General features: G+C 62.3%; 95 protein-coding genes and 4 pseudogenes (1 of these 99 cut by a window edge). 34 read left to right on the forward strand and 65 right to left on the reverse strand.

Annotation, left to right across the window (positions count from 1 at the left end; translation table 11 throughout):
• From IVB29_RS26780 to IVB29_RS26805, 6 genes and pseudogenes are all read right to left on the reverse strand, one after another.
• A pseudogene (locus IVB29_RS26780) lies at window positions 1-1246 on the reverse strand (conjugal transfer protein TrbE); the annotation flags it as partial.
• Complete coding sequence (locus tag IVB29_RS26785; protein ID WP_247506406.1) at window positions 1240-1497, reverse strand: VirB3 family type IV secretion system protein; 258 nt, start codon at window positions 1495-1497, stop codon at window positions 1240-1242. The pseudogene IVB29_RS26780 and the gene IVB29_RS26785, both read right to left, overlap by 7 nt.
• The gene (locus IVB29_RS26790; RefSeq protein ID WP_247506407.1) at window positions 1497-1865 is read right to left on the reverse strand and encodes a TrbC/VirB2 family protein; all 369 of its coding nucleotides are present in this window, start codon (window positions 1863-1865) and stop codon (window positions 1497-1499) included. Before IVB29_RS26790 ends, IVB29_RS26785 begins: the two co-directional genes overlap by 1 nt.
• An 18-nt stretch (window positions 1866-1883) precedes the next feature.
• Window positions 1884-2867: a P-type conjugative transfer ATPase TrbB gene (gene trbB, locus IVB29_RS26795; RefSeq protein WP_247506408.1), complete on the reverse strand. Its 984-nt coding sequence runs from the start codon at window positions 2865-2867 to the stop codon at window positions 1884-1886.
• On the reverse strand, window positions 2860-3411 hold the full coding sequence (locus tag IVB29_RS26800; RefSeq protein ID WP_247506409.1) for a CopG family transcriptional regulator: 552 nt from the start codon (window positions 3409-3411) through the stop codon (window positions 2860-2862). The genes trbB and IVB29_RS26800 overlap by 8 nt, the downstream gene beginning before the upstream one ends.
• Before the next feature lie 12 nt (window positions 3412-3423).
• Window positions 3424-5451, reverse strand: a complete 2028-nt coding sequence (locus IVB29_RS26805) for a conjugal transfer protein TraG (RefSeq protein WP_247506410.1) — start codon at window positions 5449-5451, stop codon at window positions 3424-3426.
• 607 nt (window positions 5452-6058) lie between these two features.
• Between IVB29_RS26805 and IVB29_RS26810 the strand changes: the two genes are divergently transcribed.
• On the forward strand, window positions 6059-7162 hold the full coding sequence (locus IVB29_RS26810; RefSeq protein WP_247506413.1) for a Fic family protein: 1104 nt from the start codon (window positions 6059-6061) through the stop codon (window positions 7160-7162).
• A gap of 232 nt (window positions 7163-7394) precedes the next feature.
• Here the strand turns inward: IVB29_RS26810 and rlxS are convergent, their stop codons facing one another.
• On the reverse strand, window positions 7395-9365 hold the full coding sequence (rlxS, locus tag IVB29_RS26815; RefSeq protein WP_247506414.1) for a relaxase/mobilization nuclease RlxS: 1971 nt from the start codon (window positions 9363-9365) through the stop codon (window positions 7395-7397).
• 594 nt (window positions 9366-9959) lie between these two features.
• Here rlxS and IVB29_RS26820 point away from each other — a divergent pair.
• The 3 genes from IVB29_RS26820 to IVB29_RS26830 all read left to right on the forward strand — a co-directional run bounded on the left by IVB29_RS26820 (window position 9960) and on the right by IVB29_RS26830 (window position 12478).
• Window positions 9960-10529, forward strand: a complete 570-nt coding sequence (locus IVB29_RS26820) for a transposase (RefSeq protein ID WP_247506415.1) — start codon at window positions 9960-9962, stop codon at window positions 10527-10529.
• Window positions 10526-10879, forward strand: a complete 354-nt coding sequence (tnpB, locus tag IVB29_RS26825) for an IS66 family insertion sequence element accessory protein TnpB (RefSeq protein WP_247506416.1) — start codon at window positions 10526-10528, stop codon at window positions 10877-10879. Before IVB29_RS26820 ends, tnpB begins: the two co-directional genes overlap by 4 nt.
• A 69-nt stretch (window positions 10880-10948) precedes the next feature.
• Entirely contained in the window at window positions 10949-12478 is a 1530-nt protein-coding gene (locus IVB29_RS26830; protein ID WP_247506417.1) for an IS66 family transposase, read from the forward strand.
• Between the two features lie 689 nt (window positions 12479-13167).
• Here the strand turns inward: IVB29_RS26830 and IVB29_RS26835 are convergent.
• The 12 genes and pseudogenes from IVB29_RS26835 to IVB29_RS26890 all read right to left on the reverse strand — a co-directional run bounded on the left by IVB29_RS26835 (window position 13168) and on the right by IVB29_RS26890 (window position 30204).
• Complete coding sequence (locus IVB29_RS26835; protein ID WP_247506418.1) at window positions 13168-13707, reverse strand: S26 family signal peptidase; 540 nt, start codon at window positions 13705-13707, stop codon at window positions 13168-13170.
• Window positions 13697-13918: a helix-turn-helix domain-containing protein gene (locus tag IVB29_RS26840; protein WP_247506419.1), complete on the reverse strand. Its 222-nt coding sequence runs from the start codon at window positions 13916-13918 to the stop codon at window positions 13697-13699. The genes IVB29_RS26835 and IVB29_RS26840 overlap by 11 nt, the downstream gene beginning before the upstream one ends.
• Before the next feature lie 151 nt (window positions 13919-14069).
• Window positions 14070-14900 carry a DUF2285 domain-containing protein gene (locus IVB29_RS26845; RefSeq protein WP_247506420.1) on the reverse strand — a complete coding sequence of 277 codons (831 nt, stop codon included), beginning with the start codon at window positions 14898-14900 and terminating at the stop codon, window positions 14070-14072.
• A 765-nt stretch (window positions 14901-15665) separates the two neighbouring features.
• The gene (locus IVB29_RS26850) at window positions 15666-15818 is read right to left on the reverse strand and encodes a hypothetical protein (RefSeq protein ID WP_247506421.1); all 153 of its coding nucleotides are present in this window, start codon (window positions 15816-15818) and stop codon (window positions 15666-15668) included.
• A gap of 765 nt (window positions 15819-16583) precedes the next feature.
• Window positions 16584-16904 carry a DUF736 domain-containing protein gene (locus tag IVB29_RS26855; RefSeq protein ID WP_018454792.1) on the reverse strand — a complete coding sequence of 107 codons (321 nt, stop codon included), beginning with the start codon at window positions 16902-16904 and terminating at the stop codon, window positions 16584-16586.
• 553 nt (window positions 16905-17457) lie between these two features.
• Entirely contained in the window at window positions 17458-17940 is a 483-nt protein-coding gene (locus IVB29_RS26860; protein ID WP_247506422.1) for a hypothetical protein, read from the reverse strand.
• 143 nt (window positions 17941-18083) lie between these two features.
• Entirely contained in the window at window positions 18084-19007 is a 924-nt protein-coding gene (locus IVB29_RS26865) for a DUF2493 domain-containing protein (protein ID WP_247506423.1), read from the reverse strand.
• A 330-nt stretch (window positions 19008-19337) separates the two neighbouring features.
• Window positions 19338-20399 (reverse strand): toprim domain-containing protein, encoded by a 1062-nt coding sequence (locus IVB29_RS26870; RefSeq protein WP_247506424.1) that lies wholly within the window; start codon window positions 20397-20399, stop codon window positions 19338-19340.
• Window positions 20399-24721 (reverse strand): annotated as a pseudogene (locus IVB29_RS26875) (strawberry notch-like NTP hydrolase domain-containing protein). The gene IVB29_RS26870 and the pseudogene IVB29_RS26875 overlap by 1 nt, the downstream one beginning before the upstream one ends.
• A gap of 183 nt (window positions 24722-24904) precedes the next feature.
• A pseudogene (locus IVB29_RS26880) lies at window positions 24905-27023 on the reverse strand (ParB/RepB/Spo0J family partition protein).
• 81 nt (window positions 27024-27104) lie between these two features.
• Window positions 27105-28085 carry a zincin-like metallopeptidase domain-containing protein gene (locus tag IVB29_RS26885; RefSeq protein WP_247506425.1) on the reverse strand — a complete coding sequence of 327 codons (981 nt, stop codon included), beginning with the start codon at window positions 28083-28085 and terminating at the stop codon, window positions 27105-27107.
• 1321 nt (window positions 28086-29406) lie between these two features.
• Complete coding sequence (locus IVB29_RS26890; RefSeq protein ID WP_247506426.1) at window positions 29407-30204, reverse strand: IclR family transcriptional regulator; 798 nt, start codon at window positions 30202-30204, stop codon at window positions 29407-29409.
• A gap of 416 nt (window positions 30205-30620) precedes the next feature.
• On the opposite strand from IVB29_RS26890, the gene IVB29_RS26895 reads away from it, so the two are divergent.
• The 13 genes from IVB29_RS26895 (at window position 30621) to IVB29_RS26955 (ending at window position 42015) form a co-directional block, all read left to right on the forward strand.
• Complete coding sequence (locus IVB29_RS26895) at window positions 30621-31460, forward strand: cyclase family protein (RefSeq protein ID WP_247506427.1); 840 nt, start codon at window positions 30621-30623, stop codon at window positions 31458-31460.
• On the forward strand, window positions 31460-31810 hold the full coding sequence (locus IVB29_RS26900) for a cupin domain-containing protein (protein ID WP_247506428.1): 351 nt from the start codon (window positions 31460-31462) through the stop codon (window positions 31808-31810). The genes IVB29_RS26895 and IVB29_RS26900 overlap by 1 nt, the downstream gene beginning before the upstream one ends.
• Window positions 31807-32616, forward strand: a complete 810-nt coding sequence (locus IVB29_RS26905; protein ID WP_247506429.1) for an SDR family oxidoreductase — start codon at window positions 31807-31809, stop codon at window positions 32614-32616. Before IVB29_RS26900 ends, IVB29_RS26905 begins: the two co-directional genes overlap by 4 nt.
• A gap of 38 nt (window positions 32617-32654) precedes the next feature.
• Window positions 32655-33599: a 3-hydroxyacyl-CoA dehydrogenase NAD-binding domain-containing protein gene (locus IVB29_RS26910; protein ID WP_247506430.1), complete on the forward strand. Its 945-nt coding sequence runs from the start codon at window positions 32655-32657 to the stop codon at window positions 33597-33599.
• A gap of 60 nt (window positions 33600-33659) precedes the next feature.
• Window positions 33660-34499 (forward strand): 3-keto-5-aminohexanoate cleavage protein, encoded by an 840-nt coding sequence (locus IVB29_RS26915; RefSeq protein WP_247506431.1) that lies wholly within the window; start codon window positions 33660-33662, stop codon window positions 34497-34499.
• A gap of 67 nt (window positions 34500-34566) precedes the next feature.
• Window positions 34567-35229: a hypothetical protein gene (locus IVB29_RS26920; protein WP_247506432.1), complete on the forward strand. Its 663-nt coding sequence runs from the start codon at window positions 34567-34569 to the stop codon at window positions 35227-35229.
• Between the two features lie 96 nt (window positions 35230-35325).
• Entirely contained in the window at window positions 35326-35565 is a 240-nt protein-coding gene (locus tag IVB29_RS26925) for a hypothetical protein (RefSeq protein WP_256466911.1), read from the forward strand.
• A 61-nt stretch (window positions 35566-35626) separates the two neighbouring features.
• The gene (locus IVB29_RS26930) at window positions 35627-36814 is read left to right on the forward strand and encodes an amino acid ABC transporter substrate-binding protein (protein WP_247506434.1); all 1188 of its coding nucleotides are present in this window, start codon (window positions 35627-35629) and stop codon (window positions 36812-36814) included.
• Window positions 36815-36834: 20 nt separating this feature from the next.
• On the forward strand, window positions 36835-37710 hold the full coding sequence (locus IVB29_RS26935; RefSeq protein WP_247506435.1) for a branched-chain amino acid ABC transporter permease: 876 nt from the start codon (window positions 36835-36837) through the stop codon (window positions 37708-37710).
• Entirely contained in the window at window positions 37707-38675 is a 969-nt protein-coding gene (locus IVB29_RS26940) for a branched-chain amino acid ABC transporter permease (protein ID WP_247506436.1), read from the forward strand. The genes IVB29_RS26935 and IVB29_RS26940 overlap by 4 nt, the downstream gene beginning before the upstream one ends.
• Entirely contained in the window at window positions 38672-40285 is a 1614-nt protein-coding gene (locus IVB29_RS26945) for an ATP-binding cassette domain-containing protein (RefSeq protein ID WP_247506437.1), read from the forward strand. Before IVB29_RS26940 ends, IVB29_RS26945 begins: the two co-directional genes overlap by 4 nt.
• A 91-nt stretch (window positions 40286-40376) precedes the next feature.
• Window positions 40377-40637 (forward strand): transcriptional regulator, encoded by a 261-nt coding sequence (locus IVB29_RS26950; RefSeq protein ID WP_247506438.1) that lies wholly within the window; start codon window positions 40377-40379, stop codon window positions 40635-40637.
• 253 nt (window positions 40638-40890) lie between these two features.
• Window positions 40891-42015: a hypothetical protein gene (locus IVB29_RS26955; protein ID WP_247506439.1), complete on the forward strand. Its 1125-nt coding sequence runs from the start codon at window positions 40891-40893 to the stop codon at window positions 42013-42015.
• A gap of 717 nt (window positions 42016-42732) precedes the next feature.
• On the opposite strand, the gene IVB29_RS26960 is transcribed toward IVB29_RS26955, so the two are convergent.
• The 4 genes from IVB29_RS26960 to IVB29_RS26975 all read right to left on the reverse strand — a co-directional run bounded on the left by IVB29_RS26960 (window position 42733) and on the right by IVB29_RS26975 (window position 46524).
• Window positions 42733-43518 carry an enoyl-CoA hydratase/isomerase family protein gene (locus tag IVB29_RS26960; protein ID WP_247506440.1) on the reverse strand — a complete coding sequence of 262 codons (786 nt, stop codon included), beginning with the start codon at window positions 43516-43518 and terminating at the stop codon, window positions 42733-42735.
• Window positions 43515-43997, reverse strand: a complete 483-nt coding sequence (locus tag IVB29_RS26965; RefSeq protein ID WP_247506441.1) for a MaoC family dehydratase — start codon at window positions 43995-43997, stop codon at window positions 43515-43517. Before IVB29_RS26965 ends, IVB29_RS26960 begins: the two co-directional genes overlap by 4 nt.
• A gap of 10 nt (window positions 43998-44007) precedes the next feature.
• On the reverse strand, window positions 44008-45219 hold the full coding sequence (locus IVB29_RS26970; RefSeq protein WP_247506442.1) for an ABC transporter substrate-binding protein: 1212 nt from the start codon (window positions 45217-45219) through the stop codon (window positions 44008-44010).
• 69 nt (window positions 45220-45288) lie between these two features.
• Window positions 45289-46524 carry a CaiB/BaiF CoA-transferase family protein gene (locus tag IVB29_RS26975; protein ID WP_247506443.1) on the reverse strand — a complete coding sequence of 412 codons (1236 nt, stop codon included), beginning with the start codon at window positions 46522-46524 and terminating at the stop codon, window positions 45289-45291.
• Window positions 46525-46620: 96 nt separating this feature from the next.
• Here IVB29_RS26975 and IVB29_RS26980 point away from each other — a divergent pair, with 96 nt between their 5' ends.
• Window positions 46621-47421, forward strand: coding sequence for an IclR family transcriptional regulator (locus IVB29_RS26980; protein ID WP_256466912.1), 801 nt, complete (start codon window positions 46621-46623; stop codon window positions 47419-47421).
• A 40-nt stretch (window positions 47422-47461) separates the two neighbouring features.
• On the opposite strand, the gene IVB29_RS26985 is transcribed toward IVB29_RS26980, so the two are convergent.
• The 5 genes and pseudogenes from IVB29_RS26985 to IVB29_RS27005 all read right to left on the reverse strand — a co-directional run bounded on the left by IVB29_RS26985 (window position 47462) and on the right by IVB29_RS27005 (window position 51283).
• Window positions 47462-47995, reverse strand: a complete 534-nt coding sequence (locus IVB29_RS26985; protein WP_247506445.1) for an isochorismatase family protein — start codon at window positions 47993-47995, stop codon at window positions 47462-47464.
• Window positions 47996-48026: 31 nt separating this feature from the next.
• Window positions 48027-48665 carry an acyl-homoserine-lactone synthase gene (locus tag IVB29_RS26990; RefSeq protein WP_247506446.1) on the reverse strand — a complete coding sequence of 213 codons (639 nt, stop codon included), beginning with the start codon at window positions 48663-48665 and terminating at the stop codon, window positions 48027-48029.
• 197 nt (window positions 48666-48862) lie between these two features.
• Window positions 48863-49129: a helix-turn-helix domain-containing protein gene (locus IVB29_RS26995; protein ID WP_346731313.1), complete on the reverse strand. Its 267-nt coding sequence runs from the start codon at window positions 49127-49129 to the stop codon at window positions 48863-48865.
• A gap of 42 nt (window positions 49130-49171) precedes the next feature.
• Window positions 49172-49594, reverse strand: a pseudogene (locus IVB29_RS27000) (autoinducer binding domain-containing protein); the annotation flags it as partial.
• 534 nt (window positions 49595-50128) lie between these two features.
• Window positions 50129-51283 (reverse strand): acyl-CoA dehydrogenase family protein, encoded by a 1155-nt coding sequence (locus IVB29_RS27005; RefSeq protein ID WP_247506447.1) that lies wholly within the window; start codon window positions 51281-51283, stop codon window positions 50129-50131.
• Between the two features lie 276 nt (window positions 51284-51559).
• Between IVB29_RS27005 and IVB29_RS27010 the strand changes: the two genes are divergently transcribed.
• From IVB29_RS27010 to IVB29_RS27035, 6 genes are all read left to right on the forward strand, one after another.
• Window positions 51560-52747, forward strand: a complete 1188-nt coding sequence (locus IVB29_RS27010; protein WP_247506448.1) for a lipid-transfer protein — start codon at window positions 51560-51562, stop codon at window positions 52745-52747.
• A gap of 56 nt (window positions 52748-52803) precedes the next feature.
• Window positions 52804-55584, forward strand: a complete 2781-nt coding sequence (locus tag IVB29_RS27015) for a LuxR C-terminal-related transcriptional regulator (protein ID WP_247506449.1) — start codon at window positions 52804-52806, stop codon at window positions 55582-55584.
• Window positions 55585-55663: 79 nt separating this feature from the next.
• Entirely contained in the window at window positions 55664-56452 is a 789-nt protein-coding gene (locus IVB29_RS27020; protein WP_247506450.1) for an enoyl-CoA hydratase-related protein, read from the forward strand.
• Between the two features lie 28 nt (window positions 56453-56480).
• A complete protein-coding gene (locus tag IVB29_RS27025) occupies window positions 56481-57686 on the forward strand; it encodes an acetyl-CoA C-acetyltransferase (RefSeq protein ID WP_247506451.1) in 1206 nt (401 codons plus the stop codon).
• Between the two features lie 11 nt (window positions 57687-57697).
• Entirely contained in the window at window positions 57698-59818 is a 2121-nt protein-coding gene (locus IVB29_RS27030) for a 3-hydroxyacyl-CoA dehydrogenase NAD-binding domain-containing protein (protein WP_247506452.1), read from the forward strand.
• A 61-nt stretch (window positions 59819-59879) separates the two neighbouring features.
• Window positions 59880-61445 carry a long-chain-fatty-acid--CoA ligase gene (locus IVB29_RS27035; RefSeq protein WP_247506453.1) on the forward strand — a complete coding sequence of 522 codons (1566 nt, stop codon included), beginning with the start codon at window positions 59880-59882 and terminating at the stop codon, window positions 61443-61445.
• Window positions 61446-61496: 51 nt separating this feature from the next.
• Here the strand turns inward: IVB29_RS27035 and IVB29_RS27040 are convergent, their stop codons facing one another.
• On the reverse strand, window positions 61497-62132 hold the full coding sequence (locus IVB29_RS27040) for a TetR/AcrR family transcriptional regulator (RefSeq protein ID WP_247506454.1): 636 nt from the start codon (window positions 62130-62132) through the stop codon (window positions 61497-61499).
• A 409-nt stretch (window positions 62133-62541) separates the two neighbouring features.
• Between IVB29_RS27040 and IVB29_RS27045 the strand changes: the two genes are divergently transcribed.
• From IVB29_RS27045 to IVB29_RS27070, 6 genes are read left to right on the forward strand one after another with little or no spacing between them, the layout of a single operon-like run.
• A complete protein-coding gene (locus IVB29_RS27045; RefSeq protein ID WP_247506455.1) occupies window positions 62542-63390 on the forward strand; it encodes an ABC transporter ATP-binding protein in 849 nt (282 codons plus the stop codon).
• Entirely contained in the window at window positions 63387-64193 is an 807-nt protein-coding gene (locus tag IVB29_RS27050) for an ABC transporter ATP-binding protein (RefSeq protein WP_247506456.1), read from the forward strand. Before IVB29_RS27045 ends, IVB29_RS27050 begins: the two co-directional genes overlap by 4 nt.
• Entirely contained in the window at window positions 64180-66132 is a 1953-nt protein-coding gene (locus IVB29_RS27055; protein WP_247506457.1) for an AMP-binding protein, read from the forward strand. The genes IVB29_RS27050 and IVB29_RS27055 overlap by 14 nt, the downstream gene beginning before the upstream one ends.
• On the forward strand, window positions 66120-66992 hold the full coding sequence (locus IVB29_RS27060) for a branched-chain amino acid ABC transporter permease (RefSeq protein WP_247506458.1): 873 nt from the start codon (window positions 66120-66122) through the stop codon (window positions 66990-66992). The genes IVB29_RS27055 and IVB29_RS27060 overlap by 13 nt, the downstream gene beginning before the upstream one ends.
• Window positions 66992-68038 carry a branched-chain amino acid ABC transporter permease gene (locus IVB29_RS27065; protein WP_247506459.1) on the forward strand — a complete coding sequence of 349 codons (1047 nt, stop codon included), beginning with the start codon at window positions 66992-66994 and terminating at the stop codon, window positions 68036-68038. Before IVB29_RS27060 ends, IVB29_RS27065 begins: the two co-directional genes overlap by 1 nt.
• A gap of 31 nt (window positions 68039-68069) precedes the next feature.
• On the forward strand, window positions 68070-69230 hold the full coding sequence (locus tag IVB29_RS27070; RefSeq protein ID WP_247506460.1) for an ABC transporter substrate-binding protein: 1161 nt from the start codon (window positions 68070-68072) through the stop codon (window positions 69228-69230).
• A 151-nt stretch (window positions 69231-69381) separates the two neighbouring features.
• On the opposite strand, the gene IVB29_RS27075 is transcribed toward IVB29_RS27070, so the two are convergent.
• The 5 genes from IVB29_RS27075 to IVB29_RS27095 all read right to left on the reverse strand — a co-directional run bounded on the left by IVB29_RS27075 (window position 69382) and on the right by IVB29_RS27095 (window position 75171).
• Window positions 69382-70590, reverse strand: a complete 1209-nt coding sequence (locus IVB29_RS27075) for an ABC transporter substrate-binding protein (RefSeq protein WP_247506461.1) — start codon at window positions 70588-70590, stop codon at window positions 69382-69384.
• 79 nt (window positions 70591-70669) lie between these two features.
• Window positions 70670-71872 carry an ABC transporter substrate-binding protein gene (locus IVB29_RS27080; RefSeq protein WP_247506462.1) on the reverse strand — a complete coding sequence of 401 codons (1203 nt, stop codon included), beginning with the start codon at window positions 71870-71872 and terminating at the stop codon, window positions 70670-70672.
• Between the two features lie 57 nt (window positions 71873-71929).
• Window positions 71930-72781, reverse strand: a complete 852-nt coding sequence (locus tag IVB29_RS27085) for a fumarylacetoacetate hydrolase family protein (RefSeq protein ID WP_247506463.1) — start codon at window positions 72779-72781, stop codon at window positions 71930-71932.
• A gap of 24 nt (window positions 72782-72805) precedes the next feature.
• Entirely contained in the window at window positions 72806-74302 is a 1497-nt protein-coding gene (locus IVB29_RS27090) for a bifunctional 3-(3-hydroxy-phenyl)propionate/3-hydroxycinnamic acid hydroxylase (protein WP_247506464.1), read from the reverse strand.
• 77 nt (window positions 74303-74379) lie between these two features.
• Window positions 74380-75171, reverse strand: a complete 792-nt coding sequence (locus tag IVB29_RS27095) for a DNA-binding transcriptional regulator (RefSeq protein WP_247506465.1) — start codon at window positions 75169-75171, stop codon at window positions 74380-74382.
• 146 nt (window positions 75172-75317) lie between these two features.
• Between IVB29_RS27095 and IVB29_RS27100 the strand changes: the two genes are divergently transcribed.
• Complete coding sequence (locus tag IVB29_RS27100; RefSeq protein ID WP_247506466.1) at window positions 75318-76301, forward strand: VOC family protein; 984 nt, start codon at window positions 75318-75320, stop codon at window positions 76299-76301.
• 177 nt (window positions 76302-76478) lie between these two features.
• Here the strand turns inward: IVB29_RS27100 and IVB29_RS27105 are convergent, their stop codons facing one another.
• From IVB29_RS27105 to IVB29_RS27120, 4 genes are all read right to left on the reverse strand, one after another.
• The gene (locus IVB29_RS27105; protein ID WP_247506467.1) at window positions 76479-77666 is read right to left on the reverse strand and encodes an enoyl-CoA hydratase-related protein; all 1188 of its coding nucleotides are present in this window, start codon (window positions 77664-77666) and stop codon (window positions 76479-76481) included.
• A gap of 76 nt (window positions 77667-77742) precedes the next feature.
• On the reverse strand, window positions 77743-79311 hold the full coding sequence (locus IVB29_RS27110) for a long-chain fatty acid--CoA ligase (protein WP_247506468.1): 1569 nt from the start codon (window positions 79309-79311) through the stop codon (window positions 77743-77745).
• A gap of 340 nt (window positions 79312-79651) precedes the next feature.
• Window positions 79652-80200 carry an aromatic-ring-hydroxylating dioxygenase subunit beta gene (locus IVB29_RS27115; protein WP_247506469.1) on the reverse strand — a complete coding sequence of 183 codons (549 nt, stop codon included), beginning with the start codon at window positions 80198-80200 and terminating at the stop codon, window positions 79652-79654.
• A 10-nt stretch (window positions 80201-80210) separates the two neighbouring features.
• Window positions 80211-81467, reverse strand: a complete 1257-nt coding sequence (locus IVB29_RS27120) for an aromatic ring-hydroxylating dioxygenase subunit alpha (protein WP_247506470.1) — start codon at window positions 81465-81467, stop codon at window positions 80211-80213.
• A 171-nt stretch (window positions 81468-81638) separates the two neighbouring features.
• Between IVB29_RS27120 and IVB29_RS27125 the strand changes: the two genes are divergently transcribed.
• Window positions 81639-82850, forward strand: coding sequence for an FAD/NAD(P)-binding oxidoreductase (locus IVB29_RS27125; protein WP_247506471.1), 1212 nt, complete (start codon window positions 81639-81641; stop codon window positions 82848-82850).
• Between the two features lie 16 nt (window positions 82851-82866).
• Here the strand turns inward: IVB29_RS27125 and IVB29_RS27130 are convergent, their stop codons facing one another.
• Entirely contained in the window at window positions 82867-83520 is a 654-nt protein-coding gene (locus IVB29_RS27130; protein ID WP_247506472.1) for a TetR/AcrR family transcriptional regulator, read from the reverse strand.
• A gap of 554 nt (window positions 83521-84074) precedes the next feature.
• On the opposite strand from IVB29_RS27130, the gene IVB29_RS27135 reads away from it, so the two are divergent.
• Window positions 84075-85145 carry an MBL fold metallo-hydrolase gene (locus tag IVB29_RS27135; protein ID WP_247506473.1) on the forward strand — a complete coding sequence of 357 codons (1071 nt, stop codon included), beginning with the start codon at window positions 84075-84077 and terminating at the stop codon, window positions 85143-85145.
• On the opposite strand, the gene IVB29_RS27140 is transcribed toward IVB29_RS27135, so the two are convergent.
• From IVB29_RS27140 to IVB29_RS27200, 13 genes are all read right to left on the reverse strand, one after another.
• Window positions 85146-86366, reverse strand: coding sequence for a CoA transferase (locus tag IVB29_RS27140; protein WP_247506474.1), 1221 nt, complete (start codon window positions 86364-86366; stop codon window positions 85146-85148).
• A 1-nt stretch (window position 86367) separates the two neighbouring features.
• Window positions 86368-88071, reverse strand: coding sequence for an acyl-CoA dehydrogenase family protein (locus IVB29_RS27145; RefSeq protein WP_247506475.1), 1704 nt, complete (start codon window positions 88069-88071; stop codon window positions 86368-86370).
• A complete protein-coding gene (locus tag IVB29_RS27150) occupies window positions 88068-89384 on the reverse strand; it encodes an FAD-dependent oxidoreductase (RefSeq protein ID WP_247506476.1) in 1317 nt (438 codons plus the stop codon). The genes IVB29_RS27145 and IVB29_RS27150 overlap by 4 nt, the downstream gene beginning before the upstream one ends.
• Window positions 89385-89489: 105 nt before the next feature.
• Entirely contained in the window at window positions 89490-91022 is a 1533-nt protein-coding gene (locus tag IVB29_RS27155) for a 3-hydroxyacyl-CoA dehydrogenase (protein ID WP_247506477.1), read from the reverse strand.
• A 1-nt stretch (window position 91023) separates the two neighbouring features.
• On the reverse strand, window positions 91024-91809 hold the full coding sequence (locus IVB29_RS27160; protein WP_247506478.1) for an enoyl-CoA hydratase-related protein: 786 nt from the start codon (window positions 91807-91809) through the stop codon (window positions 91024-91026).
• The gene (locus IVB29_RS27165) at window positions 91806-92600 is read right to left on the reverse strand and encodes an enoyl-CoA hydratase/isomerase family protein (protein WP_247506479.1); all 795 of its coding nucleotides are present in this window, start codon (window positions 92598-92600) and stop codon (window positions 91806-91808) included. Before IVB29_RS27165 ends, IVB29_RS27160 begins: the two co-directional genes overlap by 4 nt.
• 4 nt (window positions 92601-92604) lie before the next feature.
• Window positions 92605-93807 carry an acetyl-CoA acetyltransferase gene (locus IVB29_RS27170; protein ID WP_247506480.1) on the reverse strand — a complete coding sequence of 401 codons (1203 nt, stop codon included), beginning with the start codon at window positions 93805-93807 and terminating at the stop codon, window positions 92605-92607.
• Between the two features lie 13 nt (window positions 93808-93820).
• Window positions 93821-95296 carry a 3-oxoacyl-[acyl-carrier-protein] synthase III C-terminal domain-containing protein gene (locus tag IVB29_RS27175; protein ID WP_247506481.1) on the reverse strand — a complete coding sequence of 492 codons (1476 nt, stop codon included), beginning with the start codon at window positions 95294-95296 and terminating at the stop codon, window positions 93821-93823.
• The gene (locus IVB29_RS27180) at window positions 95293-96135 is read right to left on the reverse strand and encodes an alpha/beta hydrolase (RefSeq protein ID WP_247506990.1); all 843 of its coding nucleotides are present in this window, start codon (window positions 96133-96135) and stop codon (window positions 95293-95295) included. The genes IVB29_RS27175 and IVB29_RS27180 overlap by 4 nt, the downstream gene beginning before the upstream one ends.
• A gap of 80 nt (window positions 96136-96215) precedes the next feature.
• Window positions 96216-96956: an SDR family oxidoreductase gene (locus tag IVB29_RS27185; protein ID WP_247506482.1), complete on the reverse strand. Its 741-nt coding sequence runs from the start codon at window positions 96954-96956 to the stop codon at window positions 96216-96218.
• Window positions 96957-96960: 4 nt separating this feature from the next.
• Window positions 96961-97812 (reverse strand): enoyl-CoA hydratase-related protein, encoded by an 852-nt coding sequence (locus tag IVB29_RS27190; protein ID WP_247506483.1) that lies wholly within the window; start codon window positions 97810-97812, stop codon window positions 96961-96963.
• Window positions 97813-97997: 185 nt separating this feature from the next.
• The gene (locus tag IVB29_RS27195) at window positions 97998-99158 is read right to left on the reverse strand and encodes a CaiB/BaiF CoA-transferase family protein (RefSeq protein WP_247506484.1); all 1161 of its coding nucleotides are present in this window, start codon (window positions 99156-99158) and stop codon (window positions 97998-98000) included.
• A gap of 76 nt (window positions 99159-99234) precedes the next feature.
• Entirely contained in the window at window positions 99235-100389 is a 1155-nt protein-coding gene (locus tag IVB29_RS27200) for an acyl-CoA dehydrogenase family protein (protein ID WP_247506485.1), read from the reverse strand.
• Between the two features lie 1165 nt (window positions 100390-101554).
• Between IVB29_RS27200 and IVB29_RS27205 the strand changes: the two genes are divergently transcribed.
• On the forward strand, window positions 101555-102508 hold the full coding sequence (locus tag IVB29_RS27205) for an NADPH:quinone oxidoreductase family protein (protein WP_247506486.1): 954 nt from the start codon (window positions 101555-101557) through the stop codon (window positions 102506-102508).
• A gap of 204 nt (window positions 102509-102712) precedes the next feature.
• Here the strand turns inward: IVB29_RS27205 and IVB29_RS27210 are convergent, their stop codons facing one another.
• The 13 genes from IVB29_RS27210 to IVB29_RS27270 all read right to left on the reverse strand — a co-directional run.
• Window positions 102713-103327 (reverse strand): 4-hydroxyphenylacetate 3-hydroxylase N-terminal domain-containing protein, encoded by a 615-nt coding sequence (locus IVB29_RS27210; protein ID WP_256466919.1) that lies wholly within the window; start codon window positions 103325-103327, stop codon window positions 102713-102715.
• Window positions 103328-103428: 101 nt separating this feature from the next.
• Window positions 103429-103659 carry a 4-hydroxyphenylacetate 3-hydroxylase N-terminal domain-containing protein gene (locus IVB29_RS27215; protein ID WP_247506487.1) on the reverse strand — a complete coding sequence of 77 codons (231 nt, stop codon included), beginning with the start codon at window positions 103657-103659 and terminating at the stop codon, window positions 103429-103431.
• Between the two features lie 250 nt (window positions 103660-103909).
• Complete coding sequence (locus IVB29_RS27220) at window positions 103910-105037, reverse strand: thiolase family protein (RefSeq protein ID WP_249806698.1); 1128 nt, start codon at window positions 105035-105037, stop codon at window positions 103910-103912.
• Window positions 105034-106542: an AMP-binding protein gene (locus tag IVB29_RS27225; RefSeq protein ID WP_247506489.1), complete on the reverse strand. Its 1509-nt coding sequence runs from the start codon at window positions 106540-106542 to the stop codon at window positions 105034-105036. The genes IVB29_RS27220 and IVB29_RS27225 overlap by 4 nt, the downstream gene beginning before the upstream one ends.
• The gene (locus tag IVB29_RS27230) at window positions 106539-107093 is read right to left on the reverse strand and encodes a biotin transporter BioY (RefSeq protein ID WP_247506490.1); all 555 of its coding nucleotides are present in this window, start codon (window positions 107091-107093) and stop codon (window positions 106539-106541) included. The genes IVB29_RS27225 and IVB29_RS27230 overlap by 4 nt, the downstream gene beginning before the upstream one ends.
• Window positions 107094-107112: 19 nt before the next feature.
• Entirely contained in the window at window positions 107113-107730 is a 618-nt protein-coding gene (locus IVB29_RS27235) for an energy-coupling factor transporter transmembrane component T (RefSeq protein WP_247506491.1), read from the reverse strand.
• On the reverse strand, window positions 107727-108497 hold the full coding sequence (locus IVB29_RS27240) for an energy-coupling factor ABC transporter ATP-binding protein (RefSeq protein ID WP_247506492.1): 771 nt from the start codon (window positions 108495-108497) through the stop codon (window positions 107727-107729). The genes IVB29_RS27235 and IVB29_RS27240 overlap by 4 nt, the downstream gene beginning before the upstream one ends.
• Before the next feature lie 24 nt (window positions 108498-108521).
• A complete protein-coding gene (gene panC, locus IVB29_RS27245; protein WP_247506493.1) occupies window positions 108522-109370 on the reverse strand; it encodes a pantoate--beta-alanine ligase in 849 nt (282 codons plus the stop codon).
• A 2-nt stretch (window positions 109371-109372) separates the two neighbouring features.
• Window positions 109373-110254 carry a 3-methyl-2-oxobutanoate hydroxymethyltransferase gene (gene panB / locus IVB29_RS27250; RefSeq protein ID WP_247506494.1) on the reverse strand — a complete coding sequence of 294 codons (882 nt, stop codon included), beginning with the start codon at window positions 110252-110254 and terminating at the stop codon, window positions 109373-109375.
• A 24-nt stretch (window positions 110255-110278) separates the two neighbouring features.
• On the reverse strand, window positions 110279-110734 hold the full coding sequence (gene panD, locus IVB29_RS27255) for an aspartate 1-decarboxylase (RefSeq protein ID WP_247506495.1): 456 nt from the start codon (window positions 110732-110734) through the stop codon (window positions 110279-110281).
• 241 nt (window positions 110735-110975) lie between these two features.
• Window positions 110976-113114, reverse strand: a complete 2139-nt coding sequence (gene scpA / locus IVB29_RS27260) for a methylmalonyl-CoA mutase (RefSeq protein WP_247506496.1) — start codon at window positions 113112-113114, stop codon at window positions 110976-110978.
• 76 nt (window positions 113115-113190) lie between these two features.
• Entirely contained in the window at window positions 113191-115206 is a 2016-nt protein-coding gene (locus tag IVB29_RS27265) for an acetyl/propionyl/methylcrotonyl-CoA carboxylase subunit alpha (protein WP_247506497.1), read from the reverse strand.
• 7 nt (window positions 115207-115213) lie between these two features.
• The coding region annotated (locus tag IVB29_RS27270; protein WP_276576867.1) for a carboxyl transferase domain-containing protein crosses the window boundary (this coding region is incomplete at its 5' end): on the reverse strand, window positions 115214-115343 show 130 of its 998 nt. Its footprint extends 868 nt past the window's final position.

Below are 115343 nucleotides of genomic sequence, written 5' to 3' on the forward strand. Positions count from 1 at the left end.
GGATGGCCGTAAAGCCCCGGCTGTTGATCACCCGCTCGACGGCGCGGATCTTCTCGTCTGCTTGATGCGAGTCCTCGTCGCTTACGGTGACGGTCGTGGTGATGTAGCCGAAGGCAACCAGATCGTCGCCAAGCTCGGAAAGCGCGGCGTCGGCGTCGAGAGCCTTGTTGCTGGCGTCGGTGTCGAGCAGCGCCACCTGCTCGTTGAACATGACCTCCTTGAGGATTGCAGCGAGCGACTTTCGCTTGGCGAACCACTGCCGCCGATAACGCGACAGCGTGGCATTTGCCTGTGTGCGGTCCAGCGGAATGAACCGGGTTGCCCAGCGATAGGCAACGCCGAGCCGGTTCAATTCGTCGAGCAGGCCGGGAAAGGTAACGTGCGGAAACCCCAGGACGGTCAGCGCACGCAGATGGCTCCGCCCGATCGCCGGTGACAATCCCCCGGTCAACGGCTCATCGCTCAGGAAGCAGTCGAGATAGGCAGGAATCTTGGGAACGACGACCGGATGGCGCTTGGTCGAGACGCAGCTATGGAGATAGGTGAGCGTCTCCTCATCGTTGAGGGGCCAGATTTCGGGCAAGACCGACGAGAGCAGATCGATCGCACGATCGGTTTCCTGGACGAATCTTTGAAGATGATCGCGATAGCCTTTCTGGTTGCTGTCAAATCTCTGCTGGTCGTCAATCTCGCTGTCGCGGACGCCCTCTTGCGCAGGACTTTTGATCGATTGGCCGCGGCGAATGCGCTTCCCCTTTCCCCCGACGCTAAGTCTCTCCTTAGGACGCTCCAGAAACAGACCTTCAAGGCGCGAGACCCTCTCGGAGGGCGGCAAATACACGAGCGTTAGATGCAGCACACTCTCGAAATGCTGCCCACCGGGGCGAGACGGATCCTCCCACGCCACCCCAGCGGCGCCTGAGAACGCGGCCCGCCGCTCTTCATCCACCAGCCAGGACACCGGATCGGGAAATTCCGACCGAGGATATTCGCCAGTCGGGATGCGCGTGGCATCGAAGAAGAGAGCCCAGCCTGAACCGAAGCGCTTCAAGACATTGTTGACGCGTGAGGTGACGCTCATCAGCTCAGCCTCGGTCGCACTGTCGAGGTCCGGTCCGCGGTAGCGTAGCGTCCGTTGAAAGCTGCCATCCTTGTTCAGGATGACGCTAGGGGCGACCAGGCAAGCCCATGGCAGCCAATCCGCCAGCCGATGGGCATCGCTGCGGAATTCTCTTAAGTTCAGCATGCGAGCCGGCCCTTGTGCTTGGTGTGACGGGTGGCGACTTCGACGAAGGCCGGGTCGCGTTTGGCGAACCAAACGGCCGCACTGTGGCCGATGACCCAGAGCACGAGGCCTGCGAGCCAAAGGCGCAGGCCGAGTGCCAGCACGGCCGAGAGGGTCCCGATCAGGATGGCGGCGGCACGCGGGGCGCCGCCGATCAGGATGGGTTCGGTCAAGGAGCGGTGAAGCACCAGTTCAAAACCTTCCGCGCGCATCAGATCAGTGCTCCGCCGCCGAACGAGAAGAACGAAAGGAAAAAGGAGCTCGCGGCGAAGGCGATCGAGAGGCCGAACACGACCTGGACCATCTTGCGGAATCCACCGGAGGTGTCGCCGAAGGCCAGCGATATGCCGGTCACCGTGATGATGATGACGGCGACGATCTTGGCGACGGGCCCCTGCACGGACTCCAGGACGCGTTCGAGCGGTGCTTCCCATGGCATGCCTGAACCTGCGGCGTGTGCCGCAGTGACGCTGAGGAGCACGCAGGCCGAGGTCACCCCTAGCTCGACCAGAGGCAATCCGCTGACTGAACAGAAGCCGCGAAGGCGCGAACACACATTGAGAGGCAGTCGAATGGACATGTTGTAGTCTCCTTCAGGTCAGGGGCGGTGGGAGGTGTTTGGAAGTCCGGGCGGGGTCTCGAGCAGGTAGTCGCCCGAGGAATCGAGGCCTTTGAGCTCGGCGACGGACTCGATGCGCCGTGCGGGTCCCCGCCCCTTGATGAAGACGATCAGGTCGATCGCCTCGGCAATGAGCCGGCGCGGCACGGTTGCGACCGCCTCCTGAATGAGCTGCTCGATCCGGTAGAGCGCAGCTCGAGCCGAGTTGGCATGGACCGTGGCAATCCCGCCGGGGTGTCCCGTATTCCAGGCCTTCAGCATGTCGAGGGCTTCGGCGCCTCTGACCTCACCGACGATGATGCGGTCAGGGCGCAAGCGCAGGGTTGAGCGGACGAGATCGGCGAGGCTCGCGACGCCTGGCTTGGTCCGGAGCGTCACGGCGTCCTTTGCATCGCAGCGCAGCTCGCGGGTGTCCTCGATGATGACTACCCGCTCTTCGAGGCCGGCGATCTCCGCAAGAAGCGCATTGGCAAGCGTCGTCTTGCCCGAGCCGGTGCCGCCGGCGATCAGGATGCTGCGTGCGTCGGTGACCGCGGCCGCTAGCACCTTTGCCATCAGTGGCGAGGCAATCTGCGCCTTGACGTAATCGGACAAGCGAAACGTCGTCGTTGCGGGCTTGCGGATGGAAAAGCAAGGCGCGAGCGCGACCGGCGGCAAGACGCCTTCAAAGCGCTCGCCGGTCTCGGGCAGCTCCGCGGAAATGATTGGAGACGAACCGCTCGCTTCCGCCCGCACGTGGCTGGCAACCAGCCGGATGATCCGCTCCGACTCCTGCGGCGTCAGAATGACGCCAGTGTCCGAGCGGCCCGTCCCGTGCCGGTCAAGCCAAAGCTTCCCATCGGGATTGACCATGACCTCGACGACATCAGGCTCTTCCAGCGCAAGCGCGATTGCTGGCCCCATCGCGGTCCGCAGCATGCCGCGGCGTCGTTCGCGGGTTTCTGGCGAGAGGAGATCAGACATTGCCGACCTCCTCTCGCCCTGCCGGAGAATGCTCCGGCGGCTCACCCGTCGCGCTCTGCGCGCGGGATCCAGTATCGCTAGTTTGGACAGCGCCCAGAGGGGCGCCCTCCTCGATATTCCGCATGAAGAGATCTGGCTTCGAGGCGCTGACGCGATCCATGACGTCGGCGACAAGCCGACCACCGGAGGCGACGCGTTTCCCGACCTGGGCAACAAACATTTCGAACCGCTCGCGGCCCAGCGCACGCGCTGCATCCTGATCTTGCGAAGGCAGCGGCGGGGTGATGGTCAGGTAGTAGCGGACGAAAAGCGCAATAGTCTCCGCCAGCACGCTCACGTCACGGTCGGCTCGTTCCAGTTGCCGGCTCATCCGGTCCAGCCTTCGGATCAGCGCCGCATCGCCGCTCGTGTCCCGCTCAGGATTGAGAAAGCGATCAAGCGCAGCGTCCACGATCGCTGACTTATTGGTTCCCGGGCGCTTGGCCGCGAGCTCAAGCCGTTGCGCCACGCTATCGCTGACATAGGCCGACAGTTTCGGTTTCATCGGGAATGCTCTTCAAAATGAGGGGAGAAGATCGTCATCGTCGCGGGTGACGGCGTGGGCTCGGCGTACGGAGTTGGATGCACTGGCTGCCTGCTGCATCTGGCTGCGGTCGGCGGCGACGTCGGATTCATCCTCGAGCAATCGTTCCTCGAGGGCGCGAGCATCGTTCACGGCCGGTGCGGCCTCATCGAACAACGGCAATTGCTGCTTGAGGCCGCCTTCCTCGTCGCCCGTCTGCATGAGCTCGCGATAAGGCAGCGTCGCAAGGCGAAGGTCGGTGGTGCGCACCTCGCCGCGCCAATCGTCGGTGCAGGCCGGCGGCCGATCGGCATATTCGTCGCCCGCCAGGGATGGCGGCTTGCGCAGACGACCGACGAAGTTTGCGTCCTCATAGTGCCGCAGCTTGATGGCACGGACCGGTGCAAGCCCGGAAACCAGCACGATGGCCTGGTCGGGCGGCAGCTGCATCACTTCGCCCGGCGTCAGCAAAGGACGCGCGGTCTCCTGACGGCTGACCATGACATGGCCGAGCCAGGGAGCCAGCCGATGACCGGCATAGTTGCGCTGTGCACGTAGTTCCGTCGCGGTACCGAGGGCGTCCGAGATTCGCTTGGCGGTGCGCTCGTCATTGGCGGCGAAGGCAATGCGGACGTGACAATTGTCCAGGATCGCGTTGTTCTCGCCATACGCCTTTGCGATCTGGTTGAGCGACTGCGCGATCAGATAGGCGCGGATGCCATAGCCGGCCATGAACGCGAGCGCGCTTTCGAAGAAGTCGAGTCGGCCAAGTGCAGGAAACTCATCCAGCATCATCAGGAGTTGGCGGTGTTTGCGGTCACCTGCCTTGCTGTTCAGCGTCTCGGTCAACCGGCGGCCGATCTGGTTGAGGATCAGCCTGATCAGCGGCTTGGTGCGGCTGATGTCCGATGGAGGGACGACGAGATAGAGCGTGACCGGCTTGTCGGCGCTAACAAGGTCTGCGATGCGCCAATCACAGCTTTCGGTGTTTCGGGTGACGACGGGATCGCGGTACAACCCAAGAAAGCTCACGGCGGTCGACAGAACTCCAGAGCGCTCGTTTTCGGACTTGTTGAGGAGCTCTCGTGCGGTCGCGGCGACGACGGGGTGCACCTTTGGCTCGGTCTCGGAGCCAAGATGATTGGTTGCCAGCATGATCCTGAGCGTCTTCTCAAAGGACTGCGCAGGATCGGCCAGGATCTCGGTGACCCGCGTGAGCGTCTTCTTCTGTTCCGCGTAAAGGACGTGGAGAATGACACCGACCAGGAGGGAGTGGCTGGTCTTCTCCCAATGGGTTCTGCGTTCGAGCGCCCCTTCGGGGTCGACCAGGATGTCGGCGATGTTCTGGACGTCGCGGACTTCGGCGGCCCCTTTGCGCACCTCAAGCAGCGGATTGTAGCGGGCGCTCCGCGAATCCGTGGGGTTGAACAGCAGGCAATGCGAGAATGTCGAGCGCCAACCGGAGGTCAATTCCCAGTTTTCGCCCTTGATGTCATGCACCACCGCCGACGACGTCCATGACAGCAATGTCGGCAACACCAATCCCACGCCCTTGCCCGACCGGGTCGGCGCAAAGCACATGACGTGTTCCGGTCCATCGTGGCGCAGATAGTTGTTCTCGAGACGGCCCAGAAACACGCCCTTGGCTACGAAGAGGCCGGCCTCCTTGATCTCTTTGGGCGTCGCCCAGCGCGCTGAGCCATAAGTCGTCACGAGCTGATTTTGCCGCGCCCGCCACACTGAGTTGAGGATTGCAAACAGCGCGCCGGCGATGCCGCCAGCTGCAGCAATGGCCCCGCCCTCTTCAAAGATTTCGGGCGCGTACGCCTCGTAGGCAAACCACCATTCGAACAATCGCCAGGGCAGATAGACCGGATAGCCGGCAACCAGGAACCATGGCACGCCAAGCCGCTCCTGAAAACCGAGAGCAGCCGCAGTCCATTGCGTTGCTCCCCACGTCGAGGCGATGACGATGCCGAAGACGACAGTGATCTGACCGATGTAGATTTTTGCTGGAAACATTGTCCGCCCCACTCACTCGCGTTAGCGAGCGCGGCGAGATGAAAAGCGGGAGAAGCTCAAGCATTCAACCGGAATAAAAATCGTGGTCAGCAACGAGATCCGTGTCGATCAAGCTCGTCTGTGAGAGATCGATGATGGGCCAGTTTCAGCGTGGTTGAGGAAGCGCCTCAATAGAAGGTGAACGGCCTGACCAAACTGGATCAATCGTCTGGCTCGGCTGATTGCTCAGCTCACCGACGTTTCAATCGAGGAAGCGAGCGACGAATCGAACGGACTCGTTGACACGTCGTTTCTCGAATTTGCGGCATCAACTGAGAATCCGAAGACGGGTCCGCGAAACGAGTATAATTTGCGCGAGAGAACGGTGGGGGGCGTCCCATCGCCCCGTTCGGGCGCCCTGGCCAAGTGATCGTCGCAACGACATTCGCGCGTCGGCGGATTTTCGGTCCGGGAAGTGTCGGGAGCGAGGTCGTTAGGGAAACCGCAACCATACCGAGGGTCCCCCGCGCGATGCGGAGAATAGCCGCTCTATTCTCCGCATAAATTGCGGCGAATCCCTTGCGGATGCGGAGAATAGCCGCCATATTCTCCGCAAGGAGTGCGGAGAATGCCAGGATATATCCATCAACTACCTGATTGGCCTCACTTTTCCTGGGATATCGATGCCTTGGCGAAACTGCTCGCGGCCGTCCGGCTTCGGCAGGGCCAACTCATAGGCCGGATGCAGACCCTCGGTTTCGCACAACAGGAAGAAGCTGTCCTGACCACCCTGACGGAGGAAGTCCTCAAGTCCAGCGAAATCGAGGGAGAGAAACTCGACAAGGATGCGGTGCGCTCTTCGCTTGCGCGTCGCCTCGGCATGGACGCGGGCGCCTTGCCATCGGCAGACCGTAACGTCGAAGGCGTTGTCGCGATGATGCTCGACGCCACGCAGAAGTTCAAAGCCGAGCTAACCGCAGAGAGGCTCTTCGGCTGGCATGCGTCGCTCTTTCCGACGGGCCGCAGCAACCTGAAGAAGATCGCGGTGGGAGCCTGGCGGGATGCGGCAGCGGGACCGATGCAGGTTGTCTCAGGCGATTATGGTCGTGAGCGCGTCCATTACGAGGCACCCACCGCCGAAAAGCTCGATGCTGAAATGACCGCGTTTCTGAGCTGGTACAACACCGAGGAGAAGATTGACCCGATCATCAAGGCCGCGATCGCGCATCTTTGGTTCGTGACCATCCACCCTTTCGAGGACGGCAACGGACGCATCGCCCGCGCCATCGCCGACATGTCCCTTGCCCGCTCTGAAGGAATTCCGCAGCGCTTCTACAGCATGTCCGCCCAGATACGCAGCGAGCGGAAGACCTACTATGACATGCTGGAGAGCACCCAGAAAGGCGACCTCAACATCACGCCCTGGCTTGAGTGGTTCCTGGGCTGCCTCGATCGCGCTTTCACTGGAGCTGAGACCATTCTCGCAGCGGTGCTTGCAAAAGCCGACTTCTGGAAACGGCATGCCACAGCGCGGATCAATGAGCGGCAGCGCGACATGCTGAACCGTCTGCTGGACGGGTTCGAGGGCAAGCTGACATCCAGCAAGTGGGCCAGAATCGAGAAGTGCTCGCCCGACACTGCCTTGCGCGACATCCAGGACCTCGTTGATCAGGGCATTCTCGCCAAGGACGAAGGCGGAGGCCGAAGTACAAGTTATTCGCTCGTCGCTTGAATGCCGTTCGTTGCGGCGAGCGCATCCCTTGGACCGTCCAGCTTTCCGACGATCATTGTCCACCCGGGCAGCCGCCGGTCCGCGGGCGCGGAGGCCTCTACCCGAGTTATACTATTCTCGCGAAGATAGTATAACCATGAAGAGTTTCAGCGCGTTGCACGCGATTGTGAGAGCTTTGTGCGAACCGCCTCGCCGAAGAAACGAGCTGGCTCCTCCCGACAGCCCAGCGCCCTTAGCGCCCGATCCCGCGCTTGATGCCGATCGACCAGGATATGCCCTCGCCGCCCACGCTGCCGGTGACCAACTGCCCGCGCGCCCTATCCAGCACCGGCCGCCAAGGCACCAGTGCGAAGTCATGGGATCGCTCGATCAGCGCATAGCGACCGCTGTTCAGCGTCAGCATGCGCCGGTAGACGCCTGTGAGACTGTCGCCGGCCTTGACGTCTAGATGCTCAAGTCCGGTTCGCGCCGCAATATCTGCGGCTGCCCGTTTGAGTTCTCGCGCCTCAAGGGTCCGCAACAGATCCCGCGCATAGCGCATCTGTCCATCCTGTTCACGCGCAAGCCCCTGCTCGACCAGCCATTGCCGTCTCGCCCGCAATGCCGCCTCGACCTCAGCTCCCATTCCGCTCGGCGCCAGCGCCTCGCGCGTCTTGGCGACAAGTTGACGGTCGAGCCAGGTCGCGCCCACCGCTTGCGGGAGATCCTCAAGCCTCTGCCAAGACAGCACGGCAACCCGCACGGGTTGGCGAGCGCGCTGACGGCTCTCATACTGAAGCGCCCGATTGAGGTGATCCTCACCCACTGCCCAGGTCCCGTCACCGAGCCGGCTGACCATGCCCTCCTGCCGCATCGCTTCCAGACGCCGCACATGGGATGCGACATACTCGCTTGAGGCCTGGGGGTCGAACTGGCGATGAAGGTGGTCGCTGTAACGGCTGTCATTGGCGGCGGCGATCTCCGCGATGGTTCGATCGATCTGGCGCGGCTCCGCGGCGCGAGAGCTGAGCTCGACAATCGTGTTCCGGACCGGTGGCTCATCCTGATTGGAGAGGCTGCCGATCTCCGCATAGTGCGTCCGCCCGTCGATGCCATCCACGACGACATAGCGGCGCTCCCTCAGCTCGTCCGCAAATCCCTCACCGACGACACGCCCGACCAGCCGTTGGCTGCTCTGTCCTGGATCGAAGACCGTGTAGCCGCCAGGGGCCCGCGACAGTCCAGCCGCGGCAAGCTCGCGATGCATGGTCTTGATGATATCGCCCCGCTCGCCCATGCGCCTGAGCTTTGCCTCGAGGGCGGCATCGATCCGCCACTGGCCGGGGCCGGTTTCTTCCGCAAGTCCCATCCGCTCGAGCGCTCGTAGCCGCCCCATCCGGGCGGCCTGCCAAGCTCGATCCCTCGCCGGCTTCGCGCGGAGCTCAAGGGCCCCATCCGGCGCATCGCGCACGAGGGCCCGGTCAAGGCGCGTGAACCGCTCGGCGGTCACCTCCTGCTGGAGCTTGCGCATGGCCTCGATCTCCGTCTCTGGACCGAGCTCCCGCGTGATCAGATCGGCGGCCCGCGCCCGCAGGCCGTGAGAGATATAATCGCGTGCGATCACGAGGTCCTGCCCTTGGTCATCCCTTCCACGAAGGACGATGTGGGTGTGCGGATGGCCGGTGTTGAAATGATCAGCTGCGACCCAGTCGAGCCTGGTGCCGAGGTCAGTCTCCATCTGTCGCATCAGGTCGCGGACGAAGGGCTTCAGGTCGGAGAGTTCCGCGCTATCCTCCGGCGCCACAATGAACCGGAACTGGTGGCGATCTCCCTCGCTCCGTTCCGTGAAGGCCTTGCCGTCGGCCCGATCGCCTGCTGTATCGTAGAGCTCGCCCGGCTCGCCGTCCCGTGTGACGCCGTCGCGCTGCACATAACGCAGATGGGCCCGAACGGCGCCGGCGTTGCCAGACTTAATGCGCACGATGCGAGCCTTGATCACGACCCGGCGCTGACCCTTAGCTCTCGCCGCCCCGGCCAGCACCGTGCCTTGCGCGTGCCCCCGACCGATCCGGCCACCGGAGAAGTTTGACGCTCGGCGCGAACTGACGCCGGCCTTGTCTGCCGCCTGGCGCACGCGCCGCAAATAGCTGGTTGCTTTCCTGGCTTTGCGATTGCCGATCCGGCCGAGCTTGACTTCGAATTCGTCGTCATCGACGCCGTGCATGACGCGGCCTTTCCGCTAGCGAAGGCCGCGGATATGTGAAGCGGACGACCGTTTGCCAAGACGCAGAGGTAATCAACAAACGATAGCATTGCCTTGGGCCCTAACTGCCGACATCGCAGCTTGCGGTGGCGCTAACTCTTGGATGTGCAGACAACGGCTTAGGCGCTCCGTAGCGCCAGTGCTTTTATCTTGCCCTCCCGCTTTCCTTCGTAAGCGTCCGAATCCTGCACGACTTTCCGAGAGTGCGTTGCGTTCCATATCGGGTTCCTTGCTGCATTGGAGGATCTCCGGTGGGTACGGAATATTTCAAGAACGAAGCGCGGCGTTCTTTTTGGTCGGTGCACGTTGAAGTGGCGACGGAGCGGTCTCAGCAAACGCAAATACTGTCGTCAGCATCGTCTCTCTGGCGGCACATTCGATCGCTGGCTGCGGCATCTGATTGACGCCGAAGCTCTGAAAACACGTGCGGAATTGCGTCGAGAGGAACGTCGCGAGCGGCTCCGCAAGAAGCGGAGTCCGGTGTCGACTGACCAGCGCTGCAGAGCCGTGCAAGCGTTCTGGGCGATGCACGTCGAAGCGATGAGATGGTGCGGAATGAACATGCAAGCGTATGCGAGGGCACATGGCATCTCGCAGCACAGCCTGAGGCGGTGGCGCGATCTGATCGACGCCAATGAAGTGGAAATCGACTGGCGTACTCACCTTCATCCGAGTGCCCGTCCGCTAATAAGCACTAGTGCTAGCAGCGCTGCTAAGGGGTCCGTCGCCGAACCGCGCTTGACAGATGCGCCAACAGGTGATCCGCCGAGCGATGGATTTGCCAACCGACGTCGCTTTAGTGACGAGGAAAAGCTGGAGATCGTGCGCGAGTCCGAACACCCCGGCGCCACCGCCGCCGAGGTTTGCCGGCGCCACGGCATCGTCAGCAGCATGCTGTTCCGGTGGCGGGTACAGTTCGGCTTCGGCAAGCGAGCGCGGGCGAAGTTGGTGGCCGTGCAAGTGACCGGAGCGCACCCGGGAACGCTCGTCCTGAACGATCTGTTGCAGCCCCCCGACGGCATGACGGTTGTCCAATTGGACGACGGGCGACGTGTCTTTGCACCGATGGGCAGCGATCCGGATGCAGTCCGTCGACACGTCAACGAGCAGGAGATAGCACGATGATGATTGTGCCGGCCGGGGTGAAGGTGCATCTGGCCTTGGGATATACCGACATGCGCAAGGGCCTCGACGGGCTCGCTACGCTGGTTCAGGAACACCTCAAGAAGGATCCGTTCTCCGGCCATCTGTTTGCCTTCCGCGGCAGGAATGCGAGCAGATTGAAGATCCTGTTCTGGGACGGCAACGGACTCTGCCTGTTCACCAAGCGCATCGATCAAGGTGGCTTCATCTGGCCTAGAATGAGCGATCCAGGTGGCACCGTGACGCTGTCTCCAGCGCAACTTGCGATGCTGATCGAAGGCATCGATTGGCGCACACCCGAGCGTCGATGGCGCCCCGCCGTCGCGGGTTGAATCGCAGAAACCCGCATAGAATAAAGCGGACTTACTTCTTCGAATCAGCGTATTCGAGTAGAATCGGACATGCAGCTTGATCTCAGCAATCTGCCGTCTGATACGACACTTCTGCATCGCTTGGTGCGCGACATCGCCGCGACAATTGAGCATCGGGACAGCGAGATCGAGCGTCTTCAGGCGATCATCAAGCAGCTTCAGCGCGCGCAGTTCGGGCGTCGCTCCGAACGCCTTGATCCCGACCAGCTCGCGCTCACTCTGGAAGATATCGACAGCGATATCGGCCGCATTAAGGAAAGCCGGCCGGCCATTGTAACGGAGCCGCCCGAGGCACCATCGCGGCGCAGGGCGCTTCCCGACCACCTGCCGCGCGAGGACATTCTGCTTGACGTCGATGGTGAGGCTTGCAGCTGCTGCGGTGGCGCGCTGCATGCTATCGGCGAGAGCGTCAGCGAGATGCTGGACTGGGTGCCGGCGCAGCTTCGCGTGATACGCATCACGCGCCCTAAATACGGCTGCCGGGCCTGCGGTAAGGTTGCCCAGGTACCTGCGCCAGATCGGCCGATCGCCGGTGGATTGGCAACTCCGAACCTGCTCGCCCACGTGCTGGTCGGCAAGTATTGCGATCACACGCCGCTTTATCGGCAGTCGCAAATCTTCGCCCGGCATGGCGTCGATCTCGGCCGTTCGACGCTGGCTGGATGGGTCGGCGGCGCATGCTGGTGGCTCGAGGCGCTGCACGAGCGATTGTGCAAGAACGTGTTTGCCTCCAACCATCTGTTCGCCGACGACACGCCGATCCCGGTACTCGATCCGGGAAGAGGACGCACCAAGACCGGACGCCTGTGGGTCTACGCCCGCGAGCAGCGGCCCTGGAGCGGACCTGAACCGCCAGCGGCGGTCTATTTGTTCGCACCCGACCGAAAGGCCGAACGTCCGGTATCTCACCTGGCGGGCTTCAAAGGTGTCCTGCATGTCGACGGCTATGCGGGCTTCGAGCAATTGACCAGCAACGGCGACGTCATGCTCGCGGCATGTTGGGCCCATACAAGACGCAAGTTCTACGAGGTTGCCGAGGCCACCGGTTCGCCCATAGCGACGGAAGCGTTGCGCCGGATCGCCGAACTCTATGCCATTGAAGCCCGCGTCCGTGGGCAGCCGTCTGCGCATCGGCTCGCCGAGCGGCGCTCCTTCTCCAAGCCGGTCGCGCAGGCCCTCCATACCTGCCTCGAGGCGCAGCTTACTCGCGTGCCAGGCAGCAGCACACTTGCCGAAGCGATCCGTTACGCGCTCTCGCGTTGGGAAGGTCTGACGCGCTTCTTGCACGATGGCCGCGTTGAACTGGACACCAATCCTGTCGAGCGTGCGATCCGCCCGGTGGCGCTCGGACGGAAGAACCATCTCTTCGCAGGCAGCGACGGTGGAGGCGAACGCTGGGCAGTCGCCTGCTCGTTGATTGAAACCTGCAAGCTCAACGGCGTCGAACCCTATGCTTACCTGCGCGACGTGCTTACGCGCATGGTCGACGGACATCCGATTAACCGCCTCGACGAACTGCTGCCGTGGACTTGGAAACAAGAGATTCATGTCAAGACCTGACTGTCGTGCAAGCTCCGGACGCATACTTTCCTTCCGTCGTGGTGTCCCGGTCGCTGGTTCCCAGGGCCCAACTTCCAAGCCAACACACTCTCGGTACTCGCGGCGATTTGCGACAAATGCAGTTCGGGTCATTGCGGTAGATCCTCCAATAGCGCCTACCACGCCGGCTGGTGGCCGATTCATTGCGAAAGAGCCGCCGCGACTTGGCAGTTGACTTGCGAAGCCCCCACTGCTCGCGAGCGTTTGCGATAGCGATCGTTACCCGAAGGGCCGAGACACCCGTAGGGTGGCTCGGTGAGGAGCGAAGCGACGAGTAGAGCGCGGGCCGAAGGCATCGCCCATATGCCATCAGCACGTTGTTATCGCACTTCTGCGCGAACTCTTGCCCGCGTGAGCGAGGGTCCTATAGTAGCAAACCCGAAAGTCTTAGCGTCACGATCGGGTTGCAGCGTTTCGAATGCAAACCGCATGTATGTCCGTCACGTGCGCCAGCGAACCTGGAAACTGACGGCTGATATCACGAGCTGACCGGTGTGCAGCCGGCGGACGCTTACTTTCCTTCCGGCCGTTGATCTCGATGGATGAGCTTGCTTCGTGCGCGGCGCTACTCTCCGCTGACAGATCTGGCGGGCGCGCGTAAAGCTCGTGCGCGCCCCTTTCGGACGCGCACGAGCCTGTGGTTCTTGATGTCAAAGATCCGGATTCCACGTCCAGATCGGCCGCGCAACACCCAGGATATCGCACCGGAGCACCGGACCGAAATATCGCGAGTCGAACGAATGCGGGTGCGGCTGCAGCAGGAAATATTCTCCCTCCACCAGCCTCATGCAGCCCTCCCAGGCCGGCAGAGGTCGCCCTTCCCGGTCCTTCTCGAGCACCTCGGCGGTGACCTTGCCATTGATGGAGATCGTGCCGATCGGCGCCTTGGCCCGGCAGATCTCGTCTCCGCCGATTGCCTCCACCCGCTTCAAAAGAGGCACAGGGACGGGCAAGATCTCGTGCGCGATGATGAGGAGTTCGATCCCAGGGGGCGGCTTGAAGACCGCGAGCTCACCGCGCGCCGGCAGTCGCTGCTCCAGATAGTAGAATCCGAGCGGCGCGCTGCCGGTGGCATTGTAGATCAGCAGCGGCACCGCGGGCGCTGACGACATCAGAAGGGTGATGACGCCGGCGCACATGGCCGACAGAGTCGTGGCCTGTCGCCACAGTCTTTTGCGATCAATCGGCATCGGAGGTCGACCTCCTCTTGCTCGCATGAGACCATTCCACGAGGTCTTCGATGTGATAGCGGACGTAGCGTCCGTGCTTGCGGTAGGCGGGTCCCCGCCCCTGCACCCGCATCTTCTCCAGCGTATTCTTGGTGAGCCGCAGCCAGGTGGCCGCCTCCACCGTGTTGAGGAACGGCTTGTCCGGTTCCTTCTCGTCAGTTTTCGTCGTCATCCAACTTTTCCTTCCCGCACTCAGCACAACCAGAGAATGCGAGAAGAAGCGTCGTCAGATCGGAGGCGTTTTGTGGAGTGGCGAAGATGGAAGCTTCTGTTTCGCCATACAGCGGGAGCAAAAATCGTCAAAAAGAGAACGGAAAATTCGATCAGCCAAGAAGATCGCGATAGCTGCCCTTCATCAATTCGGTGCCCTTGGCAACGAGGCGTCGGGTGCGATCGCGCAAGAATTGACTATGTCCGTGCCATTCCTCAGTAACTTTTTTCTCTCCGAAGATCGCAATTGCAATCTGTCGGTACGTCTTGCCGTTCAGGCTCTCATCGAGCGCGATGAGGGCGTGATGAAGTCGTTCGTCGCTCGCAAAAGGCTTTTGAATCGCTCTAAAATCGGCCTCGGTGAAGCGTTGCAGACGCTTCAGGAGCTCGGTCTGAGCTGAGAGATCGCCGAGGTCATGCAGTTCAATGACCGGGACAAACGGCGCTGTCAGGTTAGAAAGACCACTGATTTCGAGAGGAACGCAAATGCCACTGCGCTTCATCATGACCAGCGGAACGCCGTCGGCATTGATGACCGCCTGCCGATGGGCCTTGAAGTCAGCGAGCCGACGCACTCTCGCCTCGTCGCCTTCGGTCGGCCTCTTCGCATTCAATCGTACCACCTGCTTCAAGGCCTTGGCATGCCAGAAAACATTTGCCTCGTGAGCGCAGAGTTTTGGATCGGCAAACGCCTGTAGTCCCCACTTCTCGGCGCGCAGGAACCGTCGTCTGAGCCGCAATAGCTTGGTCCCGTCGCGCAACGTGATGCAGGGTACTTGCTGAGGTACGGAGCTTCGCCAGTCAGCGATGTAGTCCGCATTCCGTCGCAAGAACTCCCACGCCCAATCGCAGCCACCATAATCGGCGCGACCGCAGGAATCGGCCCGATCGTCCGCGCGACCAGGCGTCGAATTCACTGAAGTATTCAAATTGCGCCCCAGCAAAGTGCCTTTCCCGGATCGTTCCGGCCAAATGAGGCAAGAGCGCGGCCCGACGACGAACCGCTTTCACGGGGCAGCCTGACGCCAGTCCACCGGCCTTCCGGATCGGGGCAAAGACGATTGGCGTATGGCTGGCCGGGCGACCGAGAAGCGACAGGGTCACAAACCCTTGCGGCTATCCTCGCCTCGGCGGATCCGGCCCGAGCCGATCTCACCGGCGCAACAGACGACGGTTCTTCGCGTGCTTGCCCGGTCACGAACTCCAACGAAAGTCATGCGGACATCAGATGGCTAATCGTGAGGATCATGCGCTCGCCATGCACAAGCTCGGCTTCCAGACAACGGGAGAAGCGACTCGAAAACCTGAACCAGCGTGAACCTCACGTCTCAATGTCAATCCGATGAATTCGATGTTACAGTGTCGGCCGTGCATGCCGATTCCAAGGTTTGCACATTGATTGATTTGCTTCACTGGATTGACGGAGGGCTCATGGCCAAGAAAGCGAAGAAGGCGAAGAAGACCACCGCGAAAAAAGCCACGAAGAAAAAGAAGTAGGGCTTTTTCCTGACCTGCCTCGCCTCCAACCAGGGGGTCCACTGCGATTTTCAAGCTCACGCGAAATCGCATCCAGTCGCTCTGGTGGAGGCGTTCAACGCCACTGATTGAGCCGGACTGCGGGCGCGGTTTTGCGCTATGCGGTCCGGCTTTTCATTTGGGGATGGTCGGTGCTGGACGCCCAATCCTGCGTATGGATTGGGCCCTTCGCCTCAGTTGAACCCGCCGATCACGGTGGGCATTACCTTCGACAACAGCACCGCCGTCGAGGTCAGCGCCGACAGGCAAACAGCCGCTCGGGCGAGACAAATACGCCTCAGCGCGACCGCCTGCGGTTCGGGAAACGCTCTGAACGGGTCCGCCATCGTCGGCTCCATAATGCGCGCGCGTTTGCGCAACGCCCGACCTATAGGATGAGTCGCGGCCTCCCAATCCGGCTAAATTTGCGGCCAGTCCGATTGACTCCGTGCCGACTCGGCACGCACCAAATCGGTGTGCGAAGGGGCCTTCGCGCACCGAATCGAGACCGCCAAGATCTGGTAAACAAAGCGTTAATCGCTCTGCTGGTATAGGCGATTTCGAGCGCCCTTGTTGGGTGATGTAATTGCGCGGCGAGAACGCCCAATGTTCAGAAATCAACCCTCAGCACGCCCGCGAATTCGGGCAGCCGCGCGTAGAGGCGGTGCGCTCCTTAAGGAGGCGCGCGCGACTTCGCGGAAACTGAATCATCCTCCACCACCGCCTCATGTCAGGCCTGGTCGCGAGGCCGTCCCTCAGTATTCTCACAAGGCGCATTCAGTCATGCCGCAGATCACTGGCGTGGCGGACGGTCGAGTTGAGGGACGGGGCGGCGCGGCGGTCGTCGCCATGTACGACCAGTTCTTCGTGGCCGCAGGACTTTGAGCCGCCGGCCGGCCGATCCTGATTCAGCGGCAGCTATGGCCGCTCCAGTGCGCCGCCCCGTCACAAGAAATGCCGGGGCAAACACTCCTGCTCCTGCTCGAAGGGCACCGGGTGAGCCGAAACGTGGACGATGGCGCGTTTGCTCCAGCCTCGGGCCGAGACTGGAGCGCTTGCTCCGGAGGAGGAAGCCCCGCCCGGCGGACCGGACGGGGCTTGGTGGGGCGCTCTTACTCGCCGTTTTTGCGCGGCCGCGACCAGAGCAAGGTGTAGCCTTCACCGCCTTCGTCATCGAACAGGTTCGCGTAGATCGGCGCGTTGAACGAGGGGTCGTCGAGCTTGAGCGAGAGGTAGTCGCGGCCCTCCTCGGAACGCTTCGACCAAGCTGCCCCGATCTCAGCCCGGCCCACGTAGATGCGGTGGCTGGGAGCGTTATCGTTGGATCGATTGGTCTCGGCGACGATACGGACGCCCTTGGCCTGCAGGCTCAGGGTGACGATCTCGCCCTGGAAGTCGTTGCCGACCTTCTTGAAAGAACCGATGTTAGCCATGTCACTTCTCCTGTTGTGCTTCGAGCCCGCGACCACCGCGGCCTCGATGGCGATCTGCAGGCCGAGGACGATCGGCGACGCACCCGCTCGCGGGCCGAAGCGCAGCGGAGGACGTTGTTGCGGCGACTTTCTTGTCTCGCGAGGAATGGGCGAAGCCCAGGGGAAGAAAGTCGCAGCAACGGCGTTGCGGCTCAGACGATCGAGGCGCAGCCGGTCTTCGGCCAGATCAAGCCATCAAAGAGGTCACGTGGTCCGCGTGCTGAACCGCAATCTTGAGGAGAAGACTTGGCGAATCTCGGTTCTGCTGGACAAGGGGTTGGTACGTTCGGCGCAGAAGGAGAAACAATTTGCCGCAAAGGGCAGTATCGTCCCGGAAAGAATGATCGGACGCAGCGCGCCGCTCGAGCGCAGCTATGTGGGCCAGACAGAGACCGGTACGGCTTGCTTAAGCGCCCCGAGGAGGGAACGCAGTTACCTCTCGCTCAAGCTCGATGATCCCTCGTTCAACGTGACGCCCGTGCCGTCTTGCTCGACGGATGATGACGACGAAGCGTCACCGCTCGTGCGCGGCGGCTGTGAGAACCGGTTCAGGCGCATTCTCCACCACCGCGGCCGACTCCGACGGGCGGGTCTCCGCAAACACGGTCACACGCGTCCATGCCGTGCCGCCAATGCAAACCGCACCTAGGCTCGCGAAGACCTCGCGCCAAGCCAGCGAAGGCACCCCGATCTGCGACAGGGCAAACACCATATGATAGCCAGCGATTGCCGCAGGGACGGCGAATGCGGCTCCGATCACAACGCGCAAGATCAAGGACCGACTAACGGCGACGGCAAGCTGACCCGCGGCAAGCGTCAGCGTGCCAGAAGCAATTCCGATAAGCAGTGCGCCCAAGACGCCCGCGCCATGGCGATATGCCAAAATCCCGGCACTGAGTGCGACGAAAAACGGCAGGGCATACACTGCGAGCGCAAAGATCACCCAGCAGAACAGACCGATACCAAGTATGTTGAGAACAAGCCCGAACGCGAGCATGGTGGTGGCTCCATGTGCATAGATTTATCAATCGCGCCTTCCACCACCACCACGGCGCAAGTTCGAATCTAGAAATCGGAAACGAGGCGGAGTTGCGGCAGCTGCAACTCCGCTTTGACGCCGCGGGGGCGAGACGACGGCGCTCACGCGCCGCCGAACCTCCAAACGGGAATGCCGAGCCGCTTCGCTTTGTCGGCGAAGTTGTCCTGAATTCCCGTGCCCGGGAAATGCATGACGCCGATTGGCAGGAGTTCGAGCATGGCGTCGTTGCGCTTGAAGGGGGCTGCCTTGGCATGTTTCGTCCAGTCGGGCTTGAAGGCGATCTGAGGCACCTTGCGATTGGTCGCCCATTTCGCAGCGATCAGTTCAGCGCCTTTCGGGGACCCGCCATGGAGGAGGACCATGTCGGGATGCTTGGCATGAACCTTGTCGAGCCGATCCCAGATCAGGTGATGGTCGTTGAAATCGAGCCCGCCAGTGAGTGCGATTTTCGGTCCTGGCGGCAACAAGACCTCAGTCTCGGAACGACGCTTGGCCGCTATGAAGTCGCGGGAGTCGATCATTGCCGCGGTGAGCGTGCGGTGATTGACCAATGATCCCGACCGAGGACGCCAGGCCGAGCCGGTGTGGACCTCAAATCGCTCGATGGCCTGATCCCGGAACAGTTCCAGGCAATTGCGACGCTCGATAAGTGAGATGCCTTGGGCCGTCAGGCGCTCGAGTTCGACCGATCGCACTTCCGAGCCGTTCTGCTCGCGCTGGCTCTTATTCTGCGCTTGTTCGTTGTCATCGAGGTGGCGTTCGATGCGGTCGAGGGCCCGATGGAACAGGTTGACGGTCGACCAGAGCAGATCATCAAGGTCCGGCTCAAGCCGCGTGTCGTCGAGGGTCGCAACCAGGGCGTCGAAGATATCGACTACGGCGCCGGCGATCATCTTGCCTTCCGGAAGCGGCCTTGGATCGGGCTGGTCGTCGAAGGGACGATAGCCGAAGAGCTGTAATTCGGTGAGGACGTGGTCAGTTGAAGAAGAGGCGTGCGGCGATTCGATATCGTCATGGTCGGTCATGAGAAGAGGTCCTTTGCCGGATCGGCCGCGACCATCGCGGCCTTCGTGGCGATCCTCTGACGGCAGGCGGAACGGGCCAGAACCCGAGAGGGCCGAAGCGACAGCGGAGGATGGCGGAGGCCGGCTATTTTGCTTCGCGATGCAAAGCGCGCGGCCAACCGCATGATGTGTCTTCGCATCGCGGGCGCGCGGCGGAAAATAGCCGGACGCAGCCATTGCCGGCCCGGGCCGCTTGCCGTCCGATCGCCCTCTAGAAGGCCGAGGTCGCGGCCTCTTCCGGTATTGGCCTCGCTCGTGACCGGCTTATCACCGTCGAGCGAAGACCGGGCTCTATTCCGCCGCCACCGTCGACGAATGCAGGAAGCGAACGACGTCCTCTGGCACAAGCTGAAACCGCAGCGCTGCTCGGAGGGCATCGAGACCGAAGACATGCAGATCTTCGTTGAAATCGCCTAGCCGCGGGGACAGCGGGATCGCTTCAATGCCGGCGTCTGTCGCGCGCTGGGTAAGAATCGCCTGCACGGCATCTCCGGCGGCATCGGCGTCGCGGGCGATGTAGAGCCGGCGCATGCTAGACGGCAGCGACATGGCTGCGAGGTGATTAGCCGAAAGCGCGGCCGCCATTGGCATCGTCGGCAGCACGCAGCGTAGCGACAACATGGTCTCGATACCCTCGCCGGCAGCGAGCACGTCGTCCGCCACGCCGAACCGAACGGCGTTGCCGAGCAGGTCTCCCATCGCCCGCCGTGGGGTGTCTATCGGAGCCTTGCCAAGCCGCACGCGATCAAAGCCGTCCGGATCGAGCCAGGTTCGGTGCACGCCGGTGATCCGACCATCGAGATCCGTGACGCAGGCAATCATCGCCGGCCAGGTTTCGGTCCGCAAATCGTCGTCTGGCCGATAGTAGCAGCGTGGATGGAAACGCAGGCTGCCAGCATGGTGGATGCGGGTTATACCGCGGCGCTGCAAGTACGTTTCGACCGCCGTCCCCTCGATCGGACCGGATATCGCAAAGAGTCGACGAGCGGCTTGCTGCGATCCGGGCGGTACGACTGAGGGAGCAGGTCTCGGTGCGGGTTGCTGCTCAGAACGGGAAAGCTTAAGAAAGCGCCTCGCCTCCTCGGTGACCTCACGAAAGTCTCGCAAACCCAGACTTTCGCGGATGATGTCGAGGAGATCACCATGTTCGCCGGTTGCGGCATCGTTCCACTTGCCCGCGGGCCCCTTCGGCGATTCCTGGAGCCGCACAAATAGCGAGCGGCCCGGGGTGTTGTGCACGTCGCCGACCACCCAGTATCGCCCGGCCCGCTTGCCATTGGAGAGATAGTGTCGGCACACCGCCTCCGCCTCGCGCGCGAGGCGGCCTGCGAGTTCGGAAGCATCGCGGGACATCACGCGGCCTCCCGCTCACCGATGCGCGCAACCGGATAGGTGTCGAGCACCTTCGACAAGATCGCGACGCCGCTTGCGTCCGTCGGTACGAACATTCGCAGCTTCCAGGAGATGATCTCCCCAAAGAGGCCGTAAGCCCGTAGTCGATCGCGCATCGTGTCGTTGAAGCCCGACAGCTCGATGCGGTGCGCGCCCATCACCCGGGCTCGGCGAAGCTGAAGCCCCTCTGCAAGCTCGAAGACGGTCCGCCCCTCCATGAGCGCGGCAAAGGCAGCGTCCGGCGTCAATGCCGGCGCGTCCGCCGCAAGGACGTTAGCGACCCAGGTAGCCGAGACCTTACGGCCGATGATGCGTTCGCCCGCATCGGTCTGGAGCCGATAGACGCGGGTCGATTCGTTCGGCAGCCGCTTCCAGATCGGGAGCAGCAAGCCCGCAACGACATGGATCGTGCTGTCCGTGTACTCGGCCACGTCGGCAAGCTCTGCCAGCCAGGCAGTGGCGAAGCGTTCACGATCTGCCTCCACCCAATGGCTCTCCGCCATCATGTTCAAGGGAACGTTGTGCTGCTCCATCGGCCGGATCAGGCGGACGCGCCGCTCGATCTCGCCGTCGTCGAGCATGGTGCTCGCCGCCGCGACCTGCACGGCGGCTCGTCCCGAGCGGTCATTGACCAGCAGCACGGAATGGCGATCAGAGACACGCGCAAGAGCGTCATCCAGGCTCACAGGATGATTGCGCAGGCGCTGGGTGATCGTGAGAAGCCGGGTCTCGGCGCCGGTGCCCGGATGGACATAAATCGTCCGCCGGTCGGCGACGACAAAGCTTTCGGCCCGGAGCGTTTCCAGCCCGACGTCATAGCTGCCCGATGAGACCGCGCCCTCGATTCGGGCGGTCAATAGCTGCTCGAACACGGTGAACAGGATATTCTGAAGCTCGATCGTGAGCGCCAGCAGCCTGTTCAGGAATGTCGTGATCGGCGGCAGGTCATCCCTGAGGCCGTTGGTATCCGTCAGCTTCAGGCCGGTCACATCCTCGAACCGCTCGAGCGAGCAGCCCTCGACCTTGCCGCGTGCCAGCAGCGTGTAGAGCTGACGCAACGCGTCGCGGCCGTACTGGCTTTCGAGATTGTCCTCGGGCCGGAACAGGCCCTGCCCTCCGGTCTGGCGCTGACCGCGCGTAATCGCTCCCAACGTGTCGAGCCGGCGCGCAATGGTGCTCAAGAAACGCTTTTCCGCCTTTACGTCGGTCGCGATGGGACGAAACAGCGGCGGCTGCGCCTGGTTGGTCCGGTTGGTCCGGCCGAGCCCTTGGATCGCGGCGTCCGCCTTCCAGCCGGGCTCGAGCAAATAATGGACCCGCAGGCGGCGATTCCGCGCCGACAGCTCAGCGTGGTAGCTTCTCCCCGTGCCGCCCGCGTCGGAGAACACGAGGATCCGCTTGACGTCGTCCATGAAGGCGGACGTCTCAGCGAGATTGGCCGAAGCTGCCCGGTTTTCGACCACCAGCCGGTCGCCCCTGCGAACGATGCGACGTGAGCGGCCGGTTACCTCGGCGACCATGTCGGTGCCGAAGCGCTGGACGACCTGGTCCAACGCTCACGGTACCGGCGGCAGCGAGGCAAGCTTCTCAATGAGGCGGTCGCGGCGAGCGACGGCGTCCCGGCTCTCGACTGGTTGGCCGTCGCGATACACAGGCCGGGAGCAGAGATTGCCCTCCGAGTCGGTGAAGGGCTCGTAGAGCTGGACCGGAAAGGAATGGGCGAGATAGTCGAGGACATATTCGCGCGGCGTGATGTCGACCCGGACGTCGCCCCACTCCTCGGTCGGGATCCCGGCGAGCCGGCGCTCCATCAGCGCTTCGCCGGTCGAGACGATCTGGATGACAGCGGCGTGGCCGGCCTCAAGGTCGCGCTCGATCGATCGGATCAGCGAAGGCGTCTTCATCGAGGTCAGGAGATGGCCAAAGAAGCGCTGCTTGGCACTCTCGAAAGCAGATCGCGCGGCCGATTTGGCCTGGCCGTTCAGCGTGCCGGTCTCGCCGGTGATGTTGGCGGCCCGCATTGCCGCATCGAGGTTGTTATGGATGACGCTAAACGCGCCGGCGTAGGCGTCGTAGATCCGAACCTGCTCGGGCGTGAGCTGGTGCTCAATGAGTTCGTACGCGACGCCCTCGTAGGATAGAGATCTCGCCGCGTAGAGACCGAGCGCTTTGAGGTCGCGCGCGAGCACCTCCATGGCGGCGACGCCGCCCTCCTCGATCGCCAGGACGAACTCGGCGCGGGTAGCGAACGGGAAATCGGTGCCTCCCCAGAGGCCCAACCGCTGGGCGTAGGCGAGATTGTGGACCGTTGTGGCACCGGTCGCGGAGACATAGACGACGCGGGCATTCGGCAACGCATGCTGGAGCCTGAGCCCCGCACGCCCCTGGTGGGAGGCCGCCTGGTCGCCGCGCTCACCCTTCTGGCCTGCCGCGTTCTGCATCGCGTGGCTCTCGTCGAAGACGATCACTCCGGCGAAGTCGGAGCCCAACCATTCGACGATCTGCCGCACGCGCGAAAGCTTCTCGCCACGCTCGTCGGTGCGCAGCGTAGCGTAGGTGGTGAAAAGGACGCCTTCCGCAAGCCGGATCGCTGCGCCCTGACGAAACCGGGAGAGCGGCGTAACCAGCAGCCGCTCCATGCCGAGCGCGGACCAGTCGCGCTGCGCATCTTCAATCAGCTTGTCGGATTTGCTGATCCAGACCGCGCGGCGGCGGCCCTTGAGCCAATTGTCGACAAGGATGCCAGCGACCTGCCGCCCCTTGCCCGCACCGGTGCCGTCGCCCAAAAACCAGCCGCGGCGAAAACGCACGGCATTTTCTGCATCGTCGCCTGCGGCAGCCACAACATCAAAGGTCGCATCCACCGTCCAGGAGCCCGCAAGAAACTCGGAATGCGCCTCGCCGGCATAGATGACGCTTTCGAGCTGGGCGTCCGACAGGATGCCATCCGCCACGACACTGGCTGGCAGATGTGGCCGATAAGAGGCTTTCGGCGACGCGACCGAGGCCATCGCTGCGGACTGCACGAGTTTGGTCGGATGCGCATGCGCGCCCGGAATACGGATCGCCTGCAGTGCGTATTCCTCATAAAGCGCATCGGTGAGCCGGGCGCCGTCTGGAAGCATCCACTCGACCGCCTCATAGGTAAGTTCGACGCCCTGTGGCGCGCCATCTCCCGAAGGGGACGGTGGGCGTGGCGCAAAGGCGCTGACCGGCCGCAGCGTCGCGGGGCGCCTGATGGCGTCGACCACGACGAGGGTGGCAACGGGCAGCCTCGGAGGCACATGCTGGGTCACCCAGTCAAGCAAGGTAGCAACATCGCTCGCCACGCCGAGCGAGGCTTCAAAGATCTTCGGATCTGCGGCAGGCCGCTTGTCGATCACGAGCAGCCTCGTGTCGGTCAGCGTTCCGTGTTTCGCGTAGACCGCGCCCTCGATGGCGGCAGAAAACACGACCCGCCCGCGTTCCTGGAGCCGAACGAAGGCATCTCGCCATGCCGGATTGTCGGGCGTAAGGCTCGCGCCGGTGATGGCGACCAGACGCCCACCGTCGCAAAGACGCGCCAAGGATGAGGCGATGTGCCGGAGCGCCGAGTCCGCCATCCGCCGATCGACGTTCGCCAATGCCGAGAACGGCGGGTTCATCAAGACGACGCTCGGTACGGCACCCGCATCGAGGTGATCATCGATCTGGGCGGCGTCGAACCGCGTCACCTTAACGTTGGCAAACAGTTGACCGAGCAACGCCGCTCGGGCCTCGGCGAGCTCGTTCAATATCAAGGCGCCGCCAGCGAGCTCAGCAAAGATGGCGAGCAAGCCGGTCCCCGCGGAGGGCTCCAGAACGCGATCGGCAGACGTAATGCCGGCTGCGGTGCATGCAGCCAGCCCCAGCGGGATCGGTGTTGAGAATTGTTGAAGGGCCTGGCTGTCCTCCGAGCGCCGCGTGTGGGTCGGCAGGCAGCGCGCGATTCTCGCGAGCATCGGCAGCATCGCGGCATTCGAGCCGGCCTTGACACGGATGGCCGGGCCGAACTTGCGAAGGAACAGAACCGTTGCCGCCTCGCAGGCGTCATAGGCGGTCTTCCAGTTCCAGGCGCCAGAGGCGTCGGAAGCGCCGAAGGCAGCTTCCATGGCGCTACGCAGGACAGCGGCATCGATGCGACGGCCGCGCTCGAGATCCATCGCGAGCTGTCGCGCGGCCCTGACGGCGGCGGAGGTGAGAGTTGCAGCGGCACGCATCGAGAGCGGCGCGGCGGCCGCGCCGCCGGCGAGAGATTCAGTCATGACAGGGTTCTTTCGGAGAGCAGGAAGGGGTCGAACCATCAGGCGCTCTCCTCAAAACCCGACGGCTCAAACCCTTCCCGGCCCGACTCTCCCTCTCAGTCCTCCTCCATGAAAATGGGGACCGGCGCGGCACGCCGGTCCCCGAGCAGCTGCGGAACGGCACGAGCCATCCCGTTCTAGACGTCACTCAGCCGCGTCGAGCTGTTGCGGATCATCGTCGCTCGCGTTGTCCCGATCCTCGTCCTCGGCGAGGAATTCGGGCAGCGGGCCCGCTTCACTCTCCTGCTCTCCTGACGCCGCATTGGGATCGACAAGACGCAGTGGCTCCGGCAGCCAGCCCGAACCATCGAGGAGACGCTCGGCCTCCTTGGCCATGTCGGCCTTCTTCAAGTGGTCGATCAGTTGCACGGAGGATTCACCCTTGGCTTCCCGCACCGCCTCCAGAATGCGAGGCTTGGTGACCCGGCCGAGATAGTTGTCGACGGAGGGCTTCCACCCCGCTCGAACCATGTCGAGGTCGACCGCGCGTGCCAGCACATTGGCTTGGTCGAGTCGGGTGCGGACGCCTTGGGCGGAAACGCGGCCTTGATTGTAGCGGTTGGCCGGCTCATAGACGGCGTTGACCGCAAATGAGGCGCAGTGAGCAAACAGGGATGCCTGCGCGTCGGCATCGAGGGTTGAAAGAGCATCCCAGAGATCTCTCTCCCCCTTCGGCAAACGTGCCTTCCAGGACTCATGCCGCGCCTCCACGGCCTTCGCTGACGCGCTTTTCCCTCAGGCCGGGAGCTTGAGCCGGAAAAGTCGGCGTGCGAAGCCCGATCTCAAGGCAACTGCCGGACGATGCGAACCGGTAAAAGGCCGTCAGCACGAAATTGTGCAGCACCGCCTGGAACGCGATCCCAGGATTTTCTGCCAGGGCATCCCGCAACGCCAGCGTGCGATGCGCCGTCAGCTCGGTGATCAGCCGATCCGGCAGAGGTTTGGTCGCGTCCTCATCATCGTCTTCGGCATCAGCAGCACCGCCTGCCACCGCGATGACCGTGCGCTGGATGGAAGCGCCAGCCGCCTTCCCCTCGGTCGACTGTGTGTCGGCGCCCTGCCCGACATCAGCATCGCCCGCCGACAAACCGTCCTCCGGCCGGACGTAACCCCGATCGACGGAGAGGCGCCCTTCGGAATCAATGCTGACGAAGACGCCAGCGCGGGCGATCTCGGTCGGATCGTAAATCATCGGCCGGTCTTCGAACGCGATCAGTGCAGTCTCGATTTCGCCGAGACGCTGATCGACCTCGTCGGGCAACTCGTCGGCATCCTGATAGTCGGATTCAAGCCTGGCTTGCTCCGCGTTGAGGCCGTCGACGGTGGCCTGCTCCTCCGGGGAGAGATCGACGGATTTACCCTCGATTTCGCGCACGCCCTCCGTGTGGCCGTAGGGAAATTCGACGGCGACCGAAATCCACTTCCAGCCTTCGGCTGCAATCGTCTCGGCTTCGGTTTTGAGCTTTTCTGTCACGAGACGGTCGAGCAAAGCAACGTCCTGCAGCCAGCCGCCATCATCGTGCTCGAACAGATCTCGCAAAACGCCGCCACCAGCCTGCTCGTAATTATCCAGCCCAATGAACTGCACGCGGCGATCGGACGCGCGCACGGTGTCTTCCGTCAGCATTCGTCGGATCTGGTATGGCTCATCATAGCCGGATCGGCTGACGTTCTCCCAGACCTGCTCCTGCCTGGCGTGATCGGCTGTAACCGAGAAGGCCATGAGTTGCTCGAGATTCATGCCGTATTCGGCATAGACGTCGTGGAGCTTTGGCGACACGGACGCCAGCCGAAGTCGTTGCTTCACGACGGCCGGGGACACGAAGTGCCGGGCCGCGATATCCTCGTCGGACAGGCCCGTCCCACTCAAGGTCTGGAAGGCTCGGAACTGATCGAGCGGATGCAGCCCTATCCGTTCGTCATTCTCTGCAAGCGAGTCGTCTTCAGCGATGCCTCCCTCGCGCACGACACAAGGAACGGCTTGAGTCCTTGCCATGCGCTTCTGCTTGACGAGAAGCTCCAGCGCGCGATAGCGCCGCCCGCCAGCCGGCACCTCGAACATGCCGGTCTCATTGCCTTCGGCGTCCACAACCGCCCGCACGTTCAGACCCTGCAGCAGTGTGCGCTGCGCAATGCTTTCGGCGAGTTGCTCGATGGAAACGCCCGCCTTCACACGCCGGACGTTGGACTGGCTCAGCACCAGCTTGTTGAACGGAATATCGCGTGAGGGCGACAAGGTGATCTTTTGGACAGCCTTCGTCATATCGATTCTCCTCGACGGGCGACCGGGAGCCTCTCTCTCGGTCTCCAACCCATCGCGAAAACCGCCGCTCCCCTCTCACTCTCATGTTCGAGGCAACCGTTGAGAACTCACGGCCTCCTGCTCCGTTCTCTCAATCGTCATGTCGACAGCCTCTTCCGGCAGGAAGCCAAGCAGATAATCCGCAACCTTGCTGGCCTGCGAAGCAGCTCGCACGATCGCGCGATTATCCCTTCGCAATACTTCAAGCCACGAGCCGATATAGTCGGCGTGCCGTACCGTGGGCACAATGCCGAGAGAAGCGCAACTGAACGCAGACGAGATTTCGGCAATCAACTCCTCAAAGGCGTACTTCATGGTACCGTAGCTGCCCGACAAGTCGCGGCTGAGTCGTGACGGATGGCCGCTGGCATGCGCCAGTTCATGGAGGGCCGTTCGATGCCAATTGATCGGTTCGAAATAGGCTTGCGGTGGGGGCACCTGCACATAATCTTCCGTCGGCACATAGAAGGCGCGGTTGCCGCCGACACGAAAGTCGATCCCGGTCGCCTTGATCAGGTCTTCGACCTGCGGCTCGATCAGGCCTGGCGGCGGAGGCGGCGCCGTCGTTGCGATCTCTGGAGGTAGGCCGTCGCATTGATCGCAGTTGAAGACGGTAAAGCGCTTGAGGAACGGAATGGCCTGCGCTTCCTCACCGCTCTCGCTCGCGCGGCGTTTTTCGTCGACTGGCACAAAGCGGTCAGCGTAGACCACGGTCGTGCCGCGTTCGCTCTTGCGGACGTGACCACCGAGCGACAGCGCTTGGCGGAAGGTAAGCCAGCTCTGCCCTGTAAATCCGTGTTCGGTCGCGGCACCCCATAGGATTAAAATGTTGATGCCGCTGTATTGACGGCCGGTCGCGGCGCTCTTCGGCAAGGCCAAAGGCGCCTTCGCCGCCGCCGTGCCCCAAGGCTGCACCCACGGCACTCGGCCAGCCTCCAGCTCGGCGATGATCTTGTTGGTGATTTCGTCGTAAAGGCTTGCCCGGTCCTCACCGGTGCGGGCTCGAGAATAATGTCTGGACATCGCGGATCTCCGCGACGGGCGCCGCGAGCCTCTCTCGCAGCCTGTAACCCGTCACGGCAAAACCCCGGCCGACACTCTGACTCTCGCCTCTGCCTGAGAGAATGCGAAATCTGCGGCGCAGCCCGCCTTCCATCGGAAGTTCGTGTGAATCGCGTTGAGCTACTTAGGGCCGCAGGCCCGACCAAGCGTGCGCCAATGGCGCATCGCCTCAACGGAAAATGGCACCCGGAGAGCGTGAGCATAGCGACCCGAAGGGGCACGCGGGTCCGAGTGCAGCGACGAGACCGGTTCAATAGCGGCACCCGGGAACGGGGCAGTGATAGCGACCGCCGCAGGCGGGGCCCCTTTTCCGAGTGCCCCCGGCGAGGAGCTCCGCATCCCTTTGCGCGAGGGATTGACGCCGCACGGCCGAGACGCAACGCGGCTCGGTTCACGAGAGCCCGATGCGGCGGAGCCGCACGCGCGCAATCGGAAGAGGTCCGCTATTACTTGAGTGGATGGACCTAGATTTCCTTCGCACACATGCGTCTGCGCGTCTGGATCCTGATCTGAAGCATGGGAAAACAGTTCTTTAGTCTTCGCCAATTGCCCTGGTGCCGTCCTGCTTGCAAATGGCCGTCCACTTCAAGCGCGTCACCAACAGCACACCTCACGATCTCTCGGTCGACGGTAGTGCACCTATTGCTTCTCACGATTGAACGCTCGATGGTTTGATGTCTCTCATCAGGCAATTCGAGCTGGCAAGAACCACACGTGATAGCTTCGTGCGAAGCCTGCCTTCCTCCGCTGAGAAATTCGTCTCCACCTATCAAAATCGGTACCGTGCTCCCACCGTCAGATTGTAGTTCGAAGTGTAGGTGTACCCGTTCGAGAAACCGCCACTCACTCGGGTATGTGACAGGCCTCCGAACAAGTCGAGGCGCTTCGTCATCTGATAGTCAGTCGTACCAACGCGCGAGGCTCAGTGCACCGGCAAGGGACTGGAGACGCCGGAAAGATATTCAGCGTCAACTGGCCGCTCGACTGCTGCGCAAGGCTCTCAGCCCATTTCACCAGCTCGCGATGGAAGGTGTGGTTGGGCGGAAGATAGTGCGATACTTTGAGAGCAAGCTCTGCGCTGCCGGATCTGGCGCCGAGTCCGCCGACAGCGAGCCCTGACATGGCCCCGAGCAGTGCCGAACGACGTGTGATCATCATTCGCAGGCGCCGATCCGCCCGTCTGCAGCGGGGCCTGTTTCGGGCTCCTTTGGTACTGCATTACGCTACGGCCGTATCGTATTGTGGGCATATGCAAGAGGGCTCCTCTCGGAGCAATCTTTCCTCAACGCGAGAGGATCGGCTCCACTCGCCGCCTGAAACTGAGGAGCCGTTCGGCCAGCCGGTCTCGGTTTTCGAGAAAACGTTGCGTGGGCACCGGAATCGAGACGGCGATGGGCCGACCGAAATGGTCGATCATCGCAGTGCCGATCGCGCTGATGCCAGCGCCGTGCTCTTCGAGATCATACGCGAGGTGCGCGCGCCTCGTGTCGTTCAATTCGTCGGTCAACCGCTTGCGGCTGGCAAGCGCGTACTCGGGATGCTCCGCCAGGCTCTTCTCGATCAACTCGATACTTTCATCTGGGGAGAAGCAGGCCAGGATGGCCTTGCCGTTGGCCGTACAATGCAAAGGAAACCGTTCGCCCACCGAGGAAAGCGCCGTCAACCGCTGACGACCGGGCACCTGATCGATGAACACGGCGGAGCCGCCGGAGAGCACCGAAAGATCGACGGTTTCGCCGACTTCCTCGCCGAGGGCGACCAGGTGCGGACGGATGACGTCGGCGGAATTTGCGCCGATCGAGGCGGCAATGCGCAACAATCCCGTTCCGATCCGGACCTGTCCCGGTCCGTTCGACGTGACGAAATCCTCGGCCATGAGCGCCGCGACGATACGCTGGACCGTCGAGCGCGCCAAGTTCACGGACTTGGCGATCTGGCCGAGGCTCAGGCCGTTCGGATGGCTTTCGAGCGTTCGCAGAATGCTGCCTGCACGCGCCAGCACCTGTATGCCGTTTGCGCCACGATCGTCGGCGGGCTCGGATGGTCGGGGCTTCAGCGCCCGTGATGTGGCTTTCGGCATTTCGCGTCTCATTCCTCGACTAGATCTGGCGGCGTTTGCACGATGCAGCCGATGCAGCCTTAGGGGCCAGCACCGCAGATGGCTCGAGCCTTCCTTCGATTTGAAAACTAACCTCGCTGTACCACGACGCGGTTCAAAACGAGCAACATGGCTGCTCCCTGTTCGGCGCCACGCCTGCCTCACCGCTTGCATCCCTGTGCAGCCGATGCGGCCAGGCTCGGGACAAATAGCCATTCCGATCCCGGTTTTCGCACCGCCCGGGCTGTCTCCAGTCTCCGTTCCGATCTCGAGCAAAGGCAGACCGGATGAAGGTAATACTTTCCTGTTGATTTTACCCACTATATGGTACATCTGTATCGCAATGCGGAGCAAGCACGGCGATCTTTGCCGTTAAGAAGCATTCAGAAGGAGGGCGTATGTCCATCGAGGTGCGTGGCATCAAATTCCAGAGCAACGCAGATAACGCCATGGGGCTGAGGTTCACCAACCTCTCTCATCGCTGGGGCTTCCAGTGCCCGAACTGGCCGTATTTCGAAGACGTCAAGATCGAACGCATCCACTACATGGCCAAGTCCGGCGTGTTGTCGCAGCGCATCACGACGTCGATGCACTCCACTACCCATATCGACGCGCCGGCCCATGTCGTGCAGGGCACGCCCTTCATCGACGAGGTGCCGCTGCCGCACTTCTTCGGCTCGGGAATCGTGGTTTCGATTCCAAAGAAGAAGTGGGAATCGATCACCGCGGACGACTTGCAGAAGGCTTGTGGGCACGCGATCCGCCCGCACGACGTGCTGATCATCAACACCGGTTGGCATAAGGTGTACGAGGACGGCGACTACTTCGCCTACTGTCCCGGCCTGGTGCCCTCCGCGGCAGACTGGATGATCGACAAGCAGGTCAAGGTGGTCGGCCACGACACCCAAGCGAACGATCACCCGCTGGCCACCGCGATCGGACAGCACCGCAATGGACCGCTGTTGCCACACCTCAAGGAAGAATATCGCGTCTGGTCGGGCGGCCGCGACTGGGCCGACGACTTTCCGGAATGGGAGCCGGTTCACGGCAAGCTGTTCAAACAGGGCATTCTCGGCATCGAGAATGTCGGAGGCGATCTCGACGATGTGACCGGGAAGCGCTGTACTTTCGCGTTCTTCCCCTGGAATTGGGACCGAGGTGACGGCTGCATCATCCGACTCGTTGCGATCACCGATCCCAAACAGGCCTATCGGATCGAAAAGGGCGAGGCCTTCTGATGCACCTCAAACGCTTTGCCGAAGCCAAACCCTACGACGCCCCCAATCACCGCGGCGTGGTCGGCCTGCGCCTGCAGGGTTTTGAGCCGGGCGGCCCGACCAACCAGTGGGTCGGCCTTTCGCAATTCCTGCCCGGTGGCGGCGCCGGGCCGGACTCCACTCCGTTCGAGAAAGTCTACGTCGTGCTGGAGGGAGAGATGACCGTGACGATCGAGGGCCGCGAGACCGTGCTCGGTCGCTACGACAGTTGCACCATCGCTCCGGGCGAAGTCCGCGAGATCGTCAATCGACGCAACGACGTCTGTACCATGCTGGTCGTCATTCCATATCCGCCAGGGACGCAGCCATGAGCCCATCCCTCGACTTCCTCAAGGACCCGCTGTCGCTGTTCGACATCCGCGGCAAGGTTGCCATCGTTACCGGGGCCTCCGGCGCCTTCGGCGCGCTTGCCGTGCAGGTGCTTGCTGGCGCCGGTGCGAAGATCGCGGCGGTTGCCGGAAATGCGGACGCACTCGAGGACGCCGCCTCTGCCGCACGCGCACTGGGGGCCGAGGTCCTGACTATCAAGTCGCGCCCGTCCGATGAGAGGGCCTGCGAGGCAATCGTCGCCCAAGCGGTGAAAGCGTTCGGCAGCATCGACATTCTCGTCGTCGCCTCCGGCAAGAACGACGTCGGCAAGATCGTCGACATGACGCCCGCGCGATTCCTCGACGTGATGGACGCGAACGTCACCCAATCCTGGTTGATGGCAAAGGCCGCGGGCAAGCAAATGCTTGCCCAGGGCCATGGCGGCAAGATCGTGCTGATGTCCTCGGCGCGTGGGAAACTCGGTCATCCCGCGGGCTATTCGGCCTATTGCGCCTCGAAATCAGCTGTCGACGGAATCACCCGGGCACTGGGCTGCGAATGGGGCGACACGGGCATCACCGTCAATGCCATTGCGCCGACGGTCTTCCGTTCACCGCTCACGGCCTGGATGTTTGAGGATACCGAGCGGGCGCGTGAGGTGCGCGAGGGCTTTCTCGCACGTGTGCCGAAGGGACGGCTGGGCGAACCGCAGGATCTCGCCGGCCCCCTGCTGTTCCTGGTGTCGAAGGCATCGGACTTCTACACCGGGCACATCCTGGATGCCGATGGCGGCTACACGGCGGGCTGACGCCCGCCGAGTCTCTTTCTTCGATGCACGGAGGCGACATGTTGCGACATATTGGCGTCATCGGCGGCGGCACCATGGGGCACGGCATTGCCGCAGCCTTCGCCCTGCATGACGTCTCGGTGCACTTGTATGAGCCGTCGGCCAAGCAGCGCGACGACATCGTGCCCTCGATCAGAGCCGCCTACGACCTGCTAATCGAGGAGCAATTCATCAATGCAGCGGCCGTTCCGGCGGCCCTGGACCGGATCACGATCTTCGATGAACTCGCGCCGGCAGTGAACAACCGCCACTTCATCGTCGAAGCCATCCCCGAGCGGATGGAGTTGAAGCAGGCGCTGTTCGCCGAACTCGACCGCCTCTGTCCTGCCACGACCATCTTCGCGACCAATACCTCCAGCCTGCCATTGGCGCCGATGATCGCCGGCCTGCCGGCGGAGCGTCGCGGCCGCTTCCTGGTCACCCACTGGTACAATCCGCCCTTGATCATGCCGCTGGTCGAGATTTCGGCATTTGGCAACACGACGGTGGAAATTTACGATGCCGTCGCGAAGCTCCATCAGACGATCGGCAAGCGCACTGCGAAGATCCTCAAGGACATCCCCGGCCTCGTCGCCAACCGTATCCAGCAGGCTGTCGCGCGCGAAGTTTTCTCGCTGATCGCGCAGGGCGCCGCCGACGCGGCAGACATCGACACCGCGCTGAAATTCGGCCCCGCCTTCCGCTACGCCACGACGGGCCAGCTTGAGGTCGCCGATTTCGGCGGCCTCGATATCTGGCTCACCGTTGGCGACAATCTGCTCGCGGCGATGGACGCCTCGCGCGAGGCTAGCCCGCTGCTCCGGCAGAAGGTCGCTGAGGGCAAGCTCGGGATCAAGACCGGTGAAGGATTCTACGTCTACGACAGGGAGAACATCCCTGCGACCCGCCGCGCCTTTCTCAAGCGATTGGTGAAGCAGCTCAAGGCGTCAAGCGACTACTCGTGAGATCCTAGCCAGCGATCAAGCCGTAATGCCGATGGCGCACAAAGGAGAGGAAACAGATTTATGGCCGATACCATCATCACCGTTGCTCCCACCGGGGCCTTTCCGACCAAGGAGCACAATCCGGCAATTCCACTCACGCCGCGCGAAATTGCTGAAGACGTCTACGAATGCTGGCAAGCCGGCGCGGCAATCGCGCATCTGCATATGCGCGACGATGCCGGCAAGGGCACCATGGACAAAGGCCGGTTCATCGAGACCGTCGGACGCATCCGCGAACGCTGCGACATCGTGCTGAACCTCACCACGTCCGGCGACCTCAACGCGACGGACGAGACCCGCATGGCGCATCTGATCGAGCTGAAGCCCGAGCTCGCTTCCTTCGACGCGGGATCGATGAACTGGATGCATGCGACGCTATTCATCAATCATCCGGCCTTCCTGGAGAGGCTTGCCGGCGTCATGAATGAGAACGGCGTCAAGCCGGAGATCGAGGTATTCGATCCGGGCATGCTCTACAACGCCACCTACTACATGAAGAAAAACGTTTTGCGAGGACCCGGCTATTTTCAGTTCGTACTGGGCGCAGCCGGAGGTATCGCCGCTACGGTCGAGAATCTTGTGTTCCTCAAGAGCCTCTTGCCACCTCATGCGGTGTGGTCGGCTTTCGGCATCGGCGCTGGCCATCTGCCAATCCTGTTCGCCACCCTTTCGCTCGGCGGCCACATCAGAGTCGGCATGGAGGACAATGTACTCTATGCCAAGGGCCGCCTTGCCAAGAACAATGCTGAGTTTGTTGCCCGCGCTGCACGTCTCGTTCGCGAGGCAAACGGGAGCGTTGCAACCGCATCCAGCGCGCGGGAGATTCTCAACCTTTCGGGACGACCATCTCATGCCGCGTAGCAGGCTGTCTTGCGCTTGAGACGAAGACGATAAGTAAGATCGACGATAACTACATAGGGAGGAAACTATGGAATTCGAGGACTGCAATCTGTTGCTGGAGCCGGGCTATCAGCCTTTCGAGTCCGGCTATCGCGATCTTGCGGCCGGCAAGAAGCTGGTGGCGGCCCTGACCCGTATGCCGGGTTGCCGCGCCAAAATGATCCATTGGTGGTTCGGCTGGCTCGGCGGCATCGAGCAGTACAAGCTCTGGCATCCGAACGATCACGTCGCCAGCGCCTGGCTCAATCGCGTCGACGGCAACTATATCGGCGCCACCCACGTCGTCAGCGAATATCTCGCCGGACCGACGGGGCCGGTCTACGACCTCGTTATCGACTTCCATCACCCCCACGAGATATTCGAGGCGAAGCGGTATGATCGCTCGGGGGCCGTCGCAATCTGCGCGCGAATTGGAGACCAGGATGCGCCGGTTCACGTCGGCCGCATGTGCCACTTCGTCCGCGACACCGACTATGGCTGCGAAATGCGCTCGCGCTTCTGGCTCGGCCTCATCGCCGATAAGAAGACCCACGACCCCGTGCCGGAGCACATCGCCATCGAAGGGCGCAAACGCCGGCTGAACGACGATTTCGCACGTCGCCTGCACCAGCACGCTACGGAGGAGATGGGCTATCTCGCCGAAATCCTGCCGGTTCTGTATCGCCGCTACACCGGAGACAACGCGCTCTGACCACCACGCCGGGCTCGCGGCACCGAAACCAACAACGACAAGGCCGAAACGGTCATTAGATCAGCATGGAGGAAATCGTGACGTCTCAATCGTTTCATGAACTGTTGCGCCCGGCCCTACGGTTGCGAGATGCGTTCGCGCTTCTGGCTCGGCATGATCGCCCATCGCGACCCGACCATCACCCTGCCAGGCGCGCAGATCCGGCTGATGCGCGCCGAGAATCTCGATGAGGAGTTCGCCAGCCGGCTGCATCAGCACTGCGTCGAGGAGATGGGATACCTCGCCGAGGTCCTGCCGGCGCTCTATCGTCGCGTCACGCTCGACAACACCTATTGAGGATACCCCGACCGCATCGATTGACGCAATGAAACGCAAAGACATTTGGAGGAGACCACGGATGAAGCATCATATTGGAAAGTCTCTCGCAGCCGCCGCGGCGGCAACGCTCGCGCTCAGCATCGGTGTGGCCTTTGCCGACGACATCGTTATCGGGGCCTCGCTGCCGCTCTCCGGCCCGCTCGCCGGCTTCGGCAGCTTCCAGCAGTGGGGCTACAAACGCGCCGTCGACCAGGTCAACAGGGCGGGCGGCATCGCCATCAACGGCGCCAAACAGCAGGTCAAGCTGATTATCCGTGACGACAAGACCGATCCGAATGCGACGGCCTCCAATACCGAGACGCTGATCTCTCGTGATCGCGTCGTCGCAATGCTCGGCTCTTGTACGCCGGCGCTCGTCCATGCGGGAGCACTCGTTTCCGAGCGCGCGAAAAAGCCAATGGTCACCGGGTGCGATCCGCTGGAGGCTTTCAAGTCGGTGCGCAAATGGAATTACGTATGGGACCTTTTCTTCCATGAACCTGAACTTGCGGCGGTGCCATTCAAGGCGATGGCCGATCTCGGAGTGAAGACCAACAAGAAGCTCGCGATCTGGCACGACAACGGTCCCGACGGACAGGTGATCGGCGGCAAGATCTGGCCTGCGCTCGCCAAGGAGTTTGGCTACGAAGTCGTTCAGAACTCAGAATTCCCGATCGACAACTCCCAATTCACCTCCGTCATCGCCGAGGCCAAAAGCAGGGGTGCCGAAGTCGTCCTCGTCGACGCGATCACGCCGCAGGCGATCGCGATCCGCAAGCAGATGGCGTCTGCCGGTTACATGCCCAAGGTTCTCAACATCGAGAAGGGCGCCGAACCGGTGCAGTTCGCCGAAGCGTTGGGCAAGCTATCGGACGGCATTCTGGTCGGAGGTTACTGGGATCCGGCATTCCCCTATCCCGGCGCCGCAGACCTGGCCAAGGCGTTCGAGAGTGAGACCAAGCTGACCAGCAGCCAACATATCGCGGATTCTTATGCCGCCGCGCAGGTTCTGCTCGATGCCATCACCGCGGCGGGCTCGACCGATTCCGAGAAGATCAACGCGGCCATCGCCAAGACCGACAAGTCCTATGTGGTCGGGCCGGTCAAGTTTGATGAAAACCACACCGCCAAACTTCCGATCGTCTCGCTGCAGTGGCAGAGCGGCAAGGCTGTGATCATCTGGCCGAAGTCCGCCAAGACCGGCGACGTCCTGTTCCCGCTGCCCTAACCGCAAAAGGCCGACGCAACATGCCCGACATCGGCATCATCTCCAGCACAATCGTAGCCGGCGTGCTGCTCGGCGGCATCCTCGCGCTCACCGCGCTGGGACTGTCGATCGTGCTGGGCGTGATGCGCCTCGTCAATCTCGCCCATGGCGATTTTCTGGTGGTCGGCGCCTATGCCGGCCTCTTCTTTCTGCAGTTCACCGGCATCGACCCCCTGATCGGCCTGCCGGTGGTAGCCGTCTTTGTCGGTATGCTGGCATTGCCCGTCTATAGCTTTCTGCTTGCCCCGCTCGCAGGCCGCGGCGCGGAGGCGCAGATGATGACGATGTTCGCGGTGTCGATCATTCTCGAAAACGCCTTTGTCCTCGCTTTCAGCGCCGACACGCGTTCGATCGCGCGTGATTACGCTACCGTGCCGCTAACGCTCGGCCCGATCACGTTTCCCTTGATCTACCTGATCGGCTTTGCCATCTCCGTCACCTTGATCCTGGCCGTGCACTGGCTCGTTTCGGCCACCGCTTTTGGCCGTGACCTGCGCGCCAGCGCCGTCGATGCCCAGGCCGCGGCAACGCTCGGCGTCGATGTCAAACGGGTTCAGATGCTGACTTTCGCGCTGGGCGCCGCCTGTGCCGGCGTCGGCGGTACGCTGATGGGCGCCGCTTTCCAGTTCGGGCCATCCAGTGGCGGCGCTTATCTGCTTAACAGCCTCGCCGTTGTGGTGCTCGGAGGGCTGGGAAATGTGATCGGCACCTTGATAGGCGGCATCGCACTGGGCGCATTGCAGAGCATCGGCGGCCTGACCCTGGGCGACGGCTATCGCGATTTGGTGGGCATGGCGCTGTTCCTGCTTGTACTCGCGTTCCGGCCGGACGGCTTTCTGGCGAAAGGACGAACATGAGCGATGCGATCGTATCCAGCCCGCGAGTCGGCTCCGCTTCGACCGGAGGGCTTGTCGAAGTGGCCGTTCTCGTCGGCGCGCTCGGCGTGCTGTGGTTCGTGCCGGATTTTGCCGGCGATTACTGGCTACAGCTCGGCTTTCGTACCTGCGTCTATCTCGTCCTTGCCCAGGGCTGGAACCTGATGGCGGGATCGGCGGGGCTGGTCTCCCTCGGCACCTCCAGTTTCATCGGACTGGGTGCCTATGCGGCCCTCGGCTTGCTCAATCGCGTCGGCGCACCGCTGCCGCTCGCGCTCCTGATTTGCGCGACCGCTGGCGGCGTGTTGGCTGCGCTGGTGTCGCCCGCGCTGTTCCGGCTGCGTGGCCTCTATTTCACCGTTGGCACGCTCGCGCTCGCGGAATTGCTGCGGCTGTTGATGGTCAATGTCAGTGCCTTTGGCGGGGCAACCGGCATTATCCTGCAGGAAGATCCGCCAGCGCTGCCTGTGCTGTTTCGCTACGTGCTGGTCCTGGCTTTCCTCGCATCGCTCACGATCACACTTTGCACACGAACACGGGTCTCGGTGATCCTCCGCGCGGTTCGTGATGACGAGGACGCTGCCGCGCAAATGGGCATTCGTCCCTACCGCGTCAAGCTAGGCGCATTCGTCCTCGCCAGTGCGCTCGCCGCTATGGCTGGCGGCATTCAGGCGGCGAAACTCGGCGCCATCGAACCTTACGGCATGTTCGGGCTGCAATGGTCGATCGACGTGCTGTCGATGGTCATTATCGGCGGCGTCGGGTTGCGGCTCGGACCACTGGTCGGAGCGTTGTTCGTCGTGGCACTCGGCGAGGCGCTCGCCGACTATCCCGAAGCACACACCGCTATCGCGGGCGTGATCCTGATCGTGCTGATCCGGTTCGCGCCGCAGGGCATCGTCGGGCTGGCCGTGAAACTGCCGCTGATCGGGCGGGTGCAGGCATGAGCGCCATGGATAGGCCGCCGCTGCTCGAAGTGAAGGGCCTCGTCAAGCGCTATGGCGGACTCGTCGCTAACGATCGAATCGATATGCAGCTGCGCGCGGGCACAATCACCGGGGTAATCGGCCCGAACGGCGCCGGAAAATCGACACTGATCGGGCTGATCGGCGGGGCGGTGGTGCCCAGCGAAGGTTCAATCCGACTCGACGGCCGCGACGTGTCCCGTCTTCCCGCTTCCGAGCGAGCGCGCGCAGGCGTCGGACGTACCTACCAGATCCCGCGACCGTTCCTCGACATGTCGGTTGAGGAAAACCTGGAAGTCGCGCAATACTCCATCGCCCCGTTCATCCGCGCAACGGTTGCCCGTGAAGAGCGCAGGGCATTGCTGGCCCGCACCGGGCTTGCCGACGTCGCAACGCTGACGGGGCGCGCGCTGCCGCTCCTTAGGCGCAAGCGGCTGGAGATCGCGCGGGCGCTCGCGCTCAAGCCGCGCGTCGTTCTGCTCGACGAAGTTGGCGCTGGGCTGGTCGATAGTGAAATCACCGAACTGATCGAACTGATTCACTCGATCCTCGACGCCCGCACGGCGATCCTGATCGTCGAACACGTGATTCGCGTCGTCCGCGAATGCTGTTCGCGCACGATGGTGCTCAATTTTGGCAAAACGCTGATTGAAGGGCCAACTGCCGACATCCTCGGCAATGATCAGGTCGCCGCGGTTTATCTCGGCACCGGCGGCGCCCGCGAGAGCCAGACGGCGGACGGTACAGCGCCGGCCGCGGATAGCGCCATTCACGTCAGCGCGCCAGAGGCGGAGGCCCAGGTTCTCGCTCCCCTGACCGCGCCAGCCTCGGCGGAGGCTGCCACCGCGCCGGCGTTACAGTTCTCAGGAATCTCCGCGGGGTACGGCCAGGCCCGCGTTCTGCAGGGCATCGATCTGACGGTGGAGCGCGGTCAGGCGATCGCTATTCTCGGCGCCAACGGCGCCGGCAAGACCACGCTGGCGCGGACTATCAGCGGCGTCATCACACCTACTGCCGGTGCGCTCCTGATCGACGGCCAGGACGTCTCCGGCTGGCAACCGCACCAGATCGCCGCACTCGGCATAGCGCATTGCATGGAGGGGCGGCGAATCTTCCCCACGCTTTCGGTGCAAGAGAATCTCTTGATCGCGGCGCGCGGAGCCGATGCCTTGACTGCGCGGGAGAGGCTTGAGGCGGTCTACGATCTGTTCCCCATCCTCGCCGAGCGCAAAACCCAGGGCGGGACGTCGATGTCGGGTGGCCAGCAGCAGATGCTTGCGATCGGGCGGGCGCTGATGGCGCGTCCGCGACTGGTGATCTTCGATGAAATCAGCCTCGGCCTTGCGCCCATCGTGATGGACAAACTCTACGACGCGCTGGCGCTGCTGAAAAAAGCGCGCATGACGCTGATTGTGATCGAGCAGGACGTCGATCGGGCCCTCGCCCTCGCCGACCATGCTTATGTGCTCGAGCACGGCATGTTCGCGCTGTCGGGACCGCCGCGACAGATCGCCGCCGACCCGCGTCTGCGCCACATCTATATCGGGGGCGCCGAGGACGCGAGCATGGGAGAGTTAACTTCGATTGGCTGATACGAACCCAAAAATAGGTAATCGTCTCCGACGCCTCTGGAACTACAGTGCGGAACGACCGCATTCTCCATGGAATTGGGATCAGACGGCAATGCTCGTCATCACGCGCCAAATCAAGGCTGCGAGGTCTCTCCTTGGATGGGAGCAGCATCAACTTGCGCTTCAGTCTGGCGTCGCCATCTCAACTATCCGCAGGTTGGAAGGATTGAAGGATGCTCCCATCGCGGCGCACTTCGACACGATCAACAAAATTAGATGCGCATTCGAAAGGGCCGGCATCGAATTCCTGGGCCATCCCGCCCCTGGTGTCAGACTGAAGACCACCTCGATGGGTGATGATCGGATACTTTGAGGCGACCTGCTCGCTCAGATACGGCAAGCTTAGATTTGAGATACAACAAACAGTATTCTTTGCGCGTAAAGTTGTATCACGGTATCTAAACAGCAACGACTGACCGCTTTATACGATTTTTACTCGTTTAACGTTGCCGTTACTTTGAATAAGTGATCGTATTCCTTCGGTCGATCATTTCTTCGTAACGACCGACGAGGCGGGGCATCGGACCTGATGGCGGACCCCAGCCTCATTCGCCAATGGGGGGACCATGATACTTCGCCGAGCATCTATCGATTCTGCCTTCAAAGTATTCGGGATTGCCGCGCTCATCTCAACGTCGACGGCAACTCATTCCGCTGCCGCCGACATGGCGGTCAAGGCGCTCAAGCCGGTCGCCGAGGTGCCGTTCTTCCTGGTGATTGACGACCGCGTGTCGTTCTCATGGATGCCGAGGGGCACCGACCCGGGCATGTTCACCGTCAACCCGAACGGCTCGATCAACGGCACCACCGCCAAGCAGGTCTATTCGTTCACACACTTCGATGCGTGGGCCTACGGCACCAACTTCTTCACCATCTCGCTGTTCAAGTCGGGCCATAACGATCCGGCCTCGCCATGCATCGCGCCTGGTGTCACTTCCAGCTTCGGTGCAGGTAACTGCGCCGGCGCATCGGAAATCTACGGCCTGTTCCGCAGCACGTTCGGCTGGAACGAAATCTTCAACACCCATTCCTTCACCATGGGGCCGCTGCATAACGTTTCGTTCGAAGTTGGAATGGACGCCAACGCGGAAAATAACTACTTGGCACCCGCCAAGCGCGACGTCGTCGCCGGCCTGCAGTTCGCGTTCGACCTTCCCTACAAGGGCTACTTCAACGTAGCGCCCTTGGCGTACAAGGAAATCAATCATAACGCCTTCAATCAGTGTGGCACTGCGTTTGCGGGTGGTACGATTCCCGGGGTTAGCTGTTCCATCGACGGCAACACCGAATTCAAGACCACTTGGGCGGTTGAAACCAACTACTACATGGACTTGGGCTTCATGCCTGAAAACATGCAGTTCTGGTCGATCAGCGGCCGTGCCGGCTGGTACGGACCGAAGGGCGACGCGAATGGCCTTCCGGCGCTTTCGGGTCCCGGCCGCTTCAGCACTGCAACCAAGACCGAGTTCAATAGCGAGCCAATCCGTCTGACCTTCGACGCCAGCAAGGCCGTCTACGGCCCGAAGTACTCTCACTTCGTCGATCTCTGGGTCGCCTATCGCTACTGGCAGAACAAGTTCGGCCTCGACCACAATGCGATGCCCGGTGTCTGCACTATCGCCGCGACCGGCCAGAGCACCAACTCCTGTACAGAGTCGACCGTCTATGGCGGCGTGACCGTGAAGTTCTGACCGGCTGAGCGCTTCCAGGCGACAAGCGATGGCGCCGCGATGCCCCGCGACGCCATTATTTTTGGGTATCAGCCGATTGGAAAAGGATTCAAGTTGTGACTGCCATGGGCATCCATGGCTCTTCTATACGACTGAGGTTAGCCAATTGTCGTAGCGCATACACTTCATTTGATCGATCACGCTTTTGTTGAAAAACTTTCAGAGCTTGTTCCGCCCGGTCCCTAGCCTCAGGGAGGTCGCCTTTGTGCTCCGAAACCGTAGACAGCTGAAGCAATGCGGCAGCTTTCCTGGTCAGATGTTTGCGTCCATCCATTCATTGGCCTCAGCTGCAATCATTCCGCGACCTCGGCGCCCGCTCCCTGGCCTTTTTCCGCGTTCTGTTCCGCTTCAATAAGGGCATCCAAAACGCGCCGGGCCCGTACCACCGAAGGTACGACCAGGCGTGCGCCGAGAGCGCATCGCCTCAAGGGAAAATCGCACCCGCAGGAACGTGAGGATAGCGAGGCCGAAAGCGGCACGCAGGACCGAGTGCAGCGACGAGACCGTTAACAGGCGTCGACAGCATGGTATCGGCGGGCGGGCGCTCGTCGGCGGACATTTGCAGGCGCAGGCCATGCCGCATCGCCGATGCATGCGAACTCGGCGCGGCCTCCGCAAATGGCGGCCGAATCCGATTAGCACCATGAAGATCGTCGCCTAGATTTTATCCGGGGGCGGTCACCAGTTAGGCTTCCGCTTCTCTACGAACGCCCGAAGGCCTTCCTGCGCAGCGTTGGTCACTGCGACGTTGCAGAAGTCTTCGACGGCATTGGCGATGCCGCGCCGATAGTCGTCGTCGATCTGCCGCATGAACGCTGCCCTGCCCATCCGGACGACCGTTTCCGACTTCGATGCGAACTGTGCTGCCAACTCCATTGCGGCAGCGTCCAGAGCACTGTCGGCCACCACCTTGTTGACGGTGCCAAGATCCAACGCCTCGCGGGCGCCAAATGCCCTGCCCGTGAAGAGCACCTCGAACGCGCGGTGCCGACCGATCAACCTCGGCAGATGGGCGAAATGGATCGCAGGCAGAACCCCGACCTCAATCTCCGGATAGCCGAACGTGGCGCTTTCGCTCGCCAGCACGACGTCGCACGACACCGCCATCGTCATTCCGCCGCCTCGCGCGGCACCGCCGACCGCGGCGATCGAGGGCTTGCCCAGGTGGTACTGCGCGTCGAAGAGATTGATATACAGCTCCTGCAGAAACTCCCGGATCTCCTCGCCAGACTTGCCGAGGAGGATGTCGAGATCCAGGCCGGCGGAGAAACGTTTCGCGAGCGCGCTGGACAGCACGACGGCACGCGCCTGCCGATCGGAAGCCGCGCGCCTGAACGCAGCCACCACGGCCTGGATGAGTTCCAGGCTCAGAGCGTTCACCGGCGGCCGGTCGATCGTGATACGGGCGATGTTGCCCGCCAGTTCGTAGCGGACGTTGTCAGCCGGCTTCGTTTCCGACTTCATGAGGCGGTCCTCTTGCGAACGAGATAGCGTTGCGTTCCCTCCATCACCAGCTTGGACTGCTGGTTGTGGACGCTGGACTTCATTGCGATGACGCCGGTGCTGCGGTTGGGCGCGAGCTCGGCAACCTCCAGAGCCGGATACAGGGTATCGCCGCTGTAGACGGGATGAAGAAACCGCGACGACTGGTCGAGGAAGCCGACGAGACTGTCCTCGACCATGAACGGGAAGTCGCCCGCTCCGGCCGCCGTCTGGATGAGTATCTGGTAGCCGTGCGCCAGCATGTGTGGCATGCCACGACGCCTGCAATACTCGACGTCGTAATGGACGGGATGGTTGTCTCCGCTCGCGCTTTGGAAAGCGAGGAAAAGCGCATCCGTCATGGTACGGCTCGATAGCACGAAGCGTTCGCCGAGCTTGAAGTCCTCGAACCACCGGTTCGCGTGTCGCCGATGGTTTGCAGGATCGAATGTGCCCGACATCGCCCCGCCCCTATCTCGACGCCTGGACCAGCGGACACTTGCCGTCGGCAAGCGAGCGGTAGGTCGACGCGCTTTCCAGATGTCCGGTGACCTTAAGATCGTCAAACGGATACTCGGATTCCTTCGGCGACTTCACTTGGACCATCATCAGGTCTTCCATCACCCGGCCGTCCGGCCGGATTGCGGCGTCGTGCACGAAGACATCGTCGACCTTCATGTCGTGCATCTTGGCTGCGACCTTTTCGCCGTCGAGGGAACCGGCGGCTTTCGCAGCCTTCAGCCAATGCAGCACGCCCGAATAGGTCAGCGACTGCACCATGGTCGGCGGCTTGCCGCGATATCGTTTCATGAAGTCACGGGACCATGCGCGCGTCTTGTCGTCGACGTCCCAGTAGGTGGCCGTCGCGAATTCGAGGCCCTGCGCCGCCTCCAGGCCGATCGCCTGAATGTCGCTATGAAGGACGAGGAAGCCGACGAGATGCTGTCCGGATTGCGCCAGGCCGAACTCCTGGGCCTGCTTCAGAGCGTTGCTGAAGTCGCCGCCGGCGTTTGCGAGGCCGACCACCTTCGGCTGCGCCGATTGAGCTTGCAGCAGGAACGACGAGAAGTCGGGCGTGTTCAGCGGGTGGAAGACGTGACCGAGCACCTTCCCGCCTGCGGCGACAACTGCTGCGGAGGCATCCTTGTCCAGCGCATGCCCGAAGGAGTAGTCGGCGGTCAAAAAGAACCAGCTATCGAGACCCTTGGCCACGGCTGCCTTCGTCGGTGCCGAGGACAACGCGAACGTGTCCGGGGCGAACTGGAACGAGGTCGCGGCGCAAGCCGGGCCAGTCAGCGTCGAAGCGAATCCGCCCGCGATCGTGAAGACGAACTTCTTCTCGCGCGCGATCTCCTGGACCGCGCTGGCGATCGAGCTCGGACCGCCATCGGCGACCATCGCGACGTGGTCGACGTCGATCCATTTGCGAACGATCGAGGATGCGACGTCAGGCTTGTTCTGATGGTCCGCGTGGACGACCTCGAGCTTGTGACCGAGAAGCTCGCCACCGAACTCCTCCACCGCCATCCGGGCGGCGACGGCCGACCCCTCGCCGCTGAGATCCGCGTACAGTCCCGAAGAGTCGTTCAGAACGCCGATGCGGACCGGGTCGTTGTCAGCTGCGAAAGCGTGGTGTCCCAAGGCGAGCGACGCAGCGGCGATGATCGATAGATAGCGCTTCACGGGTCTTCCTCATCTTTGCATTTCTTGATCACGCTCTCCACGGAGCGCGGACGTCAGCGGAATTCACCCTTAATAAAACTTCGCCTCGGCCCTCTCGGGCACTTTCACGATGCCATCCGAGATCATCCGGTCGATCCGCTCGTCCGGAATGCCGGCGGCGCGGAGGACGGCCTTGGTGTCGGTTCCGAGCCTCTTGGGCTTCGAACGAACGCTGCCGGGCGTCCGCGACATCTTGATGGGAATGCCGAGCGCCTTGTAGTCGCCGTCGCTGACGATCATCGATCGATAGGCCGTATGCGGCGCCGCGAGCACCTGGGGCACATCCAGAATCGCACTCGCGGGAATGCCCTTCTTCAGGAGCCGCTCGCTCAGGTCCTGCCCGTCCTGCTCCGCGACGATCGTCTGCAGCAGTTCATGCAGCGCCGCGCGGTTCTTCACCCGCTGCGCGTTGGTGGTGAACCGCGGATCGTCGAGCAGTTCGCGGCATGCGAGGAAATCGCATGCCGCGCGAAACTGGCCGTCGTTACCGACCCCGAGGAACATGGGACCGGTCCTGGTCGCGAACTCCTCGTAGGGCGCGATGGACGGATGCTGGTTGCCGCTGCGGACCGGGACGTGGCCGGCCTGCAGATAGCCGGCGGCATGCGGATGCAGATAGGCCAGCGCGCAGTCGTAAAGACTGATGTCGAGCTTCTGCCCCAACCCCGACCGCTCGCGCTCCAACGCAGCCATCAGGATCGCCGCCAACGCGTTCATGCCCGTGCCCATATCGACGATGGACATGCCGACCCGGATCGGTCCGGACTCCGGACTGCCGTTCACGCTCATGCAGCCGGCGATTGCCTGGACCACGGAGTCGTAGCCCGGCAGCCCGCCAAGCGGTCCGTCCTCGCCGAAGCCGGTGATCTGGCAGTAGATCAGCTTCGGAAACGCCTTCGAGAGAACCTCGTCGTAGCCTAGACCCCAGCGCTCGAGCGTGCCTGGCTTGAAGTTGTGGATGAGCACATCGGCGCCGGCCAGCAGCTCCAGCAGAACCTTGCGTCCTTCTTCTTTCGAGAAGTCGACCGCGGCATGGAGTTTGTTGCGGTTGATGCCGCTGTAGTAGGCGCTGCCGTCCGGCGTGAATGGGCCCCAGCCACGCGTCTCGTCGCCGGCCGGCGGTTCGATCTTCACGACTTCAGCGCCGTGGTCTCCGAGGATTTGCGTGCAGAATGGCCCGGCCAGTACCCGCGACAAATCAATAACCCTGAAACCCGTCAGCGCTCCCGCTATCTCTTTTTTCATTATAAGGTCTGTATGTTCCATATAATGAAACTTAGCCCTAAAGGCCTTATCCGGTCAAGGGATGGCGATCCCTCAGAATCCGGTAGAAGGGCCGCAGGAATGCATGGAGACCGTAAAATGTCCGGACGGAGGTCGCCGAACGATGACCGAGTTGCAGCGAGCCCGAGCCAACCCGCCAATCCGAGCGGAGCCCTGCTGCGGGGATTGGACGTCCTCGAGGCGTTCGGTCCCGATCGCGAACTGCTGGGCAATGCCGAGATCGCGGCGGCTACCGGACTCCCCAAGGCGACCGTCTCCAGGCTCACGCGCGCTCTCGTCGAGGCCGGCTATCTCGACTACGAGCCGGTTCGCGGCAAATACTCGTTGCGCCCTCGCGTGCTGACGCTCGGCTTTTCGTTTCTCAGCAACATGAAGATGCTGCCTATCGCGCACGAGCAATTGCAGCGCCTGGCGACGGAAAGCGGATGCACGGTGTCTCTCGCCTGTCCGGATGCGCCCCACATGATCTATCTGGACCGCTGCAGCGGCGTCGCGATGCCCTACTTCTTTAGCGTCGGCTCGGCGGTCGACATGGCACGCACCGCGACGGGACGCGCCTACATCGCCGCGCTGGCCCCTGAGGAACGGGCAACCCTGTTCAAGAGATTGGCGCCCCACTACCCGGGCGACTGGAAAAAGCTTAGGGCGGAACTCGAACGCGCCGTGAAGGAAGTCACCGAGAAGGGTTTCTGCCTCGTCGACACGACCTGGCGCCAGAACATCCGGGGCGTTGCGGCCCCCCTAGTGTCCCGCGATCGCCGAACCAGCATGTCGATCAACTGCGTCGCCCAGACCTTTTCAATGGACCGGGAAACGCTGACTGGCAAATGGGGACCGCGGCTGGCAAACCTGGCGCAGGCGCTTTCAGGCCATCTTTGACCGTGGAAGCGGCTCCGTTCGCGAGAGCGGCATCCTCCCCTCACGAAAGCAGCTCGAGTATCCTTCGACTGACTGCGTCGTCGCCGAGAGCGACCGCCCATTCCAGGAGAGCTTGCCGAATCGTCGTCGCGACGATGCCATAGTGGGCGAGCCGGGCAAGAACGAGCGGACGATCGGCTTCATGACGGTCGACCGACAAGTCCGAGAGCAGCCGGATGTCGTAGCCGCGCCTTGCTCCCTCCAATGCCGCGATCAGAACCTCTTCCTCCAGAAATGCTCCGCCCAGGAAGACGACACCAACGCCTGCTTCCCCAAGCTGAGCTGCAAGTCGTGGATCTCGCCACAAGGACAAGAAATCGATGTCGAGGTGCTCGATCGAAGCGGCGATCTGATCGGTCAGGATGCTCTGATCATACTCGCCGATTGCGATTTCGGGAACGCCAAACACGGTTCGGCAAGCCGGCAGCAAAGCCAGACTTCCGGCCCGGCGAAGATCAATCGGCTGATCGTCCGGCCTGCCGCCGCGCGTCAAGTTCAAGAAGACGAGGCAGCTGTGGCGCGGGTCGGCCAGCATGATTGTAGACACTCTCCGCCGCGACTAGAGCTCAGGCGGCCCTGCGTTCCGAGCCGATTGCGACAAGCACCGGCCCGGCGACGCCCGCTTGCCGGTACATGGCATCGAGCGCCTGATCCGAATCGTGAAGAAAGCCCGCGAGCGCCATGGTTGGTCCAACCGGCTGCCGCTCAGACAGTCGCTCCAAGGGCCAACCGGCTCGCCTCAAAATGCGCTCCATCCGGGCATCGGTGACGGTCACGATTGATTGCGCTCCTCTTGCGCGTATCGTCTCGAGCATCGCCGCGAACAGCACAAAGGTTGCGCGGTTGAATCCGTTCCGGCCGGGCTCCACGAAGCGCGTGGTGTCGACGCAAAATCGCGAGCTCTCCAGGATCCGCTCGTCGCAAGGCGCCGCCGTATCGCCCAGCAGATTGACGAAGGTATCAGCGAGCATTGTTGGTCCAGTCGTCGGCAGGAGCCTGACGCAACCGAGGACGTCGCTGTCGTCCGAGACGGCGAGCAGATAGGTCGGACTCAGAGCATCATAGACATCGATTTCCATATCTCCCGAGACCGAGACGCTCCAATCCAGCCGATCCTTGAAGACACGGCGGCGAAGACGATACATCGATGTCAGCAAATTCAGATGGCGACCAAATTGGGGCGTGTGAAGCGCGATGGCATGCATGCCGACCTCCTCAGATTATCCGGGAGGCCTTGAAACCAGAAATTGCGTTGGTGATCGCCTGTCAGATTTTGCAGGCGCCGTTTGATCCGCTGGATCACGCTAGACCAGTTTGGCTGGGCAACATGCATTATTCGTCTGGCCCGTTCGCGCCAGGGCATTCTCGTCTATTTTGGTGAGCGGAGTTGGTCGGAAGTCGATCAGGTCAGGAGGCCGCGACGTAGCGCGACCGCCACACACTGGGCGATCGAGGCCGCGCCGAGCTTGCGGCGCGCGTTCTCGAGGTGAAACACGACGGTACGCGGCGAAATGGCGACCAGGACTGCGATATCGGCGACCGTCTTTCCTTGCGCTGTCCATGCAAGGCACTGGCGCTCCCGCTGGGTCAGTTCACTTCCAGAGAGTTGTTGTGCGACAAAAGGAACGTCGAGCCGAGAGGCCACGTGGGCATGGAAATATAGACCCACCTGATGGACGACATCACGCCAATCGCCAACAAGCCGATCCGGGTTGATCTCGCGATCACTCGTCGCCAGTGTGAATGCGGCTATTCGTCCGAAGCCGCCTCTAATCGGCACCGTGATCCCGGATCGGAGGCCAAAGGTTGTCGCCTCATCAAAGAACTAACGCTGCGCTCGATTCCCGGCGGGCGGGCGACTGGGCCCTCCCCAGCTGAAGAGGTCCCGTTCGATCCGGGCGCGAAGGACCACAGGATCGAGTTGCTGATATCCAAGATCAAAGTATCGGCTAGTCCAGGATTTCGGGTAGGATGAGATCAGCAAGGGCGTGTCGCCGGTTAGGCGAAGATAGGCAAATCGCTGGAACCCGAGCTTTTGCGCTATCCGTGCGGCAACCCGTTCAAATGCGGTCGCATCGCCCGCAGTGTGGATGGCGTCAACAAACTCCTGGAATGTATTCTCGACCAGATTCATTGTCTCAATGGCGCCCGGAAGTCGCGTCCGCTGCCGTCAGCCAATTGCTAACGCGAAAGCAACGACTGTCGCTCGCCGGTCTGGTTAGCGGCGACGCACCAGCCGGTCGAATGCACCCGTGCCAATTGCGCACTGAACAGCATCAACATACTCCCTGAAAGATATTCTCGATCGGGCTCATCGTGCTACTTCTGTTATCATAAAAGCACATCAAAACCTCACGGGGTGACCGCATGACTATGCCGAAGAGACGGACCCGCCCAACCGGGCGGGCAATCTTCGAAGGCATCCACTGCGGCACATGTTCGTTCGGATGGTCGCGATTCTCCGAGTGGAAAAACGAGAACGACGACTTCGCCGAACGTCAACGCCTCGTCATACTGCCGACTTGGCACCCTATCTCGGCGGAAACGCCCGTCATTGTTTGTGGCCCACGTCCGCATTTCAAGATGGAGCACGTGCTCACAGATTGGCGCAGCTGTCGGATCGAACTGAAGGTAATTGACATCTAGGTTCGCCCGCACTGGGCCGAGCTCAGAGGTAACGGCCGATCAGGTCCTTCATCAGTTCGTTTGCCCCACCATATATCGGCTCGATTCGAGCGTCGACAAACATTCTGCCGATCGGATATTCCATCATGTATCCATGTCCGCCGAACAATTGAAGACAACGACTAACGACTTCACACTGGCGCTCGCTAGTCCACCACTTCGTCATCGATGCGAGCTCAACATCGATCTTGCCGGACATCATTCGCTCAATGATGAAGTCGACAAAGACACGTGCGATCATTGCGACCGTCTTGACCTCGGCCAGTTCAAAGCGGACGTGCTGAAGATCGAACAGTCGTTTCTCAAATATGTCACGCGTCTTCGCGTGCTCGACCGTGACGGCGTAGGCGTGTTCCATAACCGCTGCGCAGTTGACGCCGACAAGCGCACGTTCGTAGGTCAAGTCCTGCATCATTTGAACAAAACCCTGCCCTTCGCGACCGCCGAGAATCGCGTCGGCCGGTATTCTGCAATCGTCGAAAAACAGCTCGCAGGTGTCCGAACCGTGCAATCCCACTTTCTTCAGCCGGCGCCCGACGCGAAATCCCGGCGTCGCGGTTTCGAAGAGAACAAGCGACACTCCCTTGGCTTTCTGAGTGGGATCGGTCTTGACTGCTAGCACGATAAGGTCGGCAATCGAGCCGTTCGTGATGAATGTCTTCGCGCCCTTGATGACGTATTCGTCGCCGGAACGAATAGCACGGGTACGCATGTTCTTGAGATCCGTCCCGCCCCCCGGCTCGGTCATGCCCATGGCCGCGATGTATTGACCACTGGCAAGCCGGGGCAGGTATTTTTGCCGCTGCTCGAGTGTCCCGTACCGCTCGATGTAGTGGGCCGCGATGACATGGATCTGCTTGCCGGGCCGAAAACTTGTATCGCCCTCCAGGCAAAGCTCGTGCGCGACGGCAGCTTCATGTGCAAAGGTCCCGCCGCTCCCGCCATACTCCGTGGAGATGTCGGGCAGCAAAATTCCGAGCTCACCTGATTTTCGCCAGACTTCCCGGTCGGTTGCTCCTTCTGCAAGCCATTTTTCTTGGTTAGGCCGGATTTCCTCTGCGCAAAAGCGACGCGTCAGGTCTGCAAGGGCCTCGATCTCCTCCGTATACCAACGGGGTCGAGAAATCTCGATGAACATGCCGTTTCCTCAAAGACCAACGACGCTCGTCGGCGGGATGGCATTAGCGCAGAGCGCCACTCCAAAAATCGTCGAATGCGACGATTTCGCGCCACCGCCCTCATCCTACTGAATTCTCGTAGCTGCCGCCCGATGACGCCCTGGAAGGACAATGTGCTGCCAGCGGGATGTAAGGACCCAAGGGAGGACGCGTTCCGAATTCGTTTTAAGCTGGTGGACCGTTAAGGGCGCAAAAATGGAAAAAGGCCAGAGACTCACTTCGCCAAAAGGAAACGAATGAACCGGAAAGTGGCCGTTTGTGGCGTCGGCATGATCCCGTTCAGCAAGCCGGGATCGAGCGAGTCCCACGAGCTCATGGGAGCCAGCGCGGCCAAGGCGGCGCTAGCCGACGCCGGGCTGGGATACCAGCAGATACAACAGGCATATGTGGGTTATGTCTACGGCGATTCGTGCTCGGGCCAGGCAGCCCTCTACCGGCTTGGCCTGAGCGCCATTCCGATCGTCAACGTCAACAATAATTGCGCGACCGGTTCAACGGCCTTGTTCTTGGCCAGTCAGGCCGTGGCGCACGGAGCAGTCGACTGCGCCCTTGCCCTTGGCTTCGAACAAATGCGCCGCCGCGCGGTCGCCGCACAACATGGGGATCGCCCCGATCCCTCGCAGCGGATCTTGGATTCTATGAAAGCGATCCAGGTTTCTGAACCTGAAACGCCGCTCGCCGCCCAGATATTCGGAGGTGCGGGACGTATGCACATGCAGCTCTACGGTACACGTCCGGAAACCTTCGCGCGCATCGCCGTCAAAGCGCGCGGTCACGCCGCGCATAATCCCTATGCTCTCTTCCGAACTCCTGTCACTTTGGAGGAGGTCCTCGCCTCGCCGGCGATCTTCGAGCCACTTACAAGACTACAATGCTGCCCGCGGACCTGCGGCGCCGCGGCTGCAATCGTTTGCTCAGAACCGTTTGCGCGGCGCAACGGGCTCGATCGCTCCGTCGTCGTTGTGGCGCAAGCGATGACCACGGACAGCAATAGCAGTTTTGATGAAAACGACATGCGCCGGCTAGCAGGCTACGACATGACGCGACGCGCCGCGCTTCGCGTCTACGAGGAAGCCGCGGTCGGCCCGGAGGAAATTGCTGTCGCCGAAGTGCACGATTGCTTCACGACGAACGAGCTGATCAGTTACGAGGCGCTCGGCTTCGTTGCAGAGGGCGACGCCGAACGATTTGTGCTGGATGGCGACAACACATACGACGGGCAGGTTGTTGTCAATCCTTCTGGCGGGCTGCTCTCCAAGGGACATCCTCTTGGCGCGACCGGACTGGCACAATGCGCCGAACTTGCCTGGCAGCTGCGTGGGCAAGCAAACGGGCGCCAGGTCGAGGGCGCCCGATTTGCGCTGCAGCACAATCTCGGACTCGGCGGCGCCTGTGTTGTCACACTCTACGCCCGAGCGCTATAAGGCGACGCGGAGTCCATCTGCAAAAGCAGGCCGTTATCGGAGACGGATTAATCGCTATGGCCAGCGAAGCCGATCGCGCGCTCGACGGAACGCTGGGAGAACCCCTCCCCGCGGGCGATCGCATGGCCGTGCGCCTCCAACCCGCAGCGTTAGGTGCAAAACTCGCCGTGCCCCTGTCAACCGGCGACGCAATCGAACGCGCCGCCTTGTCGCAAAGGGTGCTGGCGGCACCCTCGGCGCGTATCGTCCTGCTACGGGCACCGGCAGGATTCGGCAAAACCACATTGATGCTTGAGGTGCGGCACAGATTGGAAGCGTCCGCCATCCCCACAGCATGGCTGACATTGGACCCGGCCGACAACGATGTCGGTCGCTTCTTATATGCGATCCGGGCTGCGCTAACGCCGCTGATTTCGGGCCTATCGAATGCTGCGCGTGACACGGCCGGTCCCGACGAGGTGGCCCTAGGGCTTATCGACGCGATGGCCGCCCATCGAACGCCATTTGCACTGTTTCTCGATGATTTCGAGACTGTGCAGGGGGCTGCGGTGCTCGGGCTGGTCCGGGAGTTGATCAGTCATCTGCCAGCGGGCGCCCGTATCGTGATCGGCTCGCGCAACGTTCCGGAGCTGGGTCTGGGTCGCTTGCGGGCACATGGCAGGCTTGTCGAGTTTGAGCCCGCACATCTTCGCTTCACCGTCGAGGAAGCGGATTTCTATCTGCGCGACCGTCGAAAATTGGCCCTGTCCCACGACGATGTCGTGCGGCTGCACCGTAGCACCGAGGGATGGGTTGCCGCACTCTGGCTGGCATCCGTTTCGCTCGAGCATCGGCAGGATCCCCGTCAATTCATCGCAGGCTTTAGCGGAGCCAATACCGCAATCGTCGAGTATCTGTTGGAAGACGTCTTTTCCCGGCAGAGCGACAAGATACGCTCCTTCTTGCTCCGGACCAGCATTGTTGCAGACCTCACTCCAGCACTTTGCGATCGTCTGTGCGAGGCGACGGACAGCCTGGACGTGCTGTCACGGCTGGAGCGTGAGCAGCTGTTCCTGATTCCTATTCATGGTGACAGTCCCCGGTGGCGCTATCACAGCATGTTTGGAGAATTTCTCCGCACGCAACTCAAGCAACATCATCCCGACGAAGCGCCTGCCCTACATAGGGCAGCCGCAAAATGGTACCTTGAGCAAGACCGTCCTGTCGTAGCAATCGAACACAGGCTCGCGGCTGGCGAATCCGACGAGCTGCTGCCGTTGCTCGCGCGACATGCGGAAACACTGCTCAATCAAGGCCGAGTGCGCTTACTGGCCCGTTGGCTAGACCCTTTGCTCGAGCGAGGGCGGCTCGAGAATTGGCCGATGCTGCAGGTCGTTCACGCCTGGGCGGTCTTGCTCGGGCGCGGACCACGGGCCGCCGCGCCGCTTCTTGAGCGGCTTGATCGTGAGGATCGATCAGGGAGAGGCATTGATGCGCACCGTCGTGCGCTGCGTCTGCTTTTCTTGGTCCTGCTCGACCGCACGGATGAGGCAAGGAATCTCGCGGCGACCTTGGTGCGCGAAGTACCGGGCCGCGTGTCGTTCGTACGAGGGTTCGCTGAGGTCACCCTGGCCAATCTGACGATGATTTCCGGCGAATACCAGGAAGCGTTGAAACTCGCCGATGTCGTGCGGAGCAGGAAGCCGAACAACGCGAGCGGCATGATGCTCGCGCTTTCAGAGGCGGCTGAAGGAGCTGTTGACCTGACACAGGGTCGGCTCCGAAAGGCAACTGCGCATCTCCGGCTGGCAGTTCGCGCCGGGACCGATGACGTATCCGGCGCAACCAACGGCAATGCCCTAGCAGGTGTATTGCTGGCAGAAGCGCTCTACGAGGCCAATCAACTCTTACAGGCTGAGCGCCTGCTGACGGTATACATTCCACTCATCCGAGCCGTCGGTATTCCGGATCAGTTGATCACCGCCCACACGATCATGGCACGCATCGCCTGGCGCCGCGGAGATCAGGACCTGGCGCAACAGCTGCTCGCAGAACTGGAACTTTCGGGACACAGAGAAACTCTCCGTCGCGTTGTCGCGAGCGCCAGGCTCGAACGGGCACGAATGCTGACCGTCGAGGGACGGATCGATCTTGCACAAAGAGAGATCGACCGTTGTGCGGATGTCACATTGTGGGACCGAATCAATCGCCTCTCGCTAAGGGCTAATGAAGTAGAAACCTACAATCTCGGCGCCGCTCGTTGTGCCGTGCATGGAGCCCACCCCTCCTCCGTCATCAACAGCTTGCGCTCGGAGCTTGGCGCCGCAGAAAAGACACAACGCGCGCGACGGGCGCTCACACTGCGCCTCGTTTTGGCACAAGCCCATTATCGCGCTTCGCAGCCAAACAAGGCCATGCGAATACTATCCAAGGCACTCTGCTTCGCAGCTATTGAAGGTTATCAGGCTGCATTTCAGGACGAAGGTGCGCTCCTGCTTGATATGTTGCGTGAATTGCGGCAGAGGCCGGACCTTCTCGGCATCGGCGCGCTACCCTCGGCCGACGTTTTGTTTTTTCTGGATAGGATCTTCGGCGAGACCAGTCCAGCGTTGCCGGACCGTCCAGGTGAGGCTCCCCCGGTCAAGGCGTCGGTCTCACCAGCAGCTCCTTTGACCCGTAAAGAACTGAATTTGCTCGCCCTGGCCGCGGATGGTCTATCCAACAACGAACTGGCCGAACGGCTGTTCGTTGCGGAAACGACCGTGAGGACGCATCTGCGCAACATCAACGCGAAGCTCGCAACGCGCAGCCGCGTGGAGGCGATCGCCGTCGCCCGAAAGAGTGGATTGCTCAGGTAAGGCCGCGCCAGCGGCATCGTGCGCGAAAATCGTCGCAACCGACGATTTTCAGACATGACCCAGCCGATACCGTGCCGGCATGACAGACTCGCCTCGCGCCAGCGCACCTGGCATCAAGACAACATGGGATCGTGGCGTCGCGAGGATCGAATTCGACCTGGCGCAGCCAAAAAACAGCTTTCGCGTTGCAGACGTCGATCAGCTTGAGGCCGCTGTGGATGAAGCCATAGCGGCAAATGCTCGCTGCATCGTACTGCGTGGCGCACGCGGCACGTTCTCGGCAGGCTGGGACGTGACTTCGATCGATCCCGGGAAGGACGACCCGATGGCGATGATCACTAACCTGGTGGCGCCGTTTTGCCATAAGTTGCGCACGCTGCCTGTGCCGACGATCTCGGCCGTGGCTGGAGTGGCGCTCGGTTTCGGTCTCGGCCTTGCGCTGTGTTGCGACATATGTGTGATGGACGAGGATGCGCGCGTGGGCAGCCCGTTCCGGGGAATCGGCATGGTTCCGGACACCGCCACGCACTATTTCTTTCTCAGTCGCCTTGGGCACGCAAAAGCAGCCGAGCTGATCTACACCGGTCGCTTGATCACCGGCGCGGAAGCCGCGCAAATTGGATTGATCAACCGCGCGACGGAAGCAGGATCGGTCAATGCAGTCGTTGACGAACTAGCTCTGTCGATAGCCGAAGGTCCGACGGCCGCGTTCCGCCTGAGCAAGGAAATTCTGCTCGCCGCAGGCGATTTCGATCAAATCGTTGCTCATGAGGGCCGTCAACTCCAGCGCGTCTTCGAAACCGCGGATCTCAAGGAAGGCATTCGCGCCTTTCAACAGCGGCGTGCGCCGAAATTCGAAGGGCGCTAGCCGTTCTTCCTCACTAGGAAACTCAAGTATGAACGACGCCTTTATTCTGGATGCGGTACGCACGCCCCGCGGCAAGGGACGTCAAAGCGGAGCCTTGCACGAGATCGGCCCCGTACGGCTAGCGGCACAAACGTTATTGGCGCTAAAGGAGCGCAACGGTTTTTCGCCCGACCAGATCGCTGACGTGATACTGGGCTGCGGCGAGCCATCGCTTGAGCAGGCTTCCGACGTCGCCAAGGCCGCCACGTTTGCGGCCGGCTTTTCGCAGGTGCCAGGTGTTCAGCTCAACCGGTTTTGTGGGTCGGGACTAGAGGCGTGCAATTTCGCGTCGGCGATGATTGTCGCCGGACAGGCCGAATTGATGATCGCCGGCGGCGTCGAAAGCATGTCGCGCGTACCCATGTTCGTAGGCGGCGGCGCATGGGTGACCGATCCGCAGATCACAATTCCCAATCGCATCATCCCGCAAGGCGTCTCTGCGGATCTGATTGCTACACTGTATGGATTTTCACGTTCGGACGTCGATACCTACGCTGCTCAGAGCCAGCACCGTGCAGCTACCGCATGGCAGGAGGGCCGCTTTGCCCGCTCGATCATTCCGGTGCGCGACGTAAACGGTTTGGCGCTTCTGGAGAGGGACGAGCATGTGCGGGCCGATACGACTGTGGCATCCCTCGCCTCGTTAGAACCTTCGTTCCACATTTTGGGTCGGCAAATGGGCTTTGATAGCGTGGCCCTTCAGCGCTACCCCGAGCTCGGCGCGATCGAGCACGTCCACCACGCCGGAAATTCGTCTGGCATCGTCGACGGTGCTTCCGCGGTCTTGATCGGCAGCCGCGCTGCTGCCAGTAGCCTCGGTGTAAAGCCTCGTGCGCGGGTGCGCACGTTCGGAACGGTGGGCAGCGAGCCTACGATCATGCTGACTGGCCCCATAGCGGCGACCGAGGCAGTGCTGAAACGTGCCGGGATGTCTGTGCGCGACGTTGATCTGTTTGAATGCAACGAAGCTTTCGCGGCTGTCGTACTCCGCTTCATCCAAGGCCTTGATATTCCAGCAGACAAAGTCAACGTCAACGGCGGCGCGATCGCCATGGGACATCCGCTTGGCGCGACCGGCGGTATGCTATTGGGCACGGTGCTAGATGAGCTCGAGCGACGCGACCTTTCCACCGGCCTCGTGACTCTCTGCATCGGCGGAGGCATGGGCATTGCGATGATCATCGAACGCGTCTGAGGAAAACGGATATGATTGATTACCAGCTCGATGCGGACGGTCTTGCGACATTGACTTGGAACGTTGCGGACCGCCCCATGAACGTCCTCAACCAGGCGTCGATCGCAGCCTTCACCAAAGCTGTAGAACGGGCCATCAGCGACCCGAGCGTGAAGGGCGTCATCGTGACGTCTTCTCGTCCCGAATTCGTCGCTGGCGGAGACCTCGATCTGATCAGAAACATCCGAGACGTCGCGCAGTCGATGGACTGCTCAGGACCCGTCTCGCGGATACTGCGCCGGTTGGAGACTTCGAAGAAGCCATTCGTTGCGGCGGTCAACGGCAGCGCACTTGGGGGTGGCTTAGAGATCTGTCTGGCGTGCCATTATCGAATCGTAGCGGATGATCCCAACATCCAGCTCGGGTTGCCGGAGGTCACGATTGGGCTGCTGCCCGCTGCTGGCGGAACGCAGCGCCTGCCGCGGATGATCGGCATCAAGAAGGCCCTGCCCTATCTCCTCGAGGGCCGAAAGGCGGATCCGGCCAAGGCGTTCGAAGCCGGAATCGTGGACGCTGTGGTGCCCTCGAGCGAATTGCTTTCGCGAGCCCGTGCTTGGCTTCTTTCGGCTCCTGCAGAGGCTGCGATCAAGCCATGGGACCGAAAGGACTTTCGGTTTCCCGGCGGCTCGCCACAGAGCCCAGGGCCCATACAGATCTTCTTTGGGGCATCCGGAGCCCTATTGGCAAAGACCCAAGGCAACTATCCGGCACAAGAGGCAATTCTGGCCTGCGTGTACGATGGGTGCCAGGTTGACATCGACTCCGGCTTGAAGATCGAACAACGTCAATTCGCGCGACTCGCGATCTCGCAGTCGACCAAGAACATGATCCGCGTCCTCTTTTACGACATGAATGATGCGAATCGGCTTGCCGGGCGTCCAAAGGACGTCCCGAAACGCTCCTTCAAGAAGGTCGCAATCCTCGGAGCCGGCATGATGGGTGCAGGCCTTGCACACGTAGCCTCGACCGCTGGTCTTGAAGTCGTGTTACTCGACGTCAGCGGGGACGCGGCCGAGAAGGGCAAGGCATACGGCGCGGCCATTCTTGAGGGACAGGTCGCGCGAGGACGCATTGACGAGTCGGTGCGGGACGCGACGCTCGGGCGCGTGATTCCGACGACGAATTATTCCGACTTGGCGGATTGCGATCTCGTGATCGAAGCGGTCTTCGAGGATCGCGCGATCAAGGCCGAGGTGACGCGTAAGGCTGAAGCCGCGATGCGCGTCGATGCCATCTTCGCCTCGAACACGTCGACGCTTCCCATTGGCGGTCTAGCCACGGTTTCAAAGCGCCCGGCGAGGTTCGTGGGGATGCATTTCTTCTCACCGGCCGAGAAGATGCCACTGGTGGAGATCATCCGCGGCGCCGGCACGAGCGAGGAAACGATCGCAGAGGCGCTCGATTTTGCCAGGCGGATCCGAAAGACGCCCATCGTTGTCAACGACTGCCCCTCCTTCTACGCAAACAGGGCCTTCGCAATGTATCCCTATGAGGCGATGACGATGCTGGCGGAAGGCGTGAATCCCAATTTGATCGAAAACGCCGGCCGCAAAGCCGGCATGCCGATGCCACCACTGGCCCTGATAGACGAGGTTTCGGTCGAGCTCCTCTACAAGGCCATGAAACAGGCACGTGCAGACCAAGGCAGCTCCTATTGCGCGCAACCCCAGGACGCCGTTTTGATCGCCATGGTCGAGCAATTCGGGAGACTCGGTCGGAAGGCGGGACGTGGCTTCTACGATTATCCGTCAGACGGCGAACGAAAGCTATGGACAGGGCTCACGGAGCATTTCCCTCGTGCGGAAAAGCAGCCCAGCGTCGAGGAGGTCCACGAGCGCCTAATGTACTCGCAGTCACTCGAAGCTGCTCGTTGCGTCGGCGAGGGAATCGTGAGCGTCCGTGACGCGGATATCGGTTCCCTGCTCGGCTGGGGCTTCCCGTCGTTCCTGGGCGGCGTGTTGGGGCAGATCGACACCGTGGGCTTGCCGCAGATGATTACGGTCTGCGACCGACTGGCTCAACATATGCCGGAGCGGTACGCGGTTCCGCAAATCTTACGCGACATGGCGGCGAGCGGCCGGACGTTTCACTAGAACATCTGAGAGTTTGGCTCCCACAGGCGCCAAACTCTCGAACAAGCATTGGGCAGAAGTTATGGATTTCCAGTCGCTAGCGGACATTCCGCGCCGATATGCAGTAACTTCACCATCGCACATCGCGCTACAGTATGAGACGCGGCGGACCACCTACGCACAATGGGACCTGATATCTAATCGTGTCGCCAATGCGCTTGAAGGCGCGGGTGCTCCGACTGGAGCCCGCGTGGCTTATCTCGGAAAGAATTCGGACGTCTTCTTTCACGCCTTGTTCGGCTGCGCGAGAATTGGAGCGGTCCTCGTTCCGATAAACTGGCGACTTGCGCTTCCCGAAATCTGCTTCATCTTGAAGGACGCGGACTGCAGGCTGCTGTTCATCGGCCCCGAATTCAGACCTTTCATTGACGCTATCCGCAGCGAGTGTCCCAGCCTTCTGGCGATCGTTGGAACGGAAGATTCTGTCGAAGGGGTACCCTCATTTCACGAATGGATCGCGGGACAGTCTGAATTGGATCCGAGCCGCCCCATCGCAAGCGATGACGTCATCCTCCAGCTCTACACTTCTGGTACGACCGGGCTTCCAAAGGGAGCGCAGCTTACCCACCGCAATCTGCTATTCTCGACGAAGCTCAGCCAGACCGCCCCCCTTGGCAGTTGGCGCGAAGATGACATCTGCGTGCTACCGCTACCGGTCTTCCATGCAGGAGGGGTTGTGTTTGGCCTCAACAGCCCTTGCGCGGGCGGCACTGTTATCGTGGTCCGCGAAGCCCAGCCGACCCTGATCTTCGAGGCCTTCAGAAACGCGCCGGGACCGGTGACCCGACTTGGCCTCGTGCCGGCTATCATTAAGGCGGTAGTCGAACATCCTGACCTTGCGACGATCGATTTTTCAAGTTTGCGAACGTTGACTTACGGCGGCTCGCCGATCGCGTCAGGAGTGCTGCAGAGGGCGATTGAAGCCATCGGCCCGGTGCTGCTTCAGCTTTTCGGCATGACGGAGACTGCAACGGTTGGAACAGCACTCTTGCCCTCGGATCACGACCCGCAGAACACTGTTCGTCTAACGTCGTGTGGACGTTGCCTGCCAGGGGTCGAGGTCCGGATTATCGATTCCGATGGCAAGCCAGCACGAACAGGCAAGCCTGGGGAGGTGCAGATTCGCTGCGAAGCGGTGATGGCAGGATATTGGAATCATCCCGAAGCCACCAGTGCTGCCTTAAAGGACGGATGGTATCACACGGGTGACATCGGATATTTCGATGGTGACGGCTATCTCTATATTCTGGACCGGCTGAAGGACATGGTCATCTCCGGCGGCGAGAATGTCTATCCGGCTGAGGTCGAGCGGGTCCTGATCGAACATCCCGCTGTGGCAGATGTCGCGGTTTTCGGCGTTCCTGACGCGAATTGGGGCGAAGCGGTGAAGGCTGCCATCGTGCTACGGGCCGGACAGAACTTATCCGAAGACCAGCTCATCGCCTTCGCTCGTTCGCGATTAGGTGCCTTCAAATGTCCTAAGAGCGTCGACTTCGTTACGGAGGTGCCGCGGAATGCATCCGGTAAAGTGCTAAAGCGTGTATTAAGAGAACAGTATTGGAACGGGATCAACCGCAACGTGAGTTGATTATGACTGGCGCTCAGCCCGCTTGCCTTGGAACCGTGCGACAGAAAGCGCTCACGCACCTTGCCGAAGGACGTTCTTCTTTGCCACTCGGGGCGCAGGCGCGGTGAATCCATACAAGAATTGGTCGACGACCATATCTGCGAATTCGGTCGGAGTGATGCCGCCCGCTGGGTCAAACCAAGTATGGCTGAAATTGAGGATACCGAACAGCATCATTGCGTAGATCTTCTTAGTTCGCTTGACGATCTTGCCTTCCTTGTCCAAGCGGGTCAGGAGATCGGAGACGATGTCGACGATCTGCCGCTCGAGCGACCTGATGGCGGTCTGCTCGGATTCACTCAGAAACGACAGGTCGTTCAGGATCAGCCGCTGCTCGTTCGATGAGCGCGCGTTGAGCTCGACGATGGCGCGGATGGCCGCGCGAAACTGGTCGAGCGTCGTGGACTCGCCCGCGATTGCAGCTCCGACGTCGGCGATCATCCGCCGGACATGGCCATCGAGAATCGCGAACAAGATCGCTTCCTTGGACTGGAAGTAGTGATAGAGCGCTCCCCGCGACAGGCGACAGGCTTCGGCGAGTTCGGCGATCGAGGCGCGCATGTAGCCCTGTTGGGCAAATAGTTCGCATGCGGCGGTCAGAATGCCGTGCTGAATGTCGTCGTAGTTCTCAGAGCGAGTCCGCGCCATCGTGGTCTTTCGATTTTCGGCCGCCCGAATTCTGAAGGCCGCGAAATGAATCTCCCGGATGTTTTTGGTTACTTCCGACACTGGAAGGGCGCAACGATATTTCTCCCCAAGAGGCTGGTATCCGGAGAAAAAATTGTTTGAACGGTCGGCCGGATTATATTATAATGCAAACCAATAGCAGACTGACCGGGGGATCCTACCGCCGGCGCTTTTCGGGGGAGGATGCCGTGCTGAGGCTCGAGCGAAATATCATTGCGACCGCGGTTGCCATGGGCGAGTCGTGCTTGGCGGTTCGGCTGGCCCGCATCTGCAAGGATGGCCCGACGATCAGAAATGGCAATATCGCCCCAGGGGCAGGTCTTTGCTGGGCACGACGGCCTTGCGCGGTCGGATCAGGTCGGTTCGAGCCATGATCGCCTCGTCGCAGCCTCACCCGAGCAGCGATCCCCCCACCTCAGCGCGCGAGGGAATGCTCGAGTTTCGCAACGTTCGCATCGTCTACGACAATGCGATCGAAGCCATCCGTGACGTCAGCATCGCGGTGCCGGCGGGCGGGATCGTCGGCCTGCTTGGCTCCAATGGAGCCGGCAAATCGACGCTGCTGAAGGCGATGTCCGGAATTTTGTATACCGAGGAGGGCCGGCTCGAAAATGGCTCGATCAGCTTTCGCGGCGCAAGCGTGGATAGCCTCGCTCCTGACGAGCTTGTCCGTCGCGGCATCGTTCAGGTGCCCGAAGGTCGCCGCGTATTCCCGGCGCTTACGATCGACGAAAACTTGCAGATGGGAGGATACACGAGAAGCGCCGCCGAGATCCGGGAGCAGCGCGAGAAGGTGTTCGGCCTGTTTCCGCGTCTCTACGAACGGCGCGACCAGATCGCGGGCTACATGTCCGGCGGCGAGCAGCAAATGCTGGCAATCGGGCGTGCCTTAATGACCCGTCCAATGCTGCTGGCGCTCGACGAGCCTTCGCTCGGGCTTGCGCCGCTGATCATCGACCGCATTTACGAGGTGATCGCTAAACTGCGCGACGAGTTGAAATTGACGGTGCTGCTTGTTGAGCAGAACGCACAACGCGCGCTCGACATCTGCGACTATGCCTACATCCTCGAGACCGGACGGGTCGTCCTCGATGGTCCCCCGTGCAAACTCAGCGCCAACCAGGACGTACAGGAATTCTATCTCGGCATGTCTGGCTCCGGCAGGAAAAGCATGCGTGAGGTCAAGCACTACAAGCGGCGCAAGAGGTGGCTCTCGTGACTCCCCTGCTCTCGATCGAAAACCTCAGCAAGAGCTTCGGCGGCCTGAAGGCCGTCGCCGACATCAATTTGTCGGTGATGGCCGGGGAGATCTGCAGCGTGATCGGCCCCAATGGCGCCGGGAAGACGACGCTGTTCAACATCATCAGCGGTGTGCTCCGTCCGAGCAGTGGTCGCATCGTGTTCAACGGGACAGACCTTTCTCGCGTATCGCCTTCGCGCTTTGCGGCAATAGGGATCGGCCGCACCTTCCAGAATCTCGCACTTTTTAAGCATGGGACGGCTGTCGAAAACATCCTCACCGGCCGCCACACCCACCTTCGCTCGACCGTTCTCGATTCCGTGCTGTACTTCGGCCGAACGCGCAAGGAGGAGATCGAGGCGCGCAGATACGTCGAACGAATCATCGAATTCCTCGAGATCGAACATGTCCGTGACGCCGTCGTCGGCACCCTGTCCTACGGACATCAGAAGCGCGTCGAGCTCGCCCGCGCACTCGCCTGCGAGCCGAAGCTCCTGCTGCTCGACGAGATGGTGTCCGGTATGAACCAGGAAGAGACCGAGGATATCGCTCGCTTCGTGCTCGACATCCGTGACGAGCTCGGCATCACCGTTGTCATGATCGAACACGAGATGCGGATTGTGATGGACATCTCTGACCGCGTCCACGTCCTGAATTTCGGCCGCAAGATCGCCGGCGGGACGCCTGATGACATTCGGCGCGATCCGGCTGTTGCCGAGGCTTATCTCGGCGGACATCGCTCCCGCGGCCAGGCAAAGACGGATTCCCATGTCGATGCTTGACATGTTGCGGACGGTTCAATCGGCACCATCGACCGGTGCCAAGCATAGCGTTGGCCGCGAGGCCGCGTCGCCTGCGTCACTGCAGCACGCGCTGCAGAGCGCCGCCATCACCCTGCCGCAGTTGCTGCGCGAACGCGCCGCCCTGCACGGCGACAGGTTGGCGCTGCGCGAGAAGGAATACGGTATCTGGAACCGCTATTCCTGGCGGCACTATTACGAAACCGCGCGCGCGGTCGCGCTCGGCCTGCTCTCGCTCGGCATCAAGCCGGGCGACCGGGTGGCGATTGCCGGCGAGGACACGCCGGAATGGTTCTATGCCGACCTCGGCACCCAGATGATAGGCGCCATCGCGGTTGGCATCTATCCGACCAATCCCTGGGTCGAACTGCAATACATCGCCCGGCACTCCGGCTCCCGCATCGTTGTCACCGGCGACCAGGAGCAGACCGACAAGGTGCTGGAAGCCATGGCGAGAGAGGGCGGCCTGCCCGCGCTCGAGGCGATCGTCTGCATCGACATGAAGGGTCTTCGGCACTACGGCCAGGAGCAGCTCATGTCGTTCGACGGGCTGTGCGAGCTCGGCCGCGCCTATGCCGCCGAGCACCCGGACGCGAACGCGACCCTCGACCGCCTGATCTCGCAGGGCTCGCCGGACGACACCTGCATTCTGGTCTACACGTCCGGCACCACCGGCCCGCCGAAAGGCGCGATGCTCACCCACCGCAACCTGACCTACTCGGCCTACACCTACGCCCGCGCGGTCGGCGTCGCCGACAAGCAATTCGACTCCGTCTGCTACCTGCCGCTCTGCCACGTCGCCGAGCGCTGCTACTCGGAGGTGATGCAGCTCGTGCTCGGCGGCATCGTCAGCTTCGCCGAGTCGATCGACACCGTCGCGCTCAACATCCGCGAGATCGGCCCAACCTTCTTCGTCGGCGTTCCCCGCATTTATGAAAAGCTGCAACAGAACTTCCTGTTCAAGCTCGGCGAGAGCGGACGGCTGCGCCAGCGCGTCACCCACGCCTGCCTCGCGCTCGGACGAACGCTATCCGATCGCCGCCAGCGCGGGCAGAACTCCTGGGGCGACCGGCTGCTTTACGGCGTGCTCTACCTCCTGATGTTCCGCAACATGCAGCGGCATCTCGGGCTTGCCTTCAGCCGCCACCGGCTATGCGCCGGCGCCTCGATCTCCCCGGAGACGCTGCGCTTCTTCGACATCATCGGCCGGCCGGTGTCGCAGGGCTACGGCCTGACCGAATCCGGGGGCGTTGCCTTCGTCCAGAGCGAGACCCATCATCGCATCGGCGGCTGCGGCGTACCCATGCCGCAGACCGAATGGAAGCGCGATTCCGACGGCGAGATCCTCCTAAAGAATCCCGGCGTGTTCAAAGGCTATTTCCTCGACGAGAAGGCCTCGAACGCCTCGATCGAGCCGGGCGGATGGCTGCGCACCGGCGATATCGTCGAGGTCATCGACAATGGAGAGATCGCGGTGGTCGACCGCAAGAAGGCGATCATCATCACCGCCGGCGGCAAGAACATCGCGCCGTCCGAGATCGAGAACACGCTGAAGGATTCCGAATTTATCAAGGAAGCGATCGTGGTCGGTGAAGCCCGCAAATATCTCGGCGCGATCATCCAGATCGACTACGACAATGTCGGCCGCTGGGCGCGGGATCGCGCGCTCGCCTACACCAACTACAAATCACTGTCGCAACTGCACGAGGTGCACGAGCTTATCGACCGGATCGTGAACGAGACCAACAAGCGCTTCGCCCGCGTCGAGAACATCCGCCGCTTCGCGATCCTGGAGAAGGAGCTCGACCATGACGACGGCGAACTGACCGCAACGCAGAAGGTTCGGCGCGCCATGATCGAGAAGAAGTTCGCGCGCGAACTCGCCATCATCTATCCGACGGAGGACCGATGCAGTACCTGATCCAGCTTCTGATCTCCGGTCTTGCTGTCGGCGCCATCTATGGCCTGATCGCAATGGCCTTCGCGGTGATCTACAAATCGACCGGTCTCGTCAACTTCGCGCAGGGCGAAATGACGATGATCGTCGCCTATGTCGCCTGGACCATCTCGACCACGATCAGCGGCAACGTTTTCGTGGTAGCGTTCGGCGCGATCGTCGCGGCGGTCCTGCTCGGCCTCGTCATCGAGCGCGTGGTGATGCGGCCGATGCTGGGCGAGCCGGTGTTTTCGACCGTCATGGTGACGATTGGGCTCGCCGTGATCCTGCGCTCGTCCATCAACTTCATTTGGGACGCCTATCCTCACGCGCTCGATCTCGGCGTCGGCCGCCACGTCGTCCGCATCGGCTCCATCGGCGTGCGCACCGGCCAGATCGCCGTCATCACGACCTTGCTGCTCCTGATCGCCGGCATCTGGGCGTTCTTCCGCTACTCCAAGTTCGGCATCGCGATGCGGGCAGTAGCGGCCGACGACCGCACCGCGCTCTTGATGGGCATCAGCGCGCCGCGCGTCCATGGCTTCGCCTGGGCAGCCTCGTCGGCTATCGCCGGCATCGCCGGCGTGTTCTTCGCGATGTCCTACGATCTGTCGCCCGCGATGTTCCAGCTCGGGCTGAAGGCCTTTCCGGCCACCATCCTCGGCGGCCTCGACGCGGTGCTCGGCTCCGGGCTCGGCGGCCTGTTGATCGGCGTCACCGAGAACCTCGCCGGCGGCTATGTCAGTTCCGGCATGAAGGAGGTCGCGGGCTTCCTCATGATCATCATCGTGCTCATGATCCGGCCGTTCGGGATCTTCGGCGAACGCGACATCGAGAGGGTCTGATGCGTACCGGCGATTTCAAGCAAAGCTATGGCGAGCTCGTCGCGCTGACCGATTCACCGCCGGTATGGCTGTGGTCGGCCGTACTGCTGCTCGCACTCATCCTGGCGCCCTTCTTCCTCAACGCCTATGCGCTGTCCTTCCTGATCATGATCCTGATCACCGTGGTCGGCGCGCTCGGCCTCAACATCCTAACTGGATATACCGGCCTGATCTCGCTCGGTCATGTCGGTTTCCTCGTCACCGGCGCCTATGCCTATGCCGTCGCCGTCTCGAAATACGGCCTGCCTCCGATCGCGGGCTTCGTCGCAGCAGGTATGGTTCCGGCCATCGCAAGCCTCGTCGTCGGGGCGCCTTCGCTGCGGCTGAAGGGGCTCTATCTGGCAATCACCACGTTGGCCTTTTCCTTCCTCATCAACACGCTGATCCTGGAGGCGCGATGGCTCACCAATGGCGCGCGCGGCATTTCGCTGCAGCGCCCCACCCTGTTCGGGATCAGCTTCGACAGCGACGCAGCCTTCACCTATCTCTGCCTCGGCTTTGCCCTCCTCGCCTTGCTCGCCACGCTTAATATCCGGCGCAGCCGTGTCGGGCGGGCCCTCGTCGCGATCCGCGACAACGACACCGCCGCGCGGGTCATGGGCATCAATTTGCATGCCTACAAGCTGCTTGCCTTCGTGACATCGGCCTTCATCACCGGGCTCGCCGGCGCGCTCTATGGCATTTACCTGTCCTTTGTCAGTGTCGAGGGCTTTCCGTTCCTCCTGAGCATCGAGGCGCTGGCGATCCTCATCGTGGGTGGGCTGGGCTCCGCGCTCGGCGTCGTGCTCGGCACCATTTTCATCGTGCTCCTGCCCGAGGTCGCGCGGCTGCTGTTCAACCTGTTCAGCGCGCAGATGGACGCCATGTTCACCACCGGCGCACAGGAGCTGAAGAGCATGCTCTATGGCCTCGTCATCATCCTGTTCCTGCGCTTTCAGCCGCGCGGCCTGGTCGGCGCCTGGCACGACATCAAGCGATGCTGGGTGAATTGGCCACTGCGGTATTGAGACCACGAAACAATCAATGAGGGAGGAGACCATGATCAAGACTTGTGCAGCAGCAATGCTGCTGGCGACTGCCATCCACGCCGGCGCCATAGGCACTGCCGCGGCCGAGCCGGGCATCACCGAGACCGAAATCCTGATCGGCGACATCGAACCGTTGACAGGCCCGCCCGCGCTCCTCGGAGTTGCGGCTTCGATCGGACACAAGGTCGCAATCGCGGAGGCCAACGCCGCGGGCGGCATCAGTGGTCGCAGGATCAAATACGTCCTCGAGGATGACGGCTATGTCACCGCACGCACCATCCAAGGCGTGCGCAAGCTCGTTGACGTCGACAAGGTATTCGCCCTTGTCGGCCTGTCAGGCTCTGGCCAATCCATCGCGGCGATGCCGGTGCTGGAGAAGGCGGGCATCCCGACGGTCATCGACGTGGCGCCGGTGAAGCCGCTTTGGGAGCCGCCGCGCAAGAACGTGTTCATCGTCGGGCAGTCCTACGAGGAAGGGATCAGGCATCTGGTCGCCTTTCTCGCCGACAAGAACCCGGGCAAGAAGTGGGGCCTGATCACGCAGGACGACGATTACGGCATCGCTGTGCACGACGGCTTCGATTCCATGGTAGAGCCCAAGAAGCTCAACGTCGTCTTCAGCGGCAGCTACAAGAAGGGTCAGCAGGACTTTTCATCCGAAATGCTCCAGCTCAAGGAGGCCGGCGCCGAGGTCTTTCTGGCCGGCGGCATCATCGCGGAAAATGTGGCGATGATGAAGGAGCTGGAGAAGCTCAACGCCAAGCCGGTCATCGGCATCTTTTGGCCGGGCCGCGTCGAGCCTGTGCTGAAGTTGATGGGGCCCGCGGGCGACGGCATCTACGCGGTCGATTATGTCGAGCCCTTCGCGGGCGAAGCCGGCAAGGCCTTCCTCGAGAAGGCCAAGCCGCTGCTCTCGGAAGCTGAGTTCAAGGGGATCAATCGCTACACGATGGCTGGCTACGCCGCAGCCAAGGTCCTGATCGGCGCCATCGCGCGCTGCGGCAAGGACCCGAGCTGGGCCTGTACGATCGCGGAGCTGGAGAAGACCTCCAACGTCGAAACCGGGGTGATGGCGCCGATCAGCTTCGGTGCCGGCGTCCGCTTCTCCAACCAGAAGCTGAAGATCATGCAGGCGGATTTCTCCAGCCTCAGCTTCAAGCCGGCCTACTAGGGAGTGTGCTCATTAGGCGGCTGGCCGTCTGATATCCGGGTTGCCGCCACGTCAACCGAAGAGCAGATGGCTTCCGACAAGCGGGAGTTGCTGGTCGACTAACTGACAGAAGTCGACAGCCACCGAGGCGACAGTTTGGCCTGATGGCGCTCTACTTGCCAACCAGGCTGCACTTGCTGCGGTCTAGCGGGCGGAAGGCCTGGTCCGGCGGAATGGTTGCGACCAGCTTGACGAAGTCCCACGGGCCTTTGGATTCCTCGGGCGTCTTGACCTGCACCAGATAAAGATCATGCACCATACGCTGGTCCTCGCGGATACGGCCGTTGGGCGTGTAGGCGTCCGACACCGGCGTCGCCTTCATCCTGGTCATCACGGTCGCGCCGTCGTCGGAGTCGGAATCCTTCACGGCTTGCAGATAGTGTCGCACCGCCGAATAGACGCCGGCCTGGATCTGGGACGGCATCGCCTTGCGTCGCGCGTAGAACGCATCCGAGAACTTTCGGGCCGCCGGTGAAACGTCCTCGAAGAACGAGGTGACGATGAGATCGCCGCGCGTGGCCTTCAGGCCGACGGCCTCGATGTCGACGTTCTGGAATGACATCGGCACGATCTTCATACCCTGGTCGGCGAGGCCGAACTCCTCGGCCTGCTTGATCGCGGTGGCGTTATCGCCGGCGACATTGATCGCGAGGATCTTGGCGCCCGAGGACTGCGCCTGGAGCAGGAACGATGAGTAGTCGGGCGTGCCGAGCTGGGCCTTGACGCTGCCGGCGACCTTGCCGCCGAGCGTCGCGATACGGTCGCGGGCGGTAGCTTCGATCGAATGGCCGAAGGCATAGTCACCGGTGATGAAGAACCACGGCTCCTTGCTGGTCTGCATGACGCCGGAGACGACCGCGGTCGCGGTCGAATAGGCGTCCTGGGTCCACTGCACGCTCGACGGTGCGCAGGCCTCATCGGTGAGCTGGTTGGCCCCGGCGCCGGAGACGAGGAAGATTTTTCCGTTGCCGCGCACGAGCTCCTGCACGGCAAGCGCCGCGCCGGAGCTGCCGCCGTCCGCGATCGCCTGCACGCCGTCGCTGAACCATTTTCGCGCGAGCGAGGCCGCGAGGTCCGGCTTGTTCTGGTGGTCGGCCTGCAAGATCTCGATCGGCTTGCCGTTGATCTTGCCGCCGAACTCTTCCGCCGCCATCCGTGCCGCCTCGACCGAGCCCGGGCCCATCGCTGTCGCGAAGATGCCGTTCATGTCGGTAAGGACGCCGATGCGGATGGCGTCGCCCTTGATCTCGGCGCGCGCAGTGCCTGCGAGCGACAGCGTGACCAGCAGGACGGCGGTGAGTCTCTTGCGATGAATGTCCATGATGTCTCTCGATCCCGGTTGAAGGTGAGCGCGGCAATCGCCGCCCTGAATGGGCCCGCGCGATGACGCAAAGTGTGCTTCAGTTGACGATCTTGCAGGCGGGATCCTCGGGACCAAAGGCCTGGTCGCCGGGAATTCTCGTCAGGAGCTTGTAGTAGTCCCAGTGGTATTTCGATTCCTGGGGCGTCTTGACTTGAGCGAGCCAGAGGTCGTGCACCATGAGGCCGTCGGCCCGAAGCTTGCCACCATGCGCGAAGAAGTCGTTGATCGGCGTGTCGCGCATCCTGCTTGCGACTTTGCCGGGATCGTCGGTCCCGGCTGCCTTGACCGCATTGAGATAATGCATGACCGCGGAATAGACGCCCGCTTGCCACATCGTCGGCATGCGCTGCATCTTCGCGAAGAAGCGCTTCGACCAGGCCCGCGTCTGCTCATCCATGTCCCAGTAGAAGGCGGTCGTCAGCAGCAAGCCCTGGGCGCTTTGCAATCCAAGCGCATCGATGTCGGTGATCAGCGCAAGCAGGGCAGCCATCTGCTGTCCGCCCTGAAAGAGGCCGAATTCACCGCCGGTCTTGATCTCGTTCACATTGTTCGGTGGGCCGCCCGCGATTCCGATGATCTTCGCTTTCGACGCCTGCGCCTGAAGCACGAATGAGGACATGTCGGTGGTTCCGAACGGCGGCCGGGCCGATCCCAGCACCTTGCCGCCCTCGCGCTTGATCACGGCGGTGGCGTCACGTTCCAACGCGTGGCCGAATGCAATGTCGTCGGTGAGGAAATACCAGGTGTCGCCGCCGCGCTTTACCACCTCCTGGGCCGTTCCGACGGCAAGCGCGTGCGTGTCGAATACCCATTGCATGGTGTAGGGCGAACAGAACTTGCCGTGAAAATCCGCCGTTCCGGTCGCGGTGACGATGAGCAACTTCTTCTTCTCGCTCGCGACCGTTTGCACGGCGAGCCCCACCGCCGAAACGGGAACATCCACGATGAGATCGACCTGTTCGGTGTCGTACCATCGTCGCGCGATGGCAGCCCCGATATCAGGCTTTATCTGATGATCTCCGACGATCAGCTTGATCGGCTTGTCCAACACGCTGCCACCGAAATCGTCGATGGCCATCTGAGCCGCGGTGACAGAGCCTTGACCGGTTGGCGTGGACGAGGGCCCGGTCATATCCGATAGCACGCCGATTTTGACTACATCGTCCGAGAGCTGGGCATGAGCGGCTGTCGTAGCCAGGATTGCCGCGGTCAGGATGAGTGCGCGCACCAAGCCGTTCATATTGTTTCCTCTCTTGGATGCCGGATGTGTCCCTTTTCGGGATCGTCTCGGTGGCGGTCAGGCCGGTTCGGCGATCACCTTGTTGCGCAAAATTCCGATGCGGGAGATTTCGACCTCGACGGTGTCGCCGGGACGCATCCACAAAGGCGGTGTGCGCTTGGCGCCCACGCCGCCCGGCGTGCCCGTGACGATGACGTCGCCGGGGACGAGCGCGCAGATCGTCGAGATATAGGCGATCAGGTCGGGGATCGCGGTGATCAGGAGATCGGTGGTGGTGTCCTGCACGACCTTGCCGTTCAGCCGGGTCTGAAGCGTGAGCTTCGACGGATCGGGGATCTCGTCCGCCGTGACCAACCATGGGCCGAAGCTGCCACTCTCCGCAAAGGTCTTGCCGGAGAGGAACTGGCTGGTGTGGCGCTGCCAGTCGCGGATGCTGCCTTCGTTGTAGCAGGCATAGCCGGCGATATGATCGAGCGCGCCGCTCGCGGGAATGTGGCGGCCCTCCTTGCCGATCACGAGCGCGAGCTCCCCCTCATAGTCGAAATCGTCGCTTACCTTGGGTTTGACGATGGGCTGGAGATGGCCGACCTGGCTGCACGGGAAGCGCACGAACAGGGCCGGCTTCTCGGTGACGGTGCGGCCGGTTTCGGCGACGTGGTCGCGGTAGTTGAGGCCGACGCAGATGATCTTGCCGGGATCGGGGATGACGGGGGCGAAGCTGATGGTGTCGAGTGCATGATCGGGTGCGGTGGACGCGACCAGCTTTGCCGCTTCGGCCACGTGGCCGGATTCGAGCAACTGCCGCAGCGTGGTACAGGGCGCCATGCGCCTACCGAGATCGACCACGCCATTGTCCTTGACGGCGCCGAAGGAGGCTCGGCCGCTGGCGATGAAAGAGAGCAGCTTCATGAGGTGTCCTTGAGAGGTGTTTGGTCAGGCCGCTGACGGCACGTCGGTGGGGCGCGTGATCGCGGAGATGAGCCGGTTGAACTCGGCATCGTTACGGGCGGTGCCGCGGATATAGCGGTCGGGGCGAACCAGCGCGGCGGTGATGCCGTGCTCGCGCAGCCAGCGTCCGATCCCGTCGGCATCGTCGTTGGTCAGGATCTTGATGCCGGGCCGCGAGAGAGCGAGATGCGTCGCGCTCTCGACGAGGAGGACATGGCTGTAGCCGATCCGGTCGTCGCCGCGACTGCCGTCATTCAGCGTGAACTGCGGCGCGAGATGTCCGGCGAGCGGCAGGTCGCCGAGCGCGTGCCCAGGGCCGAGCACGGGTTTTTTCACTTCGAGCTTCACGGGCGCATTTTCACGCGCCTGCCCGGCGGCCAGGCCAGCTTCGATCGCCCTGGTATTGATGACGCCGCCGAGGCGAATGGCGAGCTCGATGAACTCGCGTACATGCGGCTGGCGCTCGCTTTGATAGGTGTCGAGCATATCTGACGAGGCGCCGTCGCGACTGACCGCAGCGAGTTTCCAGGCAAGATTTGCGGCATCGCGGATGCCGGCGCACATGCCCTGGCCCAGGAAGGGCGGGGTCTGGTGCGCAGAATCGCCGGCGAGCAGCAGGCGGCCGTGGCGCCATTGCTGCGCGATGACGGAATGAAAAGTGTAGACCGCGGCGCGCTCGAGTTCGCCATCCCCGGGCGTGATCCAGCGTGACAACAACTCCCAGACCTTTGCCGGCTGCGCGACGTCGTTCGAATCCTCGTCCGGCAGGACCGTGATCTCCCAGCGCCGCCGCGTGCCGGTACCGCGCACATAGGTCGCCGGCCGGTGCGGGTCGCAATGCTGGATACTGTAGTCACCGAGATCGTCGCGCGCGCGCTTGAGCAGCACGTCGATCACCAGCCAACGCTCGTGGAAGCCGAGATCGTCCATGCCGGAACCGATGAAGCGGCGAACCAGAGAGCGCGCTCCGTCGCAGCCGATCACATAGCCGGTGCGGACCTCGCTGAGCTTTCCATTGGAAAGATCCTCGTAGCGGACGCGCACGCCAGTTTCGTCCTGATCGAGAGCGAACACCTCGCAGCCGCTGCGCATGCTGACATGCGGCCAGCGCGCGAGGCCGCCGATCAGCACATCCTCCAGATCGGGCTGGTGGAAGCGGTAGCTGAGGTTCCAGCCCATCGGCGTCAGCGTCTGCGGCCGCGACCAGTCCAGCAGCATTTTGCCGTCGGCGTCGAGAAAGAGCATGCCGGGGCTGAGGATGACGCGGGGCAGAATGGCGTCAGCAAGGCCAATGGTCTGGAACACGCGCATGCATTCGTCGTCGAAATGCACCGCGCGCGGCAGATGATAGGTCCGCGCCTCGCGCTCGAGTACCAGCGTCCGCACGCCGCAGAGGCCGAGAAGATTGGCAAGCGCGGCGCCGACCGGGCCACGGCCGACGATCACAACGTCAAACTCCTCGGGGGCGGATTTATCCTGCATGGGGCTATCTCTTCCCCAGGGGGTGCCACCGCTTCAACCGCGTCGCGCAAAGTGTCCACCCAGCGGACGGCCCTGGACTAGACCTCGACCGGAATAGCCGCCGCCGTCTCCTGAAGCCTGCCGACGAACTGCGCCATCGCTTCCTCGATGCCCAGCGCCGAACGAATCCAGATGATGGAGATACAGCCGAACACGGCGTCGTTGCGGACAATGGGCACGGCAATCGAGGCTGTCTTGGGATTGTACTCGCCTTCGGTGCGGATGGCGTAGCCTCGCGCGGCCGTCTCCGCGATCATACGGTCGAGGCGGCCCTCGTCAAGGAAGGGGCGGTCGTCGGCCTCGTCGATGCGGCGGAGATGGCTGATGATGAGGTCGCGCTCGCGCATGGGGCAGGCGGCGAGATAGGCGCGGCCCGCGGAGGTTCGCAGCATCGGCAGGCGCTTGCCGATCATGCCGCGGTCGATCGAGAGCGGGCTGCGCGAATGGGTGGTCTCCTGCACCACCATCGCTGCGTTCTCGTAGGTGGAGAGATCGACCGGCCAGACCAGGCTCTTGCTGAGCTCGGCAAGATAAGGCGCGGCCGCCTGGCAGATCACCACGCCGGGGTCGTAGCCATCCCCGAGACTGAGGGCGAGGCGGGTGACGCGAAAGCGGTCGTCGCTGGCGCTGCGGGCGACATAGCCGAGTTCCTCCAGCGTCTCGAGCAGGCGGTAGACGGTCGGACGGGGCAGATCGAGCGCGCGGGCGACGTCGCCGGCGCGGATGCCGCCGGAGCGGTTGACCTCCTGCAGCACGTCCAGCCCGCGCTTGAAGGCGCGGACGCCCTCCGACTGGCGCGGTTGGCCGTTCCGCGTCCGCTCCTTGGACACCTCGCATTTCCTCCCTTGTGCGGCTTCGCCCCCCGATTATCGTCATTGCGAAGTGAAGCGATTGCGGGATGCCACCGTAGGAGCGTCCGCGGCCGGTATCAAGTTCGGCGCAGTGCGGCGGAGGCGATGCTCTCGGGAGGAATTCGATGGAAATCACCGCGCTCGGCTATATCGGCATCAATTCGTCGCAGCTCGACCAGTGGGGACAGATGGCGACCGGGCTGCTCGGCATGCAGCAGGTCGATCGCGGCGGCAAGATGCGCGCCTTCCGGATGGATGATCGCAAGCAGCGGTTGATCGTCGACGGCAGCAGTGATGCCGGGCTAGCGGTGATGGGCTGGGAAGTTCCCTCGACCGTTGAGCTAGACCAACTCGCAGGACGGCTCGAAAGCCATGGCGTCAAGGTCACGCGCGGCTCGCGCGCGCTCGCCGACGAGCGTCATGTGGCCGAGCTGATCGCGTTTGCCGATCCCGCCGGCAACCGGCTCGAGGCCTTCTGCAAGCCGGAGCTTGCAAGCGAGCCGTTCAGACCCGGCCGCCCGATCTCCGGCTTTCGCACCGGCGCGCTCGGCATGGGGCACGTCGTGCTCAATGTCGAGGATGTCGAACAGCTGCTGCCGTTCTACCGCGACGTGCTCGGCTTTCACGTCTCCGATTTCGGGCTGAAGCCCTACGGCCTCTATTTCTTCCACGTCAACGGCCGCCATCATTCCTTTGCGATGGTTGGGTCAGGGCGGAAGGCACTGCATCATTTCATGGTCGAGCTCGGCAGCCTCGACGACGTCGGGCAAGGATACGACCTCGCGCAACTCGAAGACGGCCGCATCGCCTACACGTTGGGACGACACACCAACGATCACATGACCTCGTTCTATCTGAACACGCCGTCCGGTTTCTTCATCGAATATGGCTGGGGTGCACGGATCATCGATCCCGGTACCTGGCAGCCGCACGAGACCTTCGACGGGCCGTCGCTGTGGGGCCATGAGCGCCTCTACATGCCGGAGGAACAGCGCAAGCGCCTGCGTGACATGCGGCTCGATGCGGCAGCCCGCGGCGTGCGCGTGGCCGATCCAAACGTACCAGCGCTTAATTGCGCTTGGCTGGATGCCGTGATCGCACGCGAATAATGCGCAGCCAAAAAAGTGTCTGGAGGGGGTCACCGCGGAACTCGAATTCCTTGTAGCTTGACCGCTCTAGACCACAAGCCGCCGGATCACGCCCAATTGGTCCCTCCGCTCTGCCTTGATAAGACAGACGTTTATGAGCACACCTGCTAGCTGGGCAGCAGACCAATTGAAGTCCGATTAGCTTCCGCGAAATTGCGGGCGGCGCTTGGCGGTGAAGGCAGCTATCCCTTCCCGCGCGTCGTCGGTTCCGGCCGCGACAACAATGGAGTCGTTCTCGGCCAGAAGCTGCTCCACAAGGCCGGTTTCGAATGACTGGCGCAGCATGCGGCGCATGGCACCGTACGCCCGGGTTGGGCCCGCGGCGAGCTTGGCGGCAATGCCGGCGGCCTCCGCCTCGACCGCATCGTCGGAGACGACACGCGACACCAGCCCGTATTCGAGCGCGTCCTGCGCGCTCAGGCGGCTGTTCAGCAGGAACAATTCTTGTGCGCGCCTCAATCCCACCATCCGCGGAAGAAACCAGGTGTTGCCACCATCCGATGTCAGGCCCAGCCCGCCATAGCCCAAGGCGAAGCGTGCGTCCTCCGCCGCAACGACGATGTCTGCGACGTAGAGAAGACCGAGGCCGCCGCCGGCTGCGGCGCCGCGAACTGCGGCCACAACCGGCGCATCCATACTCGTCAGCCGCTCGATGGCCACGTGATAGGGGTCGATCATGCGGCGAAGCCGATCCGGCAGCCGCTCAGGCGCCGTGCCTGCGAACATGCTGACGTCACCCCCCATGGTGAAGTTCGGCCCATTGCCGCAGATCATGACCGCACGAATGCTGGGGGCCTCGACGATCTGTGACACGGCCTCAGCCAGATCTTTAGCCATTTCCTCGTTGATCGCGTTGCCCTGATCAGGGCGATTGAGACGCAGTGTCGCGAGCCCGTCTTTGATATCGAGCAGGACCGTTCGCAACGGACTGGCGGCATCGCGCCAGCGTGCTGTGTCGGTGTACTGCTCAAGCGCGCGGATCCGTCCGTCCGCGAATGTCAGGAGGTGAGCGAAGGCCGCATCGAGGGCGGCCCCGCCCTGCTTGCCCTCGCCGCGATAGCGCCCGGTGACGAGGAGGCGGTCTGTCCCGACCTCGAGAAAACGCTCGGGCTCCGCACGCGCGAAAAAATGCCGGGCGATCCCTCCCCAGCCATCTCGTCGCATTGCAGACGGGCTCTCGTGCCGGCCGCCGATGCCGAACGGCATGCCCTCGGCAATCTGCCCAACGAACTCGGGATGAAGCAGGGCGTCGAGCTGCTGCCGATCACCTGCAGCGAGGGCTGCGTACAGAGAGCGCGCGAGATCGGAGGCTGGTCGTGCTTGCATTGGAGATGTCTCCGCTAAGGTGAGTAATGGTGCAAACTCATAAAAACGCAATTCCTTGCCTGGGTGCCTGGCTGGATCAGCCGACTTTGCGGTTCCGGCTTTCCCAATACGGCGCGCGCAGTTCGTGCTTCAGGAGCTTACCGGCTCCGGATAGGGGCAAGGCCTCGCGAAACTCGAAGCTTACCGGACACTTGTATCCGGCGATGTATTCGCGACAGTGATCGCGCAATTCGGCGGCGGTCGCCTGCATCCCCTGGCGCAGCACGACGATGGCGTGGACTTGCTCGCCCCAGCGCTCGCTCGGAATTCCGATGACAGCACAACCGGCGATGGCCGGGTGGCGTGAGAGCGCGTTTTCGACCTCAGCGGAGTACACGTTCTCTCCGCCTGAGACGATCATGTCTTTGAGGCGATCGACGATGAATAGATAGCCTTCGCCATCGAAATATCCCATGTCGCCCGATCGCAGCCAGCCGCCGCGGAACGCGTCGCGCGTCTCCTTCTCGCGATTCCAGTATCCCTGCATCACGCCGATGCCACGCGCCACGATCTCGCCGACCGTTCCCACGGGCACCTCCGCACCGTCATTGTCCGTCACGCGCATGTCGAGACCCCAGGCCGGACGTCCCGCAGAGCGCAGACGGGCGTGCTCGACTGCGTTGGAAGAGCGGTGACATGCCGCAGGCAGGATGGTACACGGCCCCCCCGTCTCAGTCATGCCGTAGCCCTGATAAAAGTCGACGTTCGGAAGCGCCTTCAGAAGCTGTCCGAGCAGGCGCTCGTTGATCGGCGACCCACCATAGACGATCTTGCGCAGGCTGCTCGAATCATAAGTCTCGAACTCTGCATGGTCGATCAGCCGCTGCAGCATCGTGGGCACCAATAATGTAAACGTCGCCCGTTCGCGCGCAATCGCATTCAGCACCATAGGCGGATCGAAAGTTTCGACGTAGACTGTCCGGCATCCGCGTACCAGAGCGCGGATGAGAATACACATGCCGGCCTGATGGAAGATTGGCGAGACCGCAAGGATTACTTCATCATCAGCATAGTTGACCTCGAGCAGATTGCAGATGGCGTTGCCGAGGAGCGCATTGTGACTCAACATGACCCCTTTAGGGAATCCGGTCGTGCCTCCCGTATAAAAGACACCGGCAAGATTCTCACCGCCGCGCCCCAGGTCGGGTTGTGGCGGCGCATCCATCATCAGCCGCCCGGCATGCAGTGTCCCTTCCGGGGCGATATCGCCCTCGCCCATATAGATAATGGTCCGTAGTGAGCGACTGCGAGAACGAAGCTCACCGCACCAGGACGCGAAGTGATCGTCAACCAGCAGGATGCGCGTGTCACAATCATCGAGAGAGAAGGCAACTTCGGCGGCACTCCAGCGCGTGTTGGCTGGATTGAGCGCGCCCCCGCCCCACCACACGCCGAGCATATATTCGAGATAGCGATCGGCGTTTAGGGCCAACATCGCGACGCGGTCGTTCTCCGTCATACCCACGCTGCGCAGCACCGCGGCCAGGCGCGCCACGCGATCCGCTAGCTGCCGCCAGGTCTGACGACGGTCCCCAAAAACGGTCGCCACGGCGTCCGGCGCACGGCGCAACTGCCGGTGCAAGCCCTCGGTTAACTGAAGCTGCATTTGTCCCTTCTCCCCGCAAAATCTAAGTCGCTGGCCTCTGCTGGCTCTTACGTTGCGAAACTTTATAACAGTCCGACCCGTCGGACTATTATTGCATCAAAAAATGGATGATCAAGTGGATAGAGTCGCCACTTACAAAGATTTTCGCGACCTCATCGAACTTGCCGTCAGCGAGGGTGCGCAGACGCCGACGGCAAAGGACAACGGCAAGGCCGCAATTTGCACTGACCGATCATGCGGTACGCTTTGAAATGGCGCCGCCTGCTTGATCTCCGGACGTCGTGATCCCTGCCCGCTCGCGATCAGGATCAAAGCGAGCGCTCCGGAGGCTCTCCGTCCGTCAGATGAGGAAAGAGATCGTGTAGATCGCCTTGTTGTTGTTGACGAGCACGACCTTCTTGTAGGCCATCTTCAACTCGCCCTGCACCCGGCGCAGCTTGCAGACGCATCGCGCGGCCCACATCGTATCGCCGCGCTGGTTGGTTTCGAAGATCTGCGAGTTGCACGCGACGGCAATTTCCGAGCCGTCGGACCGCAACAATTCGACATTCGCAATGATCCTGGCAAGCTGCGATGGCGGCGTCTGTGAATGACGCCGGCCGGTCTTCAACTGGCGAATGCGCAGCGCAATCCTGGAGCGGTTGTCGTAAATGAACGACATTTCACGTTCCGGATCGGTATCCGTGCCGTTGGCCGGGACCCAGTACACGCCGTCGTCGGTCCAAAGGGACTCCCACGCGTCGTATTCGTGTGTGTCCTGAAGCCGGGCCTCCCGGTACAGAAACTGCGTTACCTCGTGGTGCAGATCGTGGTCGAAGGTGCTGGCGTAGGACAGTTCCTTGCCCGTCCACTCTTTCAGGATATCGGGCGCGGCGATCGCTTCGGTCATGGCATTCATTTCAGCAGGGTTCCATCAAAGAACGGTAATGCTTCCAGATTTCCCGGGACGGCAGGTCGTCGGTCGAATGGCCGGTGAGATAGCCATCCTCGTCGCGCCGCTCGCGATGCTCACCGCGTTTCAAGTAGAGATATTCGGGATTTCTGATCTCGAGCCCGCGCTGGTTGCGCTCGTACATCTCGGTGTCATCGGCCAGCAGGAAGCCGGCGGGCCCCACGGAGCCCATGGTCTGTTGCCGCAGCCGGCGATTGATCTCCGGTGAGTCCTTGAACTGGATGGCCGTCACATGCTGGATTGACTCCGTCGCCGACACCGGCTGGATCACGAAGATCTGAATCTCGGCGATGAACAGGTTGGGGAAGATCATGACATGAGGCATCCCGTCGATCATGATCTGGCGGGCGCGCTTTTCTCCATAGGCCGCGTTCATCTGCGCTGTGTAGTCAGGCAGCTTGTCTGCGGTGGTGCCAAACCAGCTCATTGGCTGGTCTCGGCGGCGGAATTCAGGACGCGGATCCACTTCCGTGTGGCCGTTGCCAAAGCCGCGGGTGATGGCGACGGCGTCAGCTCCATAGAGCGAGCCGATCGCGCTGTCGGAGACCGAGAAGATCGACGAATGAACGAAGCCTGGATGGTATCCGTCGCATTCGTTTTCAAGGATGAACTTCCAGTTGGCCCGCGCACGATGATGCAGAAATCCCGCACAGAGATCGAGCTCTCCGGTCGGGGAATTGTCGCAAGCCTGGTCGAGGGTGCGAGCCGCCCCACCCAGATGCTCGGCCAGCGTCGGGCCTTCGGTCGCCATGGAAGCAAAGACGAAGCCGCGATAACTCGCTACCCTGGGCACTTTGGAGAGGCCGAGCTTGGATTTATCGGCTCCGTTGTAGCCTTCTGGGAACGCGTAGTTCATCAACGTGCCATCGTTGGCGAACGTCCACGAATGGTATGGACAGGTAAACGACGCGCGGTTGCCTTTTTCCTGCACGCACACGGCGTTGCCTCGATGCGGGCACCGATTAAGCAACAGATCGATATTGCCCTTGCGGTTCCGCACCATCAGGACGGGCATCGGGCCAATCGACTTCGTCACGAAATCGTTGTTGTTGGGGACCTCACTTTCGTGGCCGACATAGACCCATGTCTTGAACCAGATCTTCTCCACTTCATCCTTGAAGATCATCTCGTCATGGTAGAGCGACCCGTGCACCATCCCGGGCTGGATCAGATCGTCCCACTGGGTTCGACGGCTCGTCTCCATGCTCTCGCTCCTCCTTAATACCGGGGCTGTCTTTAAGCCCCTCTTTAAAAGACCGGACAACCGGTTTATAATTTCGGCGGCGCTGGCTGTCAATCCCGAGACGGGGTCTCGAGGTGAACGCCGGGACAGGCGCGGGCCTTCTTCGCCTTACCATTGTAGGAGGAGATACGATTGAGCAGGACGATCATCGTCGGCGCCGGCCAAGCCGGTTTCGCTGTCGCGACGCGGTTGCGGAACAAAGGTTACGACGGCGAGATTGCCCTTATCGGAGAGGAAGCCGATCCCCCCTATCAGCGGCCGCCGCTGTCGAAGAAATACCTGACGGGGGACATGTCGCGCGATCGGCTCTATTTCCGGCCGCCAGGCTTCTACGCAGACAACAAGATCGAGCTGCGGACGGCGACCAATGTCGAGGCGATCGATCGCCAGGACCGGTCCGTGCGCGTCGGCGGCACGCGGATACCCTACGAGGTGCTGGTGCTCGCGACCGGCGCGCGGCCAAGACGGCTGCCGAAATCCATGGGAGGCGAGCTCACCAACGTCTACTACATGCGCACGCTTGCCGACATAGATTTGCTCGCGCCCGAATTTCGGCCTGGAGCAAAGCTCCTGATCGTCGGCGGCGGCTATATCGGGCTCGAGACGGCCGCGGTCGCCGCTAGCCTCGGGCTGATGACCACCCTGATCGAGGCGAGCCCTCGCATTCTCCAGCGCGTCGCCTCGCGGGAAACGGCCGCGTTCCTGCGGCAAATTCACCGCCAGCGCGGCGTGCAGGTGATCGAAGGGACCGGGTTGAAGCGACTCGTGGGCAACGGTCGGGCCGCCGCGGCCGAGACGGATGATGATCGGCGGCTGAACACAGACTTCGTCGTGGTCGGGATCGGCGTCGTTCCGGAAACGCGTCTTGCCGCGGCGGCGGGGCTGACGGTCGACAACGGCATCCAGGTCGATGCCCAGGGCCGCACGTCCGATCGATCGATCTTCGCGGCCGGCGACTGCGCCTCGTTTCCCCACCGTGGCGAGTATCTTCGCCTGGAGAGCGTCCCGCACGCGATCGATCAGGGAAATGCCGTCGCAGAAGCCATTATGGGGTCTTCGACGCCCTACACGGCGAGACCATGGTTCTGGTCGGATCAGTACGATCTAAAACTGCAGATCGCGGGCCTGAACACTGGCTACGATCGCGTGATCGAGCGGGCCGGAACGAGACCGGGCACGGCATCATTCTGGTATTTTCGCGGGCGGCAGCTCCTTGCCGTCGACGCCGCCAATGACGCACAAGCCTATGTGATGGGCAAACGCTGGATCGAAGCCGGCCAGTCGCCGGAAGTTGGCGACCTCGCCGACCAGTCGAAGCCGCTGAAAGAGATCGCCGCAAGCTAATCCGTACGGCGATCAGCTAGCTCGCGTCATCGCGGACGAGTCGCGCGCGCGATCGGCGGCCGGCGCTACGTGGCTGCTCCGGCTTCTCGGCGAGAAATCCGCGAAGATACAAGCGCGAGATCCGATCGCAAAGCTCGTCCGGCTTGATCTTGCCGGACGGCTTGTACCAAAGATCCGTCCAGTTCAGCATGCCCACCAGCAGCATGGCATAAGGCGCGTAGACCGCATCGGGCAGTCCAGGATTGAGTTCGCGCAGCAGTGCGCCAATAGTGCCGGTGACCTTGCGTTCGAGGTTCAGGATCTGCGTCTGCTTCGCGGCAGGCAGGAATTTGACGTCATTCATTGCGCTGACGTGGCGCTGACGCGACCGCGCGGATTTCGTCACGAAAACCTCGACGAAACGAAACAAGCGCTGTTTCGGTGAACTGGCTGCTTCGAAGGCCGCTTCAAGTTCGGCCAATAGCCGCTCGAGGTGCTCGCGCAGCAACGCCTGAAGCAGATCCTCCTTGGTGGGAAAGTAGTGATACAACATCGACTTTGTTGCACCACAAAGTTTCGCGACGTCCTGCAGCTTGGCGCTAGGATATCCGACCCTGGCGAAGAGCGCGGCCGCGCTGTCGAGGATCGACTGATACTTCGTCTCGTAGTCGTCTGCACGCACCCGCGGCATCTTGATGTTCCTGTCTTCGTTTCGCTCGCCGCTTTCGCGATCGCTTCTCGTCCATGAGTCCCGCCTTTGCCGACGGCTGGCCAAGTCGCGCCTGCCCTGTGCAGACAACTCTGCCATCCGTCGAGCCCTTGGCGGCGCGCCTGCGCGTCGGACCGCTCCGGAACATTTCATATCATCCGATTCCTGCATATGGCTCCAATCCAAACACGGATTGACATAATCCGTCCCGTGAGTCTTATAATTCATGTGGAATATCGAAGAACCGGCAACAGGATCGGGCCTGACATGTGGCCGTCGAGGCCTGGATTCGTTGTTCAGTCGCATTACCCGGGCAATGCGGCGGCCCCCTCTCATGTCGGCGCAATGGCGCACAATCATCTGCCAAGCCTCCCCCGCCGGGCGGGAGGCGCGCCAAAAAACCGTTTGCATAGGCATCACCAACGGACCGGTTCTCGAACAAAGTCTTTGCGCGTCGAAGTCCTGAACCTCAACGACACGATCGGCCAGTTAATCTCGCCAGCCGACCGGCTGGTCAAAGTAACGAAGAACACAGCATGTTGACAGACATCGTCAAGCCGGCAGAAGCCAAATTGCAGTATCCCTTTCCTAAGCCGCCAATTTCCGGAGAGGTGATCGAGGTCCGCCCGGGACTGCTCTGGCTTCGACTCCCGCTGCCTTTCCAGCTCAACCACGTGAACATCTATCTGATCAAGGATGGCGATGGCTGGGCCATCATCGACACCGGCATTTCGACAAGCGAGGCCAGAGCCGAATGGGAGAGCTATTTCGCAGGGGCACTGGCCGGATTGAAGATCAGGAAGATCCTCGTGACGCATTTTCATCCTGATCATATCGGACTTGCCGGCTGGCTGTGCGACCGCTTTCAGGCACCGCTCCTGACCAGCCTCTCCAGCTACATGAGTTGCCGCGTCATGTCCCTCGATCCGCGCGCCTTCGAGCGCAACCGTCTTTTCTACAAGAGCCACGGCATGGACGATGACGCTGCCGGGATCGTCAGCACCCAGGGCCACGAATATTTGCAGCAGGTCGACCCGCTGCCCGACACGTTCCTGCGACTGGTGATGGGCGACGCATTGACCCTCGGCGGCAAGACCTTCCGTGTCATCACCGGGAACGGCCATGTCGCGGAGCAGGTCATGCTCTATTGCGAGGCCGAGAAGATCCTGCTCGCGGCCGATCAGGTGCTGGAGCACATCTCGCCCAATGTGAGCGTATGGGCCGGCGAGCCGGACGGCGACCCGCTCGGTCACTATCTGCGCAGCTTACGCATGTTCATCAACGAAATGCCGGACGACGTTCTCGTCCTGCCGGGTCACATGCGCCCGTTCTACGGACTGCACGCGCGGTCGCAGGAGCTGATCGCGCATCACGAGACGCGCTGCGGCATCATCCTCGACGCTTGCCAGGATGCCGACCGTTCCGTGGCCGAGCTCGTCCCGCTGTTATTTCCGCGCGCCTTGAACCCGCATCAGATGGGCTTTGCCTTCGCCGAGACGCTCGCGCATGCCAACCGTCTCGTCCGACGCGGCGAGCTCGACATGCTGTCCAAGGAAGAGCGATTTCTTTTCCGCCTTGCGCGGCCGCGATCGCAGCCACACGCGTAGTCACCGCGGACCATGGACAATCCCGCGGTCCCGGAGACGGCCATAGGCCGCGCCATTGATGCCGAGAACTTCGCCGAGAACTGCTTCGGTATGCTGTCCGAGCGCTGGCGCCGTTCCGGCGGCCCGCGCATCGAACGCATCGAACCGCAGCGCGGAGCGTGGTGACAGCACGCGGCCGACGCCGGTCTGGTCGACAGTGTCGAACAGCGGATTTTCGAGCGAGCAGGCCGGATCAGTGTGCACCAGTTCGTGGATCGTCTGATAGGGAGACCAGCAGACACCGGCGCGATCGAAGCTTGCGGCGACATCAGCGAAGGATCGCGCGCCGATCCAACCGCCGATCGCGGCACAAAGCTCGCGACGCGCCAAGAAGCGGTCACCCTCCTTTGCGAGATCGAGCCCGAACTGCACGCCAATCGCTTCAATCGTCTGGGCAAGATCGGTCGCTTCGACCAGCGAATTCCACTGCTTCAGCGTCAAGCCGATCGCGATCACGCGGCGGCCGTCCCTGCAGGCGAAATCGCGCCCGAACGCGCCAAAAAGGTCGTTGCCGTAGCGACCACGAGCGCAACCGAGCTGTGCTTCAGCAATGAATCCGAGGTGTCCCATCACCGAGAGAGCGACGTCTTCGAGCGCCAGCTTGACATGCTGGCCCTGGCCCGTCCGGCTCCTATGCCGTTCAGCCGCCAAGAGACCAGCCGCAACCAGATGGCCGGTCGCAACGTCCCAGGCGGGGAGAACATGGTTGACAGGGGCTTCGTCGCTCACGGGCCCCGTGACATATGGAATGCCGACGCGTGCGTTGACGGTGTAATCCACCGCCGAGCCGCCCTTGTGATCGCCTTGCAGGGTGACCTGAATGAGATCCGCGCGCCTCTTCTTCAGCTTGTCGTAATCGAGCCAGCCGCGCGGCGGGAAGTTGGTGACAAAGAGTCCGGCGCCCTCGCCCGGCGCTGAAATTAGCGACATGGCGATCTCACGTCCTTCGGGATCGGCGAGGTTGAGGGCCACCGATCGCTTCGACTTGTTCAGCCCGCACCAGAACAAGCTGACGTCATCGTCGGACATCGGCCAGCGGCCGAAATCCAGGCCGCCGCCGAGCGGATCGATGCGGATGACGTCCGCGCCCATCTGCGCCAGCGTCAGGCCGCCGAGGGGAGCCGCCACGAAGGCGGATGCCTCGACAACGCGCAGATCCGAGAGGATGGCTTGAGCCCGCATGTCAGGCGGCTCCGGCGTGCAGGCCGAGCGCTTCTTCGAGCAGGCTTCGCGCGACGACCTTGAGCGCGAGAATCTCCTCGGCGCCTTCGAAGATCGACAGCACGCGCGCATCGACGAAGTAGCGGCTCACCGGTGTTTCCTCAGCGTAGCCCATGCCGCCGTGCAATTGCAGCGCCTCGCGCGTGACGATTTCAGCGGATCGGCAGGCCAGAAGCTTGACCAGGCTCGCCTCCATGTGGCCCTTGCCCTGATCGATCAGCCGGGCCACGGCGTGGGACAGTGTGCGGCAGGCGGCGAACCGCGCCCCCATGCGTGCAAGCTTGGCTCGCGTCAAGGCATAGGACTGCAGGCTCGCACCGAACACCCGGCGATCTCCAGTGTAACGGATTGCGGCCCGCAAGGCGGCCCGCATCACGCCGCACGCCCGTGCCGAGGTCTGGATGCGCCCGCCGACCATGCCCGACATGGTGAAATAGAATCCCCGTCCGATCCCCGCCTCGCCACCGATCACATTGGCGTCGGGCACGAAAAACTCCTCGAACCCGAGATCGAAGGAATGCATGCCGCGATAGCCGATGGTCGGGATCGCGCGTCCGACGAGCCTGCCGCCCTCGGGCTGGCGAACATCGAAGGCGTGACCATCGTCCGATGACTTCTCGACCAGCATGAGGCTGAGGCCGCGATGACCGAGCGAGCGATCCGGGTTGGTGCGAGCGACCACCATCAGGAGGTCGGCCTTGCCGGCAAAGGTGCACCAGGTCTTCGCACCGTTGAGCTGCCAGCCGCCATCGACGCGCGTAGCACGCAAGCCAAGCGAAGCAACATCGGAACCATAGTCGGGCTCGGTGATCGAAATCGCGCAGAGTATCTCGCCGCGCGCGATCGGCGGCAGCCAGCGCGCCTTCTGCTCCGATGTGCCGCCCGCCAATAGAGCCCGGCAAAGAATTTCTGGGCGTGTGATCAGGCTGCCCGCAGCACCTAGCGAAGCCTCAGAAAGCGCCTCCGTGACGACGAGCATTCTCTGGGTATCGTCTTCCGATTGCTGGGCCATGCCGCCGAATGCTTCGGGGATTGCGAGCCCGAAGGCACCGATGTCGCGCAAACCGGCAAGGATCTCCTCCGGCACTGTCAGGTCATGGCGGTGGATTTTTTCGGCGAGTGGAGTGACGACGTTCGCCGCCAGGCGGCGGACGCTGTCCTGGACAGCAAGATTGTCATCTGAGATCAGGGAGCCGCCGAGCTCGCCGTCGGCTTCCGCAACGCCAACACCGACAATTTCAAGCGTCGCCGCAGCGGTCGAAAAACGGCGCAGAGCGATGAACTTTCTGTCCGCACGCAACGCGCCCGCTGGGTCCTGCGGCTCGAGGTCGAGACCGATAGAATCGAGCCGCTCCATCGTTGAAACGATCGCGTCGACCACGAACACGAGACCAAGGGCTGTTTCGAAGCCATCGCGCGCTGGATCGAGGGAGGCGAGCATGGCTTCCGCCGCGAGCGTATCCGCCGACGCCCAGGCAAGCTCGAACGCGGCGACTTGCCGAATATCGAGGCCCGCCGAGAGTCCTCCCTCGGCCGATTGGCAGAGGTGCGCGAGAGACCCTGTCACACGATCGAGCGACCGGCGAAGCGCCGCGACGCAATAGCGGGCCTCGTCGATCGCGGTCTTCCTCTGTTCGCGGGTTGCGAGAGCACTCAACCCAGTCATGTCGCCCCCGCCTCAAGCGACGCCAGCGCCTTCTTGACCGCCTCTCGCGCAGTGTACGCGCAGGCCTGCGTGCCGCCATCACCATAATCCTTCACGGCGTCGCCGACATGCCACAGATTGGGCAGCGGCGTATCCTGCGGTAGATCGAACCCGGCGCAGGAGCGTTGAGCGGGCCAGTCGTTGCGCATGACGCGGATGGACAGCATCTTCGCATCGGCGAAATCGACGAATAGAGAGCGCAGGTCCGCGAGCGAGGCCTCCACCTCGGCCTTCTCGTCGAAATCGCCGATCGCGGGCTTGGGAACGGCGTAAGCGACATATTGATACCAGCCGGGCGGCGCGAGTTCCGGGCAGGTGGCCGTCAACTCGCCCATGTTGCAGAGCCGCCGCGTCGCGCCGAAGGTCACGAGACCGGGCGCGTCGATGAGGCGTTTCTTCGTCGCGAAGTTGATGACGATGTTCGCTGACGAGCGCATCTGGGTGCGCGTCTGAGTGATGTAGTTCTCGCCGAAGGCCTCGGCCCCGGGCAGCGAGGCCGTTGCAGCGGGACCGATATTGCTGATGACGGTCTTTGCGCTGACGCGCAACCTGGTGCCGTCGCGCTCGACATCGAGCCCGATCACCCTGCCGTTCTGCACCTGCAGCCCCGAGACCGATGCGTTGAGCCAGATGTCGCCGCCGGCCCGCCGGATGCCGTTACCAAGATCGTTCCATAGTCCGATCGTGCCGCGTGGGCAGAATCCGAAGCGCTTGAAGGCGCCTTTTACGGCGAAATAGGTCAGGAATGCGCGGGCCGGCAGCTCATCGGCATTCGCGGCAAAAATCGCGGCGCAGAGGTTACGGAAGATCGCATGCACTGTGGCATTCGACGTGTAGCTCGACAGCCATTCCGCCGTCGACAGCTTCGCTTCAGGCAGATCGCCGTTTCGCGCGTCAGCGAACTTGGTGCCGATCTTGGCCGCTTGCTTGGTGAAGGCGCCGAGCAGCATGCCCCAGCCGCCCTTGCCGGCGTTGATGATCTTGCCGTCAACATAGAAGACAGTCGCCGGCTTCGGCTCGCGCAAATCGAGCGGCACGCCCACCATCGCGAAGCTCTCCTCGAAGACGCCGCCGAGTTCGATCGCGATCGCCCCAATGTTGACGATGTGGCCATCAATCTCTTCGCTCGAGGCACGACCGCCCAACCGTCCCAGCCGCTCCACCAATAGCGTTTTGCGGCCCGCGGCCACGAGACGGGCGGCGGCTGTCATGCCGCCGGCACCCGCACCGATCACGACGGCGTCATAGTGATGAAGGTCGTCATTTGCGCTCATTGCAGGTTTCCTCGGTCATTTGAATTCATTGTTGGCCCGCGTGCAGCGGCATCATCAGACTCGCCGGACCGCAAGCGACGGCGTTCGAAGGTGGGGGGCACACCCTCATCGCGGAGCTTCGGGAGTGAGCAGAGATACCCCGAGCGCCGCACGCCTCGCGAGCCACGGGCTTGGGCGGTAGCGCGGATCGCCGGTCGCACGCATTTGCCCATTTAGTATCTGCATGATTTTGGCGGGCCCTACCCGGTCGCCCCAATGCAGAGGGCCAAAAGGATAGCCGAGCCCGATGCGCACCGCAGCCTCCAGGTCCTCGACCTCGGCGATCGCGCGCTGCGCGATATTGGCCGCAATATTGACGATCGTGGCAATAACACGCTGGGCGATGAAACCAACGCTGTCGCCGATGACGGTGACCGGGACCCCATCGCTTGCCAGCAGGGCATGCGCGGCGTCGCGGACCGCGGACGCGGTCGCAACCGTTAGCATCATGGTCCTGCGCCGGAACAACGGAGTTATCGGATCGACGGCGACCGACCTGACGGGATCAAGTCCGAGCCGGAGCGCAGCGGTCGTGGCGTCCTCTCCAATAGGCTGGACCAGACAAACATCGGCCCCGGACGGCGACAAACCCTGCCTGGCTCCCGCGTTCCCCACGAGTCCAGCGAGTGCATCGCTGTCGGGTGCTTCGGGATCGATCCAGACCGACAGCGCGCTTGGCAAGGACGGCGGGGATTTAGGGGCGGGCTGGACCTTCTGCCCCTTTTCGTAGCGGTACCATCCCTCGCCGGTCTTGCGGCCATACAGGCCGGCTGCCACGCGCGGGGGCACGAGAGACGATGGGCGAAAACGCGGCTCTTCCTGAAACTGTTGGTAGATCGATGTCATCACCCTGGAGGACACGTCGAGTCCGGTTAGATCGAGCAGTTCGAACGGCCCCATCCGAAAGCCGAGTCCATCGCGCAGCACATCATCAACTTCCGATGGGCCTGCCACCTTTTCCTCTACGATCCGCAGTCCCTCCGTGTAGAGGCCGCGCCCGGCATGATTCACCAGGAAGCCCGGCTGGTCGGCAACGACAACAGCTTTGTGGCCGGCGCCTTCGACAAGCGCGCGCAGGGCGGAAATGGCCGATGGCGCCGTCCTCACCGCCGCGATGACCTCAGCCACCTTCATCAACGGCACGGGATTGAAGAAGTGCAAACCCGCGACGCGCGCTGGGTGCCGGCAGGCCGAGGCAATCTCCGCGACGATCAGTGAGGAGGTATTTGTGGCAAGGATACAGCTGTCCGAGACGATCCCCTCGAGCCGCGCGAACAGGTCGCGCTTGACCGCGATATCCTCGACTATGGCCTCGATGACGACGTCACATCCTACCAAATCCGCAAGGCTTGCGCAGGACGTCGCGCGACCACGGATGCTGTCCAGCGCATTGGAAGCGAGCCTCCCCTTCGCAACAAGGCTTTCGAGCGTCGCAAGCACCGCTGCAACGCCCCGAGCGGCCGCGTCGGGCTTCTCGTCGAAGCAGACTACGGCATGTCCGGCCTGGGCGAAGAGCTGAACGATCCCGCGCCCCATCGTGCCGGCGCCGACTACGCCGATGCGTAGCGCGCTGGCTCCGTTCGCTTGCGAGAACCCCATGTCAATCTCCGGAGAAGTTCGGATGGCGCTTCTCCAGAAACGCGCGCATGCCTTCCGTCTTGTCCGCGGTATCGAACAGCAGGAGGAATTCGCGGTTCTCCAGAGCAAGCGCAGCATCGAGAGGAAGATCGGCGCCCGCGCGCAGTGTGCGACGGATCGCCGCCACGGCCCTTGCGGGCATGCGGGCCATCTTCTTGGCTAGCTGCAGCGCAGTCGACATCACCTGTCCTTCTTCGGCAAGCGCCGCAACGAGCCCGAGCGCGTAGGCGCGCTCGCCGGTCAGCGGTTCGCCCGCGAGGAGCATGAGGCTTGCGACTTGCTTGCCGACGCTGCGAACGAGACGCTGCGTCCCGCCCGCGCCCGGCATGATCCCGACATTGATCTCGGGTTGACCGAAGCGCGCGGTGGCGCCGGCGACGACGACGTCGCACATCAGCGCGAGTTCGCATCCCGCGCCCAGCGCGAAACCGCTTACCGCCGCGATCGTCGGCTTGCCGCAGTTCGCGAGGGCGCTCCAATATTGTCCAAGATCGAGGTCAGCAACCTGCTGCGGACCCTTGTCAACGAGCAGGTTGAGATCAGCCCCGGCAGCGAAAACGCTCTCGCCACCGGTAATAACGAGAGCGCCGATGCTGCGATTAGCGTCCAATTCACGGCACGCATCGGCGATGCCGCGCCGCATTGTCAGATCGAGCGCATTGCGCCGCTCCGGACGGTTGAGACGCACGATCCCCACCCCGTCACGCCGCTCAATAAGAACGCCAGTTGCTTCAATAGCCTCGCTCATGTCCGTTCCTTGGACGAGAGCTCCAGAAAATGAGCGGCTCTTTTCTCCATGAACGCTTTGTAGCCTTCTGCGAATTCGGGGCCGGTGAGACAAACCGCCTGGTCGCGCGCCTCGCGCTCCAATTCGGCAGCGAGCGACCCCGAGGGATCGAACAGCCGTTCACGTGTCCGTCGAAGGGCTTCGACTGGAAGGTGTGAGAGTCGCGACGCTTCGATCACCGCAGCCTTCATGATGTCGTCATCCGCCACGAGTTGATCGGCAACGCCGATGGAAAGGGCCTCCTCGCCGGTCACTGGTGCAGGCGACGTTACAAGCCTCCAGGCGACTGCCTTGCTGACACGCTGCCGCAGCGTGAATAGCTGTCCCCAATCCGGCGCAAGTCCGAGTCGCAGGAAAGGAAACAGAATCTGCGTCCTGCGCCCGACAACGATGTGATCACCGAGCAGTGCCATTCCGACAGCTGCTCCCGCCACCACGCCTTCGAGGGCGCTGACGATCGAGAGTCCCGATTCGGCCAAGGCACGGCAGACGGCATGAACGTGCCGCATTCGCAACTCTGCCTGCGCGTAGTCGAGATTCGCCATCGTCGGAAGGTCACCGCCCGCCGAGAAGACACCGTCGACCCCGCCCAGGACCAGCGCACGGGCCGTGGGATCTCCACGAAGGTCGGTGAGCGCATCAATGAATCCCTGCCTGACGGCATGATCGATCGCGTTGCGCTTGGCGGGCCGATTGATGCGCAGGCGCGCGACCGACGGCGCCGGCCTGTCAAGGAGAACGACCTGCTCCACGATGTCAGACCCCTTCGCCACCGATGATCGAGATAGAGCACACGTTCTGCGACGGCTGGCCGCCGAGATTGTGGATCAACCCCACACTCGGACCGCCGAGCTGACGCGCGCCGGCACGGCCGTTGAGCTGCAGGTAGATCTCGTAGAGCATGCGAATTCCGCTGGCGCCGACTGGGTGTCCGAAGCATTTCAGCCCGCCGTCGATCTGGCAGGGTACCCTGCCGGAGGCGTCGAACTCGCCCTCGAGCACGTCCCGCACGGCGCATCCTTCATCCGACAGGAACAGGTCCTCCATCGTGACGAGCTCGGTGATGGAGAAACAGTCATGCACTTCGGTCATGCTGATCTGCTCCCGTGGGCGATCGATACCCGCCTCCTCGTAGGCCCTCTTGGCCGCAATCCGGGTCGTATGGAAATAGCTACCATCCCAGCCATTGCCCTGGAGCTCCCAGCCATTGGAGCAGGCTATCTGGAGAGCCTTGAAGGTGACGAGATTGCGCTTGCCCATCCCACGCGCGATGTCGGGCGTCGTGACGATGACGGCCGCCGCCCCGTCCGACACGCCGCAGCAGTCGAACAGGCCGAGTGGCGCGGCGATGGTCGGCGCCCGCAGGCACTGCTCCTCGGTGATGGTCTTTTGCAGATGCGCCTTCAGATTCTTGGAGCCGTTCTCGTGGCTCTTGACCGACACGTGAGCGATCGCGCGCTTGAGCGTCTTCGGATCAACGCGGTGCTTATAGCGATAGGCCGCAGCAACCTGGGCGAAGTTCGCGGGCGCAACTGCATTGGGGTACCATTGCGGAATATAAGTCCCGACGGTCGCGACCGGCAAGCCGCCATAGCCGGTGTCCTTCAACTTCTCGACGCCAAGCGCGAGCGCGATGTCGCAGGCGCCCGCGGCCACTGCGTAGACGGCGGCGCGGATCGCTTCCGAGCCGCCGGCGCAGAAATTCTCGACCCGCGTTACGCCGATGTTGGGCAGGCGCAGCGCAATGCTCATCGGCGTGCCACCGCGGCCGGTTCCGACGTCGTCCATGTGCGTGGAGAACCAGGCGGCGTCCAACTGATCGGGCGTGATTCCCGCGTCCTGCATCGCCTCGCTGTACGCCTCGAGCATCAAGTCCTCGGGGCTTGCCTCCCAGCGCTCCCCGAACCGACTGCATCCCATGCCGAGGATCGCGACCTTGTCTTTGATGCCGTTCGCCACTTTGCCTGCTCCTTCAGTTGCCGCTCTTGATCGCGCCCGATTCGTCGCGCGCCGGCGTTGCTTTCCAGAAATACCGCGTGTAGCCGCGAACCGTGTCGACGTCCTTGATCCTGAAGACCATCTCCATCGCCGTTCCGGAATCGACTTCGCCGACGTCGAGATCGGTGAAATCCATCAGGATGCGGCCGCCGCCTTCGAAGTCGATCTGACCGTAGTGATGCGGCGGCGACGGATGGTAGGAAAGATATTCGGCCGACCAGCTCAGGATGTGGGCCGCCCGGTCCGCGAGCCTGTAAGGCTCCTGCGTGTCCTGCAGCGGCGCACCGGGATCATACGAGAGTCGCGACGGCGGAAAGTGGACGCTGCCGGTGACGCGGCACTTGCCGGCGACGAGACCGAGCAACGCCGTTCGATTGCGCCACGCCGTGCTGAGCGCCGTCTTGCGGTCCTGCTCGCCGCGCATTCCCCGCTCGAGCTGGAGCTGACCGCCAAATGAGAGAAAGCGGGTATAGTTGCGGTCTTCCTTACCGCGCGAGAGCCAGTTCGAGACGCCTCGCGCGGGTTTGAAGCCGGCGATCAGCGGCGTCGCCCGCAGCACGATTGCCTGGGCGCCGCTACCGAATTGCGCCAGCACGATGACTTGGCCGGGCTGCGCGCGTTCGAGAACATTCGCAAGCATGATGAGCCCGTGCGCCGCCCCGCAATTGCCGATACGCTCCATCATGGGTTGAGCGATCGCGTCACCGCGCACGCCGCAGGCCTTGGCGACTTGCGCATCCATGCGCGAGAACGACGTCGGGAAAATAAAGTGGTCGACCTTGTCGGGGTTGACCCCTGCCTCCTTCAAGGCCTCAGCCACCACGCGCGGAACGAGCTTACTGATGCCTTCGTCGCGAACCCAACGTTCCTCCCACTGGTAGTCGATCTCCGAGCCGGTTGCGCGGAAATGGTCGACGAAATCGACCGACAGCGTCGCGGATCCAATCAGCTCAGCGAGTACATTGTTGCGACCGATCAGCAGTGCTGCAGCGCCATCGCCATATTCCAGCTCCTGCGGGCTCGCCGCACGCGTCCTGCGCCGATCGGCGGCCAGCACGAGGACATCACCCTTATAAGTGTTGCTGCGCGCGATCGCCTGCGTCACGGCGGCGAGCGCAACGCGCTGCGTCCCTCCGAGATCAGCAGCCTCGACCGTGTCGTCAAGCGTCAGCGCGCCGGCGACGATCGCTGAGTTCAGCCGCTCCGCGAACGGGGGCGTATTGGTGGCGAGAAGAACGCAGCGGACGTGGGAGCGGTCCTCCGACGGTCCGAGACAGTCGCGCGCCGCCGCTACCGCCATGGTGACGCTGTCCTCGTCCCAATTGGCAAAGGCGCGCTCGCCCTTCTGGCTCGCGAACTGCGGAGCGTACCAGGCGTTCGCCTGGGCTACGGCCTCGCGTGAGAGACGAAGGCGGGGGATGTAGCCCCCAAACGCGGTGATTCCGATCATGTAAAGTCGCTTCCTGCCTGTACGCTCACAAGATGTGCCGCAATGAATTTGCCGCCGGCTGCCACCGCCTCGCGGGCCTCAGGCAGTTCGTCCGGGAATTGCTGGAAGACATGAATCATGCCGGGCCAGATTTCTGAACGAACGGAAGCGCCGGCCGCGCTGGCGCGCGCGGCAAATTCCTCGGTGTCGCTGAGGAGCGTCTCGCGTTCGCCGACCTGCATCAATATCGGGGGCAGCGCGCGCATGATCTCTGCACTCGCAAGCAAGGGTGACAGCCGCGGATCCTCAGCGCTCGCGCCAGCTCCGAGCGCACTGCGCGCCATCGCAAGGATCATCGGGCGCTGGTGGATCGGATCAAGAGCGGCGTGCGACTGGTAGCTCTCGCCCGAGGCGGTGAGGTCGGTCCATGCGGACATCAGATAGGCGGCGGCGGGAGATCGCTTGCCCTGTTGCAGGCGCGCGACCATCACACCAAGCGCCAATGCAGCGCCGGCTGAATCTCCCGCCAGCGCGATACGATCGGCAGGAAGGCCCGACTTCTCCAGCCATTCAAGGACCGCCATGGCGTCGTCGAGCGCAGCGGGCAGCAAATGCTCGGGCACGAGACGATAGTCCACTGCTAGGGCCTGGATTCCGGCCTCCAGGGCCAATCGGGCGATGATCTCCCTGTGCGATGTCGGCGAGCCGACACGGAAGCCACCGCCATGCAGATAGACGATCGCAGCGTCGCGGCGGGCCGCAGGGGGGCGAACCCACTCGCAGGCAACCGCACCGGCTTGCACAGGCTCGATGGTCGCGGAGACAGACGAGCTGAAGAGCTCATCCCAGTCGGCACGCATCTGCGAAATGGGCGTATCACGTCGCCAGCGCGAATAGGCGCTGCATACCCGATTGATGACGTCCTCAACGGGATTGCGGTTCACGCCCCGCACCCCATGCCGCCGGACGCGCCCAGCACCTCGCCCGTCACGTAGCCTGCATCATCCGATGCAAGGAAGGCGATGACAGCCGCGACTTCCTCGGGCATGCCGAGGCGCCCGACCAGCGTCGCGGACGTCATCGCAATCATCAGCTTCTCTCCGCCGTCCTCGAGCGCACGCCGCAGCATCGGCGTGTCGATCGGTCCCGGCGCAACGACATTGGCCGTTACCCCCATCCGTCCATTCTCCCGCGCGATGGAGCGCGTGAAGGCGATGACGCCGCCCTTTGCCGCGGCATAGACAGAGCCGCCCCTGGAGCCCAGCCGGCCGGCTTCGGAGGCCACGTTGACGATGCGCCCGTAACCCGCCTGCTGCATTCCCGGCAGGACCGCATGGGTCGTGTTGAGCACGGCACCGAGATTGAGCGCGATCAGGCGCGCCCAGTCCTTTGGTTCCGTTTGCGTGAAGAAGTCATGCTGATCGGCGCCGGCGCTGTTGACCAGAATGTCGAACGGAGCGCATTTCGCGAGCGCGTTCGAGACCGCGGCATGGTCCGTCAGATCCACCGCGACGAATGTCCCGCCGATCTGGCCGGCCAGCCGCGCGCCGTTCACGGCGTCAATGTCGGCGATCAGCACGTCCGCGCCGGTCGCAGCGAGCCTAACAGCCGTCGCAGCGCCGATGCCGCTTGCGCCTCCCGCCACCAAGGCGCGCCGCCGTTTGACGTTGTCCGCCACCATCGCGTCAGCGTCCCGTGAACTTCGGCTTGCGCTTTTCAATGACCGCAGCCAAGCCTTCCCGCGCATCCTGCATGCCTGAGAGAACTTCCTGTGCCTGGTTCTCCTCCGGCATCGCCGCTTCTACGCCTTCGCCCAGCCCGTTCCAGAGCAGGCGCTTCGTGTTTGCGAGCGCTGCCGGCGCGCCCGTGGCAAGCGTCCGCGCCAGCTCCCACGCCTGATCGAGCAATGCCGCATCGGGCACCACGCGCGTGACAAGCCCCATCTCCAGCGCCTGAGCCGCGTCGATCACGGGGTTGAGCATCAGGATTTCCATGGCGCGGCGCAGACCTACCAAATGAGTCAGCGTCACGGTAACGCCGGCATCGGGAACCATTGCGACCCGCGTTGCGCCCGCGATGAATTTTGCCGATTGAGCAGCGACGACGAAGTCTGAGGCGCACACCAAGCCCATGCCGCCACCCCCGACCGCGTAGCCATGAACCGCCGCCACCACCGGCGCTTTGAGCCGGATTAGACCGGTCGCAACCAATCGAAGATAAGCCGTCGCGACGCGAATATACGCAGGCAGGTCAACGCCTTTTGCGAGGAAGGTGTGGACGTCGCCTCCGGCGCAGAAATTGGTGCCCTCCCCCGTCACCAGCACGGCGCGCACGCGGTCCTCGCCGTGCAACAGCATGATCACACGGTGGAGTTCCGTGAGGAGATCAAGATCGAGACCGTTGGCATGCTCCGGCCGATTAAGCTTTAGATGGGCAACACCGTCCTTATGGAGCGTCGCAAGGACCGAACCGCCAGCAGTGAGGACGTGGTCAATTTCTGTCATGAGCTTCTGGCCTTCCTCGATCCGGGAACGCATTCCCGCAAACCAATGCAAGCGTGCAGGCGTCAATTAATAGTCCGGCTGACCGGTTTATGTCAACACTGCGAAGATCCTTTTGTCTTGCGCGGGAGGTGCGCCAGCTTTTCGTGCTCTCGCAATAGCTTTGGATTTCTCCGGATCAGAAGCAGCTTCGCAAGCTCAAGCTTGCATGCGGAGCGCGATCAGGTTCCGTCCTCAGGTTGATAGGCGGCGCCGCTGCGGAAGAGATCCTCGATGGCGTCGTGGTCGTAACCGAACTCGCGCAGGATCGCGCGCGTATCGCGCCCCGCAGCCGGTGCTGGAGCGGGAGGTTCGACTTTGGTACTTTCGAATCGCGGCCCCGGCGCCGGCTGCGCTCCGGTCCTTGTCATCGCGAATGTCGCGCGAGCGACATTGTGCGGATGGAGCGGAGCCTCGTTCATCGACAGAACCGGTGTCACGCACGCGTCCGTTCCGTCAAACCGTGCCACCCATTCGGCGCGGGTTTTTGACAGAAACACGACGGCGAGCTTGTCGCGCAGGCTTGGCCATGTGTCCGTGCGCCACTGATCCTGGAAGGCAGGGTCATCAACAGCGCAAATCTCGAGCAGGCAGCGATAGAATTGCGGCTCGATGGCTCCGACCGCGACGAACTTGCCATCGGCGCATTCGTAAGTGCCGTAGAAATGCGCGCTGCCATCGAGGAAGTTGGTGCCGCGTTGATCGCGCCAATAGCCCTTTGCCGCCATGCCGTAGATAGGGGCCATCAATAGAGCCGCACCGTCGGTCATCGCGGCGTCGACCACTTGTCCGCGCCCGGTGGTCGTGACCCCGACAATGGCGGCCAAAACACCGAATGCGAGGAGCATTCCTCCACCACCGTAGTCGCCGACGAGGTTCAGCGGCGGCGGAGGTGGTCTATCTGAAGGCCCTATGGCGTGCAGCGCGCCGCTCAGGCCCACGTAGTTGATGTCGTGGCCCGCCATGTTCGCGTACGGGCCATGCTGTCCCCACCCGGTCATCCGTCCATAGACAAGGCGCGGATTGCGGCTGAGGCAAACCTCCGGACCAAGCCCCATTCGTTCGGTCACTCCCGGGCGAAAGCCTTCGATGAGCACGTCGGCGCGCTCGACGAGGCGAAGTGCCGCCTGCAGGGCAGCAGGCTGCTTCAGATCCAGCGCCAGCGATCGACGGCCGCGATCGACGAAGCCATCGTTCCGGAATAAGCCATCAGCCTGGCCAACTGGCGGCCGGTCGACGCGTATCACGCGGGCGCCCGCGTCCGCGAGCATCATGCATGCGAACGGACCCGGACCAATTCCTGCGAGCTCCACCACGGTCAAGCCTGATAACGGACCGGACATACTACCTCCTGAAGCATACCAGCGATGTGCCCCAAAACGAGCGATGAGGCCGCCTCCGCAACACGAACCGCTGACATCACATACGCTTGGCGACTTCCTCAAGCATGACCTCGGTCGCGCCGCCGCCGATGGTCAGGATGCGGGCATCCCTCACCATCCGCTCGATCGTGGTCCCCACCATGTAGCCGATCCCGCCATGGAGCTGCAGGCAAGTGTGCACCACCTCCTGCAGTGTCTCCGCCGCGAGTGCCTTCAGCATGGATACCTCGCGGACGACGTCCTGGCCTTCGTCGACCATCTGCGCGCACTGATAGGTCAGCGCGCGAACACCAGCCGCCTTCGCCGCCATCCACGACAGCTTGTTTCGCACTACCGGCTGTTCCCACAGCGGCCTGCCAAACGCCTTGCGCTGACGCAGGTAGTCGAGGGTTACCTCGATCGCCTTGGAGCACGCGCCGGAGACCAGCCCACCGATGACGAGACGCTCGTTCTGGAACGTGCTCATGATGTAGTAGAACCCGCGCCCCTCCTCCCCAAGCAGCGCATCATGCGGGACCAGCGCATCTTGGAAGAACAACTCCGCGGTGTCCGAGCTCAGCCAACCATGCTTGCGAAGTTTTCCGGAGATCGAGAAGCCCGGTGTGCCGCGCTCGACGATGAAGAGCGAGAGACCGCGCGCTCCGCTGGCGTCCGGATCGGTCCGCGCGGCGACGATGTAGATGTCGCCGAGCACACCGTTGGTGACGAATGTCTTCGACCCGTTGATCACCCAGCCGGCGCCCGTGCGTGTCGCGCGGGTCTTGAGGCCCGCAACGTCGGATCCCGCACTGGGCTCTGTCACGCAGACCACGCCCACCTTCTCGCCGGCGCAGGCCGAGGGAAGATAGCGCGCCTTCTGCGACTCGGTGCCGCGATGGGCGATGTGCGAGACCGACATGTCCGAATGGACGGTCAACGAGCTTGCCACGCCGCCGAACGAGGAGCGTGAAAGCTCTTCCGCCAGGATCACGGACGACAGCGCGCCGAGCCCGCCGCCGCCATACTCGACGGGGTGGCGCATGCCGAGCACACCGAGCCCGCCGAGGTCGCGGAACACCTGCCGGGGAATCTCGCCAGCCTGCTCCCAGCCTTCCGCCTCGGGGACGATGCGCTCCTCGACATATCTGCGGATCATGGATCTGACGAGCACCAAGTCCTTGTCCACCATTGCGGGTTCGGCAAATTCAAACATGTGGGCTCTTCCTCGGAGATGCGCGTCCGGCGCCGATGGACAATTAATAAACCGACGCGTCGGATTTGCAATAGGCCAATTTCCCGGATGGGCTGCGGCGGGGTGGCCAGATGCACAAACAGACCCGGGGCCACGGTCCTGTTATCCGGCTCCCCTCGCCAGCGGCAATCTGATACAGAATGAACGTTCATGAACAAGTATTCGGCGTTGCCGATGGCGCTCACCGGAGCGCTGTCCAATCACACAGCGGCGCGGCGCGTTGAGGAAACGGCGAGCTTTTTCGCAACATCCGTCCTGCCCCGGTGCACTCGCACGCCATGGTGCAGGATTCAAATCCGCAGCCATGGTTGATGCATACGCATGGTGCGTTTCAATGCACCCAAGCGTCAACAGACTGGGACGTCTATACGGCATCCCGATTTCTCAAGTCGATCAGATGCCAGCCGGACTGATCCTGATCTTTCTCCTGGCCTCCAAAGTATGTGCAAAAGGCCGCAGCAAATTCATACGAGAAGAGCCGGCGCGCGTTGAGCCGGCGCGTTACCGTTGCTATCTGCTAGGCCTGCCCGGAGGACCTCCTGGCCGATACTCCTCAGGGGATCGTCAGCTTGATGACGACACGACAAGCAACGCTCTGCAGGGGTATGAATGACCACATCTGCGGCAAATTGCTTCGTGCCACAATGGCGGCCTATGTTCTTTTTCTTCGGACAGCTCGACTTGGGGCTGCCTTGCGCAGCTTCGCTAAGGTCTTTTTCGTACGTAGTTTCTTGGACGGCGACACTGGCAAGGCGGCGCGCGTAAGAATCAACTAGAGCCTGGAGGACCGCTTTACATTCATGATGGTCGGACTCTTCATTTTCTCCTGCCTAGAGGCGTATCCGGTCACGACGGGAATCCCAGGCAGTCGGCGCTCGCGGCCCGGAGGCTGATCAAGCGATTGAAGGGACTGCTGGCGGGTTACGGCCAAGCGGAATACCAGCTCCGCTCAGCACGGATCCGCCGGTGTCAAACAGGTAGACACCTGAAGCGACTATAGACACGTGAAGGCGCAAGGATCAGATTCGATTCCAGGGCACTCAATGTGAAGCCAGTTCGAATTTACCAAGGAACCAAAGTGAAAGTCATACAAGCGGACGTTATAAACTCAGCGGACGATTATAGGTTGATCGAGTTGGCCGCTCCGTCACCGAGAGCGAACGAAATTTTGATCGAGGTTCACGCGTGCGGGATGGGCTATGTCGACGCTCTCGTGGCACTCGGCGCTTATCAAGTGAAGCCTCCTACGCCTTACACTCCGGGCCTCGAAATCAGCGGCGTCGTGACGGGCCTCGGCGCAGAGGTACGACGGCTTAAGGTCGGGGACCGCGTGATGGCGTCCGCGTTTGGCGGAGGGCTGGCCGAGTATGCCGTCGCTCCGGAGGCGTCCAGTTGGCGAATTCCTGACTCGATGACGTTCGGAGAAGCCGCCGGCTTTCGTACCAATTACATCACCGCGCTTCATGGCCTGAAAGATCGAGCGGCGATCGAGCCTGACGAGTGTCTGTTGGTGTTTGGAGCGTCAGGTGGGGTTGGTATAGCCGCCGTGCAGATTGGCGCCCTGCTGGGCGCGACGATAGTAGCTGCGGCCTCTACCGAAGAGAAACGAGCCTTCGCAACCACGCACGGCGCGCACCATGTGATTGATGTCAATCCAGATGGATGGCGTGACCGGCTAAAGGTTATTTGTAATGGGGTTGGTCCGAACGTCATCTTCGACCCGGTATGTGGCCCCCTATTTGAAACAGCCTTTCGCTCGCAAGCTTGGCGAGGCCGTCATTTGGTGGTGGGCTTTGCCGGCGGACCAATCCCAAAGCTTCCCGTGAACTTAACTCTCATGAAAGGGGCTTCTCTCGTTGGCGTCGACGTACGCCAGTTCTCTCTGTTTGAAAGAGATCGGGCCGATACGCATATGGCGCAGCTGTTAGAATGGGCTGAACAGCGCTTGTTGATTCCGCCAGTTGGCCGTCGCTTCCCGTTAGCAAATTTTTCTGAAGCGATGAAATTCGCCATGTCCGGAAAGGGAATGGGGAAAACCATTGTCGACGTCAGCGATCGGAGCACCACTACCCAATCGTAACTCACCCGATTGGGATCGAGACGTCGGACTCAAAACTGCGGTCGGGAATGCAGGCGCCCGATTGCATCGTCATGCCTGGTGGCTGGCGGCAATACCCGTTCCGTAGATAATTTCATTGAGGTGCGTCACTTCGACGAGCGTGTCGCGCACGTGCGAGGCACGCTCGACGCCATTGTTAGTCGGCGATGGTCGCGGCGGCGCCGATCAGAACATCGCCGACGCATGTTTTGTACACGTAGCTGCGACGGTGGTAGCAGGTAAAGCGCTCGCCCAGAGTGGATGCAAACTCCACCTCCCGTCCATCAAGACGTGTTCGCTGGGAATGAACACATCTTCGAATATGATCATTGCTTGCTGGCCTGCGAACCGTGCGTTGCCCGCGTCGATCTCGCCTTCGGTGCTCCTGGTATCGCAGGATTGTCGGCCGTAGATGTAGGTGATGCCTTGACGTCGACCGGGAGGACACTGACGATGGCGTAGCCCTTGTCGATGGCCTCCAGCCGCATGGTCGGCATCACGATCAGCCAATGAGAATTCAAACAGCCGGTCTGGTACGCCTTCGCCGCTGATATAAACTCCCTCAGAGGAGCGGCGCCTGACCCGAACGAAGAGATCCGGATCCGCCTGCTGTGAAGGAGACCTGCCACGATCGCCCTTCACGTCGGTCATCGCACCGCCGATCACCAGGTTCGCGCGCTGGATGCGGCCGAGAGAGCTCTTGAAGCGGTCTTGGTAGACGGTGCCGTTCTTCCGATCCAGATCGTACGTCGCCGAATGAAGCGCGTTCAGCGCATCCCTGCCGACGCAAGCTGGAAGCAGGTGCCTGTCAGTTGCCCCAGGCGGCGCTGCATCTTGTTCTGCATGACCAGATCAGCCGGACCCGTCACGATGTGGAGGAAGCGATTGATGCGCTCCTCCGGTCAGCGGCGACGTGGCGGCGACAGCTGGGGACTGGCGTTCGCGAGATCGTAGGTTTCAGCGACCGCGTTGATGGAAGGTCTGATGATCGGACGTTCAACCGGCTCGGCGACCAGTTCGCCCATCAGATGGACCCGCAGGTTCCGGCCCCTCAGACTCTCGATGTATTCGGCCCGGATCGGATCGGATCCCGAAAGCGCAGCGTTGCCGCCCGCAGCAATCTCCTGATCCATCTCGAATGTCTCCGTTGCCGCGCCCGCCTCTTGGCGGACGCAAATCACAGTGCCACATCGCGTAGGCTCGGGGCCGTACTGCGGTGGTGGCCTCAGCTCTTCTTGACCAACGGACAGACGCTGTTTTGAGCGGTCGTCCGGATCACCCTGCGATTGACCTTGCTCTGCCCTTTAGAAAGAGCTCTTAGAAAGAGAACGCAAGACAACTCGACAACGCCGGTTCCTTGTCTGTACCGTCGCGTTCTGTTGATCAAACGGCCGCTATGAGGACGCTGCCGAGCCCGCCCGCAGCCGCGATCGCCGCCAGCCCGAGCGCACCAGTTGGTTCCGACTGCATCTCGTGCCAGAGGCGTACAGCCAGGATCGCACCCGATGCACCGATCGGATGTCCTCGCGCGAGTCCGCCGCCGCCACGATTAAGCGAAGATTCCGGCACCCCGATGCCGTCCACGCAGGCAATCGCCTGAGCGGCAAAGGCTTCCATGACCTCGGCCACTGCAATTCGCGCCGGTGCGATCCGTTCCGCGGCAAGGAGGCGCACAGCGGGCGCAACTGGCGCCGTGCCGGGCATTGCCGGGTCGCCGCCCCGACGCCACGCCGACATTATCCGTAAAGGCCGCCTCGCCTTAAGCCGTCGCGCCATCGTCTCGGACACCACGAGCAAGGCTGCCGCTGCGTCGGCTTCGACAGCCACAGTCGCGCGCGTGACACCAAACGCAGCCTCACCCGCGAGCGGCGCAAGGCGTGCGCAGGTCGCCCTCGTCAGGACGCGGGGAAAGGCATCGTGCGATAGGTGGGCGAGCGGCACGAGCTCCGGCGCGCCGGGCGGATTTTGCAATGCTTTGCGATGGCTTCCGATCGCAAATTCATCCTGCCGTTCACGCGAGATGCCAAACCTTTCGGCGAGCGTCGCCGCGGCAGCGATCATGTCCGGGTCGCGCTCCGGCCATGGCGCGAACGGAGGGCGATCATAGGGTTGCGGCACGTCGTCGGCGTGACGAGGCCGACGCGCGCGCAATGGCGCACGACTGAAACTTTCGACACCGCCGGCGATGATGGCATCCGCACCTCCGCTCGCGATGCGCTCGGCAGCGAGCAAAATCGCGTCGAGACCACTGCAGCACTGGCTGTCGATCGTCAGCGCCGGAATGTGATCGGGCAGACCCGCCCGCAGCGCAGCGAGCCGCGCCGGGTTTCCGCCGCCATAGAGTGCGTTCCCAAAGATGACGTCATCGATCGTCTCCGGCGTAATGCCGGTGTCGGCCAGCACGGCGCGAATGGGCGCCGCGCCAAGTTCGTCGACCTCCACCGCCTTGAACGCGCCACCCCGAGGAGCGACCGCTGTGCGGCGTGCGGCGACGAGATATGCGGACCTCATTGCAGCAACTCGCAGGCGCCGGATACCCAGACCTGGCGCAATGCGTGGAAATCGGTCTTGCCTGACGAGGTCACCGGCCAGTGCGGTGGCACGGCAAAGCGGCGCGGAATCTTGTAGAGCGGCAAGCTCACGCGGGCATGGCTGATCAGATCGGAAGACACTATGCCCGCATCCGGACCGAGCCTAAGCAGCGCCACCAGCCGCTCGCCCCGACGTTCGTCGGTGACACCCAGAACCCCTGCCGCGACCACGGCAGGATGTCCCTCGAGCACACGCTCGATCTCCTCCGGGTGAACATTCTTACCAGCTGTGATGATCATGCGGCTGGCACGGCCGGCGAGTCGCAGGAAGCCGCGCTTGTCGAGCATGCCGATGTCGCCGACCGATACCGCATCGCCATGACGTGGCAGCAGCGTTTCGCTTCCGCAGGCATACTCCATGAAGAGGAATGGACTGGCGACGAATACGCGACCGGTTGCTCCAGGAGGAAGGCATCGCCCTAAATGGTCGCGGATGGTGAGACGGACAGCCGGGAACGGACGCCCGACGGAGTCCGATGGGACGTCCTCGTCGTCCTTCGCCACGGTAACGAAGCTCAACTCGGAGGCGCCGTAGAACTCGGAGAAACGCGCCGCCGGAAACTGCTGTCGCATTTCGGCAAGCGCGCGACCTTGCCATTTTGCACCGGACGACAACATCCACCGCACGGATGCGAATGGCGCCAGGCCATCGCGCATGGCAGCCTCGATCATCATTTCAAGTTGCGTGGGCACGCCATAGATCACACTCACCCCGTGCGATACGATCAGACGGTTGACGAGATTGGGCCGGAACTGCCGACAGAGAATCACGGTCGCCCCGACATACAGCCCGTGCGCAAGGCTGTAGAGAAACAGCGAATGGGTGAGCGCGCCAGGCGCGAGAACGACGTCGCCCGCCCCGATGTCGAACTCGCAATCCCCCGCCCGAAAACTCTCGATCCACGATCGATGGTGGCGACGATATCCTTTTGGCGTGCCGGTGGATCCCGAGGTGAAGCCGACATAGAACGGCGTCAGCGGATCGGGCTCGGCTATCGCCGCCGACGACGGACTGGCGCCAATGGCATCCGCCACGGACTCGAATGGGCCATGAGGATCGACAACGGCCAGTGCCGCCGTCCCACTGGCCGATGTTGCATCGTCACTCACGACGATCCCCGGCGCCAGCGCTGCGATTGCGAGCCGCGCCGTCTCCGTCGGCCAGGACGGATCGAGAATCTGTGCTTCCCGCCCCGCGCGACAGGCTGCGAGAAACAATAGTACCAGTGCCGGCCCGTTGGGCAGATGCAAGGCGACGCCGCGCCCTACCGGCACCGCCTTCGCCAAATGTGCGGCCAGGCGATTTACGGCCTGATCGAGATCTTTCCAGCTCACTGCATGGTTGTCGCAAACGACGGCCGGTCGGTCGGGCGTTTCGCGGGCATGCCGCGGCAACGTCGCAGCGATGGTGGAGGCGCTGGTCATGAACGGCTGACGATTGCAGCCGGATAATTCCGGTGCGACGCCTCCGCCACAAATGCGGTGGCCAACGCCTTCAAAAGATCGCCCGGCACGAACACCGCGATTGCAGCCAAGGCTTGCGGCAAGCTCATCCTTGCCATCGCCATCAGGCCAAGAATGCCGCAGGCATACTCCACCACGATGCCGCCCGTGATCGCGGCACCGAGCGCCGCCGCGAATACCGGCAGGGTCTTCAGCCGCGCCATCACGAGACCCGACGCAAAGGCCGCGGGCGTAAAGCCCAGAAGGAAACCGACCGACGGCCCGAAAAGCACGCCGAGCCCACCGCGTCCGCCCGACAGCAGCGGCGCTCCGAGCAGCACCACAAACAGAAATAGCAGGACCGCAAGCGCACCATGGCGGGGGCCGAGGACAATTCCGGCCAGCATGACGCCGAGCGTCTGGGCGGTTACCGGCACACCCATGGCGATCGGTAAGACGATGCTGGGCACCATGCCAAGAGCTGCGATGACGGCGGCAAGCAGGGCGATTCGAACGATGGCGCGGGAGTCCACGGGCTGTCTCCTAGAAGGGTTATGAGTGACGATCGGCGCCGGACGGGTCGAAACCGCGCGCGTCGAGCGCTTCGGCGACGCGGTCGGCAAGTTGCAGAATGTCGGCGAGAAAGGCGGCCACTAGTCTCGGCGGAATACGCCGGTGCGTGCGTACCTTCCAGGCCTCCTCGCGCGCGCGCCACCGCGTCATCAGGACGGGTACGAAACGCAGGACGAGAGCGACTGCGAGCGCCATCTTGCGCGGATTGACCCCAAGCGGGCGCAGCAAGCGGAGCATCGGCGCCAGCGCTTCCATCAGAGCGCTCATCGTGGTGGTCATGCTGACGAGATCAGCCAGCAGAAGCATCGCCAGTAGGCGCATGGTGACGACGACACCGGCATTCCAACCACCCGACGCGGCCTGCACACCGCCGATTACCACAAGTAGCGGCAGCAAGGGCCGCAGCAACTTCACGCGTGCCATGCCGACGTGGCCGAAGCCAGCATAAACCATGGCAATCACGGCCAGGGCCCCCACCAGAATTCGGCAGTCGCCGACCGGTAGCAAGAGCACACTGAGGAGGGCAAGACCCGCAAGCTTGACGCCGGCTGGTACGCGGTGCAGCCAGGTCTGTGGCGTGAAGGCGTCGCTCATCATGACGTTAGGGCGTCCCCCGCCCCGACGATTGTTGCCTGAGCGCGGTAGGCAGGCAGCACTTCGGCAGGCCGGCCATCAAGGCGAATGTGGCCCGCATCCAGCCAAATTATGCGATCGAACTCCGTGAGCAGCTCGAAGTCATGAGACGCCATCACGATCAGCTGCGGAAGCGCCCTGATCCTGCGATACAACCGCAATCGCGTCGGCAAGTCGAGACTGGCGAAAGGCTCATCCATCAACAGGATCGACGGCTCTGTTGCGAGTAGCGCCAGGATGCAGACAAGCTGCTTCTGGCCGCCGGACAGCTCGTTGACGTTGCAGTCTGCCCATTGGGCGCAGCCGTAACGGTCCAGCAGCGCCATCGCCTGCTGGCGTGCCTGCGGCGCCGGTATGCCGCGCTCCGTCAGGCCAAAAGCGACCTCCTCGCCAACAGTCGGGAAAATGAGCTGGTGGTCGGGATTCTGAAACAGAAAGCCGACCTTTGCCGGAAGGCGTTTGCGATGCCGTACGGTATCAAGTCCCGCCACCTCGACGCGCCCTCGCGTTGGCAGGAGCAACCCGTTCATCAGCCGCAACATCGTGCTTTTGCCGGAACCATTGTCACCGATCAGGCCGATCCGGCGCTCAGCGAGGCAAAGCCCAGAAACCGCAAGAACCTGACGGTCCGCACGCCGGAACTGCACTTCGTCGAAGACGATCCCTTCAGCCACCCCACGAGAGCCGTGGCGGCTTTCGCGAGGTGCTTCGCCTCGGACAGTTGCACTCAAGACCTCTCCTTCGCCTCCGCCGCGCTACGGAGTTGGCTGAAGTATCACGTTGTCGATGAGCCTCGTCGCGCCGACATAGGCCCCAACACACAGTGCCGCCGCGCGGTGCAGCGGGCTTACTGCCGGCTTGAGTGTGTCGCAATCGACCAGCTCAAGGTACTGCAGCTGATCGACCGTTTCCAAATGCCTCTTAGCGATTGCAATCAGCTTGTCCACGTTCCGCTCACCCAAGGCGAACTCCTCGGCGGCGGCGAATAGTCCACGACTGATGGCGAGGGCCCTCCGTTGGTCCTCCCCGTTGAGATACCGGTTACGGCTGCTCATTGCGAGACGGCCCGCCTCGCGAACCGTCGGTACGATCACGATCTTGATCAGAAGATTGAGATCGATGGCCATTCGACGCACGACCGCACACTGCTGAAAATCCTTCTGTCCGAAGAACGCGACGTCCGGCTGCACCATATTGAACAGCTTGCATACAACCGTCGCGACCCCTCGAAAATGTCCCGGCCTGAAAGCTCCACAGAGCGGCTTCGCGAGCTCGCCCGGCTCGACGAAGGTCTCGAATCGATCAGGATAGATCTCTTGTGACGCCGGCGCGAAGACGATCGCAACGCCAGCATCGCGGCACAGTTTTTCATCGCGCTGGAAGTCGCGCGGATACGTGCTGAGATCCTCGTTTGGCCCGAACTGAGTGGGATTGACGAAGATGCTAACCACGGTGACGTCGCATTGCGCCCGGCTGGCCTCAATCAGCGCCAAGTGGCCGTCGTGCAGATAGCCCATTGTCGGTACAAATCCGATGCGTTTGTCAGCTCTGCGATGCTCTGTAAGAGCGCAGCGAAGCTCGGCGACTGTCGTGATCGTCTGCATTGTTACCCTTCACAGGTTCGATTGGAAGGCACCCAGTTCGCAATCGTCTCACCGATGCCCTCGGGAAGCCGATAGGATTCTTGTGGTGCTGGGAATGTACCGTCGCGGACATCGGCAACCCAGCGTGACAGCGCCTCCTGCAACACTCGAAAGCCGTCTGCGTAGGTACGAACGAACTTCGGCACATGGCCTTCAATCAAGCCGAGCACGTCGTGGAACACCAACACCTGCCCCGAACAACCGGGACCTGCGCCAATCCCAATGGTAGGTATCGTTAGCGTTTCTGTCGCTCGCGCAGCGAGCTCGGCCGGGATACCTTCCAGGACCAGAGCGAAGCAGCCGGCCTCCTGCAGGCGATGGGCGTCGTCGAGCAGGCGCACGGCATCCTCGGCCTTGCGGCCCTGAACTTTGAATCCACCCATTGCATTGACGCTCTGCGGGGTCAGGCCGAGATGACCCATTACCGGAATCTCGCATTCGACCAGGGCACGTATCATTTCGACGCGTTTGGATCCGCCCTCGAGCTTTACGGCGTCAGCGCCACGCTGCAAGAAGCCTCCGGCATTGCGTATCGTGTCCGCTCGACTGAGATGAAAGCTCAGAAATGGCATATCGGCCACGAGCAAAGCTCGAGGTTTCACACGTGCCACCGCCTCGAGATGGTGATTCATCATCGCGATGCTGACCGGCAACGTATTGTCGAATCCGAGGCAGACGTTGCCGACGCTGTCTCCGACAAGGATCATATCCACGATCGGATCCGCGATGCGTGCGGTGACCGCATCATAGGCGGTCGTCATAACGAGGCGTCGCCTCTCCTCCTTCCACAGCTGCAGCGTTGGAAGCGTGACCCGCTCAACCGTGCCTTTCGGGGTGTGGCTCATCTTCGCTCCCTGTGTCGGTCTGCCTTAGTTCGAGTCAGCGGTTCGCAGAGGTATAGGCTTCACCTCGCCTTCCTCACCAAGGATTTCAAAGCAATAGCGCTCGGCACCATCGCGAGTGACTGAGTAGGTCATGCGATCGGAAACGTGATTGTCGCGATCGAACGTAAGAATTTTTGGTCTCAGCTGCACAATTTGCGCTTCGTCCACGTAGGTCGCACTACAGACGATGATCTGATCGCCGACTTGGCAAGTGCGCGCTGCAGCGCCGTTGAGGACACAACAACGCGAGCCGGGCTCGCCGAGAATTACGTAAGTCGAAATTCGCGCTCCGGAGTTCTTGTTCCAGATCTCCACGAACTCCATCGGAAAAATCCCTGCCTCGCGGCAGTGATGCGGATCGAGAGTAATCGAGCCGTGGTAGTGAAGATTGGCTTCCGTGACACGGATGCCATGAAGTTTGGCCGCGAGCACTTTTCTCATCTGAACAGTCCATTGATGTTAGCGCCCATGGCGGAGCCATGGATTTCCTAAAGACGGCAGTAGAAAAATGTCAACGGCCAGCAGGTAAAAGAAAGATGCGACTTCAAAACCGCGGATCAGCACTTCAAATCATCCAATGGTCGCGCGATCATTGAGCCATAACTTCCAGCTCTCATCCGGACTGATTCTTTTTCGCGACGGCCTGATGCGGCGCCTGCAAAAATCATGGTCGCGCGCACGTTCAATCTGGGCGGTTCCTTCGCCTGCCCTCAATAAGATCGAGAACCGCTCGGGCTGCCTCGAGTACATTCGTGCCCGGTCCAAATATGGCAGCCACGCCGGCACGGAATAGCTCATCGTAATCCTGGCGGGGGACAACTCCGCCGCAAACGACGATGATGCGCCTTCCGCCGGCTTTCAGCTCCTTCACGACCTGCGGAATGAGCGTTTTGTGGCCGGCGGCTAGCGACGAAATGCCCAGCACATGCACGCCAGCGCGAACTGCCATCGCGGCCGCTTCTGCCGGCGTCTGGAACAACGGGCCGGCAATCACATCGAAACCGACATCTCCGAACGCGGACGCAATAACCTTTGCGCCTCGATCATGCCCGTCCTGGCCAAGCTTTGCGATCATGATCTTAGGCTGCACTCCCATCGCCAGGGAGACTTCGCGGACCCGAGACACCAGATTGGTGAACTCGGGGTCGTCGCCATAGGCAGAGCCGTACACGTTGGAGACAACGACCGGGACCGCCTCGTGGTTGCCGAAAGCCTTTCGCAATGCGTCGGACATCTCACCGATCGTGGCGCGAAATCTGGCGGCTTCCGTCGCCACCTCTAGCAAGTTGCCCTCGCCCGTTTGGGCCACACGCGTCAGCGCGGCCAACGCTGCCTCGACCTTTTTCGAATTTCGGCTATCCCTGACTTCCGTCAGACGTCGGATCTGTGACGCACGAACAGAGGAATTGTCGATCTCCAGGATTTCGATCGGTTCTTCCTGTTCGAGCCGATAGCGATTTACTCCGACGATCACCTGATCTCCGCGATCGATGGCGGCCTGTTTACGCGTCGCCGATTCTTCGATCAGCCGTTTGGGCCAACCGGTCACGATCGCGCGAGCCATCCCCCCCATTCTTTCGACCTCCTCCATGAGCTGCCAGGCCTCACTGGCTAGATCGTCTGTCAGGCGCTCGATGTAGTAGGATCCTGCAAGAGGATCGACGACGTCGGTCACTCCGGTCTCATGCTGAAGTATCAATTGGGTATTGCGAGCGACCCGCGCCGAGAATTCGGTTGGCAACGCAATCGCCTCATCGAACGAGTTCGTATGTAAGGACTGTGTCCCACCCAGCACAGCGGCCAATGCCTCGTAAGCGGTCCGCACGATGTTGTTATACGGATCTTGCTCCTGAAGAGACACCCCGGACGTCTGACAGTGCGTGCGAAGTATCAATGATGACGGCTTCTTGGGTTTGAATTCTGCCATCACACGCGACCAAATGAGCCGCGCCGCCCTCAGCTTCGCGGCTTCCATGAAGAAGTTCATTCCGATCGCAAAAAAGAACGAAAGCCGTCCGGCAAAATCGTCGACATTGAGCCCCTTGGCAAGCGCCGATCGGACGTATTCACGTCCATCAGCTAGCGTAAAAGCAAGCTCCTGCACGAGTGTCGCTCCAGCCTCCTGCATGTGATAGCCGGAGATCGATATCGAATTGAACCGGGGCATATGCTGTGCCGTATACGCAATTATGTCGGCGATGATACGCATCGACGGCTGCGGTGGATAGATGTAGGTGTTTCGAACCATGAACTCCTTGAGGATGTCATTCTGGATCGTGCCGGACAGCAATTCCCGAGGAACGCCTTGCTCTTCGCCAGCGACGATGAAGGTTGCCATTATGGGAATTACTGCGCCGTTCATGGTCATCGAGACGGATGTTTCCCCGAGCGGAATCCCATTGAAGAGGATTTTCATGTCTTCGACTGAATCGACGGCGACGCCAGCTTTGCCGACGTCCCCTATGACGCGCGGATGATCCGAGTCGTAACCGCGGTGGGTAGCCAGATCGAACGCGACCGATAAGCCCTTTTGTCCGGATGCCAGTGCTGCGCGATAAAAGGCATTCGACGCCTCTGCGGTTGAGAACCCGGCATACTGCCTAATTGTCCACGCCCTGCCGGCATACATCGTGGCGCGCGGCCCCCGGACGTACGGCCACATTCCTGGCAACGAATCCAGGTGCCCAATGCCATCCAGGTCCGAAGCCGTGTAGAGAGGTTTGAGCGCAATGTTCTCTGGCGTTTTTCGTACTAGCCCATTTGGATCGCCCTTCAACTCCTTCTCTGCAATCTTCTTCCACTCGTCAGGGAACACGATCATCGTCGTCCTCATCTAGGCGCTGCCTGACAGCCCCATCCTCGATCCTTGGCGGTTAGGCTGCCGTCGCTGGCGTGACTCATGCAAAGTCCAGAATCTGCGCATCCACCGCAAGCGTGGCACCTGCACTCGCGTGGACCTTCTTCACCGTGCCGTCCTGCTCGGCGCGGAGCACGTTCTGCATCTTCATGGCCTCGACCACGACAAGCGTCTCGCCGGCCTTGACCTCCTGCCCTTCGGTCACCGCGATCGAGACGATGAGCCCGGGCATCGGACAAAGCAGCTTCTTGCCGGTGTCGGAGGCCGTCGTGACCGGCATCAGCTTTGCCGAGGCGGCTTCCGCTTCGGTCCAGACATAGACCGGCACCTCGACGCCCTGATGCGCGAGACGGATGCCGTTGGCGATCGGGCGGGCCTGCACTGCGACGACGTGGCCGTCGATGGTTCCCTGCCAGACCGGATCGCCCGGCTTCCATGCCGACTGCAACAGATGCGCATTGCCCGCCTTGCCGTCGGCATCGACAAAACGCACCGCGACCGCCCCGCCCTCGCGCGCGATCTCCAGCAGGATCTCCTGGCGGTCGAGCCAGACCGCGCGGCGCCGCTCGCGCTGCACGATGCGGCCGCCCATCTGACCCGAGATCTGCCGCTTGCGTTCGCCGAGCACGTGATCGATGGCGGCGCCGACTGCGGCGAGCCGTCGTGCGACCTCGCCTTCCGGCACGCGGACGGCAAAGCCCTTCGGAAATTCCTCGGCGATGAAGCCGGTGGAGAGCCGGCCTTCGCGCCAGCGCGGATGATGCATCAGCGCCGACAGGAACGGGATGTTGTGGCGGATACCGTCCACGTAGAACGAGTCGAGCGCAGTGGCCTGCGCCTCGATCGCGGCGGCGCGCGACGGCGCGTGGGTGACGAGCTTGGCGATCATCGGATCGTAATGGATCGAAATCTCGCCGCCCTCCTGCACGCCGGTGTCGTTGCGCACGGTGATGCCGTCCTGGCTCGCTTCCGCCGGCGGACGGTATTTCACCAGGCGCCCGATCGAGGGCAGGAAGCTGCGGAACGGGTCTTCGGCATAGAGGCGGGATTCCACGGCCCACCCCGTCAGCGTGACGTCCTTTTGCGCCAGCGCCAGCTTCTCGCCGGCGGCAACCCGGATCATCTGCTCGACGAGGTCGACGCCGGTGACGAGCTCGGTGACGGGATGCTCGACCTGGAGGCGCGTGTTCATCTCCAGGAAGTAGAAGCTCTTGTCCTGGCCTGCGACGAACTCGACGGTGCCGGCGGAATCATAGTTCACGGCCTTGGCCAGCGCGACCGCCTGCTCGCCCATCTTGCGGCGGGTAGCCTCGTCGAGCAGCGGCGACGGCGCTTCCTCGATGACCTTCTGGTTGCGGCGCTGGATCGAGCACTCGCGCTCGCCGAGATAGATCACGTTGCCGTGCTTGTCGCCCAGCAGCTGGATCTCGATATGGCGGGGATCGACGATGAACTTCTCGATGAAGACCCGGTCGTCGCCGAACGAGGCCTTGGCCTCCGCCTTGGCGAGGTTGAACCCCTCGGCGACCTCGGAGGTCGAATGCGCGATGCGCATGCCCTTGCCGCCGCCGCCAGCGGAGGCCTTGATCATCACGGGATAGCCGATCTCGTCGGCGATCTTGACCGCGTGCGTGGCGTCCTCGATGACGCCGAGATAGCCGGGCACGGTCGAGACTTTTGCCTTCGCGGCAGCCCTTTTGGATTCGATCTTGTCGCCCATCGCCGCGATCGCGCCCGGGTTGGGGCCGATGAAGACGATGCCGGCCGCCTCCAGCGCGCGCGGAAACGCCTCGCGCTCGGACAGGAAGCCGTAACCAGGATGCACGGCCTCGGCGCCGGTCTTGCGGCAGGCCTCCACGATCTTCTCGATCACCAGATAACTCTCGGCCGCAGCCGGCGGGCCGATCAGCACGGCCTCGTCGGCCATCTCGACATGGAGAGCGTCGCGGTCGGCCTCGGAATAGACCGCGACCGTCTGAACTCCCATGCGGCGAGCGGTCTTGATGACCCGACAGGCGATTTCGCCGCGATTGGCGATCAGAATGCGTTTGAACATGCTTCGATCACAACGGTAAATTGTCGTGCTTTTTAGGTGGCATCTCGACCTTCTTGTCCTTCAGCATCGAAAGCGCCCGCGCGATCCGTTTTCGCGTCGAGTGCGGCATGATGACGTCGTCGATGTAGCCGCGCTCG

The organism is Bradyrhizobium sp. 1, assembly GCF_023073315.1.
In the GTDB taxonomy this organism is placed as follows: Bacteria; Pseudomonadota; Alphaproteobacteria; order Rhizobiales; family Xanthobacteraceae; genus Bradyrhizobium.

What these genes read in the sequence shown, in the direction of transcription:
- tnpB (WP_247506416.1), top strand. Translation starts at nt 10,526, where the DNA reads ATGATGATTGTGCCGGCCGGGGTGAAGGTGCATCTGGCCTTGGGATAT.
- IVB29_RS27080 (WP_247506462.1), bottom strand. Translation starts at nt 71,872, where the DNA reads ATGAACGGCTTGGTGCGCGCACTCATCCTGACCGCGGCAATCCTGGCT.
- IVB29_RS27155 (WP_247506477.1), bottom strand. Translation starts at nt 91,022, where the DNA reads ATGGGGTTCTCGCAAGCGAACGGAGCCAGCGCGCTACGCATCGGCGTA.
- IVB29_RS26790 (WP_247506407.1), bottom strand. Translation starts at nt 1,865, where the DNA reads ATGTCCATTCGACTGCCTCTCAATGTGTGTTCGCGCCTTCGCGGCTTC.
- IVB29_RS27055 (WP_247506457.1), top strand. Translation starts at nt 64,180, where the DNA reads ATGTCGATGCTTGACATGTTGCGGACGGTTCAATCGGCACCATCGACC.
- IVB29_RS27160 (WP_247506478.1), bottom strand. Translation starts at nt 91,809, where the DNA reads ATGAGCGAGGCTATTGAAGCAACTGGCGTTCTTATTGAGCGGCGTGAC.
- IVB29_RS27030 (WP_247506452.1), top strand. Translation starts at nt 57,698, where the DNA reads ATGATTGATTACCAGCTCGATGCGGACGGTCTTGCGACATTGACTTGG.
- IVB29_RS26820 (WP_247506415.1), top strand. Translation starts at nt 9,960, where the DNA reads ATGAACATGCAAGCGTATGCGAGGGCACATGGCATCTCGCAGCACAGC.
- IVB29_RS27025 (WP_247506451.1), top strand. Translation starts at nt 56,481, where the DNA reads ATGAACGACGCCTTTATTCTGGATGCGGTACGCACGCCCCGCGGCAAG.
- IVB29_RS26905 (WP_247506429.1), top strand. Translation starts at nt 31,807, where the DNA reads ATGAGCCCATCCCTCGACTTCCTCAAGGACCCGCTGTCGCTGTTCGAC.
- IVB29_RS27115 (WP_247506469.1), bottom strand. Translation starts at nt 80,200, where the DNA reads ATGACCGAAGCGATCGCCGCGCCCGATATCCTGAAAGAGTGGACGGGC.
- IVB29_RS27085 (WP_247506463.1), bottom strand. Translation starts at nt 72,781, where the DNA reads ATGAAGCTGCTCTCTTTCATCGCCAGCGGCCGAGCCTCCTTCGGCGCC.
- IVB29_RS26900 (WP_247506428.1), top strand. Translation starts at nt 31,460, where the DNA reads ATGCACCTCAAACGCTTTGCCGAAGCCAAACCCTACGACGCCCCCAAT.
- IVB29_RS27215 (WP_247506487.1), bottom strand. Translation starts at nt 103,659, where the DNA reads ATGGATCAGGAGATTGCTGCGGGCGGCAACGCTGCGCTTTCGGGATCC.
- IVB29_RS27075 (WP_247506461.1), bottom strand. Translation starts at nt 70,590, where the DNA reads ATGGACATTCATCGCAAGAGACTCACCGCCGTCCTGCTGGTCACGCTG.
- IVB29_RS27235 (WP_247506491.1), bottom strand. Translation starts at nt 107,730, where the DNA reads ATGATGAGCGACGCCTTCACGCCACAGACCTGGCTGCACCGCGTACCA.
- IVB29_RS27035 (WP_247506453.1), top strand. Translation starts at nt 59,880, where the DNA reads ATGGATTTCCAGTCGCTAGCGGACATTCCGCGCCGATATGCAGTAACT.
- IVB29_RS26980 (WP_256466912.1), top strand. Translation starts at nt 46,621, where the DNA reads ATGTCCGGACGGAGGTCGCCGAACGATGACCGAGTTGCAGCGAGCCCG.
- IVB29_RS27060 (WP_247506458.1), top strand. Translation starts at nt 66,120, where the DNA reads ATGCAGTACCTGATCCAGCTTCTGATCTCCGGTCTTGCTGTCGGCGCC.
- trbB (WP_247506408.1), bottom strand. Translation starts at nt 2,867, where the DNA reads ATGTCTGATCTCCTCTCGCCAGAAACCCGCGAACGACGCCGCGGCATG.
- IVB29_RS27090 (WP_247506464.1), bottom strand. Translation starts at nt 74,302, where the DNA reads ATGCAGGATAAATCCGCCCCCGAGGAGTTTGACGTTGTGATCGTCGGC.
- IVB29_RS27190 (WP_247506483.1), bottom strand. Translation starts at nt 97,812, where the DNA reads ATGCGTTCCCGGATCGAGGAAGGCCAGAAGCTCATGACAGAAATTGAC.
- panD (WP_247506495.1), bottom strand. Translation starts at nt 110,734, where the DNA reads ATGAGAAAAGTGCTCGCGGCCAAACTTCATGGCATCCGTGTCACGGAA.
- IVB29_RS26965 (WP_247506441.1), bottom strand. Translation starts at nt 43,997, where the DNA reads ATGTCGGGCACATTCGATCCTGCAAACCATCGGCGACACGCGAACCGG.
- IVB29_RS27105 (WP_247506467.1), bottom strand. Translation starts at nt 77,666, where the DNA reads ATGCAAGCACGACCAGCCTCCGATCTCGCGCGCTCTCTGTACGCAGCC.
- IVB29_RS27110 (WP_247506468.1), bottom strand. Translation starts at nt 79,311, where the DNA reads ATGCAGCTTCAGTTAACCGAGGGCTTGCACCGGCAGTTGCGCCGTGCG.
- IVB29_RS27265 (WP_247506497.1), bottom strand. Translation starts at nt 115,206, where the DNA reads ATGTTCAAACGCATTCTGATCGCCAATCGCGGCGAAATCGCCTGTCGG.
- IVB29_RS26945 (WP_247506437.1), top strand. Translation starts at nt 38,672, where the DNA reads ATGAGCGCCATGGATAGGCCGCCGCTGCTCGAAGTGAAGGGCCTCGTC.
- IVB29_RS27045 (WP_247506455.1), top strand. Translation starts at nt 62,542, where the DNA reads ATGATCGCCTCGTCGCAGCCTCACCCGAGCAGCGATCCCCCCACCTCA.
- IVB29_RS26950 (WP_247506438.1), top strand. Translation starts at nt 40,377, where the DNA reads ATGCTCGTCATCACGCGCCAAATCAAGGCTGCGAGGTCTCTCCTTGGA.
- panB (WP_247506494.1), bottom strand. Translation starts at nt 110,254, where the DNA reads ATGAGCCACACCCCGAAAGGCACGGTTGAGCGGGTCACGCTTCCAACG.
- IVB29_RS27015 (WP_247506449.1), top strand. Translation starts at nt 52,804, where the DNA reads ATGGCCAGCGAAGCCGATCGCGCGCTCGACGGAACGCTGGGAGAACCC.
- scpA (WP_247506496.1), bottom strand. Translation starts at nt 113,114, where the DNA reads ATGATCGTGTTCCCTGACGAGTGGAAGAAGATTGCAGAGAAGGAGTTG.
- IVB29_RS27135 (WP_247506473.1), top strand. Translation starts at nt 84,075, where the DNA reads ATGTTGACAGACATCGTCAAGCCGGCAGAAGCCAAATTGCAGTATCCC.
- IVB29_RS26840 (WP_247506419.1), bottom strand. Translation starts at nt 13,918, where the DNA reads ATGACGACGAAAACTGACGAGAAGGAACCGGACAAGCCGTTCCTCAAC.
- IVB29_RS27175 (WP_247506481.1), bottom strand. Translation starts at nt 95,296, where the DNA reads ATGATCGGAATCACCGCGTTTGGGGGCTACATCCCCCGCCTTCGTCTC.
- IVB29_RS26870 (WP_247506424.1), bottom strand. Translation starts at nt 20,399, where the DNA reads ATGTCCCGCGATGCTTCCGAACTCGCAGGCCGCCTCGCGCGCGAGGCG.
- IVB29_RS27130 (WP_247506472.1), bottom strand. Translation starts at nt 83,520, where the DNA reads ATGCCGCGGGTGCGTGCAGACGACTACGAGACGAAGTATCAGTCGATC.
- IVB29_RS27020 (WP_247506450.1), top strand. Translation starts at nt 55,664, where the DNA reads ATGACAGACTCGCCTCGCGCCAGCGCACCTGGCATCAAGACAACATGG.
- panC (WP_247506493.1), bottom strand. Translation starts at nt 109,370, where the DNA reads ATGCAGACGATCACGACAGTCGCCGAGCTTCGCTGCGCTCTTACAGAG.
- IVB29_RS26975 (WP_247506443.1), bottom strand. Translation starts at nt 46,524, where the DNA reads ATGGAACATACAGACCTTATAATGAAAAAAGAGATAGCGGGAGCGCTG.
- IVB29_RS27005 (WP_247506447.1), bottom strand. Translation starts at nt 51,283, where the DNA reads ATGTTCATCGAGATTTCTCGACCCCGTTGGTATACGGAGGAGATCGAG.
- IVB29_RS26935 (WP_247506435.1), top strand. Translation starts at nt 36,835, where the DNA reads ATGCCCGACATCGGCATCATCTCCAGCACAATCGTAGCCGGCGTGCTG.
- IVB29_RS26915 (WP_247506431.1), top strand. Translation starts at nt 33,660, where the DNA reads ATGGCCGATACCATCATCACCGTTGCTCCCACCGGGGCCTTTCCGACC.
- IVB29_RS26830 (WP_247506417.1), top strand. Translation starts at nt 10,949, where the DNA reads ATGCAGCTTGATCTCAGCAATCTGCCGTCTGATACGACACTTCTGCAT.
- IVB29_RS26860 (WP_247506422.1), bottom strand. Translation starts at nt 17,940, where the DNA reads ATGCTCGCGTTCGGGCTTGTTCTCAACATACTTGGTATCGGTCTGTTC.
- IVB29_RS27200 (WP_247506485.1), bottom strand. Translation starts at nt 100,389, where the DNA reads ATGTTTGAATTTGCCGAACCCGCAATGGTGGACAAGGACTTGGTGCTC.
- IVB29_RS26805 (WP_247506410.1), bottom strand. Translation starts at nt 5,451, where the DNA reads ATGTTTCCAGCAAAAATCTACATCGGTCAGATCACTGTCGTCTTCGGC.
- IVB29_RS27195 (WP_247506484.1), bottom strand. Translation starts at nt 99,158, where the DNA reads ATGTCCGGTCCGTTATCAGGCTTGACCGTGGTGGAGCTCGCAGGAATT.
- IVB29_RS26920 (WP_247506432.1), top strand. Translation starts at nt 34,567, where the DNA reads ATGGAATTCGAGGACTGCAATCTGTTGCTGGAGCCGGGCTATCAGCCT.
- IVB29_RS27120 (WP_247506470.1), bottom strand. Translation starts at nt 81,467, where the DNA reads ATGGAGACGAGCCGTCGAACCCAGTGGGACGATCTGATCCAGCCCGGG.
- IVB29_RS26800 (WP_247506409.1), bottom strand. Translation starts at nt 3,411, where the DNA reads ATGAAACCGAAACTGTCGGCCTATGTCAGCGATAGCGTGGCGCAACGG.
- IVB29_RS26890 (WP_247506426.1), bottom strand. Translation starts at nt 30,204, where the DNA reads ATGCCGAAAGCCACATCACGGGCGCTGAAGCCCCGACCATCCGAGCCC.
- IVB29_RS27220 (WP_249806698.1), bottom strand. Translation starts at nt 105,037, where the DNA reads ATGAGGTCCGCATATCTCGTCGCCGCACGCCGCACAGCGGTCGCTCCT.
- IVB29_RS26785 (WP_247506406.1), bottom strand. Translation starts at nt 1,497, where the DNA reads ATGCGCGCGGAAGGTTTTGAACTGGTGCTTCACCGCTCCTTGACCGAA.
- IVB29_RS27100 (WP_247506466.1), top strand. Translation starts at nt 75,318, where the DNA reads ATGGAAATCACCGCGCTCGGCTATATCGGCATCAATTCGTCGCAGCTC.
- IVB29_RS26985 (WP_247506445.1), bottom strand. Translation starts at nt 47,995, where the DNA reads ATGCTGGCCGACCCGCGCCACAGCTGCCTCGTCTTCTTGAACTTGACG.
- IVB29_RS26960 (WP_247506440.1), bottom strand. Translation starts at nt 43,518, where the DNA reads ATGAAGTCGGAAACGAAGCCGGCTGACAACGTCCGCTACGAACTGGCG.
- IVB29_RS26925 (WP_256466911.1), top strand. Translation starts at nt 35,326, where the DNA reads ATGAACTGTTGCGCCCGGCCCTACGGTTGCGAGATGCGTTCGCGCTTC.
- IVB29_RS26940 (WP_247506436.1), top strand. Translation starts at nt 37,707, where the DNA reads ATGAGCGATGCGATCGTATCCAGCCCGCGAGTCGGCTCCGCTTCGACC.
- IVB29_RS27150 (WP_247506476.1), bottom strand. Translation starts at nt 89,384, where the DNA reads ATGAGCGCAAATGACGACCTTCATCACTATGACGCCGTCGTGATCGGT.
- IVB29_RS27225 (WP_247506489.1), bottom strand. Translation starts at nt 106,542, where the DNA reads ATGACCAGCGCCTCCACCATCGCTGCGACGTTGCCGCGGCATGCCCGC.
- IVB29_RS26885 (WP_247506425.1), bottom strand. Translation starts at nt 28,085, where the DNA reads ATGTCCAGACATTATTCTCGAGCCCGCACCGGTGAGGACCGGGCAAGC.
- IVB29_RS27185 (WP_247506482.1), bottom strand. Translation starts at nt 96,956, where the DNA reads ATGGTGGCGGACAACGTCAAACGGCGGCGCGCCTTGGTGGCGGGAGGC.
- IVB29_RS26990 (WP_247506446.1), bottom strand. Translation starts at nt 48,665, where the DNA reads ATGCATGCCATCGCGCTTCACACGCCCCAATTTGGTCGCCATCTGAAT.
- IVB29_RS26855 (WP_018454792.1), bottom strand. Translation starts at nt 16,904, where the DNA reads ATGGCTAACATCGGTTCTTTCAAGAAGGTCGGCAACGACTTCCAGGGC.
- IVB29_RS27065 (WP_247506459.1), top strand. Translation starts at nt 66,992, where the DNA reads ATGCGTACCGGCGATTTCAAGCAAAGCTATGGCGAGCTCGTCGCGCTG.
- IVB29_RS27010 (WP_247506448.1), top strand. Translation starts at nt 51,560, where the DNA reads ATGAACCGGAAAGTGGCCGTTTGTGGCGTCGGCATGATCCCGTTCAGC.
- IVB29_RS26910 (WP_247506430.1), top strand. Translation starts at nt 32,655, where the DNA reads ATGTTGCGACATATTGGCGTCATCGGCGGCGGCACCATGGGGCACGGC.
- IVB29_RS27070 (WP_247506460.1), top strand. Translation starts at nt 68,070, where the DNA reads ATGATCAAGACTTGTGCAGCAGCAATGCTGCTGGCGACTGCCATCCAC.
- IVB29_RS26865 (WP_247506423.1), bottom strand. Translation starts at nt 19,007, where the DNA reads ATGACCGACCATGACGATATCGAATCGCCGCACGCCTCTTCTTCAACT.
- IVB29_RS27180 (WP_247506990.1), bottom strand. Translation starts at nt 96,135, where the DNA reads ATGCGTGCCGACTGGGATGAGCTCTTCAGCTCGTCTGTCTCCGCGACC.
- IVB29_RS26895 (WP_247506427.1), top strand. Translation starts at nt 30,621, where the DNA reads ATGTCCATCGAGGTGCGTGGCATCAAATTCCAGAGCAACGCAGATAAC.
- IVB29_RS27040 (WP_247506454.1), bottom strand. Translation starts at nt 62,132, where the DNA reads ATGGCGCGGACTCGCTCTGAGAACTACGACGACATTCAGCACGGCATT.
- IVB29_RS26850 (WP_247506421.1), bottom strand. Translation starts at nt 15,818, where the DNA reads ATGGCGGACCCGTTCAGAGCGTTTCCCGAACCGCAGGCGGTCGCGCTG.
- IVB29_RS27140 (WP_247506474.1), bottom strand. Translation starts at nt 86,366, where the DNA reads ATGCGGGCTCAAGCCATCCTCTCGGATCTGCGCGTTGTCGAGGCATCC.
- IVB29_RS26955 (WP_247506439.1), top strand. Translation starts at nt 40,891, where the DNA reads ATGATACTTCGCCGAGCATCTATCGATTCTGCCTTCAAAGTATTCGGG.
- IVB29_RS26930 (WP_247506434.1), top strand. Translation starts at nt 35,627, where the DNA reads ATGAAGCATCATATTGGAAAGTCTCTCGCAGCCGCCGCGGCGGCAACG.
- IVB29_RS27145 (WP_247506475.1), bottom strand. Translation starts at nt 88,071, where the DNA reads ATGACTGGGTTGAGTGCTCTCGCAACCCGCGAACAGAGGAAGACCGCG.
- IVB29_RS26835 (WP_247506418.1), bottom strand. Translation starts at nt 13,707, where the DNA reads ATGCCGATTGATCGCAAAAGACTGTGGCGACAGGCCACGACTCTGTCG.
- rlxS (WP_247506414.1), bottom strand. Translation starts at nt 9,365, where the DNA reads ATGCACGGCGTCGATGACGACGAATTCGAAGTCAAGCTCGGCCGGATC.
- IVB29_RS26810 (WP_247506413.1), top strand. Translation starts at nt 6,059, where the DNA reads ATGCCAGGATATATCCATCAACTACCTGATTGGCCTCACTTTTCCTGG.